The organism is Corynebacterium nasorum (assembly GCF_030229765.1).
Lineage (GTDB): Bacteria > Actinomycetota > Actinomycetes > Mycobacteriales > Mycobacteriaceae > Corynebacterium > Corynebacterium kefirresidentii.
The window spans coordinates 115,344-200,666 of the sequence record NZ_JASPGY010000005.1 but is presented as its reverse complement, the minus strand read 5'-3'; the positions used below and the strand labels follow the sequence as shown (position 1 = coordinate 200,666).

Genomic DNA, 85,323 nt, shown 5'->3' with positions numbered 1-85,323 from the left:
AAAAAATTTCAGAACAAATCCGAAACAGGCCGTGAAAAGCCCGAAACCCAACAAAAGAACAAACCACCACAAACCACACAAAATGCAGCTCATGCTGGCGTCCAAAAAATTACTACAAAGAAAAAATAAACAGTCCCCTCAACCCGACGGGGTCAAAAAGAGGAAACCAAAAAAGGTAAACACAATCACATGCCAACCAATCCATCTCAATGCAGCCGAAACACCAAACAGCATTCAAAAAGGTACGTGTTCCACATACCCAACCGGCACACACCAACCAACAAACCACTAAGCCTGCTGGCAGACAAACCAATCAACACACAACCATGCACACAAAAAATAAAAAGTACATTGGCACACTATTGAGTTCTCAAACATCACCACCAACCAACAAAAAATTAACTTCCCGTTAACCTCTCATCGGCAGCCCGTACAAACTTACTCAACTCAAAGAACAAAATCAAATCATCAAACAAAGTCCGCACAAAATGTCACCATCAAGTAACCTCCCGGCTACCTCTCAGCGACTTCGATAAAGCTACACCCCACACCTAGAAACACACAAATCCCCTGGTAAATGGCCAATAACCGTTACCAAGGGATCATGTAGCTACCTTATTGACACGAAGCGTGACGGCATTAGGAAGGATTCACAACCCGTGCCCCAGCGAAGCGCTTCTTGCCCTTGCGCAATACCAGCCACGAGCCATGCAGGAGGTCTTGGGAAGACGGAGACCATTCGATGTCCTCGATGCGCTGGTTATTCACGTATGCACCGCCTTCACCCACAGTGCGGCGCGCGGCACCCTTCGATTTCTCCAATCCCGCACCTACCAATAGATCCAGGATCGTGGCATCCGAGCTGACTTCCGCTACCTCGGTCTCCTGCAATGCAGAAGACAGGGTGGCCTCGTCCAAATCCTGTAACTCCGCCTTACCGAACAAAGCTTGAGAGGCCAGCTCCACTGCTTCGGTGGCTTGTGCGCCGTGGACCAGTGTGGTCATTTCTCGCGCCAACACTCGCTGCGCCTCACGCTTGTAGGGTTCCTCCTCTACCTTGCGCTCCAGATCCGCGATCTCCTCCTGAGTCAAGAATGTAAACCAACGCAGGTAATCGATAACCACCGCGTCTCCAGCATTAATAAAGTACTGGTACCAGGAGTATGGGCTGGTCAGCTGCGGATCCAACCATAGCTTGCCGCCGCCGGTGGATTTGCCGAACTTATTACCCTCGGCGTCCGTCACCAGCGGTACCGTCAGGCCGTGGACTTTCGCACCATTCACGCGCCGGTTCAGATCCACACCGGAAACGATGTTGCCCCACTGGTCGCCACCGCCAATCTGCAGGACACAGTCGTACTCATTGTGCAGGTGCACAAAGTCGTTAGCCTGCAGCAGCATGTAGGAAAACTCGGTGTAGGAAATGCCATCGGACTCCAAGCGGCGCTTAACCGTATCGCGGTCCAGCATGGTATTCAGCGAGAAATTCTTACCGATATCGCGCAGGTACTCGATGACGTTGATCTGGCTAATCCAGTCCGCGTTGTTCACCATCACCGCTGGGCTTGAAACGTCACTCTCATCGGTGAAGTCCACGAAAGATTCAAGTTGTGTCTTGATCATCTGCATATTCTCTGCGATCTGCTCTTCCGTGAGCATAGAACGCTCCCCAACATCACGTGGGTCACCAATCATTCCCGTCGCACCGCCGGCCAGCGCGATTGGACGGTGGCCGAATTGCTGAAAGCGTTTCAGCATAATCAGTGGTACTAGGTGCCCAGCGTGCAGCGAGCTTCCCGTCGGATCGAAACCGCAGTACAAGCTGATCGGGTTCTCTGTGGCCTCTTTCAAAGCCTCCAAATCCGTGGACTGGTTAATGAGCCCGCGCCATTCCAGTTCGTCAACAATGTTCGTGTTGTTAGTCATACGTAGGTGCTCCCCTGTTCCCTAATTATCTAAGTGTCTGCTTTTCCAGAGCGTGTGGCTTTAGTTACTTGGACCCAATGGGCCAGTCCTTAGCCTCGTCCACCAGCAGGACCGGAATGCCGTCCTGCACCGGATAGGCCTTGTTCAGCCTAGGGTTAACCAAATAGTCGCCGTGATCCTCCAGCGGTTGCTTGTCGATCGGGCACGCGAGGATCTCTAGGAGCTTCTGATCAATCATGCTGTTAAGTCTAACCCGTGCCCCAGCCATCCCACCGAGTGACTCTCTGTAGTTGTTTACCGCTTTTCTACTTTGCTCATTGAGGCTGTCCAATCAACCGTCCGCCCTAGGACTTAACACGCGGGTGCTGTGCGTTACAGTAGGAAGTGCAACCGAACACGGGCGCTCGAGGTATCGAGCTGAGATCGCGCTGTAATCCCCGCGCGAGTACCGCTAGAACCTGCCTGGTTAGAACCAGCGAAGGAAGAATGAGGAGAGACTTTTATGACGGATCCGTCTACACAGCACACCCGCACTACCATCCCGAATGACGACTATGGTGCGGAAATCCACCCGAAGCACAGCTTCGCCCCCATCGAAAAGCAGGTGGAATCCTTCGGCAAGACCTTCACCCTACAGGTGCCGGAAACCGAAGTTCAGCTGGACGATTCCCCAACGGGCCCGAATCCACCGCAGAAGCTCTACCGCACTCGCGGCCCCTGGGCCGAACCGACCGAGGGCCTGGAGGCTTTGCGCAGTGAGTGGATCGAAGCCCGCGGTGATGTAGAAGCCTACGAGGGCAGGCGCCGCAACCTGTTGGATGACGGTAACCGCGCCCTCAAACGTGGCGAGGCCAGTGACGAATGGAAAGGCGCTAGCCGCCAGACGCTGCGGGCCAAGGAGGGCAAGCGCGTAACCCAGATGCACTACGCCCGCCAGGGTATTATCACCCCGGAGATGGAATACGTCGCACTGCGCGAACACTGCGACGTAGGAAAGGTGCGCGAGCAGGTTGCCTCCGGCAAGGCGATCATCCCGAACAACATCAACCACCCGGAATCTGAGCCGATGATCATCGGCAATGCCTTCAATACGAAGATCAACGCCAATATCGGTAACTCCGCGGTGAGCTCGTCCATCCGCGAAGAGGTAGACAAGCTGCGCTGGGCCACCCGCTGGGGTGCAGACACCGTAATGGACCTATCCACCGGTAACGACATTCACACCACTCGCGAGTGGATCATGCGCAACTCCCCGGTACCGATCGGTACCGTGCCGATTTACCAGGCACTCGAGAAAGTCGACGGCGTGGCCGAGGACCTGACCTGGGAAATCTTCCGCGATACCGTGATCGAACAATGCGAACAAGGTGTGGACTACATGACGATCCACGCCGGCGTACGCCTGCCCTTCGTGCCGCTGACCACCAAGCGCGTAACCGGCATCGTTTCCCGCGGCGGTTCCATCATGGCCGGCTGGTGCTTGGCTCATCACAAGGAGTCCTTCCTGTACGAGAACTTCGACGAGCTGTGCGAGATCTTCGCCAAGTACGACGTTGCGTTCTCTCTGGGCGACGGCCTGCGCCCAGGCTCCATCGCCGATGCCAACGACGCAGCCCAGTTCGCTGAGCTGAAGACCATCGGCGAGCTAACCCACCGCGCCTGGGAGTACGACGTTCAGGTCATGGTCGAAGGCCCAGGCCACGTGCCGCTTAACATGGTGCAGGTTAACAATGAAAAAGAGCAGGAATGGTGCGGCGGCGCACCGTTTTATACCCTGGGGCCGCTGGTCACCGATATTGCGCCTGGCTACGACCACATTACCTCCGCCATCGGTGCGGCCAATATCGCCATGGGAGGTACCGCAATGCTGTGCTACGTCACCCCGAAGGAGCACCTTGGCCTGCCGAACAAGGACGACGTGAAGACCGGTGTAATTACCTACAAGGTCTCCGCCCACGCCGCCGACGTCGCCAAGGGCCACCCTGGCGCCCACGAGTGGGACGATGCGATGAGCAAGGCGCGCTTCGAGTTCCGCTGGCACGATCAATTTGCCCTGTCCCTAGACCCGGATACTGCCCAGTCCTACCACGACGAAACTCTGCCCGCGGAGCCGGCAAAGACCGCTCACTTCTGCTCGATGTGTGGACCTAAGTTCTGCTCCATGCGGATCAGCCAGGACATCCGCGACGCATTCGGTGACAAGATCGATGAGGCTCTGGCCACCGACCAGAAGCAAACGCTAGTCAAGGACCTCGGCTTGCCAGGCTTCGGGCGCCAGAGTGTAGACGGAGAACGCGTCACTAGTACCGAAGGCGAAGAAGAAATGGCCGAGGAGTTCCGCCGTGCGGGATCCAAGCTGTATCTAGACCGCAATGAGGCCAAGGAAGTGGCCGAGGATCTGGAGAAGGAAGCAGCGATCCCCAGTGAGCGCTAAGCCTCGCCCTGCTGCGCAGGGTAGCCACCTGGATCTGCGGTGCTACCACGTTACGGGAGCACCGCAGGAAAAGGTCGTCCAGGTTGCCGCGGCAGCGGCCGCCGGTGGTGCGGGCGTGATTCAAGTGCGCAGCAAGCCCATCAGCGTGCGCGATCTGACCGCCCTAGCTATCGACGTTGCCGCGGCAGTCGAGGAAGCCAATCCGGCAACGAAGGTGCTTATCGATGACCGAGTGGATGTAGCGGCCGCCCTAATGGATGATCACCACATCCACGGCGTACACATCGGCCAAGACGACTTGAACCCGCACCTGGCGCGGCAGATTCTTGGCGAGGATGCGATCATCGGGCTGACCACCGGAACCCTAGAGCTAGTGCAGGACGCTAACGAGTACGCAGATGTGATCGACTACATCGGTGCCGGTCCGTTCCGCCCCACCCCGACGAAAATCTCCGGCCGCACTCCGCTGGGGTTGGAAGGCTATCCCCCACTCGTGGCGGCCTCGGCCGTTCCGGTCGTGGCAATCGGTGATGTACAGGCCACCGATGCCGCAGCACTGGCCCAAACCGGTGTGTCTGGTGTGGCGATTGTGCGCGCCTTCATGGACTCCGATGATCCGACTACCTTGGCGACCACGGTTGTGCAAGCTTTCGATCGGGTGAACGGGAATGCAGCAATCGGTTCACATGAATAACACTGTTCTCAGCCCGGGCAACCACCCCGATAGTCAGAAGCTACGCGCGGAGCACGCCATCATTGGCGCGGGAATCATCGGGCTGGCCACGGCATTCGAATTGGTGGAAGCGGGCGTATCCCCACAAGAAATTGTAGTGGTCGATCCCCAGCCCATTAGCGGTGCCACGTTCGTGGCCGGTGGCATGCTGGCGCCGGTTGCGGAGGTGCAATACCGGCAAGAGCCGCTGTACCCGCTGATGGTGGCTTCGGGCGAGATGTTCCCCCACCTGCTGGCCAGGTTGGGTAAGAAAACTACCGCACCGACCGGGCACCGCAGTGAATCCACCCTGGTGGTGGGTGCCGACCGCGCCGATGGCGTCCATATCCGCGAGTTGCTGGCGCTGCAGCAAAGACACGGTATGGATGCCCAGGCGCTGACACTACGGCAAGCCCGAAGGCTAGAGCAGGGGCTAAGCCCCCAGTTGGCGGCGGCAGTGGAAATCCCGGGCGACCATCAGATCAACCCGCGCATGTTCAGCGCGTGCCTGTTGGACTACCTGCAGCAAGCCGGAGTTCGCTTCGTGGCGACGGCCGCAACGCGCATCAACGGGCACGATGTACAGCTCACCGATGGCCGAGTGGCCACCGGCGACACGGTCTATCTCTGCAACGGGCTAGGTGCCAAAGACGTAGACGGCTGGTTCGAGGGTGTCAATCCCCTAGCGCTACGGCCGGTGTACGGTGACATGCTGCGGCTGCGGGTCCCAGACGCGCTGGTGCACACCAGTGGCGAACCGCTTACCCGAGTGGTGCGCGCATTCGTGGAGGACCGGCCGGTTTATGTCATCCCCCGTACCGATGGCACCATAGCCGTCGGTGCAACCAGCCGCGAAGACAACCGCAAAGGTCCTTCTGTAGACGGTGTGCACACGCTTCTTCGAGACGCCATCCGCGTGGTTCCTGGGCTAGAGGATTGCGAGTTCATCGAAGCCATCGTCGGCGCCCGGCCCGGCACACCAGATGATCTGCCCTACCTTGGCAAGGTGCGCGACGGGCTGGTGATCTCCACCGGCTACTTCCGCCACGGAATCCTGTTGTCCGCCTTTGGGGCTAAGGTAGGTGCCCAGTTGGGGTTGGGCACCTACCCCGCCAACGGGTTGGAGATAGACATCTCTGCCTGCGATCCACTACGCCACGCCCGATACAGCCCACCCCGATAGCCACAAAAGAAAGGAATAAGCACCATGGAATACACGCTTAATGGAAAGCGCCGCAGCAGCGAGGGGCATATCACCGTGGCTGCCGTCGTAAAAGCAGAGACCGGCGATGCCTCGCCGAAAGGCGTCGCCGTGGCCGTCAATGGCGACGTGATTCCGGCCAGCGACTGGTCTTATGAAGTTACCGACGGCGATGAAATGGATATCCTGATCGCCGTGCAGGGCGGTTAGGGCTTTACTCATGCTTTCTATCGCAGATAAACAATTCGATTCGCACCTAGTGATGGGAACCGGCGGGGCAAGTAGCCAGGCTATGTTGGAACAATCCTTAGTTGCCAGCGGTACACAGCTGACCACCGTTGCCATGCGTAGGCACAGTGCCACGAGCGCTAGCACCGGTGGGGAATCCATCTTCGAGCTCTTGCAGCGATTGGGCATTGACGTGCTGCCCAACACTGCTGGGTGCCGCACCGCTCGGGACGCAGTAACAACCGCCAAGCTAGCCCGCGAGGCGCTGGGCACCAATTGGGTGAAGGTGGAAGTTATCGCGGATGACCATACGCTTCTGCCCGACGTGGTAGAGCTCGTGGATGCCTGCGAGATGCTGGTTGCTGAAGGATTTGTGGTGCTGGCATATACCAGCGACGATCCGATCGTCGCCAAGCGTCTAGAAGACGTGGGCGTGGAAGCGGTGATGCCTTTAGGCTCGCCCATCGGCACGGGCCTAGGCATCCTGAACCCGCACAACATCGAGCTGATCTGTTCGCGCACCCATGTTCCCGTGCTGCTGGATGCCGGTGTGGGCACGGCCTCCGATGCTGCACTGGCCATGGAGCTGGGCTGCGATGGCGTGCTTTTAGCGAGTGCTATTAACCGCTGCCAGGACCCCATGGCGATGGCCACTGCAATGAAATACGCCGTGGAAGGTGGCCGGTTGGCCCGGCAAGCTGGCCGCATTCCGAAACGGCAGCACGCCGTGGCCTCGTCATCATTCGAGGGGTTGGCTAGCTGGGAAGACAAAGTCCTGTAATGAGCCCACTGCCCCGCGAAGAGTTGTACAGAGTAGCCCGCCAAACCCTATTGCCTGGCTTCGGCATCCCCCAGCAAGAGGCGCTGCACGGCACCCACGTGTTCGTCATCGGCGCTGGCGGATTGGGCTGCCCCCTGATGCAGCAGCTAGCTGCCGCCGGTGTTGGCGAAATCTCTGTGATCGATGACGACACGGTGGATCTCACTAACATCCACCGCCAGATCCTGTTCGGCACCCACGATGTGGGAAGGCCCAAGGTGGACGTCGCCGCCGAAAAGCTCCGGCAGCTGCAAACCGGCATCGTAGTACATGCGATTCGCGACCGTTTTACCGTCGACAATGCCGTGGGCTACCTTCGTGGGGTGGACATCCTAGTGGATGGTTCTGACACGTTTGCCACCAAGTTCCTAGCAGCGGATGCTGCGGAGATCACAGGCACCCCGCTGGTGTGGGGCTCGGTGCTTCGCTACCGGGGCGACTGCGCAGTGTGGTGGTCTGGGCCCGGCGCCGAGTCCGGCGTGGGAATGCGCGACCTCTATCCCCTGCAACCCGACCCAGATTCCGTGCCGGATTGCGCCACCGCCGGTGTGCTGGGCGTAACCACCAGCGTGGTCGCGGGCTTGATGTCCACCGAGCTAATCCAGTTCGCAACCGGCATGAACCACGACCGGGTGGGCTTGTTGAGCATCTACGATGCCCTGACCGCCTCCATCACTCACTTCCGCGTGCCCCACGACCCGGCACGCGAGCTAACCACACAGCTGCAGCAAGACTACGGTAGCGCAGCTTGTGCCGTGCCGGATGCCGATGCTGCCGCTGCCACTGCCCCCGAGATGTTCGAAGATCTGCGCGACGGTGCCGCGGCCATCGACGTGCGCGAGGCCGGGGAGGCTGCCATAGATGATTTCTTTTTTGCTGCCGGCACAGAGCATTACCATTTACCAACCTCCGTGTGGCAGGACGATCCAGAGGTGGCGCGCTGCCTGCTCGATTCCCTGCAGGCCGAAGGGCAGCGCAAAGCGTGGGTATACTGTGCTTCCGGCAAGCGATCGGCCAACTTCATCTCGACCTTCGCCGCGGATGCAAAACAGCGTGGTATTAATATGCTAAACGTCGCAGGCGGCATAACAAGCCAGCCCGCAGCGTTCCACGGAATACCTAAGCACTAGCTAGTCAATGATGTCGATGACAAGGTGATTCGGGTTTTCCGGTAGGTCCACCTTGAACTTCGCGTTGGATTCATAAAAAGGTGCTGGGGAGTCACCTGCTTAGCACAGAGTATCCAGACTTTACATAGAATCCAGATTCATGAGGGCCATTTCATCGCGTGGCCTACCAGAATTACTGGAACGTCATCTTCAATGGGATAGGCAATGCTAGGAACGCTCATTGACAAGGACTTGCTTATCTTCCGGATATATCAACAGGCCCTTGTCCTGCGGACGGACAAGTACCTCGAGCAACATTGGGTCAAGACTCTTACATCTAATCCCAGCGGGTAGAGGGAGAAGTAAAATCCCTCTACCCCACCTTTGCTTTAAAGCAAGGACGGAACGTTAGCAACCAAGGAGAACAGATCCTTAGGATCGTCCGGGTTGGCAATGATGTCGATCTCAGACTCCAAGTCGGTTCCCTTGACGGAATCACGCAGGTAACGCAGCGCGGAGAAGTCGTTGATTGCGAATCCGACATCATCGAAGAGGGTGATCTGCTCATCGTCATCGCGGCCGGTGGCCTGGCCGGTGAGCACCTGGTAGAACTCGACAACCGGGAAGTCTTCGGGCTTCTGCTGAATTTCGCCCTCGATGCGAGTCTGCTCCGGGAACTCCACGAAGACCTTGGACTTGTCCAGAATGGAGCTTTCCAGCTCGGTCTTACCTGGGCAGTCACCGCCAACAGCGTTGAGGTGGACACCTGGGGCGACGTGGCGCTCGGCCAGAATCTGGTTTTGTGCCTTGTCTGCAGTGCAGGTGGTAATAATGTCTGCGCCAAGAACTGCCTCGTCGACGCTAGAGCAGGCAGTGATATTAAAGCCCAGTGGCTCCAGATTGCGCTTGAACTTCTCTACCGCCTCAGGGTCAATGTCATAAATAGTGATGTCCTCGATGCCCATCACGCCACGGAAGCCCAAGGCCTGGAATTCAGACTGGGATCCGGCACCGACCATGGCCATGCGCTTGGAGTCCTTGCGTGCTAGGTGCTTTGCCACCATGGCGGAGGTTGCGGCAGTACGCAGTGCGGTAAGCAGCGTCATCTCGGCTTCGAAGGTGGGGTAGCCATTGTCGACGTCGGCAAGCACGCCAAAGGCGGTAACGGTCTGGAAACCACGGGCCGGATTGGACGGGTGGCCGTTGACGTACTTGAAGGAGTACTCCTTACCGTTAGAGGTCGGCATGAGCTCGATGACACCGAATGGGGTGTGGGAGGCAACGCGCGGAATCTTGTCAAAGCGCTCCCACTCGCGGTAGTCAGCCTCGAGGTAGTCCACCATTCCGGTAATGATGTTTTCAACGCCCTCGCGCTGAATCCAGCGCGCCATATTTTCTACGTCTACGAACTTAACTGCGTGGTTCATAAAAGTTCCTTTCTATTTCTTTGGGTGAAGGTCTGTTTGCGGTGCGGCCGGGAAGCTGGAGGTTGGCAGATGCTTGGCCTTCCTCTCTTCCGCGATTGTACGAATACGGTCGCGCCATGCGTACCACATTGCCATAAAGACCGGAACGAGGAGCAGGGTCGATGCAAGTGCAAAAGTGCCGATTGGATAATCAAAGGCCATCAAGATAATGACTAGGCCAATGAAGATGAGCACTGCCCAGTCTCCGCCTTCGCCAAACGGCGAGCGGTATCCCGGTCGGGTATAGCTTCCGCTCTTGGCTAGGCGCACAAACTTGAGGTGCGAGAGCGCAACTGCCGCCCAGGACGCCAATGTACCCAAGGCTGCCAGGTTGAGCACGATTTCAAACGCCATCTCCGGCACCACATAGTTGAGGAAGACGCCTACCAAGCCCACCATGGCCGCCATGACGATGCCGCCGTAGGGAACACCAGACTTGGACATGCGAGCGCCAAACTTCGGGCCGGAGCCGGAGGTGGACATGTTGTACATAATGCGGCCGGTGGAATACAGGCCAGCGTTGAGCGAGGAAATCGCAGCGGTGATAACGACAAGTTGGAAAATCGGAGCCGCCGCGCCAACGCCCAGGGACTCAAAGAAGGTCACGAACGGCGAAACATCTGCGACATAGTTAGTGTATGGCAACACCAAGGTCAGCAATAGCACGGAGCCGAAGTAGAAAATCAAGATGCGGAGCAGCACATTGTTGACTGCGCGCGGGATATGCTTTTCTACATTTTTAGTCTCACCGGAGGTGGTTCCAACAAGCTCGATGCCGGCGTAGGCAAAGACGACACCTTGGACAACGATGACGGCAGGCATGAGGCCATTGGGCAGCCAGCCACCGTTATCAGAAATGAGGCTAAAGCCGGTGGGATCGCCGCTCGGGTGGCCAAGAATAAGGACACCGATGGCCACCAACATGAAGATGATCAACGCGACAATTTTGATGAGGGAGAACCAGTACTCCAGCTCGCCGAAGATCTTCACCGAGAGCATGTTGAATACAAGGATGCCGCAGATAACAACGAAGGCCAGTGCCCACTGCGGAACGGCGTCGAGCCACGACGTGTACTGGCTAAACCACTTGATGTAGATAGCTACGGCTGTGCCGTCCGCCACCAAGGTCATCGCCCAGTTTCCCCAGTACAACCAGCCTGTGACGAAAGCGGTCTTCTCACCGTAGAACTCACGGGCATAGGAGACGAAGGAACCGGAGCTGGGGCGATAGACAATGAGCTCGCCAAGAGAACGCAGGATGATATAGCCAAAGAAGCCACAAATAAGGTACAGCACCGCTAGGAACGGTCCGGCGTCTTGCAAGCGGCTACCGGTACCCAAAAGAAGACCGGTACCAATGGCAGAACCGATGGCGATCATCTGGAGCTGGCGATTGCCCATCCCCTTTTGCAGGCCGTGGTCTTCCGAAGCGTAGACCGCCTTCTCGTTCTCGTGCGGCCCCGCTGTGGGCGGCGGCGAATTTACTGTCATGGGAGAGATCGTCCTTTCATTGACAGGAATGCGTCTGTTAGGTCACATTCTCTGCAAGGATAGTACCGCACCATACTGTTACCCACGTCACCGGCACCCCCATTGTGTTCAACAATGCAGTTGGAGGGTTGGAAATAGGGGCCGTTTCCCTACCCCCGCTTCTAGGCATAAAAGAACCGCATGGCCATAGACCATGCGGTTTTCAGGGAAAAGAACTCATTAGCGCAGTGGCGTCTGCGCCCACGTGCGGGCCGCAGCGACCCGTTCCCGTACCTTTTCCCGTTGCTCTGCCACTCGAGCGCCGGCCGTGCCACCCTTGGTGTCACGAGAAGCCACTGCTCCGTCGATGGTGAGCACCTCGCGGACGCCCGGCTTTAGCCGCTTGTCGACGCCCGCTAGGTCCTCGTCGCTGAGGTCGATTAGGTCCACCCCACGTTCCTCAGCAATCCGTACGCAGGCGCCGGAGGCTTCGTGCGCTTCACGGAAAGGAACACCTTGGCGGACCATCCATTCAGCCAAATCGGTAGCCAGCGTAAACCCGCGCGGAGCCAACTCGCGCATGCGGTCCTCATGAAACGTCAGCGTCGATACAAGACCGGTCATCGCCGGCAGCAGCAGGTTAAGCTGTGTCACCGAGTCAACGATTGGCTCCTTGTCTTCCTGCAGGTCACGATTATAGGCCAGCGGCTGAGCCTTCAGCGTGGACAAAAGCCCAGTGAGATTGCCAATAAGGCGGCCAGTCTTGCCGCGGGTAAGTTCCGGCACGTCCGGATTCTTCTTCTGCGGCATGATGGACGAACCCGTCGACCAAGCATCATCAAGCGTGACATAGCCGTATTCCGGTGTGCACCAATAGATGATTTCTTCCGAGAGGCGGGACATATCCACCGCGATCTGCGCCAAAACGAAGGCAGTCTCGGAAGCGAAGTCACGAGCCGCAGTGCCGTCCAAGGAGTTTTCAGCAGCGGAGTCGAACCCTAGCTCTTCTGCAATCGCCTCTGGGTCGAGCTGCAAAGATGAACCAGCAAGCGCGCCAGAGCCATAGGGAGACACGGCTAGGCGCTTGTCCAAATCCTGCAGGCGCTCGATATCGCGCAGAAGCGGCTGCGCATGGCCCAAAAGTTCGTGTGCTAGCAGAATTGGTTGCGCAGCTTGCGAGTGAGTCTTGCCCGGCATGATGGCATCGGGATGGGATGCGGCTTGATCGGCCAAGGCATCCACCAAGTCACTCACCTGGGCGGCGGTATCACGAATGGCATCGCGTACCCACATGCGAAACAGCGTCGCTACCTGGTCATTACGCGAGCGGCCAGCACGCAGGCGACCGCCTACTTCCGGCCCGACAATCTCAATGAGCCCGCGTTCCATCGCACCGTGGACGTCCTCATCTGTCGGCGCCGAGCGGAATTCGCCAGAATCCACCTTCTCCCCTAGCTCGGTGAGACCGGCGAGCATGGTTTCCAGGTCGGCGTCGGATAGCAAGCCTGCCTTGTGCAGCACTTTGGCATGCGCCTTGGAGGCTAATACGTCATAAGGCGCGAGGACCCAGTCAAAGTGGGTGGATACAGAGAGGGCAAACATTGCCTCGGAGGGTCCGCCGGAAAAGCGGCCGCCCCACAGGGCACCCTCATTAGTCTTATGTGGTTCCATATGCTTCTACTTCTGGGCGCTGGTCGGGAAACCGCCGTCGCGGTCGCGCTGATTGGAAATTTGGGTAGACAGGCCGTGCAGCTGAACAAAGCCCTTTGCGGCGGTTTGGTCGAAGGAATCGCCGGTGTCATAGGTGGCGAGATCAAAGGAATACAGCGACTGGCCAGAGCGGCGCCCGGTCACCGTGGCGGTGCCGGCGTGCATACTTAGGCGAATATCGCCGGTAACGTTTTCCTGAGATTCCGCAATGAAAGCGTCCAGGGAACGCTTCAGCGGCGAATGCCAGAGGCCGTCGTAGACCTCCTCGGACCAACGAGCATCGGTGAGGCGCTTGTAGCGAGCCAACTCGCGCTCCACAGTGACATCCTCTAGCGCTTCGTGTGCTTGGATAAGGACCATTGCACCCGGAGCTTCGTAGACCTCACGGGACTTAATGCCCACCAAACGGTCCTCGACCATATCTAGGCGACCAATGCCCTGCGCACCTGCGCGGCGGTTGACCTCTTCAATGATCTGCAGCGGGGACATCTTTTGGCCATCTACCGCCACAGGGATGCCCTTTTCAAAGGAGAGGATGATTTCATCCGGGGCATTGCCCAGACCCGGATCCTCGGTGTAGGCGTATAGGTCCTTTGTCGGTGGATTCCACAGATCCTCTAGGAATCCAGTTTCGACGGCGCGGCCCCACAGATTCTGGTCGATAGAAAATGGCGAGGAGGCGGACTGCTCAATTGGCAGGTTGATCTCCTCCGCAAAGGCGATGGCCTTATCGCGGGTCCACGCATAATCACGTGCAGGAGCGATAATTTCGAGAGAAGGATCCTGGGCACGGAAAGAAACCTCAAAGCGTACCTGGTCATTGCCCTTGCCGGTGCAACCGTGGGAGACGTGGGTGCCGCCAAATTCCTGGGCAGCCTTAACAAGGTGCTTGGTAATGAGCGGACGGGAAATGGCCGATACTAGCGGGTACTGCTTCATATACATGCCGTTTGCCTTAATGGTAGGAACGCAGTATTCCTCTGCGAACTCATCCTTGGCATCGATAACGATGGACTCTACGGCACCGCAGTCAAGTGCACGCTGGCGCACCGATTCTATATCCTCGCCACCTTGACCCAAGTCCAGGGAAACGGCAACAACATCGCCGCCGGTCATTTTTGCCAGATACGGAATAGCAACAGAAGTATCAAGGCCACCGGAGTAGGCCAAGACTACGCGTGCGGACATGGTAAATCTCCTCGATCTATTGGAAACAATTCATTTAAGTACATAATATACGACGGTGGTAAGAATTTCCACTCCCACCGTCTAAAGATTCCGCGTGGTAAGCGTCACGGCCAAATCTGCGCCTGTGACACCCTCGCGCGCCAAGACGAAAATGGTGTCATCACCGGCGATACAACCAATGACATCGTGCAGCCCTACCCTGTCAATAAAACTAGCCAGGTACTGGGCCGCGCCAGCTGGCGTGCGCAGCATCGCAATATTGCCGGAAGAATCATGGGATACCACCAATTCATCGAGCATGCGTCGCAGCTTTTCGCGGGGCCCGCCCACCTGATCTTCAAATTGCTCCAGCTCACCGCCGACCATGTAATAGGAACGGCCGCCATCACGCTTTACCTTCTTCGCTCCCAACTCATCCAAGTCACGGGACAAAGTAGCCTGCGTGATGTCAATGCCGTCTGCGAGAAGCAGCTCGGATAGCTGCACCTGGCTGGTGACGCGATTGCGGTCCAAAATCTCTAGAATCTTGGCCTGCCGAGCATTGCGGGTGGTCGGGGTGTTCATTACTTAGTTGATCTCCTTATTTACTTCGAGCAACCAGACGAGAAGCGCCTTCTGCGCATGCAGGCGATTTTCCGCTTCATCGAAGACTCGCGACTGCGGACCATCGATCACCTCAGTCGTGACCTCATTTCCACGGTACGCCGGCAAACAATGTAAGAATATTGCATCCTTATGTGTTTTGCTCATTATGGTCGAGTCAACCTGATAAGGCAGGAACGGCGTGCGCCTATCACGACCATCATTTTCCTGTCCCATAGAAACCCAGGTATCCGTAATCACGACGTCTGCGCCTTCTACTTCATTGACATCATCGGTAATGGTGATATTGCCCCGCTGACGCGCACGGTCGACAAATTCCTGGCGAGGCTGAAATCCCTCTGGCGCAACGATGGAGACGTCCATACCGGCCGTGGCAAAACCGATCATGTACGAGTTGGCCATATTATTATCGCCATCGCCCAGGTAGACGGCCTTTTTACCCGGCAGATCACCTAGATTCTCGCGACAGGTCAGCAAATCAGCCAGGATCTGGCAGGGATGTAGGTCATCAGAAAGCGCATTAATCAAAGGTACGGTAGCAGTCTCTGCCATCTGGAGCAGATTGTCGTGCTCAAACGTACGCCACACAATGGCCTCCACGTACCTTGAAAGCACCGCCGCCGTATCTTGAAAAGATTCCCCCTTGCCCATCTGGGTTGTAGAAGTGTCGACGGTAATACCCCTGCCGCCCATATTCGCTACCGCGGTTTCAAAGGAAAAGCGGGTGCGCGTAGACGTTTTATCAAAGAGAACCGCCACGGTCTTGGGGCCTTCTAAGGGGCGCTCTGCAAAGGGCTCCTTCTTTAGCTTTTCAGCTAAATCTAAAACCGTCGCTTGTTCTTGTGGGCTGAGATCATCGTCAGCTAGGAAGTGCCGCAAGCTCATGCCAGTTCCTCCAATATGGTTCCGAGAGTTGATAGTGCTGTGTCGAGTTCATGCTGGGAAATGACCAAAGGTGGGGTTAGTCGAAGAACATTCTCGTTGGGAGCGTTGAGAATAAGCCCGTGTGCGAGCCCGTCCCGCACGGCCTGCTTAGCCACCGGTGCGCTTAATACAAGGCCCAGCATAAGACCTCGGCCGCGCACACGATCTACAATTGATAATTTTTCACATTCCTGCCGCACATAGTCCCCCTTGCGGGTCACCTCTGCGAGCAATTCCGCATCTACGGTGTCAAGAACTACGTTTGCCGCAGCGCACGCCACGGGGTTCCCGCCAAAGGTGGTGCCATGAGAGCCGGGCCCAAAAAGACCCTTGGCACGCCCTCGGGTAATCGTTGCGCCGATGGGTAGTCCGGCACCTAAGCCTTTCGCCATAGTGATAACGTCCGGTTGAATTCCTTCTACCTCGTGGGCAAAGAACGTCCCGGTACGGCCTACGCCTGTTTGTACCTCGTCAACGATTAATAGGACTCCGTATTCATCGCACAGCTCGCTGACCTTTTTCATGAACCCCGCAGGGGCCGGAATGACGCCAGTTTCTCCCTGAATAGGTTCCAGGATTATGGCCGCAGTGTCCTGGGGATCTTGTTCCACCAGCTGACGCAGATACTCCACATCCCCGAACGGATAGAACTCCACTCCTCCCGGCAACGGGCGGAAAGAGCGCTGTTTATCGGGCTGACCGGTCAAGGCCAGCGCCCCCATGGTTCGTCCATGAAAGCCGTGCTCGGCAGCGAGGATTCGCCGGCGCCCGGTCAGGCGAGCAAGCTTAAATGCAGCCTCATTGGCTTCGGCGCCAGAGTTACAGAAGAACACTCGGGCGCTATCGTCTCCCACGCGCTCAATCAGCTTCGCTCCCGCATCCAGCACTGGCTGAGTGGCGAAGAGGTTCGAGGTATGCGCCAAAGTGCGCGCCTGGTGGAATACCGCCTGTGCTACGTGCTCATTGCCGTATCCCAAGGAATTAACCGCAATGCCTGCTAGTAGATCAATATAAGACTTACCTTGCTCATCGTTAATCGTTGCCCCTTGGCCGGAGACGAGACCTATGGACGGTGTGCCATAGGTATCAACGACCGTCTCCGTCCACCGCTGTGTCAAGCCCTGTGCCTTGTTCATGCTGCATCATCCTTCCTGAATATGGTCCCCTCGGGGTAGTCGTGTTGCTTATAATCATCTGGCAACACCATGGTTCCGACGCCACCCGGGGTTAAAAGCTCTAGCAGCACCGAGTGGCCAATCCGGCCGTCGATAACGTGCGCGGCCGATACCCCGCCTTCTACTGCCTTGAGGCAAGATTCCATCTTGGGAATCATGCCGGAGTCCAGTCGGGGAAGAAGCCTGGAAAGTTGACCACGGTCGATCTTGGACACGAGAGATTCGCGGTTTGGCCAGTCCGTGTATAGCCCTTCCACATTTGTGAGAATGACCAAACGCTCTGCCCCGATTGCGCTAGCCAAAGCCCCAGCCGCGCTATCGGCATTGATGTTATAAATTGCGCCATCCTCTCCCGGTGCGATGGTCGAGACCACTGGGATGCGCCCAGCGTCGATAATGTCCATCACGGCCGTGGGATTGACCTCTACAATGTCTCCGACCATCCCGATATCGGTAGGTTTTCCATCGACTTCCACCAACCTTTTGGTGGCCCGGAATAGTCCCGCGTCTTCGCCAGAGGTCCCCACCGCATATGGGCCGTGCGAATTGATGAGGTTGACTAACCCGCGACCTACCTGCCCAAAAAGCACCATGCGAACTACTTCCATGATCTCCGGAGAGGTCACGCGAAAGCCGCCTCGAAACTCCCCTTCTATACCAAGCTTGTGGAGCATGGAGTTGATCTGTGGTCCACCGCCATGCACCACCACCGGCTTAACGCCCACGGTGCGCAAAAAGACCATGTCCGCGGCAAAGGCAGCTTTAAGTTCTTCGTCCACCATGGCGTTGCCGCCGTATTTCACCACTACGATGGTGTCCCGATAGTGTTGAAGCCACGGGAGGGCATCCGCTAGGACGGTGGCGCGCTCTTGATCACTAAGCCCACTAAACATTTTCATCTCCTCCCTAGGAGCTATACGCCGAATTGATTTCCACGTAGGCGTGAGAGAGATCCGTGGTCCGCACGAACGCAGACCCAGCACCTCCCGTTCCAAGGTCCACGCAGACATCGATATCAGTCCCGCTAAGGTCCACCTCGCGCGCGCCGGGTACACCCGTCGAGGCGCGACACACCGGCTGGCCATTGAAATAGACCGAGATATTTTCCGGGTCCATTTCTGCATCTGCCATCCCCACCGCCGCAAGGACGCGCCCCCAGTTCGGATCAGAGCCGAACATGGCGCACTTGAACAGGTTGTCGCGGCCCAAGGTGCGCGCGGCGTTGAGGGCCTGGTAGTCGGTGACAGTGCCTTCCACAGTGATCTTGACGCGCTTGGTTACACCTTCTGCATCTGCTTGCAATTGGTCCGCAATGTCTGAGCAAACCGCCAGCACCGCCGTTTCAAGCTCTTCTTGGCTGGGCGAAACACCCGAGGCCCCAGAGGCCATGAGGATCACCACGTCATTAGTAGAAGTTGATCCATCGACGTCGAGAGTGTTGAAGGTCTGCGACACGGCCTTGTCCAGGGCGCTCTGGAGGGCAGCGGCGCTTGCGGCGGCGTCGGTAGTAAGGCACACCAACATCGTCGCCAGCGAGGGAGCCATCATGCCCACCCCCTTGCCCATGGCCCCAACGGACCAGCCGGCCCCAACATAGGCGGCTTCCTTAGTTACGGTATCGGTGGTCAAAATAGCCTCGGCCGCTGCGTGAGCATGGTCCGCGCTGCCGCCGAGGGCCTTCGCCACAGCGCCTGCACCAGCCAATGCTTTTTCCATAGGCAAAGGCTCTCCTATAAGCCCGGTCGAACAGGCGGCAATATTTCCTTCTGGAAGGGCTAAGGAGTGGGCGACCTCGGCTACCAATGCGGAGGCATCCGCATCACCCTGCGGGCCATTGCACGCATTGGCGTTTCCAGAGTTAAAGACAATAGCGGCAAGCTGGCCATCGGCCACCGCCTTGCGGGAGAGTTTCACCGGCGAGGCCACAACACGATTACGGGTAAATACCGCCGCCGCATCAAAGCGTGGTCCGTTATTGACAACTAATGCCATATCGGGTTTGCCTGAGGGTTTAATCCCCGCTGTGGTAGCGCCGGCGCTAAAGCCGGCCGGGCCGGTAATTCCTGCTGCAGTCATAATTTTCTCCTAGTTTTTATGGGGCCACGGCCGCTTGCGGCAAGCCCAAGGTTTCATCCCAGCCGAGTATTAGGTTCATACATTGCACGGCGGCGCCGGCTGTTCCTTTGCACAGGTTGTCCAGTGCTGCGGTAACCACGAGGCGTCGAGCGCGTTCATCCACATGGGCTTGGAGGTGCACCATATTGGTACCTACAACGTTTTGGGTCTCGGGCTGCTGACCGGCGGCAAGCACGTGACAGAAGGGCTCTTGGGCATAAAACTCACCGAATGCAGTCTCTACTTCCCGCTTGCCGACGCCCTCTTTCATCCCCGCCGTTATGGTCGCCAAGATGCCTCGGGGTAAGGGAGCTAGAACCGGGGTGAAGCTGACGTCAATTTTTTCCTGCGCAAACGGCTGCAGATTTTGCACGATTTCCGGGGTATGTCGGTGCGTGCCGCCGGGCTTATATGCCTTCAGGTTTCCCATAGTTTCCGCGCCGAGTTGTGCCACGGAGGCCTTCTTCCCGGCTCCGGAAACACCGGTAATAGCAATCACCGAGAGGCTCGGCTTAATGAGTTCGTGGGCAACAGCCGGCAAACCTGCGAGGGTTACCGCCGTGGGAAAACACCCCGGCACAGCTACCCGGTTGGCATGGCGCAGCACTTCCCTATTGCCTGGAATCTCGGGAATTCCATAAGGCCAATGCCCGGCGTACTCTCCGCCATAAAAGGCGTCCCAGTCCGTCTTATTGCGGAGGCGAAAATCGGCCGCACAATCGATCACCGTGGTCTGCGGCCCCACGTACTGAGCAATCGCCGCAGAATGACCGTGTGGAAGGCCCAAAAATACAATGTCGTGCCCGCGAAGATTTTCAGCGGTCGTGCCCACAATGGCACGGTCTGCCAGCTGCGGGAGGTGCGGCATAAGCTCAGCGACCTTCTTCCCTGCGGTGGAATAGGCAGTTAGCGCCCCAATGCGTAGTTCACCGCCAAGATACGCCGAGTGCGACAGCAGCAGGCGAAGGATTTCGCTTCCCGCGTACCCGGTCGCACCTGCTATTGCTACTGAAATCGTCATAGAAGGGACTATAGCAATAAATACACCCAACCGTATGTTATTCAGTCAGATTGTCCGATTCCGCAGGTAAATGAACGTCGAGTAATGAAAATAATGTATGAAAAAAGGGGGCGGTGAGTTAAATCTCACCGCCCCTGAGCAGGGTTTAACTACGCGCGCATTTCTGCGCCCAAGCGCTGCTTAGCCAATTCCGCCGCCGCCATGCGGTGCTCGTTGACTTCGTCATCCGTCAACGTGCGGTCCGCGGCACGGAATAGAAGCTGGAAGGCCAAGGACTTCTTGCCATCTCCTAGCTGCTCACCACGGAAAATATCGAAGAGTTCGACGGACTCGATGAGCTCTCCTGCTCCCTCTTCCACGATGGCGCGTACACGCTCGGCGGGTACGTCTTCATCCACTACCAAGGCAATGTCTTGGTGCAATGCGGGGAACGAGGACAACACCGGTGCGGGGAACTTTTCTTCCAACGGCATGGCGCTAATGTCCAGCTCCATAGCGCACGTACGCGCAGGTAGGTTCAGGGCCTCCAAGACCTGCGGGTGCAGCTCACCAGCATGGCCCAGTACTACGTCGGTGCCAGCCACCTTCACGGCCGCGCAGCGGCCAGGATGCCACGGCAGAACCTGTGCTGCCTCCAGCTCAATATCCACACCAGCGGCGCGAGCGACCTGACGGGCGGATTCGATAGCATCGGCGTAGGTATATGCACGGCCCTCGCCCCACGGGCCTTCATGTTCAATATTGCCCGTAGCCACCGTAGCAACGTGAAGCGGCTGCTCAGGCAGGGTATCAAGGAGCTGAGAAACCACCTCTGCAGAAGGTCGCTGTTCTACGGAAGGCATAGGGGATGCCTCGGCGCGCTTGACCGCCACTTGCTGCAGCCCGTACAGTGCGAGGTCGCTGCGGCCACGAGCCACATTGCGGGCGATGGCCTCCAACATGTTCGGCAGCAGCGTCGTAGACAAGATGGCCTTATCCGCCTCAAGCGGATTTTGCACTTCTACGGTACGGCGGCGAGCATCATCCTTGTCGAGGCCCCATACATCAAACGTATTATTAGCCACGAACGGTGCAGGCAATACCTCGGCATAGCCGGCATAGGCAAGACCATGCCCGATAGCCCGACGACGCTTCTGCGCAGGGGTTAGCCCGCGGCCACCGGCCGGGGTAGGCAGCACGGCTGGAATATCCTCCAAGCCCTCAAGGCGCAGAATCTCCTCGACGAGGTCAACATCCATTGCAATATCAGTGCGCCAGGTTGCTGGTGTTACCTGCAGTTGCTCACCTTCATCCGCGACGGTGCAGCCGACTTCTTCCAGACGGGAAATAACGGTCTCACGGGAGTAGTCAACGCCGGCATATTCACTGGCTTTTGCGGTGCGCAGAACAATGGGCTCGCGCTTGGCGACGTCCCCGATAAGCGTACGACCCTTTTCAATGGTGCCGCCTGCTAGCTGCTGGAGCAGCGCACATGCGGTGTCTAGGGCGACCTCTACGATCGCCGGATCTACGCCGCGCTCAAACCGGCGAGAGGATTCGGAAGACAACTTATGGCGGCGAGAGGTACGCGCGACGGTAATCGGATCCCAAATAGCAGATTCAAAGACAACGTCTGTGGTTTCCGCCGAGATTTCAGAGGTAGTCCCGCCCATCACGCCGGCCAAGGACTGGATGCCATTGTCATCACAGATGACCACGTCTTCTGCAGAAAGTTCTCGCTTTACATGATCCAGAGTCTCAAACTTCTCCCCCTCCGCTGCGTTACGGACAACGAGGTTCCCCTGAATCACGTTGGCGTCAAAGGCATGCATTGGTGCGCCCAAAAGCAACATCACATAGTTAGTAATGTCCGTAGGCAAATTCACGCTGCGTTGGCCGCAGAGCATTAGCTCGCGCTCCAGCCAAAACGGGGTGCGTGCCTGCGGGTCGATGCCGCTGACCTTGCGGAGGCCAAAGCGCTGTGCCTTGGTTTCGGGGGCCACAGTGACGTCGATAAGCGAGCCCTGCGCCTCCGGCACAGCGGAGGTATCTATGCCAGCCGCGGAAGGATCCTGGGCAATATCGGCAAACTCCAGATCAAAAGCGGAGGCAATCTCGCGGCTCAAACCGCGTGCGGAAAGTGCATAACCACGATCTGGGGTGATGTTTACGTCAAAGTCGGTATCGTGCAAGCCGATAATCGGGCGCGCATCCTCGCCCACCTTATCGGCGACTTCATCGCCTAAGACGATGATGCCGTTGGCTTGCGCGCCCAAGCCGAGTTCAGCGCCGGAGCACATCATGCCATTAGAAATGTGATCGTAGGTCTCGCGTGCCGCGATCTTGAAGCCACCAGGAAGCTCCGAGCCGGGAAGCGCGACAACAACATAGTCATTCAGGCGAAAATTGCGAGCGCCACAAATGATGCCCTGCAGCTCGCCCGTGCCATTAGCCTGGCCTACATTCACCTGGCAGTAGCGAATGGGCTTTTTAAACTGAGTGAGCTCCTCAATCTCTACGACCTGGCCAATAACCAGAGGCCCCGTGCTCTCTGGAACAGCGGCGTATCCCTCGGTCTCAAAACCTACGCGCACGAATCCAGAATCCATATCGGCAGCGGAAACGCTCCAACCGGGGTTCTTAGCACCGAGGATGCGGGTAACCCAGTCTTGGGAAATAAGCATTAGTGTGTCTATCCTTTCTGGGTTTAGGCCTGTACGCCGAACGGTAGAGTAAAGCGAACATCGCCTTCGACCATATCGCGCATATCGGTCAATCCATTGCGGAACTGCAGTGTGCGTTCAAGGCCCATGCCAAAGGCAAAGCCCGTGTATTCCTCTGGATCTACGCCTACGGCGCGAAGAACATTGGGGTTGACCATGCCGCAGCCGCCCCACTCGATCCAACCGGCGCCGCCCTTCTTATTAGGGAACCACACATCAACCTCGGCAGAGGGCTCAGTAAATGGGAAGTAGTTCACGCGCATACGCGTAGTAGTTTCCGGCCCAAAGAGTACTTTGGCCAAGTGCTCTAGTGTGCCGCGCAGGTGAGCCATGGTCAGGCCTTTATCAACGGCCAATCCTTCTATCTGGTGGAAAACCGGGGTATGGGTGGCATCCAGCTCATCTGTGCGGAATACGCGCCCCGGGCAGGCAATATAAAGCGGCACGTTGCGCTCCAACATGGTGCGCACCTGTACCGGGGAGGTATGGGTACGCAGCACCTGCCTAGAACCCTCGCCCGAGACGTGGAACGTATCCTGCAAGGTACGTGCTGGGTGGTCCGGCTTGAAGTTCAGAGCATCGAAGTTAAAGTACTCTGCCTCGATTTCTGGGCCGTCCGCAATTTCCCATCCCATGCCGACGAAAATATCAGCGATGCGCTCAGACAACGCGGTAATCGGGTGAAGGGCACCGGTCTGGGTGCGGGTGGTAGGAATCGTGACATCTACGGTCTCGGCTCGCAACTGCTCCTCGCGAGCTTGCTGTTCCAAGACATCCTTAACCTGAGCAAAGCGCTTTTCCATCTTGCCGCGGGCCATGTTGACGGCCTTGCCGGCGCTTTTGCGCTGGTCCTTGGGCAGCTGCCCCAGCGATTGGCGAGCCTGCGGAATATAGCCGCCGTCTCCTAGGTGTTCACGGCGGGCAGCAGCCAACTCATCTAGTGTTTCGGCTGCGTCGAAGGCTGCGATAGCCTTATCGGCCGCGGCCCCAAGAGCCTCTTCGGTCAATTCGATCTGCGGTGTATCGGACACGTATTTCGTACCTTCTTCTCGCGCGAAAACTAACGCGTGCAATCTTACTCTGTTGCGGCTAGCGCGACCGCGCCAGGGACCCCCTTTTCATACGGGTCACACTAGTTATCCGCTTGCGCCTTAGCCGACTCATAAAGGCAAATGCTTGCGGCAGTTGCGAGGTTAAGAGATTCTGCGCGTCCACGCAGTGGAATCCGCACCCGCATGTCTGCTTCCTCCAGAAGCTCGCCGAGCCCGTGTGCCTCATTGCCAAATAGCCACGCTGTTGGCTGAGACAGGTCTGCCTCCGCTAGGTCCACTTCACCGTCGGCAGCAGTTGCCACAATCTGCATGCCCGACTTACGCAGCTGACCCAGCACGTCTTTAATATTGGGGTCCCGCGCTACAGGTACGTGAAACAACGAGCCGGCCGAAGCGCGCGATACCTTGCAGCTCAGGGGATCAACGGTCTCACCTGCGAAGATGACACCATCGGCGCCCATTGCATCCGAGGTTCTAATCAAGGTGCCGGCATTGCCCGGCTCAGAAGTGAGCACGGGAACGGAAACGAGGCTTGGTTTGCCGTTCAGAATTTTGCCCGCGGACCAGAGCACCGGCTTGCAAAGCGCAAAGAGTCCCGTAGTCGTGGCTGTATCGGAAAGGTGCTTAGCCGCCTTATCGGTGATGGGATGGACGTACACTCCCATGTAGCCGCACGCAGTGATGATGTCACCAAAACGCTCTGCCGCCTTCTCAGTAACAAAAACGTCGACTGCAGCACCGGTAGATACCGCCGCGTCTACCGCATTTTCTCCCTCAATGAGGAATTGCTTCCCCTTCTTCCGGTTAGCCGCACGATGCAGCTTAGCTGCGTTAACAATGCGCGGAGTGCGTTCAGTAAAGGCAGAGTCAAAATCCAAATTCATGGCTACTACCCTACCTGCCAATTCTCTCTTCTCAGACTCGCCCCTGAGTCCCTTATAACACCGAAAAATCCTGCTGCCGCACGGCAACAGGATCGTATAGGCGAGTTCTACTTAGCGAGCGGGACGCCGCGGGCGTCCTTGTCGTAATCACCGGCACCGGCGATGATCATGATGAACTCAATAAACACCCAAAGACCGAGGATGGCCCAGAAGGCGAATCCGAGCAAGAACCAGAAGGTAGCCCAGCCCAAGATATTGAGCACCAACTGTGACACGCCGAAAGTCGTTCGGCCAGTGTAAAAGTTGTGTGCACCGAACCAGCCTAAGAAAAAGCACAATAGCAAGGTGGCGATCCACGACTTCTGCTGGCCCGGAGCCACATACTGTTGCTGCACCGGGTAAGCACCCATGTTGGGTTGCGGTGCATAGCCTTGGCCATACTGCGGCTGGTAGTTAGCTTGCTGGTTATAAGGGTTGTACTGCTGACCCTGGTTATTGTAATCAGACGGTCCAGAGTACTCGCCATTATCAGGTTGGTAGTCTCCGTTTGGATTCGTCATAGGAAATGTTCTCCTGGGTCTCGGCTTTCACGGGGTCTGGATTAAATCTAGCATGTGAGGCCGAGCACCCTAGTTAAACAAAGGTAACGAAAACCAAAATGCCCGCATCCCCCGGTTAACAAGGCCGGAGAATGCGGGCACGAAAGCTCTAATGATTAGGCAGCCTTAGGAGCGTTTACGTCCTCAGGCAGAGCAGCCTTGGCAGCCTCGCACAGTGCGGAGAATGCCTCAAAGTCATTAACAGCAAGCTCAGCGAGGATCTTGCGGTCAACCTCGATCTCAGCCAGGCGCAGGCCGTGGATGAGGCGGTTGTAGGTGATGTCGTTCATGCGGGCAGCAGCGTTGATGCGCTGGATCCACAGCTTACGGAACTCAGACTTACGGGCGCGACGATCGCGGTAAGCGTAAGTCATGGAGTGCAGCCACTGCTCCTTCGCCTTACGGTACAGGCGGGAACGCTGGCCGCGGTAGCCCTTAGCGGACTTCAGAATCGCGCGACGTTTCTTCTTGGCGTTAACTGAGCGCTTTACTCGTGCCACAGTGATACTTCCTTAATTCAGATTGTGATGGCGGATGTGGGTTGATTCGGCGCTACTAAGCGCGGCCGAGCAGACGCTTTACGCGCTTGGTGTCAGGCTTTGCGACTGCCTCGGTGCCCTTCAGGCGGCGGGTACGCTTGGACGGCTTGCCTTCCAGCAGGTGGCGGCGGCCAGCCTGCTCACGGCGCAGCTTGCCGGAACCGGTCACCTTGATACGCTTTGCGGTGCCCTTGTGGGTCTTCTGCTTCATGAGTATTAAGTCCTTAAATCCTACGTGGAATCTGGTCTACTTCTTGCCCTTGCGAACCGGACCCAAGACCATGGTCATATTGCGACCATCCTGCTTGGGGCGCGACTCAACGACGCCAACTTCGGCAACGTCATCAGCCAAACGCTCCAAGAGGCGGAAACCGAGCTCCGGACGCGACTGCTCACGACCACGGAACATGATGGTCACCTTGACCTTGGATCCCTTCTCGAGGAAGCGGACTACGTTACCCTTTTTGGTCTCATAATCGTGATCATCGATCTTCGGACGGAACTTCTGTTCCTTCACCACGGTTTGCTGCTGGTTCTTACGGGCCTCGCGAGCCTTCTGAGCCTGCTCGTACTTGAACTTGCCGTAGTCCATGATCTTGGCCACTGGGGGCTTTGCCTTCGGAGCTACCTCGACTAGGTCAAGGTCAGCCTCGTATGCAAGCTTGCGAGCATCATCGGTACGGACGATGCCCACCTGTTCACCACCGGGGCCTACCAAACGGACCTCGGGTACTCGGATACGCTCATTGATGCGAGCTTCAGCGCTGATTGTGGTTCTCCTCGATTAGGGGGTGTATGAGTAAGTAGTTCACCTACCGGGACCACAAACGAAGCAAACCCGGTCTGCCATAGACAGCCGGGAGTTCTCACAGTGCCAAGCGTGAATGCTTGGTTACCTTTACCTTTATCCTACGAAGCGTGTTCGTGGCATCGGGTGGGAGAAACTCCGCTTGTGACCCACGAACCTCGACAAGGCGTCATGGGCGGTAGTGCCTTTGACAATAGCAGCTCCTTCCGCTCCTACCAAATTGCTACGCTCCTAGCGGGTTTTACAATGGGTGACTGCTTTAATGTCCCCTGCATCTACCCCAGTATCCACGATGTCTACCAGCTGATGGGCGAGGTACTTAACCGCTGGTTCGGCATCGGCGTAGTCCTCTCCGTCCATCACCACAGATAGCGCTACTCCCACGCGCTTTCCATCTACCTCATGAACTCCGAATTGACGGTAGGTGTACTCGTTTTCTTCCTCGTCCAAGCCCCAACCGCTTTTCGCACGGGTTCGCGGCTGCGCAGACAGGCCTACCCTTTGCCAAGACACAATGTCTTTGAGTACCTTGTGGACGTAGTCCGCTTCTGGAATGCACGGCAGTTCAGCGCCAAATACTGCTTGGTCCTTTAACGGCCACGTGGAATAGCCAAAAGCGGAGTCGTGAATATCTGCGTGTGATCCGTAGTCGTCGAGTAAAGCTTTGACCGCATTTTCTGCCGAACCCTCGCGCCATTGCACCTGCGACCACAAGGCAAAAGCGGCATCATTATCAGATTCCTTAATAGCCAAGTCCACCAAGCTTTTATCCGCACCGTCTTTAAGCGCCGCAATGGCGATGGGCACCTTGATGGTGGACCACACTGGCCCCTCGCCTTTATCGCCCGACGCAAAAGTGTCTTCACCTGCGGAAATGGCGACCCCTACCTTTGCATGATACTTCTTTGCGGTTTTGTCCACCGCACGGTCAAGCTGAGCACGCACCTCAGCTGGATCCGGCACCGCAGAGGTAGTCGTTGACACTGGGGCATCTTCTATCTTGGGGTCGCTAGAGCAGGCACTCATGGTACACAGACCGAGAGCTGCGAGCAGGCTAACTACAAGGCGGATATTTTTCACGCTTTGCCCTACTTCAACATGCCCTTTAGGTAGCCACCGGTATAGGAGCCATCTACTTGCGCAACGTCTTCAGGGGTTCCCTGCGCCACAACGGTACCGCCGCCCGCACCGCCTTCCGGGCCCATATCAACAATCCAGTCCGCTGCCTTGATGACATCAAGGTTATGTTCAATAACAAGCACCGAATTACCCTTGTCCACCAAGCCTTGGATAACCAGCATCAGCTTGCGAATATCCTCAAAGTGCAGTCCAGTAGTCGGCTCATCCAGAATGTAAATCGTCCTACCGTTGGTACGCTTTTGCAGCTCGGAAGCTAGCTTGACGCGCTGCGCCTCGCCGCCGGAAAGCGTAGTAGCAGCTTGGCCAAGGCGTACATAACCCAAGCCGACGTCGACAAGCGTGGCAAGGTAGCGGTGAATGGAGTTGATGGGTTCAAAGAAGTCCGCTGCCTCAGAGATGGGCATGTCTAGAACCTCGGCAATGTTTTTGCCCTTGTAGTGCACCTCCAAGGTTTCGCGGTTATAGCGTGCTCCTTCACACACCTCACACGGCACATAAACATCTGGAAGGAAATTCATCTCGATTTTGATGGTGCCATCGCCCTGGCACGCCTCACAGCGCCCGCCCTTGACATTAAAGGAGAAGCGTCCAGCCTTGTAGCCGCGGACCTTTGCTTCCTGGGTTTCGGCAAAAAGGTTACGGATCTTGTCAAAGACACCCGTGTAGGTCGCCGGGTTAGAACGCGGGGTACGGCCAATCGGACTTTGGTCAACTTGCACCAGCTTATCTAGGTGCTCCACACCTTCGACGCGCTTGGCACGGCCGGGAACCTGGCGGGCGCGGTTAAGTTTATTGGCCAAAGTCTTAGCCAAAATCTCATTGACCACGGTGGATTTACCCGAGCCAGACACACCAGTAATACATACCAGCACTCCCAGCGGGATTTCCACGTTGATGCCCTTGAGATTATTCTCCCGAGCACCCACCACCTTTAGGGTGCGGTCCTTATCAATCTCTCGGCGCTGGTCCGGTACGGCGAGCACCTTCTTGCCGGAAAGGTATTGTCCGGTGAGGGACTCTTCTACCTGTTCGATTCCGGATGGTTGGCCTTGGTAGACCACTTCGCCGCCATATTCGCCCGCACGCGGGCCTACATCGACGAGCCAATCTGATTCACGGATGGTGTCCTCATCATGTTCGACCACAATGAGGGTGTTTCCGATATCGCGCAGCCGCTGCAGGGTTTTGATGAGTCGCTGGTTATCACGCTGGTGCAGACCAATGGATGGCTCATCGAGCACGTACAGAACCCCTGCCAAGCCGGAGCCAATCTGAGTAGCCAGACGGATACGTTGCGCCTCACCGCCGGAAAGCGTAGACGCGCCGCGATCGAGCGTGAGGTAATTCAAACCGACGTCCAGGAGGAAGCGCAGGCGGGCTTGAGTCTCCTTAAGCACTGCCCCGGCAATGATTTCCTCACGGTGCCCCAGCACCAGGGAGTCTAGGAACTCAGAGGCGTCTTCAATAGAGAGCGCACAAAGCCCGGCAATGGACTGCTCACCGTGAGTCGTAGAGGCCAAGCGGACGGCCAAGATCTCCGGCTTCAGCCGGGTGCCCTTACAGGTGCTACACGGCACGCGGCGGGTATATTGCAGCAGGCGATCCTTTTGGGATTGAGAATCGGTAGTTTCCAGCTTGCGGTGAATAAACCCGGTAGCGCCTTCAAATGGGGCGGTCCAATTACGCTGGCGCCCGTAACGGTTCTTATATCGAACCTGGACTTCCTCATCGGTGCCATAGATCAGCGCGTGGCGCTGTTCCTCGGTTAATTCACTCACCGGAGTTTTGGGGTCAAACCCCATAGCCTTGCCTAAACCCTCTACTAACTTGACAAAGTAGCGCGAATTGGGGCTGGAGTGCCACGGTTGAATGGCATCTACAGCTGGAGCATCTGGATCCGGAATGAGCAGATCAACATCAACTTCCAATTTGGTACCCAGGCCATCACACACCGGGCAGGAGCCAAACGGAGCATTGAAGGAAAAGGCACGGGGCTCGTATTCTTCAATGGTCAACGTGTGGCCATTCGGACAGGCCGCCTTCTCCGAATAGGTATGGGTGAGTTCTTCCCTATCCACGAACTCAATGGTGACTAGACCATCTGCCAAGCGCAGCGCTGTTTCCACCGAATCCGTTAAGCGTTGCTTTTGTGAGGCCTTTACCTGCAGGCGATCAACCACTACCTCAATATTGTGCTTGATCTGCTTCTTCAACTTGGGCGGATCGCTTAGCTGATAGGTCTCCCCGTCCACTCGGACGCGGGAATAGCCCTGAGCGGACAAATCCTGGAAGAAATCAACAAACTCGCCTTTGCGCTTGCGCACCACCGGTGCGAGCACCTGAAACTTCAGTTTCTCTTCCAGCGCCAGCACGGCATCGACGATTTGCTGTGGCGTTTGGCGCTCGATTACGGCATCACACTTTGGGCAGTGTGGCGTTCCGGCACGGGAGAAGAGCAAACGCAGGTAATCATAGATCTCCGTAATCGTGCCCACCGTAGAACGCGGATTATGGTTGGTGGACTTTTGATCGATAGACACTGCGGGTGACAGACCGTCAATAAACTCCACATTAGGCTTGTCCATCTGCCCCAAAAACATGCGGGCATAAGAACTCAAGGATTCTACGTAGCGGCGCTGGCCTTCTGCGAAGATGGTGTCAAAAGCCAGCGAAGATTTACCAGATCCGGAAAGACCAGTAAAAACAACCATTTTATCGCGAGGGATATCGATATCCACGCCCTTGAGGTTGTGCTCGCGGGCACCGCGCACCACCAAACGATCAGCCACTGTGCTCAGACCTCCAGTACTAGGGATTGCAATCTTCCCTCGAATGTACCCGTAGGCTGGGACACATGACTAACGAGCTTCAGTTACATCAGATTTCTGTGTCCGAGATGGACAATAACTGCTACCTTTTGCAGGCGGGCGAAGAAGGCTTGCTTGTCGACGCCGCCGATGACGCCCCCGCACTCCTCGACATGGCCCAGAAGGCCGGCGTTAAAATCACCGCGGTACTAACCACCCACCGCCACTGGGACCACGTACGCGCGCTCAAAGAGGTTCTCTCTGAGACCGGCGCTATCCACTACGCGTCCTTCCTTGATTCTCCGGCTATCCCAGCCGAGGTAGACGTTGAGCTCCGCGAAGGCGACTCCATCAAGTTCGCGGGCCTCGACCTCCCCATCATCATCTTGCGCGGCCACACCCCAGGCGGCGCTGCACTAGTTACAAACATCGATGGCGTAATTAATCTTTTCGTGGGCGATTCACTCTTCCCGGGCGGCTTGGGCAAGACCACCTCTGAAGGTGACTTCGTACGCCTGTATAAGGACGTCACCGCGCGCATCTTTGATGAGTTCCCGGACAATACGATCGTGCGCCCCGGTCACGGCAAGTCCACTACCTTGGGCGAGGAGCGCCCCAAGCTGGAAGACTGGTGGGAGCGCCGCTGGTGATCCAGTGGCCAATTTCCGCGTACAATGGTCTAGCACACGATAGGTCTAAAACAACGAGCTAAGGAGCTTTAAGGACTATGATTCGCAAGCTTGCCCGCCCCATGCTGGCATCTGTATTTGTATGGGAAGGCGTAGACAACCTGCGCAACGCGTCCGAGCATGTAAAGGAAACCGAAGGTTTCCTCAAGAGCGTGCGCAAGGCCGTTCCTTCTGAGTACCAGGGCTATATTCCCAATGACCCGGAACTGGTTACCCGCGCTATTGGCGGCGCTAAGGTAGGCGCCGGCTCCACCTTGGCTCTGGGCAAGGCACCGCGCACCTCCGCTGCGGTTCTGGCCGCCGCAACTCTGCCCAACTTGATTGCTAAGAACAACTTCTGGGCTGCAGATAACAAGGAAGACAAGGAAACTCGCCGCAACGGCTTCCTTACCAATACCGCTTTGCTCGGCGCCTTGTTTATCGCTACCCAGGACACCGAGGGCAAGCCTTCCCTTCGTTGGCGCGCACAAAAGGCTGGTCAGCGCACGAACAAGAAGATTCAGCAGGCGCTGCCTACCAAGTCTGAGTCCGAGCAGAAGCGCGAAGAGCTCTCCGCCCGTGCCAACGAGGTTTCCACCAAGGCCGGCGACTGGATCAACGAAACCTCTGCAAAGGCACAGGCTTATGTAGATGACAACAAGGATGACTGGCAGTCCACCGGCCGCGGGTTGCTCGATACCGCAAAGTCTTACGTTGACGATGCCAAGACTTATGTTGAAGACAATAAGGACGATTGGCAGGAGTCTGGCCGCGATTTGCTGGGCAACGCAAAGTCCTTCATTGAGGACTCTGTCGATAATGCCAAGACCTATGTTGAAGATAACAAGGGTGACTGGCTTGAGGCCGCACAAGCCAATCGCGACACCGCCCGTACCGGTGCTGTAAAGGCCGCTACCAAGGCTCAGGCACGTGCAGATAAGGCCGTCGCCAAGCTGGATGGTGCGAAGTCCAAGCGCGCAAGCAAGAAGGCTTCCAAGCATGCTGAGAAGCTGCAAAAAGAGGCAAATAAGAAGATTGAGGCAGCAATCAAGAAGCTGGAAAAGCGCTCTAAGTAGCCACAACTTCTGCGGCCGAATAACTCGGCAGTGACACACGGCCCAGCCTTATGCTGGGCCGTTGTTCTTTGTCATGGCAGGGTCTAAACTCATCTCTCCCCTTGCCGGACAGCGTGCCCGGCCCATCCCCATCAACGTCCAATTACCAAGGAGTCACGTGAACTCAGCATCCAATAGGCACGCGGCGGCTGCAGGTTCCTCGGAGCGCACAGCCATCGCTACTGAGCAAGATTATGTGGACGGACTTTTTTCGCGCCTCGACGATGAGGTGGCGGCAGCCAATAGAAGGCTTAATGAGGTGCAGGCGGATGTAGATCCTTCCACGCCGGACGCGGACGCCTTGGTGCGCCGTGAAACCGAATACCACGGGTTGCAGGCAAAGCTTGATCGTCTCAATGTGGCCCAAATGGGCTTGGTCTTTGGCCGCATTGATATCGACGCCCCCGGCGATAATCCCACCCCCGAAGGCCTAGACCGCCGCTACATCGGCCGCATGGGACTAGATGCACGCGAAGATGACTATCGCACACTGCTTTTAGATTGGCGTGCTCCAATGGCGCGGCCTTTCTATCTCGCTACCACGGCCCAACCGGAAGGCGTCCACACCCGTCGCCAAATTCGCACCAAGGGACGCACCGTCACCGGAATACACGATGAGGTTCTTTCCGGCCCCGGTGTGCGAGAAGAAGAAGCAGGAGTCGCGAGCGAATCGGCGCTCTACCACGCCATGCAACGGGCACGTACCGGCCACATGGCGTCAATCGTGGAGACCATCCAGCGAGAGCAAGACGAGATTATCCGCGATAACACCCGCGGCGTCATGGTAGTAGAAGGCGGCCCAGGTACGGGTAAGACCGCTGTTGCTCTGCACCGTGTGGCTTACCTGCTCTATACCCACCGCGAACTACTTTCTGCCACGGGTGTCCTCATCGTGGGCCCTAATAGCAGCTTTTTGGACTATATTTCACGGGTGCTGCCAGAACTGGGCGAGACTGGCGTGGTGCTATCAACCATCGGCGGGCTCTTCCCCGGAATCGAACCAGAACACGAGGAAGACCTCGTCGCTCGCGAAATCAAAGGTAGTGCCGCCATGGTGGAGATTCTCTCCACCGCGGTCAAGGACTATCAGCTTCTTCCTGCCGCCCCATGCGAGCTGGCAATTGATGGCCTCAGCTTAAGCGTTACGCCCGGCATGGTGAAAAGAGCCCGCACTCGGGCCCGGCGCTCGCGAAAGCCACACAATGAGGCTCGCGGTGCCTTTATTGAGCACCTCGTAGAAGACCTTGCATTGCAGATGGCTGAAAAGGTCGGGGCGGATCCGCTCGGCGGGAAGAACCTCCTTTCGCGCGCCGATATCGATCAATTCCACGATGACCTTGCAGAAGATACGGCCGTTACTGCATTGATCGATGAGTTCTGGCCCGAGCTCCACCCCACCGACGTGCTTGCTGGCCTATTCTCCTCACCTGAGCGCATTGCCTCTGCTGCCCGCGGGTACGACGATGAAACTCAAGAGGCGCTCTACCGAGAACAAGGGCGAGCATGGACAGATTCGGATGCCGCCCTCCTAGATGAGCTAGCCGTCCTCATCGGCCTGCCCAACCCTGAGGAAAAGAAGGCAGCCGATGATGCTGCGTGGCGCGAACAAGTGGCAGAAGCAGAAGACGCCCTAGATATCTTGTCTTCTTCCGAGTCCACAGATAATGACGATGACATGTTTGAAGCGGAAATTCTTTCTGCCCATGATGTCATCGACGCCGAGACCTTGGCACACCGTCAGGAGGTACGCGATAAGCGCACCACTGCCCAACGCGCCCGCGAAGACCATACGTGGGCGTATGGTCATATCATCGTGGACGAAGCCCAGGAATTAACTCCCATGGAGTGGCGGATGCTCTTTCGTCGTTGCCCTTCACGGTGGATGACCTTGGTGGGCGATACTTCCCAGACCGGCTCACCGGCGGGTGTTGATGATTGGGGCGAGGCTCTGGAGCCGTTCGTGGCGCAGCGCTTCCGCCACCATTTTCTCACCGTCAACTATCGCACCCCGCAGCCCATCACTGAGCTGGCTAATGGACTATTAGAGATGATTAACCCTGATGCCATCCCGGCTACAGCCATCCGTGATGGCGTGCAGGTGCGCCGACTTGCACAGGGCAGCTACACCCCTGGTGTACACAGGGAGGCAGACGGCAGGCTCACAGCAGTTATTGACGCCGCCACGGCAGAACGCTTTAAAGGCTTAGAGTTTGACCATGTGGTGGTACTCGATCCGCAGAGGATCGTCGATGCCTCCCCGCAGGGTTTGCAGAATCTCTATGTCTGCATCACTCGTGCTACCCAGTCGCTTACCCTCGTCGGTGACTGCGGCGAAGTTCTTTAGGCTCCCGTAAGCTTTAGGCCATGGCCTTATCTGACATTGCGCGCAAAACTGAAAGCTCGCTGAACACCTTTACTTTGAAGCGTTCTCTACGGCGGGGATGGAAGCCCCAGATTGTGGGCTATACCGGGTATGGCACCACCGAGCAAGTAAGGGTTGTTGGCCGCGTACTCATGCACGATCCTGATGAAGGCAAAAAGGATTCCTGGGGTGAACGCGGCTACCAGCAGTTTCTTACTATTCAGGTGGGAAACCACGACATTTCAGTGACTATTGGTGAAAAGACCGTCGCGGGCACAACCAATAGCAACGGGTACGTTGACATCCTCGTTCACGAACATGGGTTAGAACCTGGTTGGCATACGGCAACGATCGAGGCCGCCAACGCGCAAGCCGTGGAAGTCCAGGTGCTCATCGTGGATCCGAGCGCCAAGATTGGCATCATCAGCGATATTGATGACACGGTTTTAGTTACGTGGCTGCCACGTGCGTTGACAGCGGCGTGGAACTCTTGGGCTAAGCGCCCCAGCAAGCGACAGGCCGTTGCTGGAATGGCCGAGTTCTATGCTCAGCTGCAACAGCGATTCCCAAAGGCCCCAGTGTTCTATCTTTCTACGGGAGCATGGAATACTTTTGGCTCGCTGAAAAAATTCCTGTCCCATCATAATTTCCCCGCAGGCCCCATGCTGCTCACCGACTGGGGTCCGACCGAGACGGGCCTTTTCCGCAGCGGACAAGAACATAAGCGGGTTCAGCTACGCAATCTACTCATCGCTTACCCGGACATGCAATGGATCCTGATCGGCGATGACGGACAGCACGATCCATTGACTTACGGCGATGTGGCTAACGAGCACCCAGACCGGATTCACTCTGTGATCATCCGCAATCTAAGCCCGCAGGAGCAGCTGCTCTCGCATGGCTCCCTGAGCCCCCTGGCAGATGCCAATGAAGAGGGCCATTTCACAATCCCACTGATTCAGGGCGCAAACGGCAGTGCCCTTGCCGCAGCCTTCAACGCCGCGCACCCCACGGAGTAAGCAGCGCTTAACGACGAAACCCGCCTTGGTCTTCTTAACAAGGCCAAGGCGGGTTCAATCACCACATTTAGCTGACAGTGTGAACGATCATCACGTCGCAGTCCGACTGGCGAGCAACGTCTGCAGGTACGGAGCCCAGCAGGCGGCCGGTCAGGGAGTTGATGCCGCGGTTACCCACGATGAGCAGGTCAGCATCGTTGTCATTGACGATGGACATCAGGGCCTGGACCGGAGTACCAGGGCGAACAGCGGTTTCGACCTTAGAAGCACCGAACTTCTCAGCGTGAGCCTTGGCGTCCTTCAGGTTAGCCTCGGCCTTCTCATCGCCCAAAATGGTAACGGAATCCTGGCGCAGGGTCTTGGAAGCCTGCTCCTGGTTCTCGTAGTAAGCACAACCGATGATCAGATTGGAATCGAATGCGGCGGCAATCTTTGCTGCTCGCTCTACAGCGAGGAGAGAAGACTTAGAACCGTCAGTACCGACAACGATCGAGTTGTAGTCGCTCATGATGACCTTTCTTTGTGGGAATGTACCCGGTGTGTTTATTTAGCCTACAGGGGCATTACTGCCAGTGTAACAACGAGAAACGATTAACGTTCCTCGGTGGTATTAACTACGACGACGTCTACCGTTGACTTGTGGGTTAGTTCCGTTGGCACAGAACCGAAGACTCGACCACGGACGGAATTCACGCCGCGGTTGCCCACAACGAACAGGTCCACATCATAGTCCTGGCCTACTTCCAACAAGGCTTTTACTGGGTCTCCAGATTTTCCTACGATTTCAATGTGCTCCGCACCTTCCGATTCGGCGATACGGGTGGCATTGGTCAAATAGGTCCCAGCCATGTCCTCACTTACAACGGGCAGACCGGCTTCGTCGCCCCTCGGAGCGCCAAGCATGGATCCAGCGTGGTTATAAAAGGCTGAGATAATAATCAGCTTGGCGTCGTACGCCCGTGCCATGGACGCCGCTGCGCGAACCGCGCGCAGGGAGGTTTCAGAGCCATCGGTGCCGACGGCAATGTTTTTATAGGTAAGCATCATTCTCCTTGCAGTTGAACCATTTCACAGTGACAACTAAACGGCGCTTCTGGCACCTATTCAGTATAACTAGCGCAGCCGTTTAGAGAAGCACCCGCAGAATCAATCAGCACACTTTTAGGGGGAGAAAACTAAATCCCCGCTTCTTTCAAGCCGCGCAATTCCTTCTTCAAATCGGCAATCTCATCGCGTAGGCGGCCGGCCAGCTCGAATTTGAGCTCACGGGCGGCTGCACCCATTTGGGCCGAGAGGTCGTCGATAAGCGCCTGCACCTCATCGGTAGCCATACTAGAAATATCCCGCTTTTCTACCATGGCCGAAGGATCGGAAGTAGCCTCCTCGTCTCCGCCGTCTTCATAGACCTGGTCAAGGATATCCGCGATCTTCTTACGCAACGGCTGCGGATCAATGCCATGTTCCCGGTTATAGGCAATCTGCTTCTCACGGCGCCGTTCCGTCTCCTCAATTGCCTCTTGCATAGAGTCGGTGATTTTATCGGCATACATGATGACCTCGCCAGACACGTTACGGGCAGCACGGCCAATGGTCTGAATGAGCGAAGTTGTAGAGCGCAGGAAGCCTTCTTTGTCCGCATCCAAAATGGCAACGAGCGAGACCTCAGGAAGGTCAAGGCCCTCGCGCAGAAGGTTAATGCCCACGAGAACATCGAATTCTCCCAAGCGCAATTGCCGCAATAATTCGACGCGCTGCAAGGTATCGATATCCGAGTGCAGGTAGCGCACCTTTATCCCCTGCTCCAACAGATAGTCAGTAAGGTCCTCTGCCATACGCTTAGTCAGCGTGGTCACCAACACACGCTCTTGCTTCGATATGCGAGTGCGCACCTCATCAATGAGGTCATCAATCTGCCCTTTGGTGGGCTTGACAGTAACCTTCGGATCCACCAGACCAGTCGGGCGAATTACCTGCTCTACGTATTCGCCATCCGAGGACGTAAGCTCGAAATCGCCTGGGGTGGCGGACATGTATACGGTTTGTCCGACCCGCTGTTCAAACTCATCAAAGGTCAACGGGCGGTTATCCACTGCGGACGGCAAACGGAAACCGAATTCGACCAAGTTGCGCTTGCGCGACATATCGCCCTCGAACATGCCGCCAATCTGTGGAACTGTAACGTGTGACTCATCGATGATGGTGAGAAAATCCTCTGGGAAGTAATCGAGTAGCGTAGCCGGAGCTGAGCCAGCCGGACGACCATCGACGTGACGGGAGTAGTTCTCGATACCGGAGCAGAAACCTACCTGCTCGATCATCTCCAGATCGTATTCGGTGCGCATGCGCAGACGTTGCGCTTCAAGCAGCTTGCCGCGGTTTTCTAGATCCTCCAAGCGCTCAGCCAATTCCTCTTTAATCGCTGCCACGGCCTTTTCCATGCGTTCGGGCCCGGCCACGTAGTGCGTGGCCGGGAAGATGCGAACCTCATCTACTTCCTCTATGACATCGCCAGTCACGGGGTGAATGTAATACAGGGAATCGATATCGTCGCCGAAGAATTCAATGCGCACCGCACGTTCCTCGTAGGCCGGAATGATATCTACCGTATCGCCCTTGGCGCGGAAGGTGCCGCGGGTAAACCCCACGTCATTGCGTTCATATTGGATATCCACCAGCAGTCGCAGGAACCGATCGCGGTCCAACTCCTCATCAACAGAAATGATTACCGAGCGATCCAGGTAGGACTGTGGAGTGCCCAAGCCATAAATGCAAGACACGGAAGAGACTACAACCACGTCCCTGCGAGACAATAGTGCCGACGTAGCTGAGTGGCGCAGGCGCTCTACGTCCTCATTGATGGAGGAGTCCTTTTCAATATAGGTATCGGTCTGCGCAATATATGCCTCTGGCTGGTAGTAGTCATAATAAGAAACGAAGTACTCTACTGCGTTATGCGGCAAGAGCTGGCGCAGCTCGTTCGCTAGCTGCGCAGCCAGGGTTTTATTGGGCGCCATCACCAACGTGGGCCGCTGCTGCTTTTCGATGAGCCACGCGGCGGTGGCAGATTTACCGGTACCGGTAGCACCCATCAGCACAACATCGCGCTCATCACGGTTGAGTCTGTCATTGAGCTCTGCGATGGCGGAGGGCTGGTCACCAGCCGGTTCATATTCAGAAACGACCTGAAACTCGCCCGGCGTGCGCTCGACCTCGCTGACAACGCGGTGCTCGGAATTTGGAATAAGGGGATGTTCAGCAGCAAAAGCCATACCCACTACTCTACTGTTTAGGTGGCGCGCCTAGCTACGTTCAGGGCAAGGAGTTCTGCGCGGTGCGAAGCCATTCTTCCAACTCGCCAGTGGTCTCCCACAGCGCATAAACGGAAGACGTCTCGGGCCGCATCGCACTATTGATGCGGCGGCGCAGCCAAGCCTTTGACTGCGGCGTGTACAGGGGCGCGAGATCCTCGCGCTCGATGCCTTCCGGCAGTGCATCAGCCTTTAATTTCAACAAGGCGCCGAGTGCAATCATAGTTTCTGCGTCATCCGAGTCGATAGGCTCTGTGGAACATGATTGCTGAAAGCTTTTGAGATCGAAGGAACCATCCCGCAAGCTTGCGAGTAGTTCTCGCGCCGCGTGATTATCAAAAGGCCCAGTATCCCACGTTCCCACGGCGGGTAGCTTAAGCTGCCCAGGTTAACAAGACTTCGAAATGGCGTAAACTTTAGCTACCCAATGGTTAAACCTTCGGTGACTCCGCTTCAATGCGGTCCAGGACCTCAGTCGTTCGCACACGTAGCTGGTCAAGCGTGCCGTTATTATCAATGACGTGCGTGGCCGCGGCAAGCCGCACCTCATCCGGTACCTGTGCCGCAATGCGACGGCGCGCATCTTCCTCTTCTATCCCTCGAAAAGCCACCAGCCGACGGACGCGCTCTTCAGGATCCACATCGACCACAATGACGTAGTCCATGTCTTTGTCCAGGCCATTATCCACCAACAGCGGCATATCATAAACGGCGAAGTCACAGCCATCTCCACGCGCCGTCGCAAATTGCCGCTGTGTCTCCTCTTGGATGCGTGGATGGGTAATAGAGTTCAGCAACTCAGTGTGCTCTTTGTCCGCAAAGGCCCGGCGTGCCAATTCCTTGCGGTTAAGGCTGCCATCCGCCAGCAGGATTTCCTCTCCAAAAGCTGCGACCAGCTCGGATAAAGCAGGCTTCCCAGGCTTCACAACGTCGCGTGCAATGCCATCGGCGTCGACCACTCGCCACCCACGTTCACAGCACAAAGATGCAACTGTTGACTTACCGCTGCCAATGCCACCTGTAAGGCCAATGAGTTTCATGGTCGCCACCCTACGCGAAAAGGAGCCCCACCATACGCGATGGTGGGGCTCTTCATTGCGATTCAGGAGAAAGCGTCTCTTTTACTCTGCGTCCTCCGCCTTTGGAGAAATGTGCAGCAACACATCGCTCAGGGAAACGTGGCCAGGCTCGCCGGTGACAGTTCCAAACTTGGTGGCGTTGGTAACTACCACAGGGGTAATCAGGTTATAGCCTTTGGAGCGGATAAATTCCGGGTCAAAGGAAATCAATTTATCGCCTGCGGAAACGCGTTGCTTCTTTTCCACATGGACCTCAAAACCTTCGCCTCCCAGCTCCACGGTGTCGAGACCTACGTGAATGAGTAGCTGCACGCCGTTGTCCAAGCTCAGTCCTACCGCATGGCCAGACTTTTGAACGGTGAGCACCTTGCCGTCGGCAGGCGCAATGACCGCATTACCAGCCGGCTGGACCGCCATACCCGGGCCCAGCTTTGCCGCGGCGAAAATGGGATCCGGAACTTCCGATAGAGCGACCGCCTCGCCCTCGAGGGGAGATTCCAGCGCAATAGCATCTTTCCCAGCCTGCTTAGTGGCCACGCCGGCAGCAGCAGCGCCTGCGGAGCTGGCGGGAACGGCGCCGCCCTCGATCGCGGAGTCCGTACCATTGCCCTTAAGGAACTTCATCTCTGCGCGAGCAGCTGCATCGTCAACAGTCTCGCCTTGTTCGCGCGCAATGCGCTCCAAGTCAGCCTGCTTCTCTTCTGCCGTGCGGTAGCCGAAGAACAAGGTGAGGAAGAAGGAAGTAAGGAATGCCGCCGAGATGCCCAGCACATAGCCCAAATGTGGGGTCATGGCACTGGTGGTCAACGCCGAGGTAAAGACGAACGCCTCTGCGCGGACGTCGAAAAGACCGATAATTGCGCCACCCAATGCACAACCTGGCAGCAACCGGTAGTAGCTGCGGCGGAAGCGCAACAGGATGCCATAGAGCGACGGCTCCGAGACGCCGCCAAGTATGCCGGCTGCGAAAGCACCGATGGAGACCTGGCGCATTGCATTGTTCTTCTCCTTGAAGGAGATGACCATGACCGCGCCGACGACGCCAAAGCAGGCGAAATTCCAAGCGCCCATCGGACCTTGAATGAAGTCGTAGCCGTAGGTGGCGATGTTCTGGATCATGATGACGTTCAGCGGCCAGTGCAAGCCCATGGGAACGAGGAACGGGTAAAGCAGCGGAACAACTATAGCCAAGATGAATGGCGAGAAATCATTGATTTGATAAAGGACCCAGGAAATGCCGTTGCCCACACCAATGCCGAACGGGCCAAGGAGGAAGGCCGTTGCCGGAATCATAATCAGCAGGGAGAAAAATGGTACGAAAACCATTTGTACCGCGCTTGGGATAATCTTCTTCAGTCCCTTTTCCACCCAGTACAGGCCGATTGCAGCCAGAATCGGGGGAAATACCTGGGAGCCATAGGAGTTAATAACCAACGGCAGGCCAAAGACATTAGCGGTATCTCCTGCTTCGCCTAGGGACAAAAACTCCGGGGTAAGAAGTGCTGCTGGGATAGCGGCGGAGACCCACATGTTCGCACCCAGCTTCTGAGCCGCGGTCGCACCCACCATTACCGGGAGGAAGTAAAAGACCGACTGGAACATGGCGTGAGCCAAACGGAAGCCTTCCGGCTGCTCATCCAGCGGCGCACGGAAGTCTTGAATGTGAGCGGTGTCCGCCAAGATCAGCAGCATGATGATGAGCGAGGCGCCCAACAGTGCCCAGAGAACTGGGCGGAAGGTATCAGAAAGAAACTCGAAGCAGTAATCTACCCAGTCGTACTTGCCACGAACGCCGTCGTACTCCTTCTTGGAGGACGCCGTTTTCTCACCGGAAGCGTGTACACCGGGCAGCTTGATGATTTCGTTGTAATAGTCAGCAACGCCGCCACCCATGACTACTTGGTAGCCGTGGGCGCCTTGTGGCACGGTGCCTAGCACCGCTGGGTCGCTGTCGAGCTTTTCTTTATCAACTTTCCCCGCATCAGCAAGTTGGAAACGCAAGCGCGTCGCACAGTGCGTCAGCGACGTAATATTGTCAGCGCCGCCGATACTTTCAACGATGTGGGCGGAAGTGTCCTTGGTAGATGCCACTTCTTACTCCTCAGTTCAAATACCACTTATAACCAGTGCAGCACTGGCTATAACGTCATAGTTGAGTATAAGAGGATTCCCACATGAACAAAAGCCCGTTTTGTGGGCTTGCCAGGAGATTTTTGCCTCCCCCTTCTTAACTGCGCTGGTCAGCCACTTAAAAACCTCAAATGGCTTAGCAAACGTTTGCAGGGCCTGTCTCAAAGATCACAAAAGCCGCGCCCACCCCGTCTATATGACGAAGTGAACGCGGCCTTGAAGCTGAGCTCTAAACTCAGCAGGGAACTAAGCGGAAGCTTTAGTTGCCAGCGAGCTTATCGCGCAGTGCGGCGAGCTGCTCGTCGGAAGCCAGGGAGCCGCCAACCTCTGCCTGAGTCTCGGATGCCGGAGCTGCATCAGAGGAATCAGAGGAGTAGTTGGAGGACTCTGCAGACTCAGCAGCCTCAGCGGCTGCGGCGCGGTTGCGCTCGATCTGAGCGGTGTGCAGGTTGAAGCGACGCTCGGACTCTGCGTAACGTGCCTCCCAAGCCTGACGCTGCTCGTCGAAGCCTTCCTTCCACTCGTTGGTCTCAGGGTCGAAGCCCTCAGGGAAGACATAGTTGCCCTGCTCATCATAGGAGTCAGCCATGCCGTACTTGGACGGATCGAACTCTTCGGTGTAGTCCTCGTCTGCCTGCTTAACAGACAGGGAGATACGACGACGCTCGAGGTCGATGTCGATGACCTTGACCATAACTTCCTGGCCAACGGTGACAACCTGATCCGGAACCTCGACGTGGCGCTGAGCCAGCTCGGAGATGTGAACCAGGCCCTCGATGCCCTCTTCGACGCGAACGAAAGCGCCGAATGGAACGAGCTTGGTGACCTTGCCTGGAACGATCTGGCCCACAGCGTGGGTGCGGGCGAATACGCGCCACGGATCTTCCTGGGTAGCCTTCAGGGACAGGGAAACGCGCTCGCGGTCCAGATCTACGTCCAGAACCTCAACGGTTACCTCGTCACCAACGGTGACAACCTCAGATGGGTGGTCGATGTGCTTCCAAGACAGCTCGGAAACGTGAACCAGGCCGTCGACACCGCCGAGATCGACGAAGGCGCCGAAGTTGACGATGGAAGAAACAACGCCCTTGCGGACCTGACCCTTCTGCAGCTGGTGCAGGAACTCGGAACGAACCTCGGACTGGGTCTGCTCCAGGTATGCACGGCGGGACAGGACAACGTTGTTGCGCTGCTTGTCCAGCTCGATGATCTTTGCTTCCAGCTCCTGGCCGATGTACGGCTCCAGGTCGCGGACGCGACGCATCTCAACCAGAGATGCAGGCAGGAAGCCACGCAGGCCGATGTCCAGAATGAGGCCGCCCTTGACAACCTCGATAACGGTACCGGTGACAGGCTCTTCCTTGGCCTGCAGCTCCTCGATGGCGCCCCAAGCGCGCTCGTACTGTGCACGCTTCTTGGACAGGATCAAGCGACCTTCCTTATCCTCCTTGGTGAGAACAAGTGCGTCAACCTCATCGCCGACCTCGACAACCTCATCTGGGTTGACGTCGTGCTTGATGGACAGCTCGCGAGAAGGGATAACGCCTTCGGTCTTGTATCCAATGTCCAGCAGTACCTCGTCGTGGTCAACCTTGACGACAGTACCCTCGACAATGTCACCATCGTTGAAGTACTTGATGGTGGCGTCTACAGCTGCGAGGAAGTCCTCTGCGGTTCCGATATCGTTGATCGCAACCTGCGGGGTGTTAGAAGATGGCATATTAAGAAATGCTCCGAATAAATGTAGGAAATCGAAATTGGACAACTGCGCGTCTCTCGAAAAAAGCTTGCTAAGCTGCCCAAAGCAGCAAAAGAAAAGTATTCGATCCCGCCTCGTGATTGCTTAAAGCCTTCCTACAACGGCTTAGAACAACCCGTGGCATAGACACGCCCGTTCAACCCTACATCTGTCCAGCTTAAAGGGCAAATACAAGACGTAACTTTTTCTCCAAGGAGTTCTTCCCCCACCGTGATTTCCCCATCACAAGCAAATCAGGCCTACTGGGATGGCGACGCCGCTAGCTACCATGCCGAGCACCCCGACTATCTTTCTTCCTTCTATTGGTGCCCAGAGATGCTCCATGAGGACCAAGTGCACCTGCTTGGCGACGTCTCGGATTCTTCCGTCCTCGAAATTGGCTGCGGGTCCGCACCGTGCACCGAGTGGCTCCAAACGCGTGCCCGCTTTGCCACTGGCTTCGATATCTCTCGCGGCATGCTCAACCACGCTGCTGGTGCACTTCCCTTGACGCAAGCCGATGCGCTGTCGCTCCCCTATGCCGCAGACTCCTTCGACGCTGCTTTCTCTGCGTTCGGCGCTTTTCCCTTCCTCGCTAATCTCGACTTAGCTCTACAGGAGGTCTCCCGGGTTCTTAAACCAGGCGGTCGTTTCGTCCTCTCAGCCACCCATTCCGTGCGCTGGATCTTCCCCGATGATCCTGCCGATTTAACGGCTGATATTAGTTACTTCGATCGCGCCTATCTGGAGCAAGACCGCGATGGCAACCTCACGTATGCGGAGTTCCATCGCACCATCGCCGATTGGTTCCAGGCCTTGCAGGGCAAAGGCCCGTTCCTTATCGAGGACGTCATTGAACCCGAGTGGCCGCAAGGCCTTAGCACCACCTGGGGCCAATGGTCCCCGGAGCGCGGCGAAATCTTTCCCGGAACGATTATTTTCGTCTGCCGCAATTCCCGCTAACCTATGGGCATGGTTTTGGACCGGATTGGCTTATTGATACGACGTGGCATTGCCTGGTGGATTGACAGTTTCCTAGCCGCTGCCATCGTCATGGTGGTGCGATGGGTAGTGAACGCGGTAGCCGACCATCCACTCACAGGAGAGACCTTAGAACTCTACAATGCCATTGCCGCCGCCGTGGTCTTTTACGCCTATCGGATATGGGTGGAAGCCACGAAATCCACCTCACTAGGCAAGTGGTCCCTCCAGCTAGAAATCGTTGCCACCCACCCAGGATTCTTCACCGCCTGCCTGCGTAATTCCTGGCTATTGCTCACAATGCTTACGCTGACAGGCTGGCCCGGAGTAATGCCGCTACTTTTAGCAATTCTCAGCATAAGCATGCTCGCTTTTGGTCAAACTCCCTTCGATATGCTGGCCAATTGCCTGGTGGAGCGTCGACCTCAGATAGACACGCCTTCTTTTCGTGGCCAGAGGTAATAAGCAAGTGCGAAAATAACCAACGCAGCAAACATCCACTCGGACGGAAAGAGGAACGCAAGCGCCGTGGAAGCGACCATCACCCCAGCGGCCGTTAATCTCCTTATCTTAGGGTTTGGCGCCACGCGCCCTATCATCATGGCCATCGAAAAGTAAGACCCGGCAAAAACCACGTACGAAATTCCATAGGCCTTATGCTCTTCAAGGAATTGGGCTAGCCCGAGGTCATTAATATCGGCTGCAAGGAAATTCACTTGCATGGCCCACAAACTTTCAAAAAAGCGGAGATTCCATTTATTTATTTTCTCTTCCAGAGTCACTGCGCAGTATTTCCCTTCCTAGTTTCTCCATGTGCACGCATAACTTTTTCCGCACAGAAAAGGCTACCTAAAAGTTACTGTGCATTTCGCCATAACTTCTGGACTTTGGGCTCGGCGTAGCCGGGGATACCCAGATTCTCGATAGCTTGTTTATTCCACGTCCCACGAACCTGGCCGTCCACCACAATGGCGCGGCGAAATACACCGCGGTTTCCAGGGGCAAGTATCTCGTGAACTTCTGAAGTCATCGCAAATGACCGATCTCGGTATCCCAGGATGTACTCGTCGAAAGCTCCCAATAAGAGCACCGAACGCTTTCTTCGCGCCTCGGCCATATCCATTACAACTTTCGAGACAAAGTCCGGGGATTCTTCTCCACACCGCTCGATGTCCGGCGGAAGGTTTTGAGCTGCTGGCCTAATTAGTCTTTGCGGTAGCTTTGTCCACCAAGCAAAGTCCCGCAGCGTAGCTGGGCCGTGAGTGCGAAAATACCGAGTCATCAACTCTGTGGTAGCGGCGACTTTGTCGCCGTTGTAAATCTCCTCTAACCCCGGCAAATCGGCCGGTGTAATCAGCTGATCAGCTCCGGAGTAAACGGCGTGACCGCTTTCCATGGCTACGCGCAGAACATGCCAGAAAGGCACCTCGGGCAACGTTGTGGTAGCCCGCTCCTTAAGCTCGGCACGCGAAAGCGGACGATCAATGAGCTTGTTTACCTTTGCCACTAACTCTGCGTCGCCCTTGCGCCGTTTAGCACAGAGTTCAGTTATCCAGCCTATGTCCTTGACAGAAGCCGCAAAAAGCGTATGACGCATGGGATACCCACGCACAATATTTCCGGCATCTGAGTGGTCTTGCGCCCGCAAGGCCAGCGATCGGCGCACGGAGTGCAGGTCTTGGCCTTGCATAACGCCGAAAGCCCGGATCACTTCCTCCGCACTCTCCCACCGCTGAACGGTTAAGCCTTGCGAGGCAAGCCTAAGGCGCGCCTTTTCTCGGCGAGAGAAAGAAGCTGCGCTAGTGGGCTGCGGCATCCCAATCCTTGCCTGAACCAGCGGAGACCTCCAGCGGCACGTTGAGCTCGATAGCAGAGTCCATCTCCCGCTCGAGAATTTCACGTACCTGGTCAGCCTCGCCAGGAGCGACCTCAACTACCAATTCATCGTGGACCTGTAGCAGCACGCGGGACTTCATGCCCTGCAATGCGCGGTCAACGCGAATCATTGCCACCTTGATAATGTCTGCCGCGGTACCTTGAATCGGTGCATTTAATGCGGCTCGCTCTGCGTTCTCGCGCGCTAGGCGGTTATCGGAGTTGAGCTCGGGCAAGTAGCGGCGGCGGCCGAAGAGGGTGGCTGTATACCCATCCTTACGCGCCTGGACCACAACTTCATCGAGGTATTTCTTTACCCCGCCAAAACGCTCGAAGTAGCTTTCCATGATGGACTTCGCTTCCCCAGCCGGGATGCCCAATTGCTGGGATAGGCCGAAGGCGGACAGGCCATAGACCAAACCATAAGACATTGCCTTAACGCGGCGGCGCAGCTCCGGCGTGACTTGGTCGACGGGGACGTCGAAGACTCGGGAGCCGACGTAGTTATGCAGGTCTTCGCCGTCCTTATAGGCCTCGATAAGCCCGGGATCTGCCGAGAGGTGTGCCATCACACGCATCTCAATCTGCGAATAGTCCGCGGTCATGAGTTCTTCGTAGCCCTCGCCTACGATAAACGCGGAGCGAATCTGTCGCCCAGCTTCGGTGCGCACCGGGATATTCTGCAGATTTGGCTCCGTCGAGGACAAGCGGCCAGTCGACGTCACTGTCTGATTAAACGTGGTGTGGATGCGACCGTCCGGCTGCACGGTCTTGATTAGACCTTCGAGGGTGGTTTTCATCTTTTGGTACTCACGGTGAGCCAAAAGGTGGTCTAAGAATGGGTGGGGATTCTTAACCGCGAGCTGTTCAATCTCCTTAGCCGCGGTAGAATAGCCGGTCTTTGTCTTCTTGGTCTTGGGCAGATCAAAAGTCTCAAAGAGTACGGTTTGTAGCTGCTTGGGTGAGTTGAGGTTGAGCTTATCGTCACCGGCAAGCTCGCGGGCGGCACGCTCTTGTTCGGCGACCTGCTCTACGAAGGCATCCTTTTGTGTTTCGAGAATGTCTACGTCAACAGCAATGCCGGTAGCTTCCATGCGCGCCAAAATGGTCACCAGGGGCAGCTCCAAGTCGGTATAAAGTTCGAAAGAATCAATCTCTTGGAGCTCTGCAGTGAGCCTTTCCGCCAATTCCATAATGGCTGCGGCTTGGTCCACCAAGGTGGAATCATCCAACAGGGAAAGCTGCTCCGTGGCGGCGCCGAGGGTCTTTTGGAGGTGGCGTTGGTAGACGTCGGCAAGCGCGTAAGTGCGTTGACCGGGCCGCAGCAGGTAGGCGGCAATGGCCGTGTCGTGGGCAATGCCGGCTAGCTCAATACCCCGACCGGCAAGCATATGGAAGGCGGCCTTCGCCTCGTGGAAATACTTCGGCGCATCGGAGGCCAGCCACTGCGCTAGGGCCTTATCGTCCGCGGCAGAAAGGTCGCCCAACTCCACTTGCAGCCCGTGGCGTTCCTGGTCTACGAAGGCAATGGCAGAAGCATCGCCCTGTCCTGGGTTTCCCTCGCCTTGGACATAGACCGCAACATGCTCTCGGCCTGGCAGCCACTGGGACAATGGCTCATCGTCGATGACTGTCTCTAACTCTTGGATTTCCTCGGTCTGCTCCGCTGCCTCAGCGCCGTCATTGGGAATGGCGGCCAGTACGCGATCGCGCAGGTTGGTGCCAAACTCGAGGTCATCGAACTTAGCGGCAACGTCCGCAACCTTCGCCTCCTGGAAAGCCAGATCGTCAGGGCCAACCTCTAGGTCCATATCCGTGATCATTTGGGTGAGCTTGCGATTCATCTGCACCTGATCGATGCGCTCGCGGAAATTATTGCCCACCACGCCCTTGATTTCTTCGGCGTGCTCAACCAGTGATGCCAAGTCCCCGTATTTAACAATCCACTTAGTCGCCGTCTTCTCGCCCACCTTGGGAATGCCCGGCAAATTATCGGACGGATCACCGCGCAATGCAGCAAAATCTGGGTACTGCGCAGGTGTGAGACCATACTTCTCTTCCACCGCGGCGGGCGTAAAGCGGTGGAGAGTGGATACGCCCTTCATGGGATAAAGCACCGTCGTGGAATCGTTTACCAATTGCAGGTAATCGCGGTCACCGGTGACGATGAGGGTCTCATAAGCCTGCGCCTCGGTCGCCAGCGTGGCGAGGATGTCGTCGGCCTCGAAATTCTCGCGGGAGAGGGTGGTAATCCCCAGCACCTCGAGCACCTCGCGGATGATGTCAACTTGGCCCTTAAATTCCTCCGGCGCGGCTTCACGCTGCGCCTTGTAGTCCGGGAACATTTCGGTGCGGAAGGTCTTTCGCCCTACATCGAATGCCACCGCGATGGCATCGGGCTTCTCCTCCGCCACGATATTGGAAAGCATCGATAAAAAGCCATATACGGCATTGGTGTGCTGGCCGCCCGAGGTAGAAAAGTTATCCACCGGCAGGGCGTAGAAGGCACGAAAGGCCATAGAGTGGCCGTCAATGAGCAGAATTCGAGGCTGTTTAGTAGTCACCTGCCCCATCCTAGAGAAGCGAGCCGACATACGAACACCCCGGTGCACATTTATTGGATGACGTGGGCATTCCCCCGCTTCCCCTACCCAATTAGGAATTCCCCTAGTCCCTGCGCTACTATTTTCACAGTCACAGGCAGCAAGCCTTGGCACTGTGGGCCCCTGTAGCCCAATTGGCAGAGGCAACGGATTCAAAACCCGTCCAGTGTGAGTTCGAGTCTCACCAGGGGCACAGATAGAAAAGACCTCGCATGTCCGGTAAATCGGAAAGCGGGGTCTTTTTTCATGTTCGCCCCTCCTACCGACGTGTAGTTGAACGGGTAGAAGCTTGCCAGGTTTTCAAGCTCTGGAAACATAGATAGGCCGCCAAAAAGCCACAAATACTAGCCTGTGTGACCCGTATGGCTTCCAAGCTCGCCAGTTCCGCCCTCAACGCGAGATAGCCAAAGCCGCAGGCAGAGGCGATGGAGTACACCCCCATTAACAGAAATCTCTTTCTAGTCGCCTTAGCTAACGTCTTTTTAAGGTGGAAAAAGGATGTAACCCACGAAAGGGCTGCTAGGGAGCGAATAAGTAGAAGTACACCCATTATCCACCGCCTCACGCGTGCATCCTCGATTCCGTCGAATGAACTGCGGTGAATAACGACAAAAGCGTCGACATAATCGTCGAACCGAACTATGCACAGAACTAAGCCAAGTACGGAAAGCATGAGAACGAAAGCAACAACCGTCAGGAACATTCCTTCGACCTTATCCCCTAGGTTGTCCCCAGACTTCTGTGTTTGATCACTAGACATTTCCCAAACCTCACATCTCGCCGCCTTGTGCTCGAGGCGTCATTTCAGCCGCCAGCGAAGCAATTTAGGACACCGATTCCAAAATTTAAGCACATTTCACGTTACATACCGTAAACTATACTTGACACTCTGACAAGCGACTCCTATTTTGGGCTTTGTAAATTTGGCATACCTTCCACATTGAGGAGATTTCATGAACCGATTGCGAATGGAAAGAATTAAAGCGATAGTTTTCACTGCTTTGACGCTTATTACATTGTTGGCAATGATGGCCGTGCAATCCCCTTCCCTAGCCTGGATACCCGTCGTGTTGGGTGGAGCCTCCGCTTGGTTTTGGTGGAAGGTGGATTATCTCTCCAAGCAGGGCGAAGATTAAAACCAAAACGCGCTTAGGTTCTCTCCCCTTATGGCGAAGAACCTAAGCGCTTTGGTGCAGCTAAAGCTTTAAAGCCTGATACTGCAAAATCCCTCTACCCAGTGCTTTAGCCCAACTCGGGCAGAGTCGGGAGGTGATACTTACGCAGGAGCGCGTTAATCTGCGGGATGGAAGCCTTCAGTTGCGGCAGTGCTAGTCCAATGAGGCCAGCCACCCCTGCGATGCCAAGGATTGCTCCTAAGATGGCAGGCTTCGAACTCGTACTAGAGCTCAACGCGGAGCCATCCGTGGCAGGTTGCGCGGTAGCGGCCGGCTTGCCATCGTTGTGTGCACGGGCGGTAAGCCACTGGTCCTTGCCCAGGACGCCCTGAGTCAGGCGGGTCTCGCCGATCCAGCCATACCACGGGTCTTGTGGGCGCTGGTTGTCAAAGCCACCACCCATGACCCACTGCAGGTCGCGCGGGAGGAGCCCCTCGGCGCCTACGGCATTGCGCAGGATGGGCGCGCCGTTGATGAACATTTCGACGCTATCGCGTTCGGGATCATTGACCACGGCGATATGCATCCACTCGTCTTTGGGAACCTCGTGGGACCACACGGTAGAGCCGCTTCCCTGCTTCGGCTCCGCCCACCAGCGCAGCTCGCGGAGGTTAGAGATACCGAACATGACGGTTGGGTCCGTGTCCTCGGAGCCGTCTACCAGTTTATTGATGGCAGAGTCACGGCTGAGCGCACTTCCCCAACCATGCTGTGCGCCGTTGAAATCCTCCGGAATCTTGACAAAGGATTCGAAGGTATATCCCTTGGTGGTATCGACGCTATTGGCAGCCGCGCCCTTATCGGTACGGAACTCGGCATTGCCAACTTTGCCGGCAGGGTCAGACCAGAAGAGGGAGCCGGCATCAGAGGACAACGGGTGATGGTCGGTGCTATAGGTCACCCTGTCTCCGAGCATGGCGCCAGCGCGATGCAGGTCGCTGCCAGAATCGCTGGCAATATCGGGGATGGTGGTGCCACGGCCGGCAACCGCGCCATCGACAAGCGCATGCCCATCCTTGTCCCGCGCTTCGCCCGGGCGCCAGTGGAATACCGTGTGGTCGTTTGTGGCAAAATCGTCCGCACCCTTAGGAAGCTCGTCCTCCGCAATGGTGTAGGGCCTATAGCCCTCAGCGGCGATGTCGCGGGCGCGTTGCGCTAGGTCCGGCTGGTGCCCCTCACCCACGGTGAATTCCGGCGCGAAAGAGGAAAAACGCTGTTCAAAATCGAACGGAATGCTATAGCTATCGCCCTTATCATCCAAGGTGAGCTTATCGAACTGCGTGAGCTCCTCATGCGGCTTTTGCGCCACCCACGGCGAAAGCGCGGTCATCTCCAGCTGCTTGCCCGTAAGGTCAAACTCGAGCACGCCCAATAAGCCATTGCCACCCTGGTAGGCCATCTGATAGTCCTGCAAGATGGAAACGACGTCATGTCCGGCATCGTTCTTGTCTACGCGGTACCCGGCGCCGTGGTGGTGGCCGCCCATCACAAGAAAGATCTGGTCATTGCTTTTGATGAACTTATCCCACAATCCCTTGCCATAGTCATCGGAATAGAAGACGTTTCCTTCACCATCGATATTGAGCGCCTCATGAGTGGTCACAATGACCGGAAGGTCTGGATGCTTATCAATGATGCCTTGCGCCCAGGCAATAGCCTTCTCATCAGCGCGCCAGCCCAGGGCTAGATTGAGATATTTCTGGCCTTCAGCTTCAAAGATATGTGCCTCGGAATCATTATTGACCGCGGTGTAGCGCTCTTGAAAAGTCTCCGGGTTGGCGGCCTTAGCGCGGTCGGCGCTAAACCACTTGTCATACGGGTGGGCTTCCGCACCTTCCACGTCCATATCGTGGTTGCCTGGCAGGATCGAATAGTTCAAGTCCGAATCGTCGAGGACCTGCATGGCCTTATCAGCCACCTGCCATTCGCCCTCCACGTTCCACTGGTCTACAACATCACCCAGGTGGGTGACGAAGTCCATGTTCAACTCGTCTTGATGGTCCACTAACCATTGGGTTTGCGCCAAGTAGGGTTCGCTGCCGTAGCGAGCTTGGGCCAGGTTGCCGGTCTCTGGGGTGGAATAGCGCGAATAGAACTGGGTATCCGGCAGTACACCGATGCTAAAACGAGAGCCTTCGCTTGGCGACGCCCCCTCCGCAGCACTTGCTGCCGGCACAAAAATGAGGTTTCCCACCACCGCGGTGACAGTCACCGCGGGCAGGACAAAACGATTCTTCATAGAGAGTCCTTGGTCACTGAAAAGGAATGTTTGCACGGGAGAAAGACGGGAATACGCAGGAAATAGTAGGCAGTCAATCTTTCAGTTAGTTGACACCTACGTAAACACCAGACTGAATAATGGGAAACTTATAGTTTCTTCCATATAGAACAGCCCTGACTGCGGGAGGCCGCGCCTACCATGCCCCAAACTGCATAGTTGCACTGAAGTGTATTATTCTGACAGAATATTCATGAACGAGGATTCGCCTCAATGATTGTTTCACCTCTACGGTCAGAGAAATCACGTCCCTTTCCGTGACGGATAACCAATCGCCTTTCAATGAAAGATATGCATCACTATTAACAGCGGTCCACATGGCCACCACCGGGAAGCACTTTCTCCCCGCCCGCCTAGGCCAGTCGCCCGCCACTCCAGCCCTCTCCCAGGTAGATTTTAAATTTATGCAATACATTTTGAACGCTATCCGCGGTGCCCTCATCGGCATGGCCGAACTTGTGCCCGGAATCTCCGGTGGCACCGTGGCGCTCATCGTGGGTATTTATGAACGCGCAGTCCACAATGCCAATGACCTCATCTCTGGTCGCTTCAAGAGAGTCGAGTGGAGCTTCCTTGTCTCCGTAGCAGTCGGCATGTTTATCGCAGTCTTCGCAATGTCCACCGTGCTATCTAACTTCGTGGAAAATCACGTATCCGCGTCCGGGGCACTATTTTTGGGCATGGTCGCCGTGTCTATTTTCGTACCACTGTCTATGCTGTCCAAGCAGGAGCGGTTGCGCCCTTCTTCCATCATTGCGTTTGTGATCGCCACTATTGCCATCTTCTTTATCACCGGCTTTACTTCCGAGCCGCATGAGAATCCCAGCCTTATCGTGGTTTTCTTTGCCGCCGCCATTGCTGTGTGCGCACTCATCCTGCCGGGCATTTCCGGCTCGCTCATCTTGTTGACCATGGGGCTGTACCAACCCATCATCGGCGCTGTATCGGATCGAGATCTTGGCACCATAGCCGTCTTTGCGCTGGGTGCCTTGTGCGGCCTCGCCGCGTTTATCAAGGTCTTGAACTTCTTACTGGATCATCACCGAGCCCCTACGCTGATGGCCATGGCAGGTTTCATGCTCGGTTCTTTGCGTGCACTGTGGCCGTGGGGTGCTGACCAGGATGCCTCCAGCGGCATTATCATCGGCATGTTCATCCTCGGCGCTCTTATCGTTTCCGCGTTCATTTTCATTGACCTGAAGAAAGCTCGCGCCATAGATGAAAGGACGGCGCAGAAATAATGCCGCGCACGTTTTCTCGCCGCGCTACAATTGCCGCGGTCCTTATCCCAACTTTGGGTTTAAGCGCTTGCGTCACCAACGAGGAAGATTCCACTCCAGAGGGCTGGGAAGAACCCCACACCACTGTAGTACCGGAGATTGCCGCCATGTATGACGACAATGATGGCGTCCTCACCGCTGGCACTAACCCGCCCTACGCGCCATTTCAGCTTAAGGATTCCCACGGAGCCCTCCAAGGCGTCGAGCTTGACCTAGCCCGCGCTGTAGCAGGTGTCTTGGGCCTCGATTTCCAGCCCTTGGAGCAGGACTTCTCCATGATCTTGCCGGCCGTGCAATCGGGCCAGATCGATATGGGTGTCTCCGGTTTTACGGATAACCCAGACCGCCGGAATGAATTCGACTTTGTAGACCACCTCTACGCCGGTATCCAGTGGGCCGAGCGCGTGGACGGGCCTAGGAAGGTCGACCCCGATAACCCCTGCGGATTGACAGTCGCAGTGCAGCGCACAACGGTCTCCGAAACCGATGATGTTCGCCCTAAGCAAGAAGCTTGTAATGGCGATCTCACCGTCTTGTCTTATGACACCGGAGATAACGCCGCGCTGGCCGTCCTGATGGGGCGCGCGGATGCCCTGTCTGCGGACTCCCCGGTCACAGCGTGGGCGGTCAATCGCTCTGAGGGAAAAATGCAGCAGGTAGGCGATATGTTCCAAGCCTCGCCGTATGGCTTCGCAGTTCCTAAAGATTCCGATTTGGGCAAGGCATCGGCCGCAGCGCTGCAGCACCTCATCGAAACCGGCGAGTATGCAGAAATTTTGTCCCGCTGGGGCATCGAGGATGGATTAATAGACCAGGCAATGATTAATGAAAGGCCGATCAATGGTTAATGAGAATGCGGCGACGCCGGCTACGGCCAAGCCTAAAGAAGAACCCGCGCAGATCGAGGCCCGCCCGCTGCGCCATCCATGGCGCTGGGTCTTCGCTGGCCTACTCATCGTGCTGGGAGTGTGGTTCATCATTGCCTCCGCCCGCAACGAGGCTTTTGGCTGGGGAACCTATTTCCAGTACCTCTTTGATAAGCGCATCGCGCTCGCTTCCCTGCACACCATCGCCATCACTATTTTGTCGATGATCATCGGCGTTATCGGTGGTGCCGTGCTTGCGGTCATGCGCATGTCACCTAACCCGGTGCTGCGCGCCGTCTCCTGGATTTTCCTCTGGGTATTCCGTGGCACGCCGATTTATGTCCAGCTGGTGTTTTGGGGTCTGCTCTCTGCCATCTACCAGTCCATCAACCTAGGCTTTACCGAGGTGTCTTTGCAGACCATCCTCACCAACGCCTTCTTCCTTGCGGTGATGGGCCTAGGACTTAATGAAGCGGCCTATATGGCTGAGATTGTGCGCTCGGGCATCACTTCCGTTCCAGAGGGCCAAAAGGAGGCCTCCAAGGCACTCGGCATGTCGTGGTGGATGACCATGCGCCGAACCGTCCTTCCGCAGGCCATGCGCATTATCATTCCCCCTACGGGCAATGAGTTTATTTCCTTGCTCAAGACCTCTTCCCTCGTGGTGGCCATTCCTTATACAGAGGAAATCTTCGGCCGTACCACGGATATTTCCGCCGCCCTTTTCCAGCCCATCCCGCTGCTATTGGTCGCGGCTTCTTGGTACCTCGTGGTTACTTCCCTACTTATGGTGGGTCAGTACTTCCTGGAACGCCGCTTTGAGCGCGGTGCAACCCGCGAACTCACCGGCCGCCAGCTTGCTGCTCTTGCAGATGCTGAAGGAACCATTCCCCGCAACGTATCCGTGATTTCGGAGGCTCAAAAATAATGGCTACTCCCATGATTTCTGCCCAGAACGTCCACAAGTCCTTCGGGCAGCTTGAAGTCCTCAAAGGCATTAACCTCGAGGTCCAAGCCGGCGAGGTGGCCTGCCTATTAGGACCTTCGGGGTCCGGCAAGTCTACCTTCCTGCGCTGCGTTAACCACTTGGACAAAGCAACGGCCGGGCGCTTATACGTCGACGGCGAGCTGATTGGCTACCGCGAGAAAAACGGCACCCTCTATGAGATCAGCGAAAAGGAAGCCGCCGAGCAGCGCTCCGATATCGGCATGGTCTTTCAATCCTTCAATCTCTTCCCCCACCGAACGGTGATTGAAAACATCATTGAGGCACCGGTGCAGGTGAAGAAAATCCCAGAGGAAACCGCCCGCGCCCGCGCCATGGAGTTGCTCGAGGATGTTGGCTTAGCCTCCAAGGCCAATAATTACCCCGTACAGCTCTCCGGCGGCCAGCAGCAGCGCGTTGCCATCGCTCGTGCGGTAGCCATGGATCCTAAGCTCATGCTTTTCGACGAACCCACGTCAGCCCTTGACCCAGAGCTTGTCGGCGAAGTACTACACGTAATGAAGGATCTCGCGGCCGAGGGCATGACCATGCTCGTAGTCACCCATGAGATGGGTTTTGCCCGCGAGGTGGCAGATAAAGTCTTCTTCATGGACGGCGGCGTGGTCATCGAGTCTGGTAGCCCCGCTGAAGTGCTGGATAATCCGCAACAGCCACGTACCAAGGACTTTTTGGCCAATCTACTCTAAGCCCATAGCACATGATTGACTGTGCAAAGGCCCGTCAGCTTCTGTCTCTGCAGAGGCGACGGGCCTTGTTCATGGTGGAGGTGTTTAACCGAGGCTCACCAGGCCGCGAACCAATGCGCTCGCTGCGCCCAGTCCGGCAACACTAAGCGAGAGCACGCGGGCTTTCTCCCGGGGCACACGCTGCGCGATGCGGGTGCCGGCCCAAATCCCGACGAACATTCCCATAACTCCGGCGGGCCACATTACCCAGGGCAAACCATCAAAGTGTGCCGCCCCCGTAAGCGTCTTTGTCATGACAGAAAAGAATCCGCCTACGACAAAAATGGGTTGCAGCGTAGCTGCGTACACTTGCTGAGGCCACTTTGCCGCTTGCGCGTAGACGGTAATAACTGGGCCTGCCACACCGGCCAAGGTATTGGTAAAGCCGCCGAGGATGCCCGCGGAAATAGCTGGGCCTTTGCCTTCCATTGCCGGGACAAACTTCTTGCCAAAGGTCACTACCGTCAGCGCGGCCAAAAGCGCAAGGCCCACAACGACCATAAGACCTGCTGTATCCATGCGCCTAATGAGCAGCGCCGCGGCCAAGGAACCAATCACCATGACCGGGGCTATGAGTCCAAATTTCTTCCAGCTGACATTCTCGCGCACGGAACAAGTGGTCAGCACCGCATTAATGCAGGCTAAAACGTTGATGACCAAGATTCCTTCTACCGGGCCCATAATCAGCATGAGAATAGGACCGCCGATGAGACCGAGGCCCATTCCAGATACTCGCTGGAGGGTCGAGCCTACGACCACAACGAGAAAAATGACCAGTGCTAGGCTCACTTTCGGTATTTCTCCTTTACCGCACGGCCTACGGCTTCAGGAAACATGCCGGTCACGTCCCCGCCAAACTTCGCCACCTGCTTACACAGTGAGGAACTGATATAGCCGTATTTTTCGTCCGTGAGCAGAAAGACGGTATCAATGCCGGAAAGGCGCCGATTCATCTGCGCCATAGGCAGCTCATATTCATAATCTAGGGAGCTGCGCAGCCCTTTCACCAAAACATCCACCCCATGCTCAGTGGTGTAGTCCACCAAAAGCCCAGAGCAGTAGTCCACCTTGATGGAAGAATCCACGCTCTGGCGAATTAGTTCCATACGCTCATCCACGCTAAAGAGCCCGGAGGGTTTGTCAGGATTACCGGTTACCAATACGGTGACCTCATCAAACATTTGCTTAGCGCGGTTAATGATGTCGACGTGACCTAAGGTCACGGGGTCGAATGATCCTGGGCACACGGCCTTAGTCATGCTTTTGTCACTTCCTTTTCTTCAGGGGTTTAGTCTTCGGGTTCCTCGCTGCCAGGGCGGGTATAGACCGCCATATCCATGCGCGCGATGCCAAAGGTACGCTTCTTCAGTTTCTGACCAGTGGGCTCAAAACCTGCAGGCCACGCAGTTGCCGCGGAATCAACGTGGCGCTCAATGACTACCATGGCGTGATCGCAGAGCACCGGTTCAATAGCGGCGATGAGCTCATCTACCTCATCAAAAGCATAGGGCGGGTCCGCCAACACCAAATCGAAGTGCCGCCGCGGGGCACTTCCCAGGTAGGTGCCTACCTTCATCTCTTGCACGCGCACGCCGGGGTGCTTGACGACGCCCATGTTATGCCGAATGATCTTCACCGCATCCGCCGAAGATTCCACTAGTACAATTTCTTCTGCTCCACGGCTAGCTGCCTCAAGGCCTAGTGCGCCGGAACCAGCAAATAGGTCAAGAACCGAAGAACCGGCAAAGCCCCAACGTGCCGCGAGGGATGAAAAAAGCCCTTCACGGGCACGGTCTGCAGTAGGCCGGGTTCCTTCGGTGGGCACCTTAATGGTGCGGCCGCGGGCCTCGCCGGCAATAATGCGCGTCATTTATTTTTCTCCAATCTCCATCAAAAGGTCTCCGGCTACCACGTCCCTCAAGCCAGCGACCACAATGCGGTATGCCTTGCTTAGTCCTGGGCTCGCTACGGAAGCAACTAGTTCCGTGGCGTCGACGATCGCGGGCGCGACGCCGATACCAACGGTGCCTCCCCCATTCACCTGGCAGCGGAAGATGCCTGCAAAGGGGGCAAGGACGTTCATGCTTCTAGGTTAACCTGTCTTAGTTCTTCTCCAAGTATTCCTGTTCGCTTTCACTCAAGTTGCGTGTGAGTTCCTCGGCCAACTCGGGATTGCGCATCACCATTGCGCGGGCATCCGTATGGGTGCGTTCCACAATGTCTTGGTCATCCGCCAGACTTAATAGCCGCAGCGTACGGTGTGTTCCGGACTGCATGGTGCCCAAAATGTCTCCCTCTTGGCGCTGACGCAAGTCGAGCTCGGCCAGCTCAAATCCGGACGAGGTTTGGGCAATCTGATTGATGCGGCGGAAGGACGGAGTGTTATCGCCTGCCATAGTGTGCAGAAGACAGATAGAGGCATTGCCGCCTCGTCCCACACGCCCACGCAGCTGGTGCAACTGGGAGACGCCGAAATGCTCGGCCTCACGGATGAGCATCACCGTGGCATTGGGAACATCCACACCCACCTCGATGACCGTGGTAGAGACCAAGACATCGATTTCTCCCCTAGCAAATGACGTCATAACCTCGTCTTTATTAGGCATCTTTCCATGCAAGATTGCTATGCGCAGCCCCTTAAACGGCCCGTTTTCTAGCTGCTCCGCAAGCTCTAGCACTCCGCCTTTTCCCTCAATGCGCGGGCAGACGATATAGGCTTGGTGGCCGTGGGCCACTTCCTCGCGAATCCGCTCGAGGGCGCGCAATACCCAGGTAGGGCGCCACTCAGCTACCACCGCTGACTGAATAGGTTTGCGGCCACCAGGCAGCTCAGTAAGGGTCGATACGGCAAGGTCGCCGAAGACGGTCATCGCGATGGTGCGAGGAATCGGCGTAGCCGTCATCACCAGTACGTGGGGACTTAGTCCCTCGTTAGCCTTCAGTCTCAGGCTATCGCGCTGCTCTACGCCGAACCGGTGCTGCTCATCTACTACCACTAGTCCAAGGTTGAAGAACTCCACTGTGTCTTGGATGATGGCATGGGTTCCAATAATGATGTCCGCATCTCCGGAAACGATATCCAGCAATGCCTGCCGTTTATCCGCAGTGCGCATCGAGCCGGTGAGAAGTACCACCGTGACGCCTTCAGGAACTGCGGTTCCGATGGAGGCAGCGTGCTGGGAAGCCAGCACCTCAGTAGGCGCTAGCAACGCCGCTTGAGTTCCTGCGTCAACAGCCTGCAGCATAGCGCAGGTAGCCACCATGGTTTTGCCCGAGCCGACCTCGCCTTGCAGCAAACGCATCATGGGCAATGGGCGGGCTAGGTCATCTTCAATCTCACTGATAACACGCCGCTGCCCTTGGGTGAACTCGAAAGGCAAATGGCTTAGCAGTTCTTCGCGGAAGCCGCCTAAGGTTGCCGGCATGGTCGGAGCGGTTCGAGCTTCCGCATCGCGCTGGCGCAATGCCATCACCAAGCCAATTGACAAAGCCTCGTTATATTTAAGCCTTTGGATAGCACGATAAGGCCCTGCCTTACCAGGCTCGTGAATTTCCCGCACCGCTTTATCCAGGCTGATTATCATTTGATAATCCAGTGGCTCTTCGATGGGCGGGGTCTTTGATAGGACGTAGTGAATAGCCCCCATGATGTACCAGGAGGTCACCTTGGACGTGGCTGGGTACACCGGGATCCATTCTCGTTCCAAAAGGAGCTGGTCGAGCCTCCCAAACTGTGAGAGGTTCCGCAATGAGCCGGTGGCCTTGGGCCGATTCTTCTTTCCAGATTCGGCCGCCGGCTGGCGGTAGCCATCCACTTCACCATCGGGACGGCCGAACGCATCGATTTCCACAAAGTCTGGCTGTTGCAGCTGCGGTTGGTTGCGGAAGAATTTGAGCTTGCCGCTCATCATGACGCGCTGTCCGCGATGCAGCATGCGCATGACGTAATTGGCATTGAAAAAAGTCGCCATAATGCTGTCATCGAGCTGCACATTGATGATGGTGGTCTTGCCCCTGTCATGCCGGTTGAAGCCGGTAATAGTCCCGGTAACGGTGACGATATCGCCCTCCGCAGCGTCTCCTAGGCCAACGTCCTTGTTGTGGCGAATATAGTCTCGCGGATAGTGAGCCAAAAGCTCACCGCAGGTCTCATACCCCAACGCCTTGGTAATCTTCGCGGCGTCTTTCGCCCCAAGAACCTCCGTCAACGGTCGGTTGTCCTGCCAGCCGAGCATTGCTACTCCACTCCGATTTCGGTTGCAATATCCGGAACGTTAAGCGCCACCACATCCACATGTAGCTGTTGGCCCAAATCCTCCTCATCTACGTCAAGGGCACTTAAGATGGTGACCTGCTCCCCGCCTTCTGCCAAGAGATCGCGACAGGTGGCGCTGATTGACGCAAGGGTTTCCTGGCTGGGATGAGCTACGCGCATGGAATTGGCTGCATCGCGCATAGCAGCGACCACAGCACCCGTATCTGGGTTATTAGGTTCATTGACAGAGATAGCGGCCAAGGCAGCAACTAGCGACTGTGCAGGCACTACTCGCCCGGCACCAGTCTGCGAACTCAGCCCCGTAACTAGAACAATGTCCTCATCTTCGGCCGCAATGGGTTTCTCCGGTGGCACAACGGTAACGCCCGCAGATTCCAAAAGATCGGTAATAGGCCCGTCCGGCGCGGCTGCGTATACTCGGCGAGCAACTGATTCTTCGGCGGCGGGTTCGGTGGGAGCCGGCAGCACCTCAAGGTGCAAGTTTGTCACCTTTCCTTTAGCAAAGGCGGTTTCAATGACGGTGCCCGCCTGCGGAGAGTGGATATGCACATTAGCGCTGTCCTCGGTAGCGCGAGCGATGACCAAGCTATCTCCCATCGGTGCAATTGCCGCCTGCAGCGCGTCGATATCTCCTTCATAGAAAAAGACCACTTCCAGCACGGTGACTTCTTCTGGGGCGGGTAGACCTGCATGCCCAGTAGAGCCCTCAATCTCCGCGAGAAGGGACTCTAAGAGAATCACGAGGCCGGCTCCGCCAGCATCCACTACTCCAGCCTCCTGCAGGGCTGGCAATTGCGATGGGGTGCGCTCTAGGGCAGTCCGAGCGGCCGAGATTGCGCCGCTGACGATGCCGTGCAAGGTCGCGCCAGGACGCGCCGCGGAGTCGTCGGCGGCTTCCGCTGCTGCACGCAAAACCGTAATAACCGTGCCTTCCACCGGCTCGGCGATGGCTAGGTCCACCAACTCCACGGCCTGCTGCAAAGAACGGGCAAAAACGGAGCCGTCAATAACTGAGTCCACCGTGGACTCCGCTACGCCGCGCAGAACCTGAGACAACACCATGCCCGAATTTCCGCGTGCCCCACGCACCGCCCCACGCGCGAGGGAATCAGCTACATCGCCACCTTTGTCGAGCTCCGCAACCGCTGCTTCCATGGTGTGCGCCATATTTGAACCAGTATCCGAATCCGGTACGGGAAACACATTGAGGGCGTTAATTTCCTCGCGGCGATGGGTTAATTCCCCCACGGCGCGGGTAGCCCAATTGCGCAGACCGCAGGAATCCAGCGTGCTGGGATATGACATGCGCAATAGTTTACAAGCGCCAGTCTATTTCCTGCGCGCCTTGGTCCCGCAAAAGGGCGTTTGCCCGGGAAAAGGGCCTAGAACCGAAAAAGCCACGGCTGGCAGAAAGCGGTGAGGGGTGTGGAGACTTGATGCACGGGACGTCGGGAAGAAAGCGCTCACACGCTTGCGCATCGCGGCCCCAGAGGATCGCCACCATGGGGCTGCGGTTGAGCGCGCGGATGGCAGCCTCGGTGATTTCTTCCCATCCGATGCGACGGTGCGAGCCTGCTTGGCCTGGGGCTACGGTCAGCACCCTGTTAAGTAGCAATACGCCTTGGTCAGCCCAAGCACTCAAATCGCCGTCCTCTCGGCCGTTGATCCCCACATCATCGTGAAGTTCACGGTAAATATTGACCAAAGAACGCGGGGGCTTCACGCCGGGGCGAGTAGAAAAGGCCATGCCCATGGCATGCCCTGGGGTGGGATACGGGTCTTGGCCCACGATGAGCACACGGACCTCATCCAGTGGCATGCGCAGCGCGCGACAAACATCCTCAGCTGGGGGCAGATATTCCTGGCCCTCAAGGGCGTGAGAAATCCGTGGCCATTGCTCTTCTATTACCGGCGCCAGCACCGGCTCCCATGAAGGGTGATAGGTGGGGTGCATATTTAAAAGCTTCGCCAGCCTTTCTGATAGCTCGGTGTCTTTCCTCCCACCGTAACCCCGCAGCCCCGAGTTACGGTGCCAATTTTCCGGAATCCGGAGGGGGTGTCTTTCGCGGTCGTGCCTATTAATGTGTGGTCTTCACCGCCGCTTAGCACCCATTCCCACGGGTCACGGTCCACAAGGTCTGCGGCCTGGCACAGCAAATCTTCCGGCTGCAAAGCCTGCGGATCCAAATCCATATGCACGCAAGAGTGTTCAGACATCGTGGTGCAGTCTTGGATCAAGCCGTCGGAGTTATCCGTCATGGCGGTAACCCCAGCGGCGCGGGCAATGACACCGCGGCCGGGATTGAGCCAGGGTGCGCAATGGGCGTCAATAAGCGGCTGGAGGTGCTCGTACCCAGCGGGGAGCTGTCGGCCGAAGCGCTCTAACAAGGCCAAGCCGGCGGCCGAGTGGCCAATCTTGCCATGCGCTACCACGTGCTGGCCTGCCCGCGCACCGTCCAAGGTCAGGGCAGGAAGGCTGCCGCCGAGGAAACCCACGGCCGAAATGTTGATGACCAAAAGATCAGACTTCGTGAGGTCACCGCCCACCAACTCGGCATTATAGAAAGAGCTATGCTCCGCAATGCCCTCAGCGATGCCCCGCACAAAGGACACTGGGGTATCACCTGGCGCGGCGATGGCTAAAAGGGCAGCAACGGGTCGCGCCCCCATGGCTTCAACATCGGCGAAGTTGCGCAAGATAGCTTTCTTACCAATCTCGCGCGGGGTAGACCACTCGCGCAGGAAATGACGCCCCTCCACCATCAAATCCGTGGCTGCCACGGTGCGGGAATTCGGTGGTGCGCTAGGCAATACCGCCGCGTCATCTCCGTTGAGCCTGCTCGAGGCCACAGAGGTAATTTCCCGAATGGCGTTGCGTTCTCCCACCTCTGCGAGAGTCTGAGTTAAGTTCACCAGCGTCCTTTCGATACTATGAGCCCTTATGACATCCCAATTTAACCGCACCGCGATCTTCATTTCACTTGGGTTGTCCATAGTGATGGTTCTGGCGGTCCTCTTCGGCGCAAAGTACGTATTCAATAACATCGCCAAAGCACCCGTGGCGGTCTCCCCCGTGGAATCCAAGGAAGCAGATTCACAAGCCTGCCATAGCTTTATCGACTCCCTGCCGGATAAGGTCATGGATAAGCCGCGCGCAGACATTGCCGAGCCTGTGCCCTCCGGTGTCGCTGCGTGGGCAGCTAACTCTGAGGATAAGGTCACCGTGCGCTGCGGCGTGGACATGCCTTTCCAGTACACCGAGTATGCCCAGACCCAAGACCTAGAGGGAGAAAAGTGGTACAAGGTGCGCGATGCCACGCCGGGATCCAACCTAACCACCTGGTATGCGGCGCAGCGCTTCCCTATCGTCGCCGTTACTGCCCCCACCGACGCCGAGCCGGGCGAGCTTAACGACGCCCTCTCAGCACTCAAAGAAAAGCCTGCCCCCGCTCATAAGGCTCCGCTCAAGGAGCTCAAGGCGGGCGATGACCAAAGGTGCGCCGATATAGAAAAGGCCCTGCCTGATTCGGTGGCCGAAGGCTACCACCGCCGCGAGGTTGCGGAGAAGAATACCTTTGTGTGGAGCGCCGATGGCCGCGAAGACATCGTGGCCCGTTGCGGTGTGGCCAAGCCCGAAAACTATCGTGCTGGGGTCAAGCTGCAGCAAGTCAACGAGATTCCGTGGTTCGAGGACACCACCTTGGCCCATGGCACCACAGCCGGCACGTGGTTCGCCCTGGGCCGCGACAACTACCTAGCACTGCACGCCCCACAGGATGCCGCGCAAGCGGCACTGGTGGAGATTGGCGGTGTGCTTGCCAAGCACACCGCTGAAAAGTAGAAAGTACTCCGTCCCTACTTTGCTAGCGCCTGCTCAATGAGAGCCTCAAGCAAAGCGGGGTACTCCACACCCGAAGCGGCGAGCACCTGGGGATACATCGAAATCGGGGTAAAGCCCGGCAGAGTATTGATTTCATTGATGTACACGGAATCTTCGGTAACGAAGAAATCCACCCGGGATAGGCCCTCACAATTTAGGGCCTCGAATGCGCGAACAGCCATGTCGCGCAGCTTCTCGGTCAACTCAGGCGTGAAAGGCGCAGGGATTTCCGCGGTAACCACATTATCGAGGTACTTTGTGTCAAAGCCATAAAAGCCCTCGTCAGAATCATCAATGCCCGCCAGCAGTGCTGGAACAGACGCCAACAGTGTGCCGTCGGCATAGTGCAAAACACCGATTTCTACCTCTTGGCCTACGATTTCTGGCTCCACCAGGATTTTCTCGTCGTCTTCTAGAGCAAGGTCAACGGCTGCGGGGAATTCTTCCCAGCTATTCACTTTGGATACGCCGATTGATGATCCGCCCCGGGCGGGCTTTACAAAGACGGGCAACCCTAGATGCTGCTTTTCTTCCTCGCTGAGCTCGGTACGACCCTTCAGAATGACCTCGGGCGCTACGGGCAGGCCTGCCGCTGCCAGCACCTTTTTGGTAAATTCCTTATCCATGCCCACCGAGGAAGCCAATACGCCCGGCCCGACATAGGGCAGGCCGGAGAGCTCAAAGAGACCTTGGACGGTGCCGTCTTCACCAAAGGGCCCGTGCAGGATGGGAAATACCACATCAACCTCAGCAAAGAGCGTGCCATCGGTGACGTTATGGAACTGGCCCCTGGCATTAGGATCCAGGGAAAGCGTTAGTTCCGCCCCTCGCCTGACTTCTGGCATGACACCATTGACAATCTCTAGTCCCTCAGTGGTGCCGGGCGTCCACGTGCCCTCGCGGGTGATGCCGATAGGCACCACCTCGAATTTTTCAGGATCGAGGTGATTCATGATCGCACCTGCAGAGACGCAGGATACGGAGTGCTCGGTGCTACGGCCGCCATAGATAACGGCCACGCGGGTCTTTTCAGTCATGCCCGCAGATTTTACCCTTGACCTACTCCGACTTCTTGGACCGACCCATCAGAGCGATGATCATATCTTCCACCGCCATGCCCTCGTAGCAGACACCATAAACCGCGTGGGTAATCGGCATCTCTACGTCTGCCTGCTGGGCTAGGCGGTAGATAGAATCACAGGAGTAGACGCCTTCCGCAACCTGCCCGTTGGTGGCGGCCTTGGCCTCTTCAATGGTGCCGCCTTGGCCCAGGCGATAGCCAAAAGTACGGTTGCGCGACAATGTCGAGGTACATGTTGCCACCAAGTCACCCAAGCCAGCCAAGCCGGAGAAGGTAAATGGATCCGCCCCCAACTCCACTCCGAGGCGGGTAATTTCTGCCAAACCGCGGGTAATGATGGTGGCCATGGTGTTATTGCCTAATCCCTTGCCAGAGGCTATACCGCAGGCTAATGCGATGACGTTTTTGCAGGCGCCGCCGATTTCCGCACCAATAACATCGGTGTTGGTATACGGGCGCAAGTACGGCGCGGCCACCGCCGCCTGGACGCGCTTTGCGCGATCTTCATCTGGGCAGGCGATTACTGTGGCGGCTACTTGGCCTGCGGCAATCTCTTTAGCCAGGTTCGGGCCAGAAAGTACCGCCACGCGGTCTGCTGGCACTCCCGCCGCATCCATGATGACCTCGCTCATGCGCTTGAGCGTGGTGGTCTCCACACCCTTGGAAATGGAGACCAAGGTCGCGTTTTGTGGCAGATGCGGGGCCCACTTTTCCACGTTGCCGCGCAAGGTTTGGGAGGGAACGCCGAACACGACGACGTCGGCAAGCGCCAGCGCTTCCGCATCATTGTGGGTGGCCCTCACTGCGGCCGGCAGCCGGGTATCAGGCAAATAGTCCGGATTGGTGTGGGTCTCGTTGATGGCCTGCGCCAATTCCGCGCGGCGCGCCCACAGGCGGACATCATTTCCGGCATCCGCAAAGACCTTAGCCAAGGTAGTTCCCCAAGAACCAGCACCCATCACCGCAACATTAACCATGGTGTCTCCTCCAAACGTGCAAAGCAATAACCTCAACTTTAAAGCATGTCTGTCCGACCGTGTGGCAGGGATGCACACCGCGCCTAACCCGTGGGACAATGGGCGCTTAGACGTTGTTTAAATGAAGCCAATTACTGTGGAAAGGCCCCGTGGAGGCAGACGATGCCCAATATTAAAAAGATGCACGAAACCGACAAGGATCAACAGCACGAGGAATTTATCTCCGGTCGCCATCAAGAAATCCCGGTGGACCCTGCCAAGGAATTCCACCGCACTACCCTTGCCGCCGGCGCCGTAATCTGGCGCGGGTCCCCGCAGGACCCAGAAATCGCGCTCATCCACCGCCCCCATTACGATGATTGGTCCCTGCCCAAGGGCAAGGTGGATCCCGGCGAGTCTCTTCCTACCACCGCAGCCAGGGAAATCCTGGAAGAGACCGGATTCAGCGTCCGGCTAGGCAAGCTCATCGGCAAGGTAACGTACCCAGTCCAGGGCCGCACTAAGGTGGTCTACTACTGGGTGGCCAAGTACCTGGGCGGAACCTATTCCGCCAATAGTGAAACCGATGAGCTACGGTGGCTGCCCATCGACGAGGCGCAAGACCTTTTGTCCTACGACGTTGATACCGCGGTAGTGGCCAAGGCGGCTAAGCGCCTACGCATCGCGCCCGCTACCCGCGTGCTTTATGTGCGCCACGCACGCGCGCATGACAGGGTGAGCTGGGAAGGCGATGATAACCTGCGGCCGCTCGATAAGAAGGGGCGTCGCCAAGCAGAGATGCTGGTGCCGATGCTGAGTGCCTTCCACCCCACCGCGATTTACTCGGCCTTGCCCCAGCGCTGCCAGCAGACGGCTGCCCCGCTTGCCGACGAACTAGGCAAGGACATTTCCATCAACAAAAACTTTGGTGACGAGGCCTGGGAGAACGACCCAGAAGCGGCCAAGAAAGCCTTCCACCGCGTGGTCAACGAAGGCGGGGTGCCCGTCATCGTCAGCCAAGGCGCCACCATTCCTGGCATCATTGAAGACCTCGCCCCAAAGTTCCTGAAAAAGCCGGTGGACAAGCTGAAGTTTAAGAAGGCTTCTGTGTGGGTCTTGTCTTTCAACAATGGCGAGCTCACCGGTGCCGATTACCTGGCTAGCCCACTGCCGGTGCGCTAGTTTCCTGGTTCCTCGCCGACCAACAATTAAGGCCCTGCCTTCCATCTCATGCGGTGGACGAGCAGGGCCTTATTTGCGCAACTATCGTGCGGCTGCGGGGTTTTCTAACCGCGCAAGCCGAGCGTGCGACGGACGAAGAGGACCAAAATGAGGGTGTTCAGTGCTGGGTACACAAACATGCCGACTAGGGTAAAGCTCAACACTGCGTACAGGACGGCACTCAGGACGACTACCAAGATGGTCACTCCGACATTCTTCTTCGCTACCTCGATGGAAGCCCCAAAGGTCTCGCCAACGGATAGCTCAGGACGTACGGCCTTAACAGCCGGCATCCAAGTAAAGAAGAAGGCGGCGAAGAGTCCCGGAATAATCAGGAGAACGAAGCCCAGGGAAATAACCAGCCACGAAAGCACATTCACCGCCATGAGACTGGCGACATTTTTAAAGCTCAGAAAGTCCTTTATCTCCAGCATCCCGGTATCAACCTGTTTATTAGCAGCCTTGTACCAGGTGCTAATGGACCAAATAAACACTAGGAACATGGCGATAATAGCTAAGAACATTACCGCAATTAACCCACCAGTAAGTGCGGCATCGGAACCCGAGCCACTATTGGCTAGGGCATCAATGGATGTACCGCTGCCTGCTAGGACGAGGGTCAACAGCAAATAGAGAATGGAGACAATTACGATCTGCACCAGTGGACCGAAAATCCACTGCGCCCAACCGCGGCCGAAGTAGCGGAAGCTATCCGCGAGTACCTGAATGGCGTCTACGTCACGACCAAAAAGGGAATCTTCTCCGTGGTCGGTGCTTCCGGCGTATCCGGGTTGCCCGAACTGTTGCTGACCGTACTGCTGCCCGTAGCCTGGTTGGCCGTTCGCGCCGTTTCCGTACGGCGCAGATTCACTGGCAGGTCCGGGAGTACCTGGACCATTGTTTCCTGAATTAAAGGAATCATTATTCGAATAGGGATTGCTCATAGTTCTAAAGCTAGGGGCATACCCTGTTACAGGAAACTGGAGCTGGCGATTGTTACCCTTACGTTACCAATCTGTACCCCCACGGCTCCCCCAAGGTTTGTACTCAAGACTCATACCCAAACGCACGGCACCCCCACCGCCCCTTCTTTAAAAAGGACTGTAGGGGTGTTGGCGCAAGTTCATCCCCAACCGCGCTCCCATTTATGGGGCGATAACAGAGGGCTTAAAGCCGGGGCGTCGCTTTTCATAGTCAGCAATATCGTCCTCGTTACGGAGGGTGATACCAATGTCATCGAGTCCCTCCATCAACCGCCAACGGGTGTAGTCATCGATATCAAAGCGGTAGGTATTTTCTCCCACCGTGACCGTTCGCGCCTCCAAGTCAACGGTGACCTGGGTTTCTCCTGACTCCAGCTGCTTCCAGATAAGCTCAATGTCCTCTTGTTCCATCAAACCGGTAAGAAGGCCGGACTTTCCTGCGTTACCGCGGAAGATATCTGCAAAGCGGGAAGAAAACACGGCACGGAACCCGTATTCACTCAACGCCCATACTGCATGTTCCCGGGAGGAACCGGTGCCAAAGTCTCTTCCTGCAAAAAGCACCGACCCATTTTTAAATTGCTCTTGGTTAAGCACGAAGCTTTCTTCAGGGCGCCAATTAGAAAACAGCCCTTCAGAAAAGCCTGTACGCTTAACCGACTTCAGGTAGCGCGCCGGAATGATTTGATCAGTATCCACGTTAGTAACGCGCAGCGGTACGCCAGTTCCGGTATGGGTTATAAATTTCTCCATTATCAATGCCTTTCTAAGCGCTTAATTCAGGTCAGCAGGACTAGACAGGTATCCGGTCACGGCTGTAGCGGCAGCCACCTGGGGCGAGACTAGGTGTGTGCGCCCACCTGGGCCTTGTCGGCCTTCGAAGTTGCGGTTAGAGGTTGAAGCTGAGCGCTCTCCCGCCGCTAGTTGGTCTGGATTCATTCCTAGGCACATCGAGCAACCAGCGGTACGCCATTCGGCTCCAAACTGGCGGAAGATCTCATCTAAGCCTTCTTCCTCTGCTTGGGCCTTGACAGCTGCTGAAGACGGCACTACCAGCATCCGCGTATCTTCGGCGATGGTGCGGCCCTTGACCACACCGGCAGCGGCGCGCAAATCTTCAATGCGAGCGTTGGTGCATGAGCCGACGAATACGGTATCTATTTTGATATCGCGCAGCGGAGTCCCCGGCTGCAGGTCCATATATTGGAGGGCCTTTTCTACAGTGGCCTTTTCATTGTCGTCACCGCAGTCTTCTGGATCTGGAACACTCTCCCCTAATGGCAGACCTTGTCCAGGATTGGTTCCCCACGTAACAAACGGGGTCAAGGCAGAACCATCAATCTCAACGACGGTATCGAATTCCGCCCCCTCGTCGGTGGGAAGCGTCTTCCAATAGTCAACCGCAGCGTCCCAGTCCGCCCCGCTGGGAGCAAACTCGCGTCCCTTCACATATTCAAAGGTGGTCTCATCTGGGGCGACCATGCCGGCGCGGGCTCCTGCCTCAATAGACATATTGCAGATAGTCATGCGCTCTTCCATGGACATCCTGCGGATCGCCTCACCACGGTACTCAATGATGTGACCTTGTCCGCCGCCGGTACCGATTTTGGCGATTATGGCCAGGATGAGATCTTTGGCGGAGACTCCCTCTTGTAATTCGCCCGTCACCTCAATCGCCATCGTTTTAAAAGGCTTCAAGGAAAGCGTCTGCGTGGCCATGACGTGCTCCACCTCAGAGGTGCCGATGCCCATTGCGATTGAGCCAAAGGCACCATGGGTGGAGGTATGCGAGTCGCCGCAGACAATGGTCATACCTGGCTGGGTGATACCCAATTGTGGGCCAACTGTATGGACAATGCCTTGCTGTGCATCTCCCATGGAATGCAAGCGCACACCAAATTCCTCGCAGTTCTTACGCAGGGTCGATACCTGGGTGCGAGAAACCTCATCCTTGATTTCCAAGAGGTTGCCAGACTTAATGCCTTGCGTGGGAACGTTATGGTCCTCGGTTGCCAAGTGCAGTTCAGGGTGGCGCAGTGTGCGCCCAGCCAGCCGCAGACCATCAAAGGCCTGTGGACTGGTAACTTCATGTAGTAGCTGAAAGTCAATAAAGATGAGGTCTGGTGCCCCAGCATCACCGGGTTGGACGACGTGATCGCGCCACACTTTTTCCGCCAATGTCAGCTTCTGGTTCATAAACATCTCTCCACACTTGAAATCTCATAATTTGGGACGTAGATTTCATTGTATGGGAGAGTATAGCGCAGTTTCCGGAATTAAAGTGTTGGATCGAGCAATGGCCATCATGATGGCCGCCGCCAACCACCCCTCCACCCTCAACGAACTATGTGAAACCACGGGCCTACCTCGGGCGACGGCACACCGGCTAGCCACCGCACTGGAAGCGCACCGCATCCTCGTTCGCACCCCCGAAGGAAAGTGGAAGGCCGGTCCAGCCCTCCCTGGCAACCGTGACCACCTACTGGAAGTGGCGGGTCCAATTATGGAGAAGCTGCGCGAAGACACCGGCGAGTCCATCCAGCTTTACGAGGTCACTGGAAATACCCGCACCTGTATTGCCACTAGGGAACCCGAGTCTGGCCTTCATAATGTCGTCCCCGTCGGACGCCAGCTACCACTTAGCTCCGGATCCGCAGCACGCATCATTGCCGCCTATGTAGAGGTCAATATCGAAGACGCCTCGTTTACTCTCCAGGACATCGAAGCGGCAAGGAGCCAAGGGTATTCGGAGTCCATTGAAGAACGCGAAGCCGGGCTAGCCTCTATTTCTGCACCGGTTTTCGACGAAGCCGGAACTTTCCTGGCAGTCTTGTCCATTTCCGGATCTGTCGAGCGCTTCCAGCCATCACCCGCCCAAAAGTACGCGGATACCCTCACGGCAGCCGCTCGCGAATTGAGCAGCCAGCTTTAAGCTTCCCCTCGCCCCCCACCATGCCCGTCTCTGCCCAATCCTTGCAGAGACGGGCATTGCCTTTTTCTACTCATTTAAAAAAAATTTGAGGAAACTCGCCGCCAGCTATTGAAACCAAACTGAAAATACGATTTAATGAAAATACGTTGAAAACAACGGGGACTAATCCCCGCCAGAAAGGACCAGTCATCATGACCCACACCACCCACGAGAACCACACCCACACCCACGGCACCGATTGCGGCCACGTATCCTTCCCACACGGCGACCACACCGACTACCTCCACGAAGGTCATATCCACCGTGAGCACGATGGCCACTGGGACGAGTGCGAGACCACCGAGCACGTAGAAGCCGAGGCTCACACCGACCACACTCATGGTGAAGGCTGCGGCCACGTAGCTATCCCGCACGGCGACCATGTGGACTATCTGCACGACGGCCACCGCCACGCCGCACACGGCGATCACTACGACGAGCACTAGTTGCAGCTCGGGGCTTAGCCCCTCATTATGCGCCGCCTCGGCCCTTCACCTTGTGGGTCTCGGCGGCCATTTCTATGTCTACCATTCCGCTAAAGAGCGCCCCGAAATTCACACCAGAAACATATCTGCGAGCTCGACAGGACACACTCTCTCATTTCTGTTAAAACTGACAGTCAGACTATTAGTTCTTTCCGGTTGGGTGCTACGGTTCTTCGAGTGATTACTAGTTGGAAGATTTTTCTCCAAGATTTTGTCCGCTTGTGGCGGACCCCGCAGGTTTGGGTGATCCTTATTGGTTTGATGATCACCCCAGCCCTGTATTCCTGGGTAAACATCTCCGGTTTCTGGGATCCCTACGGAAACACAGAACACCTCAAGGTCGCCGTTGTAAATGAGGACAAGGGCGCCACCTCGGAGATGACCGGCCACTTAGACGTCGGCGGACAAATGATTGACAAGCTGCATGATAACGACAGGCTTGGCTGGCAATTCATGGACAGGCAAGAAGCCGAGGACGCCGTTAAGAAGGGCGACGTCTTCGCCTCGGTAATAGTGCCCGAGGACTTCTCGGCCGATTTCGTCAGCCTGTTTAAAGGTACGTATTCTCAGCCCACGCTCGAATACCACGTTAACGAAAAGCTCAATGCAATCGCGCCGAAGATTACTGATACCGGCGCTTCGACTCTGGATACCACTATTAGCACTACTTTCAATGAGCAGGTGGCAGATTCAGTGGCGACGGAGCTTAAAAATTCCGGTGGTGATTTAAGCCAGAAGATTAACCGTTCCGCGGGCGATACCGCGGATTCTTTTTCGGAAACCGCAGACACTGTAGCCAACTCGCGCAGCCAGTTGGCCGACGTTCACGCCACCATCGATGACGCACGCCCGACTATCGCGCAAGCCCGCGAATCGCTCGGTACGGTCCAACAGACCGTCGATGACGCGCAGACCGCGTTGAACGAAGTTAATTCCATTACCGCTGAGGTCCAGCGCGAGGTCACTTCTTTCTCCGATGACGCCACGGCCGCTTATGTGGAAGGAACGACCGCGTTGGCAGACGGCACTGCTTCTGCCAACGCTACCGTGGGCTCGGTATCTGGCAAGCTACGCGGTGCCCTCACTCGCGTCGATGCCGCTTCTGCTGGCGCAGCAGGCATCGTTGGTGAAGCGGATCGGGCTATTGACCAGCTCGATAAGCTCGCCTCATCTCCAGCCCTGCCCCCGCAGGTTTCCCAGCAGATTAAAGATCAGGTGGGAGATTTGCGTGAACGCAATAATCAGAACCGCGCAGTCCTCGGTGACCTGGACTCTCTCAACGGCGATACCAACGACACCATCGATTCGCTCAATAAGACAACGAGCTTGCTGGATAAGATGGCTGCCCAAACGCGCGATGACTCCCACGCGCTGCGCGATAATGTGGCCGAAGGCTTGCCCAAGCTCAATGCCGCGCTTTCCGACGTCACAGCTACCACCGGAAAACTTTCCGCCTCGCTCGAAAGCCAAAAGGCACTGGTGGGCCAGACCGATGGGCTCTTAGGCGGCGTCGACAAGCAGCTCAACCAAGCCCAACAGGTGGTCGAGCGCTTTTCTGTAGACCTCGATGGCATTGAACAGGGACTCCGGGCCTCCCGCAGCGATGTGCTGGCGTTGAGTAATACCGCCAATAACAATTCCATCCTGCAGTCAGTCAAGGGCCTCAATACCGACGAGGTTTCCTCCTTCCTTGCCTCCCCTGCGGAGATGGAAAGCCACGCCGTCTTCCCGGTGAAGCACTATGGCTCGGGCATGTCCTCCCTATTTATCAACCTCACGTTGTGGATCGGCGCTTTCATGCTGCTCATCATCTTCCGCGCTGAGGTAGACCCGCAGGGCCGCAAGAACCTCACCATCACCAAGGCGTACTTTGCCCGCTTCCTTCTACTCTCCTTCTTTGCCATCGCCCAGGCGCTCATCGTGTCCATCGGCAACCTTGCCATTGGAGTGGAGCATGCCAATGCAGTGGCTTATGTCGGTACCGCAGTCATCGTCGGCCTGTGCTATCTGAGCATTACCTATAGCTTGGTGTCTACGTTTGGCCACGTGGGCCGAGGCATCGCGGTGGTCTTTGCCTTCATCCAGATTCCTGGCGCTTCCGGCCTCTACCCGATTGAGATGACGCCAGATTTCTTCCGTGCGGTACACCCGTTCCTCCCCTTTACCTACGGCATTGACGCCATGCGAGAAACCGTCGGAGGTTTCTACGGTAACCATTACGCGCGTGATCTCTGCGCCCTCATCGGCATGGCGGCGATTGCTTACCTCATCGGTTCGGTGATGCGCCGTGGCTTGTCCAACGTCAATATGTTGGTCAACGACGAACTGCGCAAGGGTGGATTGGTTATCAATGAACAGGTCCACCTTGTAGGAAGCCGCTACCGTTTCACCGATCTCCTCTATGCCTTGAACGACCGCGAGGCTTATCAACAAAGCCTTGAGAATAAGTGGGGCATGGCGCGCAGGAACTACTCTCAGTTGATGAAAATCACCGTGGCGGTGGGCCTGGCGCTGGTTGTCGCTTTGGGTATCTACTCACGCATTAACCCTGGAGAAAAGGCCATCATCTTCGGCCTGGCCTGCCTGGTTACGCTCATCGCGGTGGGTGTTATCTGTTCCCTCGAGTACGTCAAGCAGAGCATCGCACATGATAACCGCCTGGCGGATCTTAGCGACGAGGAAATCCAGGAGCACCTCGAGCACCAGCAGGAACATCCAAACCGCTACCTCCTGGAAGATTTGGACGAGGAATCCGCACCTGCTGATACCACCGAGACCAAAGAAATACCCGCCGTTGAAGGCGATGACTCCGGAAAGGGCGGCGAGTAAGTCATGAAAAACGTTCTGACCATTCTCCGCGATGACCTCCACGCCATTCGCACCAATGTCATGACGGCAGTCATTATCTTCGGTCTTGCTATCATTCCATTGCTTTTTACCTCCTTCAACGTGCTCGCCAGCTGGGATCCTTTTTCCAATACCAACCAGCTCAAGATTGCTGTTGCCAGCGAAGATGAGGGACACGAAAGCGACCTAGCCTCATTGAAGCTTAATTTGGGCGATGAAGTACTCTCGCAGCTCAGCCGCAATCACGATATTGATTGGGTCATTACCGACAGCGCCGATGCGGTCGAGGGAACAAAATCCGGTGAATACTATGCCGGCATCGTCCTGCCAAAGGATTTCAGCGCGGATCTGCTTACCTTTTATGTAGAAGGAACCGAGCCCAGCAAGCTCAATCTCTATACCAATGAGAAGAAGAACGCGCTGTCTACCACCATCACGCAAAAGAGTGCGGACGGCGTCATTCAAAAAATCGACGAGTCCTTCACCCGCGTGGTGTCCAATGTTGGCCTCGGCGTCGTATCCGATTTAGATAAATACCTCAACGAAGACGACACCCAGACGGCACTCAATAACCTTCACAACCGCATCAATAATGTCAGCACTCGCCTCGATGCGGCTTCAGGAACCGTAGGTGCACTAAGCAATCTTGTCGATTCCACCCTGCCGCTTACGCAGGCAGCGGATAATATCCTCGCCGAGGCCGGCCGCCAGGCCACGGAGACGGACAATGCCCAAGGCGAAAACCCCATCGACATTCTGCGCTCCACCCTCAATGACTCTGCAGGTTCATTAGACGCTTCCTTAGCGGCTACTACGCAAAGCTACGATGCGCTTTCTGCCCAGGTGGATGAGTTGCTCAATAACGCAAGTAACGCCACCGCACAAACGGCGCAGACCTACCGCACCGCAGCTGAGCGTGTAGATGAGCAAACGAGCGCCTTTGAGGGCGTACGCGCTTCCATCAAGGAGCAAGCCGATAAAGCGGCGCTGCCGGCTCCAGTCGCTGGCGGCTATAAGGCGTTGATGGGCCAGATTGATGCTTCTATCGCCCAGAGCAACGCGCTACATGATTCGTTGGTTTCGACCGCCGATGATATTGAGCAGGGCCGTGGTACCTCGCAAGACTCGCGCCAGCGCACCAAGGATGCCATCGTCAATGCGAAGCACGCCGCAGAGAAGGCGCGCACTTCCTATAACGAGAACCTCAAGCCCCAGCTGGATCAGCTCAACCAAAGCGTCTCTGTGGTGGCCGGCGATATTGATGCTGTTAAGCAGGACATAGCTGGTATTCGCGACTCGGTTTCTCGCAATAACGAGTCACCACAACAAAGCCTGGCCCGCGCCCGCGATACTACTGCTGGCCTCGCTGACACCCTGCGGGAGCAAAGCGGCCGTTTCGCGGACATGGGACGCAAGATCGACGAGGTTCGCCATGGCGGCGACCTAAGCAAACTGGCCGATATCGTTGGCTCTGACCCAGAGCTGCTCGCCTCCCGCATTGCTGCTCCTGTGGCTGTGGACCGTGAACCGGTCTATCCTGTGGCCGCCTTCGGCGTAGGCATGACACCGTTCTACCTCACCTTGTCGCTGTGGGTAGGTGCCCTCTTGGCGTGCGTGCTGGTCCATACCAACGCCGAGCGCAAGTACTTGCGAAAAGACGAGAACGGAAAGTACGACGAAAGCGATTTCACCCGTGGCCAGGCATTCTTCGGTCGCTTTGCCACGCTTGCGTTGGTCGGTCTGGCTCAAGCCACCTTGGTGGTGCTTAGCCTCATTTTCTTCGTCCAAATCGAGCCTGCACATCCATTCATGCTCATGTTCGCAGCATGGGTAGTTTCGCTGGTATTCATGTTGATCATTTACTCACTGGTCATCACACTCGATAGTGCCGGCAAGGCCTTGGCGGTATTGCTGCTTGTGATACAAGTGTCTGGTTCCGGCGGCGCCTACCCGTTGCCATTGCTGCCTGAATGGTTCCAGAACGTGAGCCCTTGGTTGCCAGCTACTTATGCTATCGATGCCTTCCGCAGCGCCATCGCGGGCATCTACCAAGGCGATATTTGGCGTGAGCTGGGCATGCTGCTGTTGTTTACCATCCCGGCATTGGTCGTCGGACTCCTTATCCGCCGCGCCATGGACGCCTATCATAAGCGCCTACAAAAGGCGATTAAGAAGACAAAGGTGATGGCATAGCCAGCGCTTGGCGACGCCCTCCTCTACACAGCCCAGCGAGCCGTTTCACGGCCCGTTGGGCTTTTTTCTTGCTGCGGTCTAGCGCAGGGCGCAGCTGACCACTCAGAACTCACTGTAGGGAGGTGCAACGCCGCCTGCTGCACTGTTTAGGGCGCTCGACGAGAATCGAGCGAGAATTGAAGAATACAGGTGCCTGAGGGCCGAGAGATTTATGGGCCACCAACCGCAAAAATGCGCCTGGAACTAAAAACAAAAAGCTGCGAGCCATTAAGCTCGCAGCTTGCTATTGGTACCCCGTACGGGATTTGAACCCGTGTTACCGGCGTGAGAGGCCGGCGTCCTAGGCCGCTAGACGAACGGGGCGCGTTCGCAGCAAGCACACACTGTGCGTTGCGGACTCGTTAAGAGTAAACGATGGGTTAACTGAGCACAAATCGCACGCTTAGGGGCGGTTTTGAGGGCGGAGGCTAGGAAAACGAAAAGGGTCCCGAGTCTTCTACTGCAGTGAGGTTTCTTCATGGCCGAGGTGCGGATCGAATCAGTGGTTATTCCGCATGCAATCTGTGGATAGTCCGTGGCCGAGAACGCTGTGCTAGTAGGACTCGGGATGGCGCTGTGCGTCGAAGTGCATATACTGCAGGCTCCTATACTTCGTACAAATGTTGGTGGGAAGGAAGTTGTGGATTATAGCGTTACTACCTGGCTATGCTTTCGGCCTGTGCGCCTTCGCTGTGGTGCGTTTCGATTTCTGTCACCCGCTCTCCTTTCTGTCTGTTTTCTGCTGTACTTGCAGTCTAAGCCTGTACTTGCAGGACTGGAAGGGGTTTGCACAACTTCGCGGTGGTCTTAACCCTGGTCTTATCGGCGGCGCGTCGCTGCCTGCGCGAAAGCTACCAATGGTCCGGGGTTAGGTTATAACCAGTCCCCCATGCTTGACCACATCTCCACGTGGCCTTTAGACGACACCTCACAATCGATACCTTCCCCTTTAAGCCCCGAAAGGATACCGACTCGGATATGAAAAATCCTCCAGCGCTAAGCTGGAGGTCTTTGTACCCCGTACGGGATTTGAACCCGTGTTACCGGCGTGAGAGGCCGGCGTCCTAGGCCGCTAGACGAACGGGGCATAGAACTAGTGAGCCTGCCGTTTAAAGCATTTTCACTGCTGGCCTACCAGGACTCGAACCTAGAATGGCGGTACCAGAAACCGCTGTGTTGCCAATTACACCATAGGCCATTTGCTAACTCGCTAGGGAAGCTAACTGCCTTTCAGCCGTTCTCCCTTGCTCGCTGCAACGTGTAATAACTATAATGATCTTCGCGTAAACTGCCAAATCGCCAGCGCATAACGCTTTTTCAGCCCATAAAGGCGGCATTAAAAATGCGGTGAATGACAGTGCTGTAGTTCAGCCGTCATCCACCGCGCTAACGCGAGAGGAGTTCTTAATCCCAGCGTTGACTGCAGCGCTTGCCGCAGCGTTACCTACTGCGCCGCCGGGACGTAGGGAGTCACCTCGCGTGCGGCACGCAGGCGGGCCAAGGTAGATTCCTTACCCAGCAGCTCCATGGACTCAAAGAGCGGTGGGGAAACCTGGGCACCAGAAATAGCTACGCGCAGCGCACCATAAGCCTTACGAGGCTTCAGCTCTAGGTCTTCAATAAGCGCCTGGGAAAGGGCCGCCTCGATATTCTCGGTCTTCCACTCGGCAACACCTTCGAGGGTTTCAATACCTACCTCCAGAGGCTGCACGGCCTCTTCCTTGAGGTTCTTCTTCGCTGCCTTCTCATCGAGTTGAAGTTCCGCATCTGGGGTAACCAAGAAGCTCATGAGGCCATAAGCATCGGAAAGCGTCTTGATACGGGTCTGTACCAGATCTGCCGCGAAGGCAAATTTCTCGCCGTCATAGTCGGCCGGAAAGTCGGTGTATTCCGTCAGGTAGTTGCGCAGACGGAAGGCAAACTCTTCTGGTTCCAGCTGGCGGATATGGTCGGCATTGATAGCCTCGAGCTTCTTCTGATCAAAGCGGGCCGGATTCCCCAGCACATCGTGGACATCAAAGTTCTTCACCAAATCTTCCATGCTGAAAATATCCTGGTCTGCAGACAGCGACCACCCTAGCAAGGAGAGATAGTTAAGCATGCCCTCCGGGATAATGCCATTATCACGGTGGTTGAACAGGTTGGACTGCGGATCACGCTTAGAGAGCTTCTTATTACCCTCGCCCATCACGAACGGTAGGTGACCAAACTCTGGAGTGAACTCGGCAATGCCGATCTTCTGCAGGGCGTCGTAAAGCGCGAGCTGCCGCGGAGTAGAAGACAGCAGATCTTCACCGCGCAGCACATGGGTGATGCGCATTAGGGCATCATCCACCGGGTTAACCAGGGTGTAGAGCGGCGCACCGTTGGAACGAGCAACCACGTAATCCGGCTGGGTTTCAGACTTGAAGGTCATTTCCCCGCGGACCAAGTCAGTCCAGGTCCAGTCCTGATCCGGCATGCGTAGGCGCCACACCGGCTTGCGGCCTTCGGCCTCAAAAGCGTCGATCTGCTCCTGGGTGAGATCACGGTCAAAGTTGTCATAGCCCAACTTCGGGTCACGGCCAGCCGCCTTGTGGCGCTCCTCTACCTCTTGGGCGGTGGAATATGCCGGGTAGACAAAGCCACCTTCGATGAGCTTGTCTAGGACTTCCTTGTAGATGTCCATGCGCTGGGACTGACGGTAAGGCTCGTGCGGGCCACCGACATTGATGCCCTCATCCCAGCCCAGCCCGAGCCAGGTCAGGGAATCAATGATGGCCTGGTAGGACTCTTCAGAGTCACGGGCGGCATCGGTGTCCTCGATGCGAAATACCAGCTTTCCGCCGGTATGACGGGCGTAGGCCCAGTTGAATAGTGCGGTGCGCACCATGCCTACGTGCGGTGTGCCGGTTGGGGATGGACAGAATCTAACGCGTACTTCAGTCATGCCCACCATCGTAGTGGAGCCGCCGATTCCAGTCCGCACCAGCCCAGGCGCCCCTGAAACCTGCCCGGCGCGTAGCGGTTTGCAGTTTATTCCTACACGCAAATTGGGGTAATTGGAAACAGGTTTCACTACAAAACCACAGGTCAATGAAACTGACTTCCATTAGGTCTAACAGGTTATGGGAATCATTTTCTATAGTTTCTGGTGAACTTGTGAGAACTGTAGAAAGGCCTTCCCAACTGTGGCTTCCCCACGCACCCGTTTCCTTGCCACGCTGAGCACGTTGGCGCTAATCGCTCCCGCCACGGCTGTCGCGGGCCCGGATGATGGCAAGCACATCGCTACCAATACCCACGTTGACTCCCCCAAGTCTTTCTGGGAGAACAACGATTTCGTCCTAAAGTCCGAGTTTGGCGGTCAAGAGCCCCCGATAGCCGACACCGTTGCCTGGGTGGGCAAGGGCTACAGCGCCACGGATAACAGCAACCAGTATCTCTATACGCTTCCGGCAAACGGGACGCAAGACTACATTGGGGCACCTGGTACAACCTACTACACAGCGCCGCACCAAGTATCCGGCAATACTTCACCCATTTGGCTGGGCTTTGGCGCCGATACCTCCTTGCCCACGGACAAATTCCGTGACGGGGTCGCGTTCCTTGATTTGCTCAGCGTCGATGGCCCCGGCGAGGTAGAGCTTTTTACCAATAAAGATGATGAGGCCGGCACCCAGCTGCACCGCATGCTCGGTTCCTTCCCGGATTCGCCGCACTCTGCTTACCTTGTTGCCGGCACGCATACGCACAACTCCACGCTGTTTACCAAGCCCGGACGATACCGCCTGACCTACCGCACTAGTGCGCGCGGAAAGGACGGCCAGCTCATAGCCAATGAGCCACAGACCACCACCATCCAAGTGGGCGGGCAGAAACCCAAAGAAGAAAAGACGCCGAGCCTCAAGGAACGCTTCGCACAATCCGCAGCCGGTAACGCCGCTGCTGCAGGCTACAGCCTGCGCATGGCGCCGAAGTCCAATCCCGAAAAAGACGGTGATGACAAGCTCACCACCATCTCCTTCGATGCCAAGAACAAGGCGCAAGGCACCCTTACGCTGCTTATCGACGGCTACTTCCTCACCGACCTTCCCGTTAAGGATGGGCATGCTCAGTGGGACGAATACATGGGCCCCGACCCTTCCCAGGTGCAGGCTGTATTTACCCCAGAGGGTGATGCCCCACGCTGGATATCCCAACCTCTTGACTTCCAACCCGGTAAATCCAGCCACACCGATTCTTCTGCCGCCGCTGATACGTGGCAGGAAACCTCCCAGCCGCGCCAGCTTGCCCCCACCCAGGAAACCGAGCTAAAGGAACTGGGCTACACCATCCGCATGCGCAAGCAGGGCGATGGCGGCACCAAGATCGTGGTGGATACCGAAGATAAAAACTTCAACGGCCTACTCACCGGCGGGCTCTATGACACCAAAGGGGCGAAATACCCCACCGTGGATCTGGAAACCCCTATTACTAATGGCCACGGCGAGGTCTCCTTTGATGAGGGCGAGTACTTCAAGGGCTATTTTGCCAAGGTTGACCTCTTCCCCCATTCCACTCTGAAGGCCGGACATGCCAGCAGCGTAATCACCGAGTCCTTTGCTTTCGGCGAAAATTATGAAGTCAATGGGAAGTTTTCTACTTCCACTGACGAACCGGAGACTACTCCCGGCGAGCAAGGTACTCCGTCTTCAGCGCCGCAGCCAGGCACCGAAAAACCGCAAACCGGCAATGCACAATGCAGCGAGAAGTACCTATTAGACCGTGGGCATGTAGATATCAAGGCCCAGCCTGCCGAGGGAGGCTTTGCAACCGTTCTGCGCGATGACACGGCGCAGGTAGACAAGAAATCTGTTGACCGCAAACTCGATGACGTTGTACTCGGTGTACACGATAATGCTCTTACCCCACGCAATAAGAAGCTCGCGGGCAAGGAGTTTGATTTTCTAGGAAAGCCCGGTGAGCGCTTCTATCACCTGCCGCAAACCCAGGACCAAAACATCATTTGGCCAGGCTATAACACCCAGGATCTGGACTATTCCTTAACCAAGGACAATGCCGTCAATCTCAACTTGAAGCCCACCTCCACGCCGGACGGCGCCGAGTGGGGCGCATTCATCGATGGCACCCATGGCAAGGGCTTTTCGGTCCTCGCCAATTCTGCGGCTAAAGACTACACCATCGAAACCAACTTTCCGGCCCATACCCATACGCACTGGGCCTTTTCCAAGCCTGGCTTGTACACCTTTGAGGCCACCTATACGGCCACGGGCACAGACGGCAAGGAGCTAAAGTCCGCGCCCCAAACCCTCACCTTTGCCGTGGGCGATAAGACGTTGGATTCCTGTTCCTTCCGCGCGCCGGGCACGGCCGGAAGCGGAGAGCCCAGCGAAAATCCAACGGATAAGCCTTCCGCGGAGCCTTCCCAGGAGCCTTCCACCCAACCATCCACCCCAGATACGCCGGACAAGCCAGCTCACCCCGGAAGGCCAGAAGAGCCCACAGGGTCCTCGTTTAGCCCGTGGAGTCTGGTCCTCCCAGCGGTTCTCGTGGTGGTTTTCAAGGCCTTTTATAACTTCTTCCGCGATAACGAGGACCTCATCCGCAAACGCTTCGGCCTCAACTTCTAAGCCTCTTCTACCCCACCAACTAGACGGGAAACCACAATGCATCATTCACCCTCCTTTGCCCCTCGGCGCGTCCCGCTGCGGCGCCGATTCATTCACGTATTCGCCGCCGTCTTTGCCACAGCACTGGCCTTCTTCTCCCCCGCCGCGGCACTTGCCTTTGATGAGGTCTTCGACTCTGGCCACGTAGACGCCTTTTATGTCACGGCCCCAGACGGTCAGCTACACCTATCAATGAAGGAAGACATCACTGGATCGGGCGTTCCACGCTCCGGCGATGATGTGGTGCTCAAGGTTGTGGAGGACGCTTGGTCCGATGCCACCGAGGCCGTGCCGGAGATCGGCCAGCCCACCTATTTCCTGCCGCAGACCCAGGATCAACGCATCATTTGGCCGGGCTGGGATACCCAGCCTGCACGCGATGGCGGCTTTGACAACGTTGACCTAGAATTCGCCGAAGTCTCTGGACCTGGTTCAGTGTATGTTTTTGAAACGAGCGGCTTTGGCGATGTGAAGACGGTGACCGATTCCGGCTCAATGGAGCTCACCAGCGGCGAGGTCATCAACCAGCCCAATCCTGCTCACCGGCACGTCAACTGGGCCTTTAGCGAGGCCGGCACGTACACCATGACGGTGCAAGCCCATTCCAACGGCGAATCCAGCAATGCTGTGACCTACACCTGGGAGGTGGGCGACGGCGGCGATGCATCCGCAGCGGATCGATCGGCTGATACTGGCGAGGTTAGCAATGACCAAGAAGCTACGAGCACCCCGCGTTCAGCAGACAAGGGCGGCGCTGCAGCCGCAGATAAATCCGGTGCAGCTACGGATAAAGAGTGCACCCCGGGTATGACGCCGCAAATCAAGGACGATACTGTCTCTCCTTCCCAGTGGCGCGATGCTGATGGCGCTACCTTTTATCTCTCCGATAAATCCAGCGTCGATCTGCCCCAAGAGGTAGGCCCAGTGCCAGCTGGTCAGGCGTGGATGATTGGTTCTACCCAGGTCGATGGCGTGCCGTGGCTCGGTGCTAATACCCAAAGTCCGACCATGCGCGAGAATATCCCTGGCGATGTCACCTGGGAGTTAGCAGGCTTCAAGGGCCCTGGCCCGATGATGGTCTACTCCCAGGGCGGACTGGGAAAGATTGTGGGCGATGAGTGGTTCCGAGGCAATGCCGATGCGGCGGAGGGCACCTATTCGATTGCCCCCAATACGCACGTGCACCCCAACTGGGTCTTTGGTGCGCAGGGCACCTATGACGTCACCATCCGCCAGGTGGCCAAGACCGATGAGGGCAAGCAAGTCGCCGGCGAAGCGACACTTCACTTCGTGGTCGGCGGCGACAAGCCGGCGGAAGCCTTTGACAACGGGCACTTCGACCTAGGCGCTGCGGTAAATCCGGAGGGCGGAGACTGCGGAGATGGTGCTGCGGCAGATGGGGCGTCGGCAAGCGCTGGTGGCTCTACCACAAGCACCGGAACAAGCACTGGCCAGGCCGCTCAGGCCCCCAGCAAGGGCGGTTCTTTAGCCAATACGGGGACTCCCATTGTTCCCTTTGGCATCGGAGCACTGGGCTTGGGCATGCTTTTCCTCGGCCTGGGCATTGCCCGCCTAGCTGTAGCTAAGGCAGCGGACTAATGGCGCGTGCGCTTTCCCATAGACGCAGGCTTCGGACCATTGGCGCGCTGCTGGGCTCCTGCCTGCTGGCCACTGGTTGTGCCCCCTCGGCCGCGTTGGATGCTGGAGACGGAGAGAAATTCACCGTGGTGGCCACCACCCCGATCCTCGCGGATCTCGCGCGCAATATTGCGGGAGAAGATGCCCGCGTACAAAGCCTTATCCCCAGTGGAAAAGATCCGCATACCTTTGAGCCAACGCTGCGCACGGTACGCGATGTTGCCAATGCCGATTTGGCGCTGAGCAATGGCTACTTGCTGG

Annotated in this window: 71 protein-coding genes, 4 tRNA genes and 1 pseudogene (1 of these 76 cut by a window edge); 26 read left to right on the top strand and 50 right to left on the bottom strand. The window is 56.7% G+C overall.

Features of this window, described 5'->3' with window-relative positions:
• Positions 1-639 precede the first annotated feature (639 nt).
• Both tyrS and QP904_RS07100 read right to left on the bottom strand, forming a co-directional pair.
• Entirely contained in the window at positions 640-1,926 is a 1,287-nt protein-coding gene (tyrS, locus tag QP904_RS07105) for a tyrosine--tRNA ligase (protein WP_023021619.1), read from the bottom strand.
• 64 nt (positions 1,927-1,990) lie between these two features.
• Entirely contained in the window at positions 1,991-2,164 is a 174-nt protein-coding gene (locus tag QP904_RS07100) for a Trm112 family protein (protein WP_034656461.1), read from the bottom strand.
• Between the two features lie 264 nt (positions 2,165-2,428).
• On the opposite strand from QP904_RS07100, the gene thiC reads away from it, so the two are divergent.
• The 6 genes from thiC to QP904_RS07070 are packed head-to-tail and all read left to right on the top strand — an operon-like array spanning position 2,429 to position 8,451.
• A complete protein-coding gene (gene thiC, locus QP904_RS07095; RefSeq protein WP_284835800.1) occupies positions 2,429-4,360 on the top strand; it encodes a phosphomethylpyrimidine synthase ThiC in 1,932 nt (643 codons plus the stop codon).
• Between the two features lie 28 nt (positions 4,361-4,388).
• Entirely contained in the window at positions 4,389-5,054 is a 666-nt protein-coding gene (locus tag QP904_RS07090; protein ID WP_034656487.1) for a thiamine phosphate synthase, read from the top strand.
• On the top strand, positions 5,047-6,255 hold the full coding sequence (thiO, locus tag QP904_RS07085; protein ID WP_023027758.1) for a glycine oxidase ThiO: 1,209 nt from the start codon (positions 5,047-5,049) through the stop codon (positions 6,253-6,255). Before QP904_RS07090 ends, thiO begins: the two co-directional genes overlap by 8 nt.
• A gap of 24 nt (positions 6,256-6,279) precedes the next feature.
• Positions 6,280-6,483, top strand: a complete 204-nt coding sequence (thiS, locus tag QP904_RS07080) for a sulfur carrier protein ThiS (RefSeq protein WP_200287553.1) — start codon at positions 6,280-6,282, stop codon at positions 6,481-6,483.
• 10 nt (positions 6,484-6,493) lie between these two features.
• On the top strand, positions 6,494-7,282 hold the full coding sequence (locus QP904_RS07075) for a thiazole synthase (protein ID WP_023021625.1): 789 nt from the start codon (positions 6,494-6,496) through the stop codon (positions 7,280-7,282).
• Positions 7,282-8,451, top strand: coding sequence for a ThiF family adenylyltransferase (locus QP904_RS07070; protein WP_023021626.1), 1,170 nt, complete (start codon positions 7,282-7,284; stop codon positions 8,449-8,451). The genes QP904_RS07075 and QP904_RS07070 overlap by 1 nt, the downstream gene beginning before the upstream one ends.
• Positions 8,452-8,588: 137 nt before the next feature.
• Here the strand turns inward: QP904_RS07070 and QP904_RS07065 are convergent.
• The 20 genes and pseudogenes from QP904_RS07065 to uvrA all read right to left on the bottom strand — a co-directional run bounded on the left by QP904_RS07065 (position 8,589) and on the right by uvrA (position 30,615).
• Positions 8,589-8,748 (bottom strand): annotated as a pseudogene (locus QP904_RS07065) (Trm112 family protein).
• A 71-nt stretch (positions 8,749-8,819) separates the two neighbouring features.
• Entirely contained in the window at positions 8,820-9,857 is a 1,038-nt protein-coding gene (gene ocd / locus QP904_RS07060) for an ornithine cyclodeaminase (protein ID WP_005323253.1), read from the bottom strand.
• 12 nt (positions 9,858-9,869) lie between these two features.
• Positions 9,870-11,387 carry an amino acid permease gene (locus QP904_RS07055; protein WP_284835799.1) on the bottom strand — a complete coding sequence of 506 codons (1,518 nt, stop codon included), beginning with the start codon at positions 11,385-11,387 and terminating at the stop codon, positions 9,870-9,872.
• Positions 11,388-11,606: 219 nt separating this feature from the next.
• Entirely contained in the window at positions 11,607-13,037 is a 1,431-nt protein-coding gene (gene argH / locus QP904_RS07050) for an argininosuccinate lyase (RefSeq protein WP_284835798.1), read from the bottom strand.
• A 6-nt stretch (positions 13,038-13,043) separates the two neighbouring features.
• Positions 13,044-14,264, bottom strand: coding sequence for an argininosuccinate synthase (locus QP904_RS07045; protein WP_284835797.1), 1,221 nt, complete (start codon positions 14,262-14,264; stop codon positions 13,044-13,046).
• 81 nt (positions 14,265-14,345) lie between these two features.
• Positions 14,346-14,828, bottom strand: a complete 483-nt coding sequence (locus tag QP904_RS07040; RefSeq protein ID WP_049358438.1) for an arginine repressor — start codon at positions 14,826-14,828, stop codon at positions 14,346-14,348.
• A 3-nt stretch (positions 14,829-14,831) separates the two neighbouring features.
• The gene (gene argF / locus QP904_RS07035) at positions 14,832-15,752 is read right to left on the bottom strand and encodes an ornithine carbamoyltransferase (protein ID WP_248100384.1); all 921 of its coding nucleotides are present in this window, start codon (positions 15,750-15,752) and stop codon (positions 14,832-14,834) included.
• Positions 15,749-16,927 (bottom strand): acetylornithine transaminase, encoded by a 1,179-nt coding sequence (locus QP904_RS07030; RefSeq protein WP_248100382.1) that lies wholly within the window; start codon positions 16,925-16,927, stop codon positions 15,749-15,751. The genes argF and QP904_RS07030 overlap by 4 nt, the downstream gene beginning before the upstream one ends.
• Entirely contained in the window at positions 16,924-17,859 is a 936-nt protein-coding gene (gene argB, locus QP904_RS07025) for an acetylglutamate kinase (protein WP_248100380.1), read from the bottom strand. Before argB ends, QP904_RS07030 begins: the two co-directional genes overlap by 4 nt.
• 13 nt (positions 17,860-17,872) lie before the next feature.
• Positions 17,873-19,042, bottom strand: a complete 1,170-nt coding sequence (gene argJ / locus QP904_RS07020) for a bifunctional glutamate N-acetyltransferase/amino-acid acetyltransferase ArgJ (RefSeq protein ID WP_284835796.1) — start codon at positions 19,040-19,042, stop codon at positions 17,873-17,875.
• A gap of 16 nt (positions 19,043-19,058) precedes the next feature.
• On the bottom strand, positions 19,059-20,102 hold the full coding sequence (gene argC, locus QP904_RS07015; RefSeq protein ID WP_284835795.1) for an N-acetyl-gamma-glutamyl-phosphate reductase: 1,044 nt from the start codon (positions 20,100-20,102) through the stop codon (positions 19,059-19,061).
• A gap of 149 nt (positions 20,103-20,251) precedes the next feature.
• Positions 20,252-22,765 (bottom strand): phenylalanine--tRNA ligase subunit beta, encoded by a 2,514-nt coding sequence (gene pheT, locus QP904_RS07010; protein WP_284835794.1) that lies wholly within the window; start codon positions 22,763-22,765, stop codon positions 20,252-20,254.
• 23 nt (positions 22,766-22,788) lie between these two features.
• On the bottom strand, positions 22,789-23,835 hold the full coding sequence (pheS, locus tag QP904_RS07005) for a phenylalanine--tRNA ligase subunit alpha (RefSeq protein ID WP_284835793.1): 1,047 nt from the start codon (positions 23,833-23,835) through the stop codon (positions 22,789-22,791).
• 101 nt (positions 23,836-23,936) lie between these two features.
• A complete protein-coding gene (locus tag QP904_RS07000) occupies positions 23,937-24,740 on the bottom strand; it encodes a TrmH family RNA methyltransferase (RefSeq protein WP_248100371.1) in 804 nt (267 codons plus the stop codon).
• Between the two features lie 107 nt (positions 24,741-24,847).
• Positions 24,848-25,300, bottom strand: coding sequence for a TM2 domain-containing protein (locus QP904_RS06995; RefSeq protein WP_248100369.1), 453 nt, complete (start codon positions 25,298-25,300; stop codon positions 24,848-24,850).
• Positions 25,301-25,455: 155 nt separating this feature from the next.
• Positions 25,456-25,839: a 50S ribosomal protein L20 gene (gene rplT, locus QP904_RS06990; protein WP_005323264.1), complete on the bottom strand. Its 384-nt coding sequence runs from the start codon at positions 25,837-25,839 to the stop codon at positions 25,456-25,458.
• A gap of 55 nt (positions 25,840-25,894) precedes the next feature.
• Positions 25,895-26,089 (bottom strand): 50S ribosomal protein L35, encoded by a 195-nt coding sequence (gene rpmI, locus QP904_RS06985; protein ID WP_023021641.1) that lies wholly within the window; start codon positions 26,087-26,089, stop codon positions 25,895-25,897.
• Positions 26,090-26,125: 36 nt separating this feature from the next.
• Entirely contained in the window at positions 26,126-26,647 is a 522-nt protein-coding gene (gene infC, locus QP904_RS06980) for a translation initiation factor IF-3 (RefSeq protein ID WP_080970442.1), read from the bottom strand.
• A gap of 270 nt (positions 26,648-26,917) precedes the next feature.
• Positions 26,918-27,766 carry a serine hydrolase gene (locus tag QP904_RS06975; protein WP_234288097.1) on the bottom strand — a complete coding sequence of 283 codons (849 nt, stop codon included), beginning with the start codon at positions 27,764-27,766 and terminating at the stop codon, positions 26,918-26,920.
• 8 nt (positions 27,767-27,774) lie between these two features.
• Positions 27,775-30,615, bottom strand: coding sequence for an excinuclease ABC subunit UvrA (gene uvrA, locus QP904_RS06970; RefSeq protein WP_284835792.1), 2,841 nt, complete (start codon positions 30,613-30,615; stop codon positions 27,775-27,777).
• 65 nt (positions 30,616-30,680) lie between these two features.
• On the opposite strand from uvrA, the gene QP904_RS06965 reads away from it, so the two are divergent.
• From QP904_RS06965 to QP904_RS06950, 4 genes are all read left to right on the top strand, one after another.
• The gene (locus QP904_RS06965; protein WP_200287571.1) at positions 30,681-31,283 is read left to right on the top strand and encodes an MBL fold metallo-hydrolase; all 603 of its coding nucleotides are present in this window, start codon (positions 30,681-30,683) and stop codon (positions 31,281-31,283) included.
• 77 nt (positions 31,284-31,360) lie between these two features.
• Positions 31,361-32,377, top strand: coding sequence for a DoxX family protein (locus tag QP904_RS06960; RefSeq protein ID WP_248100364.1), 1,017 nt, complete (start codon positions 31,361-31,363; stop codon positions 32,375-32,377).
• 157 nt (positions 32,378-32,534) lie between these two features.
• Positions 32,535-34,760, top strand: coding sequence for a HelD family protein (locus QP904_RS06955; RefSeq protein ID WP_023021647.1), 2,226 nt, complete (start codon positions 32,535-32,537; stop codon positions 34,758-34,760).
• Between the two features lie 20 nt (positions 34,761-34,780).
• Complete coding sequence (locus QP904_RS06950; RefSeq protein WP_023021648.1) at positions 34,781-35,797, top strand: App1 family protein phosphatidate phosphatase; 1,017 nt, start codon at positions 34,781-34,783, stop codon at positions 35,795-35,797.
• A 67-nt stretch (positions 35,798-35,864) separates the two neighbouring features.
• Here QP904_RS06950 and QP904_RS06945 read toward each other — a convergent pair whose 3' ends face one another.
• The 7 genes from QP904_RS06945 to rpsA form a co-directional block, all read right to left on the bottom strand.
• Positions 35,865-36,305: a universal stress protein gene (locus tag QP904_RS06945; RefSeq protein WP_005323273.1), complete on the bottom strand. Its 441-nt coding sequence runs from the start codon at positions 36,303-36,305 to the stop codon at positions 35,865-35,867.
• An 83-nt stretch (positions 36,306-36,388) separates the two neighbouring features.
• Positions 36,389-36,841 carry a universal stress protein gene (locus QP904_RS06940; RefSeq protein WP_023021649.1) on the bottom strand — a complete coding sequence of 151 codons (453 nt, stop codon included), beginning with the start codon at positions 36,839-36,841 and terminating at the stop codon, positions 36,389-36,391.
• Between the two features lie 131 nt (positions 36,842-36,972).
• Positions 36,973-39,066, bottom strand: a complete 2,094-nt coding sequence (uvrB, locus tag QP904_RS06935) for an excinuclease ABC subunit UvrB (RefSeq protein WP_086588508.1) — start codon at positions 39,064-39,066, stop codon at positions 36,973-36,975.
• A gap of 40 nt (positions 39,067-39,106) precedes the next feature.
• Positions 39,107-39,469, bottom strand: a complete 363-nt coding sequence (locus QP904_RS06930; RefSeq protein WP_051138343.1) for a DUF4259 domain-containing protein — start codon at positions 39,467-39,469, stop codon at positions 39,107-39,109.
• A gap of 67 nt (positions 39,470-39,536) precedes the next feature.
• Positions 39,537-40,145 (bottom strand): dephospho-CoA kinase, encoded by a 609-nt coding sequence (gene coaE, locus QP904_RS06925; protein WP_284835791.1) that lies wholly within the window; start codon positions 40,143-40,145, stop codon positions 39,537-39,539.
• An 81-nt stretch (positions 40,146-40,226) separates the two neighbouring features.
• Positions 40,227-42,275 (bottom strand): glucose PTS transporter subunit IIA, encoded by a 2,049-nt coding sequence (locus tag QP904_RS06920; protein WP_284835790.1) that lies wholly within the window; start codon positions 42,273-42,275, stop codon positions 40,227-40,229.
• Positions 42,276-42,573: 298 nt separating this feature from the next.
• On the bottom strand, positions 42,574-44,034 hold the full coding sequence (gene rpsA, locus QP904_RS06915; RefSeq protein WP_023021654.1) for a 30S ribosomal protein S1: 1,461 nt from the start codon (positions 44,032-44,034) through the stop codon (positions 42,574-42,576).
• 249 nt (positions 44,035-44,283) lie between these two features.
• On the opposite strand from rpsA, the gene QP904_RS06910 reads away from it, so the two are divergent.
• Together QP904_RS06910 and QP904_RS06905 are read left to right on the top strand one after the other, a co-directional pair.
• The gene (locus tag QP904_RS06910; protein WP_284835789.1) at positions 44,284-45,015 is read left to right on the top strand and encodes a class I SAM-dependent methyltransferase; all 732 of its coding nucleotides are present in this window, start codon (positions 44,284-44,286) and stop codon (positions 45,013-45,015) included.
• A 9-nt stretch (positions 45,016-45,024) separates the two neighbouring features.
• Entirely contained in the window at positions 45,025-45,495 is a 471-nt protein-coding gene (locus tag QP904_RS06905) for an RDD family protein (RefSeq protein WP_284835788.1), read from the top strand.
• Here the strand turns inward: QP904_RS06905 and QP904_RS06900 are convergent.
• The 3 genes from QP904_RS06900 to polA form a co-directional block, all read right to left on the bottom strand.
• The gene (locus QP904_RS06900) at positions 45,459-45,815 is read right to left on the bottom strand and encodes a hypothetical protein (RefSeq protein ID WP_284835787.1); all 357 of its coding nucleotides are present in this window, start codon (positions 45,813-45,815) and stop codon (positions 45,459-45,461) included. The two genes, QP904_RS06905 and QP904_RS06900, sit on opposite strands and share 37 nt — an antisense overlap.
• Before the next feature lie 74 nt (positions 45,816-45,889).
• On the bottom strand, positions 45,890-46,744 hold the full coding sequence (locus tag QP904_RS06895) for a DNA glycosylase AlkZ-like family protein (protein WP_284835786.1): 855 nt from the start codon (positions 46,742-46,744) through the stop codon (positions 45,890-45,892).
• 88 nt (positions 46,745-46,832) lie between these two features.
• A complete protein-coding gene (gene polA, locus QP904_RS06890) occupies positions 46,833-49,481 on the bottom strand; it encodes a DNA polymerase I (RefSeq protein ID WP_200289043.1) in 2,649 nt (882 codons plus the stop codon).
• A gap of 149 nt (positions 49,482-49,630) precedes the next feature.
• On the opposite strand from polA, the gene QP904_RS06885 reads away from it, so the two are divergent.
• A tRNA-Leu gene (locus QP904_RS06885) sits at positions 49,631-49,704 on the top strand.
• Between the two features lie 1,049 nt (positions 49,705-50,753).
• On the opposite strand, the gene QP904_RS06880 is transcribed toward QP904_RS06885, so the two are convergent.
• Positions 50,754-52,925, bottom strand: a complete 2,172-nt coding sequence (locus QP904_RS06880; protein WP_284835785.1) for a LamG-like jellyroll fold domain-containing protein — start codon at positions 52,923-52,925, stop codon at positions 50,754-50,756.
• 443 nt (positions 52,926-53,368) lie between these two features.
• On the opposite strand from QP904_RS06880, the gene QP904_RS06875 reads away from it, so the two are divergent.
• From QP904_RS06875 to QP904_RS06860, 4 genes are read left to right on the top strand one after another with little or no spacing between them, the layout of a single operon-like run.
• The gene (locus tag QP904_RS06875; RefSeq protein ID WP_248098845.1) at positions 53,369-54,205 is read left to right on the top strand and encodes a DUF368 domain-containing protein; all 837 of its coding nucleotides are present in this window, start codon (positions 53,369-53,371) and stop codon (positions 54,203-54,205) included.
• A complete protein-coding gene (locus QP904_RS06870) occupies positions 54,205-55,092 on the top strand; it encodes an ABC transporter substrate-binding protein (protein WP_248098847.1) in 888 nt (295 codons plus the stop codon). Before QP904_RS06875 ends, QP904_RS06870 begins: the two co-directional genes overlap by 1 nt.
• On the top strand, positions 55,085-56,038 hold the full coding sequence (locus QP904_RS06865; protein ID WP_023021665.1) for an amino acid ABC transporter permease: 954 nt from the start codon (positions 55,085-55,087) through the stop codon (positions 56,036-56,038). Before QP904_RS06870 ends, QP904_RS06865 begins: the two co-directional genes overlap by 8 nt.
• Complete coding sequence (locus QP904_RS06860; protein ID WP_275436463.1) at positions 56,038-56,802, top strand: amino acid ABC transporter ATP-binding protein; 765 nt, start codon at positions 56,038-56,040, stop codon at positions 56,800-56,802. The genes QP904_RS06865 and QP904_RS06860 overlap by 1 nt, the downstream gene beginning before the upstream one ends.
• Before the next feature lie 84 nt (positions 56,803-56,886).
• On the opposite strand, the gene QP904_RS06855 is transcribed toward QP904_RS06860, so the two are convergent.
• Genes QP904_RS06855 through QP904_RS06820 form a run of 8 tightly spaced genes read right to left on the bottom strand, consistent with a single transcriptional unit; the run spans position 56,887 to position 64,111 of the window.
• Complete coding sequence (locus tag QP904_RS06855; protein WP_284835784.1) at positions 56,887-57,630, bottom strand: sulfite exporter TauE/SafE family protein; 744 nt, start codon at positions 57,628-57,630, stop codon at positions 56,887-56,889.
• Positions 57,627-58,100, bottom strand: coding sequence for a pantetheine-phosphate adenylyltransferase (coaD, locus tag QP904_RS06850; RefSeq protein ID WP_023021668.1), 474 nt, complete (start codon positions 58,098-58,100; stop codon positions 57,627-57,629). The genes QP904_RS06855 and coaD overlap by 4 nt, the downstream gene beginning before the upstream one ends.
• 29 nt (positions 58,101-58,129) lie before the next feature.
• Positions 58,130-58,711, bottom strand: coding sequence for a 16S rRNA (guanine(966)-N(2))-methyltransferase RsmD (gene rsmD / locus QP904_RS06845; RefSeq protein ID WP_023021669.1), 582 nt, complete (start codon positions 58,709-58,711; stop codon positions 58,130-58,132).
• Positions 58,712-58,924, bottom strand: coding sequence for a hypothetical protein (locus tag QP904_RS06840; RefSeq protein WP_023021670.1), 213 nt, complete (start codon positions 58,922-58,924; stop codon positions 58,712-58,714).
• Between the two features lie 19 nt (positions 58,925-58,943).
• Positions 58,944-61,076, bottom strand: coding sequence for an ATP-dependent DNA helicase RecG (locus QP904_RS06835; RefSeq protein WP_284835783.1), 2,133 nt, complete (start codon positions 61,074-61,076; stop codon positions 58,944-58,946).
• 2 nt (positions 61,077-61,078) lie between these two features.
• Positions 61,079-62,422: a DAK2 domain-containing protein gene (locus QP904_RS06830; protein ID WP_284835782.1), complete on the bottom strand. Its 1,344-nt coding sequence runs from the start codon at positions 62,420-62,422 to the stop codon at positions 61,079-61,081.
• Between the two features lie 10 nt (positions 62,423-62,432).
• Positions 62,433-63,071 carry a uracil-DNA glycosylase gene (locus QP904_RS06825; protein WP_023021673.1) on the bottom strand — a complete coding sequence of 213 codons (639 nt, stop codon included), beginning with the start codon at positions 63,069-63,071 and terminating at the stop codon, positions 62,433-62,435.
• A gap of 2 nt (positions 63,072-63,073) precedes the next feature.
• Complete coding sequence (locus QP904_RS06820; RefSeq protein ID WP_086588490.1) at positions 63,074-64,111, bottom strand: thiamine-phosphate kinase; 1,038 nt, start codon at positions 64,109-64,111, stop codon at positions 63,074-63,076.
• Here QP904_RS06820 and QP904_RS06815 point away from each other — a divergent pair.
• Positions 64,059-64,958, top strand: a complete 900-nt coding sequence (locus QP904_RS06815; RefSeq protein ID WP_023021675.1) for a DUF3515 domain-containing protein — start codon at positions 64,059-64,061, stop codon at positions 64,956-64,958. The two genes, QP904_RS06820 and QP904_RS06815, sit on opposite strands and share 53 nt — an antisense overlap.
• Positions 64,959-64,972: 14 nt before the next feature.
• Here the strand turns inward: QP904_RS06815 and QP904_RS06810 are convergent, their stop codons facing one another.
• Both QP904_RS06810 and QP904_RS06805 read right to left on the bottom strand, forming a co-directional pair.
• Positions 64,973-66,034 carry a D-alanine--D-alanine ligase family protein gene (locus tag QP904_RS06810; RefSeq protein WP_023021676.1) on the bottom strand — a complete coding sequence of 354 codons (1,062 nt, stop codon included), beginning with the start codon at positions 66,032-66,034 and terminating at the stop codon, positions 64,973-64,975.
• 22 nt (positions 66,035-66,056) lie between these two features.
• Positions 66,057-67,055 carry an NAD(P)H-dependent glycerol-3-phosphate dehydrogenase gene (locus QP904_RS06805; RefSeq protein WP_284835781.1) on the bottom strand — a complete coding sequence of 333 codons (999 nt, stop codon included), beginning with the start codon at positions 67,053-67,055 and terminating at the stop codon, positions 66,057-66,059.
• Positions 67,056-67,217: 162 nt separating this feature from the next.
• On the opposite strand from QP904_RS06805, the gene QP904_RS06800 reads away from it, so the two are divergent.
• Positions 67,218-68,216, top strand: a complete 999-nt coding sequence (locus QP904_RS06800; protein ID WP_284835780.1) for an NUDIX hydrolase — start codon at positions 67,218-67,220, stop codon at positions 68,214-68,216.
• Between the two features lie 104 nt (positions 68,217-68,320).
• Here QP904_RS06800 and QP904_RS06795 read toward each other — a convergent pair whose 3' ends face one another.
• The 3 genes from QP904_RS06795 to leuC form a co-directional block, all read right to left on the bottom strand.
• Positions 68,321-69,199, bottom strand: coding sequence for a hypothetical protein (locus QP904_RS06795; RefSeq protein ID WP_284835779.1), 879 nt, complete (start codon positions 69,197-69,199; stop codon positions 68,321-68,323).
• Between the two features lie 201 nt (positions 69,200-69,400).
• Positions 69,401-69,991, bottom strand: coding sequence for a 3-isopropylmalate dehydratase small subunit (gene leuD / locus QP904_RS06790; RefSeq protein WP_023021680.1), 591 nt, complete (start codon positions 69,989-69,991; stop codon positions 69,401-69,403).
• 21 nt (positions 69,992-70,012) lie between these two features.
• Positions 70,013-71,434, bottom strand: coding sequence for a 3-isopropylmalate dehydratase large subunit (gene leuC, locus QP904_RS06785; protein WP_023021681.1), 1,422 nt, complete (start codon positions 71,432-71,434; stop codon positions 70,013-70,015).
• A 52-nt stretch (positions 71,435-71,486) separates the two neighbouring features.
• Between leuC and QP904_RS06780 the strand changes: the two genes are divergently transcribed.
• The 4 genes from QP904_RS06780 to QP904_RS06765 all read left to right on the top strand — a co-directional run bounded on the left by QP904_RS06780 (position 71,487) and on the right by QP904_RS06765 (position 77,734).
• Complete coding sequence (locus QP904_RS06780) at positions 71,487-72,170, top strand: IclR family transcriptional regulator (RefSeq protein WP_034656457.1); 684 nt, start codon at positions 71,487-71,489, stop codon at positions 72,168-72,170.
• Between the two features lie 191 nt (positions 72,171-72,361).
• Complete coding sequence (locus QP904_RS06775) at positions 72,362-72,655, top strand: hypothetical protein (RefSeq protein WP_023021683.1); 294 nt, start codon at positions 72,362-72,364, stop codon at positions 72,653-72,655.
• Between the two features lie 216 nt (positions 72,656-72,871).
• Positions 72,872-75,523, top strand: coding sequence for a YhgE/Pip domain-containing protein (locus QP904_RS06770; RefSeq protein WP_239270271.1), 2,652 nt, complete (start codon positions 72,872-72,874; stop codon positions 75,521-75,523).
• Between the two features lie 3 nt (positions 75,524-75,526).
• Positions 75,527-77,734 (top strand): YhgE/Pip domain-containing protein, encoded by a 2,208-nt coding sequence (locus QP904_RS06765; RefSeq protein WP_284835778.1) that lies wholly within the window; start codon positions 75,527-75,529, stop codon positions 77,732-77,734.
• Between the two features lie 287 nt (positions 77,735-78,021).
• Here QP904_RS06765 and QP904_RS06760 read toward each other — a convergent pair.
• From QP904_RS06760 to gltX, 4 genes are all read right to left on the bottom strand, one after another.
• A tRNA-Glu gene (locus QP904_RS06760) sits at positions 78,022-78,097 on the bottom strand.
• Between the two features lie 690 nt (positions 78,098-78,787).
• Positions 78,788-78,860: transfer RNA gene (locus QP904_RS06755), tRNA-Glu, on the bottom strand.
• Positions 78,861-78,899: 39 nt separating this feature from the next.
• A tRNA-Gln gene (locus QP904_RS06750) sits at positions 78,900-78,971 on the bottom strand.
• A gap of 246 nt (positions 78,972-79,217) precedes the next feature.
• Positions 79,218-80,711: a glutamate--tRNA ligase gene (gltX, locus tag QP904_RS06745; protein WP_023021686.1), complete on the bottom strand. Its 1,494-nt coding sequence runs from the start codon at positions 80,709-80,711 to the stop codon at positions 79,218-79,220.
• A gap of 232 nt (positions 80,712-80,943) precedes the next feature.
• Between gltX and QP904_RS06740 the strand changes: the two genes are divergently transcribed.
• The 3 genes in view from QP904_RS06740 to QP904_RS06730 are tightly spaced (at most 36 nt apart) and all read left to right on the top strand, a layout consistent with a single transcriptional unit that may run on beyond the window.
• Positions 80,944-83,385 carry a choice-of-anchor M domain-containing protein gene (locus tag QP904_RS06740; RefSeq protein WP_200287625.1) on the top strand — a complete coding sequence of 814 codons (2,442 nt, stop codon included), beginning with the start codon at positions 80,944-80,946 and terminating at the stop codon, positions 83,383-83,385.
• 36 nt (positions 83,386-83,421) lie between these two features.
• On the top strand, positions 83,422-85,023 hold the full coding sequence (locus QP904_RS06735; protein WP_284835777.1) for a choice-of-anchor M domain-containing protein: 1,602 nt from the start codon (positions 83,422-83,424) through the stop codon (positions 85,021-85,023).
• Positions 85,023-85,323, top strand: the 5' end (the start) of a protein-coding gene (locus QP904_RS06730) for an anchored repeat ABC transporter, substrate-binding protein (protein ID WP_284835776.1). It continues 1,211 nt past the right edge of the window; the window shows 301 of its 1,512 coding nt (coding positions 1-301); the start codon lies at positions 85,023-85,025; its stop codon lies off the right edge, out of view. The genes QP904_RS06735 and QP904_RS06730 overlap by 1 nt, the downstream gene beginning before the upstream one ends.

Excerpts from the sequence above, each read along its gene's own strand:
- tyrS (WP_023021619.1), bottom strand. The coding sequence starts at position 1,926 with ATGACTAACAACACGAACATTGTTGACGAACTGGAATGGCGCGGGCTC.
- QP904_RS07100 (WP_034656461.1), bottom strand. The coding sequence starts at position 2,164 with ATGATTGATCAGAAGCTCCTAGAGATCCTCGCGTGCCCGATCGACAAG.
- thiC (WP_284835800.1), top strand. The coding sequence starts at position 2,429 with ATGACGGATCCGTCTACACAGCACACCCGCACTACCATCCCGAATGAC.
- thiO (WP_023027758.1), top strand. The coding sequence starts at position 5,047 with ATGAATAACACTGTTCTCAGCCCGGGCAACCACCCCGATAGTCAGAAG.
- thiS (WP_200287553.1), top strand. The coding sequence starts at position 6,280 with ATGGAATACACGCTTAATGGAAAGCGCCGCAGCAGCGAGGGGCATATC.
- QP904_RS07075 (WP_023021625.1), top strand. The coding sequence starts at position 6,494 with ATGCTTTCTATCGCAGATAAACAATTCGATTCGCACCTAGTGATGGGA.
- QP904_RS07070 (WP_023021626.1), top strand. The coding sequence starts at position 7,282 with ATGAGCCCACTGCCCCGCGAAGAGTTGTACAGAGTAGCCCGCCAAACC.
- ocd (WP_005323253.1), bottom strand. The coding sequence starts at position 9,857 with ATGAACCACGCAGTTAAGTTCGTAGACGTAGAAAATATGGCGCGCTGG.
- QP904_RS07055 (WP_284835799.1), bottom strand. The coding sequence starts at position 11,387 with ATGACAGTAAATTCGCCGCCGCCCACAGCGGGGCCGCACGAGAACGAG.
- argH (WP_284835798.1), bottom strand. The coding sequence starts at position 13,037 with ATGGAACCACATAAGACTAATGAGGGTGCCCTGTGGGGCGGCCGCTTT.
- QP904_RS07045 (WP_284835797.1), bottom strand. The coding sequence starts at position 14,264 with ATGTCCGCACGCGTAGTCTTGGCCTACTCCGGTGGCCTTGATACTTCT.
- QP904_RS07040 (WP_049358438.1), bottom strand. The coding sequence starts at position 14,828 with ATGAACACCCCGACCACCCGCAATGCTCGGCAGGCCAAGATTCTAGAG.
- argF (WP_248100384.1), bottom strand. The coding sequence starts at position 15,752 with ATGAGCTTGCGGCACTTCCTAGCTGACGATGATCTCAGCCCACAAGAA.
- QP904_RS07030 (WP_248100382.1), bottom strand. The coding sequence starts at position 16,927 with ATGAACAAGGCACAGGGCTTGACACAGCGGTGGACGGAGACGGTCGTT.
- argB (WP_248100380.1), bottom strand. The coding sequence starts at position 17,859 with ATGTTTAGTGGGCTTAGTGATCAAGAGCGCGCCACCGTCCTAGCGGAT.
- argJ (WP_284835796.1), bottom strand. The coding sequence starts at position 19,042 with ATGACTGCAGCAGGAATTACCGGCCCGGCCGGCTTTAGCGCCGGCGCT.
- argC (WP_284835795.1), bottom strand. The coding sequence starts at position 20,102 with ATGACGATTTCAGTAGCAATAGCAGGTGCGACCGGGTACGCGGGAAGC.
- pheT (WP_284835794.1), bottom strand. The coding sequence starts at position 22,765 with ATGCTTATTTCCCAAGACTGGGTTACCCGCATCCTCGGTGCTAAGAAC.
- QP904_RS07000 (WP_248100371.1), bottom strand. The coding sequence starts at position 24,740 with ATGAATTTGGATTTTGACTCTGCCTTTACTGAACGCACTCCGCGCATT.
- QP904_RS06995 (WP_248100369.1), bottom strand. The coding sequence starts at position 25,300 with ATGACGAATCCAAACGGAGACTACCAACCTGATAATGGCGAGTACTCT.
- rpmI (WP_023021641.1), bottom strand. The coding sequence starts at position 26,089 with ATGAAGCAGAAGACCCACAAGGGCACCGCAAAGCGTATCAAGGTGACC.
- QP904_RS06965 (WP_200287571.1), top strand. The coding sequence starts at position 30,681 with ATGACTAACGAGCTTCAGTTACATCAGATTTCTGTGTCCGAGATGGAC.
- QP904_RS06960 (WP_248100364.1), top strand. The coding sequence starts at position 31,361 with ATGATTCGCAAGCTTGCCCGCCCCATGCTGGCATCTGTATTTGTATGG.
- QP904_RS06950 (WP_023021648.1), top strand. The coding sequence starts at position 34,781 with ATGGCCTTATCTGACATTGCGCGCAAAACTGAAAGCTCGCTGAACACC.
- QP904_RS06945 (WP_005323273.1), bottom strand. The coding sequence starts at position 36,305 with ATGAGCGACTACAACTCGATCGTTGTCGGTACTGACGGTTCTAAGTCT.
- QP904_RS06940 (WP_023021649.1), bottom strand. The coding sequence starts at position 36,841 with ATGCTTACCTATAAAAACATTGCCGTCGGCACCGATGGCTCTGAAACC.
- uvrB (WP_086588508.1), bottom strand. The coding sequence starts at position 39,066 with ATGGCTTTTGCTGCTGAACATCCCCTTATTCCAAATTCCGAGCACCGC.
- coaE (WP_284835791.1), bottom strand. The coding sequence starts at position 40,145 with ATGAAACTCATTGGCCTTACAGGTGGCATTGGCAGCGGTAAGTCAACA.
- rpsA (WP_023021654.1), bottom strand. The coding sequence starts at position 44,034 with ATGCCATCTTCTAACACCCCGCAGGTTGCGATCAACGATATCGGAACC.
- QP904_RS06905 (WP_284835788.1), top strand. The coding sequence starts at position 45,025 with ATGGTTTTGGACCGGATTGGCTTATTGATACGACGTGGCATTGCCTGG.
- polA (WP_200289043.1), bottom strand. The coding sequence starts at position 49,481 with ATGGGGCAGGTGACTACTAAACAGCCTCGAATTCTGCTCATTGACGGC.
- QP904_RS06880 (WP_284835785.1), bottom strand. The coding sequence starts at position 52,925 with ATGAAGAATCGTTTTGTCCTGCCCGCGGTGACTGTCACCGCGGTGGTG.
- QP904_RS06875 (WP_248098845.1), top strand. The coding sequence starts at position 53,369 with ATGCAATACATTTTGAACGCTATCCGCGGTGCCCTCATCGGCATGGCC.
- QP904_RS06870 (WP_248098847.1), top strand. The coding sequence starts at position 54,205 with ATGCCGCGCACGTTTTCTCGCCGCGCTACAATTGCCGCGGTCCTTATC.
- QP904_RS06865 (WP_023021665.1), top strand. The coding sequence starts at position 55,085 with ATGGTTAATGAGAATGCGGCGACGCCGGCTACGGCCAAGCCTAAAGAA.
- QP904_RS06860 (WP_275436463.1), top strand. The coding sequence starts at position 56,038 with ATGGCTACTCCCATGATTTCTGCCCAGAACGTCCACAAGTCCTTCGGG.
- coaD (WP_023021668.1), bottom strand. The coding sequence starts at position 58,100 with ATGACTAAGGCCGTGTGCCCAGGATCATTCGACCCCGTGACCTTAGGT.
- rsmD (WP_023021669.1), bottom strand. The coding sequence starts at position 58,711 with ATGACGCGCATTATTGCCGGCGAGGCCCGCGGCCGCACCATTAAGGTG.
- QP904_RS06840 (WP_023021670.1), bottom strand. The coding sequence starts at position 58,924 with ATGAACGTCCTTGCCCCCTTTGCAGGCATCTTCCGCTGCCAGGTGAAT.
- QP904_RS06835 (WP_284835783.1), bottom strand. The coding sequence starts at position 61,076 with ATGCTCGGCTGGCAGGACAACCGACCGTTGACGGAGGTTCTTGGGGCG.
- QP904_RS06830 (WP_284835782.1), bottom strand. The coding sequence starts at position 62,422 with ATGTCATATCCCAGCACGCTGGATTCCTGCGGTCTGCGCAATTGGGCT.
- QP904_RS06825 (WP_023021673.1), bottom strand. The coding sequence starts at position 63,071 with ATGCACCCCACCTATCACCCTTCATGGGAGCCGGTGCTGGCGCCGGTA.
- QP904_RS06815 (WP_023021675.1), top strand. The coding sequence starts at position 64,059 with ATGACATCCCAATTTAACCGCACCGCGATCTTCATTTCACTTGGGTTG.
- QP904_RS06820 (WP_086588490.1), bottom strand. The coding sequence starts at position 64,111 with ATGGACAACCCAAGTGAAATGAAGATCGCGGTGCGGTTAAATTGGGAT.
- QP904_RS06810 (WP_023021676.1), bottom strand. The coding sequence starts at position 66,034 with ATGACTGAAAAGACCCGCGTGGCCGTTATCTATGGCGGCCGTAGCACC.
- QP904_RS06805 (WP_284835781.1), bottom strand. The coding sequence starts at position 67,055 with ATGGTTAATGTTGCGGTGATGGGTGCTGGTTCTTGGGGAACTACCTTG.
- QP904_RS06800 (WP_284835780.1), top strand. The coding sequence starts at position 67,218 with ATGCCCAATATTAAAAAGATGCACGAAACCGACAAGGATCAACAGCAC.
- QP904_RS06795 (WP_284835779.1), bottom strand. The coding sequence starts at position 69,199 with ATGAGCAATCCCTATTCGAATAATGATTCCTTTAATTCAGGAAACAAT.
- leuD (WP_023021680.1), bottom strand. The coding sequence starts at position 69,991 with ATGGAGAAATTTATAACCCATACCGGAACTGGCGTACCGCTGCGCGTT.
- leuC (WP_023021681.1), bottom strand. The coding sequence starts at position 71,434 with ATGAACCAGAAGCTGACATTGGCGGAAAAAGTGTGGCGCGATCACGTC.
- QP904_RS06780 (WP_034656457.1), top strand. The coding sequence starts at position 71,487 with ATGGGAGAGTATAGCGCAGTTTCCGGAATTAAAGTGTTGGATCGAGCA.
- QP904_RS06775 (WP_023021683.1), top strand. The coding sequence starts at position 72,362 with ATGACCCACACCACCCACGAGAACCACACCCACACCCACGGCACCGAT.
- QP904_RS06765 (WP_284835778.1), top strand. The coding sequence starts at position 75,527 with ATGAAAAACGTTCTGACCATTCTCCGCGATGACCTCCACGCCATTCGC.
- gltX (WP_023021686.1), bottom strand. The coding sequence starts at position 80,711 with ATGGTGGGCATGACTGAAGTACGCGTTAGATTCTGTCCATCCCCAACC.
- QP904_RS06735 (WP_284835777.1), top strand. The coding sequence starts at position 83,422 with ATGCATCATTCACCCTCCTTTGCCCCTCGGCGCGTCCCGCTGCGGCGC.